Below are 81,601 nucleotides of genomic sequence, written 5' to 3' on the forward strand. Positions count from 1 at the left end.
CAGTGGGGCAAGGCGCCCTTCACCGATCTGATGGCGATCACCGATGCTGCCGTCGCGCAGCCCGAGATCGACCCCAAGCGAACCGGCGCGATGGGTGGTTCGTTCGGCGGTTACATGGCCAACTGGATCGCCGGCCATACCAACCGTTTCGACGCGATCGTCACCCACGCAAGCCTCTGGGCACTCGATCAATTCGGCCCGACGACGGACGCGGCCTGGTACTGGCAACGCGAGATGTCGCCGGAGATGGCCGTCGAGAACTCGCCACACCTGTACGTCGCGGACATCACGACTCCGATGCTGGTCATCCATGGCGACAAGGACTACCGGGTTCCGATCGGTGAGGGCTTGCGACTCTGGTACGAACTGCTCGCCGAGTCAGGTCTGCCCGCCGACGACGACGGGAAAACGGACCATCGCTTCCTGTACTTCCCCGACGAGAATCACTGGGTGCTCAAGCCACAGCACACCAAGATCTGGTACGAGGTGGTCACCGCGTTCCTCTCCGAGCACGTTCTCGGCGAAGATGTCGCGCTGCCGGAGATTCTGGGCTGAACGCGCGCATGCCTCGTTCGGCTGAAGCAGCCGAACGAGGCACGATCGTCTTCGCGCGGATCCGGACCGGACTCAGGCGCCGGGGCAACGAACGGTGTACGACCACTCGGTGTGGTCAGGGCCCGTGACGCGAACCAGAACGGACGACGCCCCACCGGCGGGCACGTTGACGACAGCTGAACCAGTTCCCTCGTTGATGTTGTCGCCGATGTATCCGGTGCTGTGGATCAACCGACCTTCGTAGTACACCTCGATCAGGTCCGGGACGTTTTCGGTCTCGTAGCCGAGCACGAACGAGGTCGGGCCACCGCGGCCGAGTTCGTGCTTGGTGCTGGTGATTCCTGCGCCGCCCGAGACGGTCGAGGCGTCGCAGCGCTGCATGGGTGCAAACGATCCGCCGCCGCCGCTGCCGCTGGCCAGGCCACTGAGAATGTCCCTGACGTTGCCACTGGCCAGGCCGTTGACGATGTCCGTCGCGCTGGTCGAGCCGGCGTTCAGGCCGCCGAGAACGTCGTTGAGGTTCCCAGTGGCGATCCCGCCGACGATGTCGCCCACGCTGCCGCTGGCGATGCCGTTTGCGATGTCGTTCCCGATATCGCCGACGCTTCCGTTGATCGTGGCGCTGCCACTGTCGATGCTTCCTTGCACGCTTTCTTCTATGCCGGGGGCAGCGGACGCAGTCGCCGGAAGCACGAGGGCAACCGCCGCTCCGATCGTCGCGGCCGCCGCCAAGGTTCGAACGCCGGGACGGCGAGAACTCCAGTTGTTCAACATATTTGCTCCACAGGTAGTTGGTCGGTCGTCCTTCAGAGCGATCCTGTCAGCGGAGCGGATCGGTGAATATCGTTTGTTCGGCTGACCCCGGACTGCGGGGCAGTCGTTCGTGTGCGCCGCGGCGGCCGACGGGCGAATTCGTTCACGACGGGGGAGTCATTAGGATCAAGTGGTGACCAGTGCAGCTCCAGAGAACCCCCAGACCCCCGCCGACGCCCTACCCAAGAGCTGGGACCCCAGCGCTGTAGAGGCCGATCTGTATCAAGGCTGGGTAGACGCCGGGTACTTCCAGGCCGACGCGACCAGCGACAAGCCCGGCTACTCCATCGTGCTGCCGCCCCCGAACGTCACGGGCAGCTTGCACATGGGCCATGCCCTGGATCACACCCTCATGGACGTGCTCAGCCGTCGCAAGCGGATGCAGGGCTACGAGGTGCTGTGGCTACCTGGCATGGATCACGCCGGTATCGCCACGCAGTCCGTCGTCGAGAAGCAGCTCGCTGCCGACGGCAAGACAAAGGAAGATTTCGGCCGCGAGCTCTTCATCGACAAGGTCTGGGACTGGAAGCGCGAATCCGGTGGAACCATCGGGGGCCAGATGCGGCGCATCGGTGACGGTGTCGACTGGAGTCGCGATCGTTTCACGATGGACGAGGGCCTCTCGCGCGCCGTTCAGACCGTCTTCAAGCGCATGTTCGACGAGGGTCTGATCTACCGCGCCGAGCGTCTCGTGAACTGGTCGCCGGTGCTGCAGACCGCGATCTCCGACATCGAGGTGAAGTTCGAGGACGTCGAGGGTGAGCTGGTTTCCCTGCGCTACGGCTCGCTCGACGACAACGAGCCGCACGTCATCGTCGCGACCACTCGCGTCGAGACGATGCTCGGTGATACCGCAGTGGCGGTCCATCCCGAAGACGAGCGCTACAAGCACCTCATCGGAACCACTCTCGATCATCCGTTCACCGGGCGTCAGATTCCGATCATCGCGGACGACTACGTCGACCCCGAGTTCGGAACCGGCGCAGTGAAGATCACGCCGGCTCACGACCCCAACGACTTCGAGATGGGCCTGCGGCACAACCTGCCGATGCCCACCATCATGGACAAGACCGGCAAGATCGCCGACACGGGAACCGAATTCGACGGTATGGACCGCTTCGAGGCTCGCGTCAAGGTTCGCGAAGCTCTCGCCGAGCAGGGCCGCGTCGTCGCCGAGAAGCGCCCGTACCTGCACAGCGTCGGGCACTCCGAGCGCAGTGGCGAGGCCATCGAGCCTCGTCTCTCGTTGCAGTGGTGGGTCAAGGTCGAGACGCTCGCCAAGGCTGCGGGTGACGCGGTTCGCAACGGGGACACCGTCATTCACCCGGCGAGCCAGGAACCGCGATGGTTCGACTGGGTCGACAACATGCACGACTGGTGCATTTCCCGCCAGCTCTGGTGGGGCCACCGCATTCCGGTCTGGTACGGCCCCGAGGGTGAAGTTGCGTGCTTCGGTCCCGACGAAACGGCACCGGAAGGCTGGGTCCAGGATCCCGACGTCCTCGACACCTGGTTCTCCTCGGGACTGTGGCCCTTCTCGACGATGGGCTGGCCCGACAACACGCCCGAACTCGAAAAGTTCTATCCCACCAGCGTTCTCGTCACCGGCTACGACATCCTGTTCTTCTGGGTCGCCCGCATGATGATGTTCGGCACCTACGTGTCCGAGGACGAGTCGATCACCGCCGGTCCGGGTAAGTCCGGCGCGCAGATGCCGTTCAAGGACGTGTTCCTGCACGGACTGGTCCGCGATCAGTACGGCAAGAAGATGTCGAAGTCTCGCGGCAACGGTATCGACCCACTCGACTGGGTCGATCGTTTCGGCGCCGACGCCCTGCGATTCACACTCGCACGCGGCGCCAACCCGGGCAGTGACCTGTCCGTCGGTGAGGATTCGGCGCAGTCCTCGCGCAACTTCGCGACCAAGTTGTTCAACGCGACCAAGTTCGCACTGATGAACGGCGCTGCTCCCGCGCCGCTGCCTGCTCGAAGCGAACTGACCGACGCCGATCGTTGGATCCTCGACCGTCTCGACACGGTCCAAGCCGAGGCGGACGCCGCATTCGATCGCTACGAGTTCAGCAAGGCGTGCGAAGGCTTGTTCCACTTCGCGTGGGACGAGGTCTGTGACTGGTACCTCGAACTCGCCAAGGTGCAGTTCGCCGCCGACGAGGCTGTCGCCGCGAACACCCGCGCCGTCCTCGGCAACGTTCTCGATGCACTGCTCCGCCTCCTGCACCCGGTCATTCCGTTCGTGACCGAAACCCTGTGGAAGGTGCTCACCGGTGGTGAATCCGTCGTCGTCGCCGACTGGCCGACGTTGTCCGGTGTGGCAGTCGACACCCAGGCCGCCACCAGGATCGAAGACACCCAGAAGCTGATCACCGAGGTGCGACGTTTCCGAAACGATCAGGGGCTCAAGCCTTCCCAGAAGGTTCCGGCTCGTGCGTCCGGGCTCTCGGAGGCAGGCATGGACGGCCAGTTCGCCTACGTGGCGGCGCTTGCCAAGCTGACCGAACCCGAAGAGGGATTCACCGCGTCGATCTCCGTCGAGGTGCGTCTGAGCCAGGGCACCGTCACGGTCGACATCGACACCTCGGGCACCATCGACCTCGGCGCGGAGAAGAAGCGGCTCGAAAAGGACCTCGCGGCAGCGCAGAAGGAGCTCGTCACCGCTGACAACAAGCTGGCGAACGAGGCCTTCCTGGCGAAGGCGCCCGACGCCGTCGTCGACAAGATCAAGACACGTCGCCAGATCGCCGTCGAAGAGATCGAGCGCATCACAGGACGTCTGAAGGAGTTGGCCGACAAGTGAGTTCGTACGAGCCGTCCCAATTCGACGCTCAGAGTTCGGTTCCGACTCCGGTCGACATCGCCGAACTGGCGCTGGTGGAAGCAGAACTCGACAAGCGTTGGCCTGAGACCAAGATCGAGCCGTCACTGACTCGTATCGAGGCGCTCATGGATGTCCTGGGCTCACCGCAGCACAACTATCCGTCGGTGCACGTCACGGGAACCAACGGCAAGACGTCGGTGACGCGCATGATCGACTCCTTGATGAGCGCTCTGCATCGTCGTACCGGCCGAACCACCAGCCCTCATCTGCAGATCGCGACCGAGCGGATCAGCATCGACGGTCATCCGATCTCCCCGCGGCTCTACGTGGACACGTTCCGCGAGATCGAGCCGTACGTGCAGATGATCGACGCACAGTCGCAGGAAGCCGGGGGACCGGCGATGAGCAAGTTCGAAGTGCTCACTGCGATGGCCTATGCGGCATTCGCGGAGGCTCCGGTGGACGTCGCCGTGGTCGAGGTCGGCCTCGGCGGACGCTGGGACGCCACGAACGTGATCGACGGACAGGTCGCGGTGATCACGCCGATCAGCCTCGATCACGCCGAGTACCTGGGCACCGACCTGGCCGGAATCGCGGAGGAGAAGGCCGGGATCATCAAGAAGGGCCGCGAGGACTTGGTTCCGGTGGACACCGTCGCGATCATCGCCGAGCAGACTCCAGAAGTCATGGAGGTATTGCTGCGCCGAGCAGTCGAGGTCGAGGCCGCGGTCGCGCGTGAAGGCTCGGAGTTCAAGGTGCTTGCTCGCCAGATCGCGGTAGGTGGACAGCAGCTCGAACTTCAAGGCCTGAGTGGTGTGTACACCGACATCTTCCTCCCCCTTCACGGTGAGCATCAGGCGCGCAACGCCGCGCTCGCGCTCGCTGCCGTCGAAGCGTTCTTCGGCGCCGGTCCGGATCGACAACTGGATCAGGACGCAATCCGCAACGGGTTCGCCTCGATCGTCAATCCCGGTCGCCTCGAACGTGTTCGGAGTGCGCCGACGGTCTTTCTCGACGCCGCCCACAATCCCGACGGTGCGCGTGCTCTCGCCGCCGCACTGGCCGCGGAGTTCGACTTCCGCAAGCTTGTGGGAGTTGTCAGCGTGATGGCGGACAAGGACGTCGACGCCATCTTGACCGCATTCGAATCCGTCTTCGACGAGATCGTCGTCACCCACAACGGGTCACCCCGGGCGATGGATGTCGAGGAGCTGGCGAACATTGCCGTCGCGAAGTTCGGCGACGAGCGCGTCGTCGTGGCGCCGGTGCTTGCCGACGCGTTGGAAGTCGCGATCGAAATCGCCGAGCAGGTCGCCGAACCCGGCGAAGCCGTATCAGGGGCAGGTGTGGTGGTGACGGGATCCGTCGTGACCGCAGGCGCCGCCCGCACGCTGTTCGGAAAGGACCCCGCGTGAGTACCCCGTCAGATGCCAATCCCGAGTCCGGAGGCCACGAGCCCGGAGACCCCGAGTCCGGAGACACTGCCGGCGAGTTCGGGCCTCCGACCAAGGACCCCTGGAAAAGTTTCCGCGGAGTGATGGCCGGAACCCTGATCCTCGAGGCGATCGTCGTGCTGCTGGCTTTGCCGGTTGTCGCGGTCGTCGGCGGTGGCCTCACCGCGGCCTCCGCGGGATTCATCATCGGGTTGGCGGTACTGATGATTCTGGGAGCCGGCGTCCAGGGCAAGCCGTGGGCGATGGGGTTCAACGTCGCACTGCAGGTGATTCTACTATTCGGATTCTTCGTCCACCCGTCGATTGCCGGTGTGGCGATCACCTTCGGGATCGTCTGGGGATACCTCGTCTACCTGCAGAGAGACATCAAGCGCCGGATGGACAAGGGCCTGCTTCCCGGCCAGCGGGGCTGACCATTTAGGCTGTCCGCTGTGACTGAGCGCACCCTCGTACTGATCAAGCCCGACGCCGTTGCCCGTGGATACGTAGGAGAAATCCTCAGCCGTATCGAGCGCAAAGGCCTGACAATTGCAGCACTCGAACTCCGTGTAGCTTCCGAAGAGGTGGCTGGTAGCCACTACGCAGAACACTCCGAGCGCCCGTTCTACCCGAGCTTGTTGGAGTTCATCACCTCCGGTCCGCTGGTGGCCGCAGTGCTCGAAGGCCCCCGCGCCATCGCTGCTTTCCGTCAGTTGGCCGGCGGAACCGACCCGGTCGACAAAGCTCTTCCGGGCACCATCCGTGGCGACTTCGGACTCGAAGCGCAGCAGAACCTCGTTCACGGCAGTGACTCCGTGGAGTCGGCAGAGCGCGAAATCGCTCTGTGGTTCCCCGCGCTGTCGTCCATCTGAATCTTCGATCGGGGCCTCTGGCCCACATGAACGGGCCTTCGGCCCACATCTCCACAGCGAATTCTCGGCACGTATCCCACATCGGTGCGCCCTTTGCAGTTGCAGGCGCGTTGGTGTGGGATACTGCTTTCAGTTGAACCGCAATTTGTTTTACGCACGTTCAACCGGATGACACCTAGGTTCGATGCCCTTTCATCGCTGCTCCAGGTCAACAGGAAATCCCTGGACCTCTGCACGCTGGATGATCAGGCGCTCGCGCACAGGACAACGGCCATCCAGCCAGGCACTTCATGTGCTCGCAGTGAATAACGGGCATTGCGGACCATGCGGAGCGAGACCTTACAATCTCGCACTCACTTCTGAGTGCGAGTACACACAGCACGCTCCCGCGTGGCCGCGTGACAACTCGACTTCTGGGTTGGACGCGCCCGGGGGCTGAGGAGACTTACGTGGCCGATCAATCCCCAACCGAATCAGATTCCAGCACCACCCCGGAATTTCCCGACAAGATGCGGGTACACGCGCTGGCGAAGCTGCTCGGTGTCACCAGCAAGCAGGTCCTTGCCGAAGCCGCAGCGCTCGGTACCGAATTGCGCAGTGCGCAGTCGAGTCTCCAACGGGACGTTGCCCAGCGGATTCACGCCTCGCTGACTTCCGCGGCCGAGGCCATCGAGCCGGTCGTCGCCGAGCTCGATAGCCTCGTAGACCCGGTTGTCGAGGCGCCGGTTGTCGAGGCCCCGGTTGCCGAGGCCCCTGTTGCGGAAGAGCCTGCTGCAGAGGCTCCGGCCGAGAAGCCTGTCAGGGCTCGTCGCACCCGCAAAAAGGTCGTTGTCGAAGAACCGGCCGCCGAAGAACCTTCAGCAGAAGAAGCAGTGGATCCGGCTGTCGCCGAGATCAGCGCTGGACTCGACGCCGCTGCTGCGCTGCAGAGCAAGGAAGCCGAGCAGTCCGATCTGTTCACTTCCTTCGAGGCGCCGCAGACCCATCAGCCCGAGGTGGCTCCCGCCGCGCCGCAGGTCCCGCTGTTCCTGCAGCCGGATCTCGAAGCCGCCGAGGTAGCTCCGCGTCGCCGTCGCGCACGCCGCGAACCCGCTGCACCGGCGGTCGTCGAAGAGAAGCAGACAACTACGGAAGCCGAAACCGTCGTTCCCGAGGCAGCACCGGTTGCAGTTCCTGCCGTCGAAGAGCCGGCTGTGACCGCACCGCAAACCGAGGGCGAGAGCGCCGAGTCCGAGGACGAGGACGACGATCAGCCGCGTCGCCGTCGTCGTGGACGACGTGGACGTGGACGTGGTCGCGGTGAACAGGGTGGCGAGCAGGGCTCGGACGAAGAGTCGGATACCGCTACCGAATCGGAGCAGGAATCTGCCCCTGCGGCAGTCGAGAAGCAAACCGACGACGCTGCCGGCGAAGAATCCGGTGATAAGTCCGAGTCCACCGCTGATGCGGATTCCGAGAATGCCGACGATTCCGATCTCGATGCCGACGGATCGAGCCGCCGTCGCCGCCGTCGTCGTCGTCGCAAGACCGGCACCGACGGCGCCACCGACGCGACTGCGACGTCCGAGGACGATCCGCCGAACACCGTCGTTCACGAGCGCGAACCTCGCAACAAGACCCGCGTCAAGGACGAGGTCCAGGGCATCAGTGGTTCGACACGTCTGGAAGCGAAGCGTCAGCGTCGCCGCGACGGTCGTGACGCCGGCCGTCGTCGTCCGCCGATTCTGACCGAGTCGGAGTTCCTCGCGCGTCGTGAGGCCGTCGATCGCGTCATGGTTGTGCGCGATCGAGCAGACAGCGGTCAGCCGCATGCGACTACACAGGTAGCAGTCCTCGAAGACGGAGTGTTGGTCGAGCACTTCGTCACCAACTCGGCGTCCGCGTCGATGGTCGGCAACGTGTACCTCGGACGTGTCCAGAACGTGCTCCCCAGCATGGAAGCGGCGTTCATCGACATCGGACGTGGCCGCAACGGCGTTCTCTACGCCGGTGAGGTCAACTGGGAGGCTGCCGGTCTCGGTGGCAACTCGCGCAAGATCGAGCAGGCCCTCAAGCCGGGCGATCAGGTGCTCGTTCAGGTCAGCAAGGATCCGGTCGGTCACAAGGGTGCTCGACTGACCACACAGATTTCGCTTGCCGGTCGTTTCCTCGTCTACGTGCCCGGTGGTACGTCCACGGGTATCAGCCGCAAGCTTCCGGACACCGAGCGCAAGCGTCTCAAGGAAATCTTGCGCGACATCGTTCCCGCCGACGCCGGCGTGATCATTCGCACGGCGTCCGAGGGCGTCAGCGAAGAAGAGTTGGCGCGCGACGTGACTCGTCTGCAGGCTCAGTGGGCCGGCATCGAGGAGCAGGCCGCGGCTGCGGACACCGGTAAGTCCGGCAACCCGCAGGCGCTGTACGAAGAGCCTGACATGCTGGTCAAGGTCATTCGTGATCTGTTCAACGAGGACTTCTCCAAGCTGGTCATCGAGGGCGAGAAGGCGCATACGACGGTCGAGAACTACATCAACTCCGTTGCGCCCGACCTGCTTCCGCGACTCGAGAAGTACACGCCGAACAACGGTATCGACGTCTTCGCCGCTCGCCGTATCGACGAGCAGTTGGCCAAGGCACTCGATCGCAAGGTGTGGCTGCCGTCCGGCGGCACCCTGGTGATCGATCGCACCGAGGCCATGACCGTCGTCGACGTCAACACCGGAAAGTTCACCGGAGCCGGCGGAAACCTCGAAGAGACCGTTACCCGCAACAACCTCGAAGCAGCCGAGGAGATCGTTCGCCAGATGCGCCTGCGGGACATCGGCGGAATGATCGTCGTCGACTTCATCGACATGGTCCTCGAATCGAACCGGGACCTGGTCCTGCGTCGGCTCACCGAATGCCTGGGTCGCGATCGCACGCGCCATCAGGTGTCGGAGGTCACGTCACTCGGACTCGTGCAGATGACGCGCAAGAAGTTGGGCACCGGATTGGTCGAGGCCTTCTCGACCACCTGTGAGCACTGCCACGGCCGCGGGATCATCGTCCACTCCGAGCCGGTCGAGGTGAAGTCCTCGGACGACGGGGGATCGCGTTCGGGCTCGCAGCGAAGCGAATCCGGCACCTCGCGCAAGAACAAGCGTGGCCGCGGAGACAAGTCGCCTTCGACCGAGTCCAACGGACAGGAAGCTCCGGCGCCGGAGGTTCCGGCTGTCGACGCGACCGTCAAGCGGGCTCATCCGGTGGCATTGGCGATGGCCTCGCACCACCACGACGACGACGAGACCGTCGCGGCCGACTCGATCGAGTCTGATTCCACCGGTACGTCTTCGGGGGATGATGCATCCAAAAGTGCCGATCGGCAACAGGATCGGCCGATCGATACTCCTGCTGCTACTGAGCGCCATGACGTTCCTGTTGTGGACTCTGCTGCGGAAGAAGTATCCGCAGTGGACAACGAGTCGGCGGCCGCTTCGACCGAAGCATCTCCGCGCGGTCGTCGGCGTAGTCGCCGGGCGTCGCGGGCAGCGTCGGCACCGGTTGCCGAGGCAGCTCCCGAGGTGGGTACGGTCTTCGTGATTCCGACTCCGGAACCCGTGGCAGAAGCGGTCGTGGAAAACGTTCCGGCTCCGGCCACCGAAGTTCCGGCTGAGGAAGAAGTTGTCGTCGTCAAGCGACCCCGTCGCAGGCGTGCAGCAGCACGCCCCGCAGGTCCTCCGGTAGACGGAGAGTAAGAACTACTGGCTTTCGGTCGGTTGGATGACTTCGCGATGAGCGAGGACATCCAACCGTTATCCGAAGTTTCAGCTGGTAGAAGCAGTACAGAGTAGTAAGCACCACCCCTCGGCGGGGCGGTTTGACCCTGACGGTTGCTTTCCCGTAACCTTGGAGGGTCGCCACCCGGCGGTAGAGATTCCGTGTGCCTAGAGTGCGCGTGAATGTCCCGGTACGTCAGTGCCGAGCCGAGGTGACATAAACCAGACCAGTCGCGATGCATTTGAAGCCTCAGGCAGCAGCGCGAGCAAGTTCGAAGAAGCAAGGGGTAGCCCTCCGATGGCAACGTACGCGATCGTCAAGACCGGCGGAAAGCAGTACAAGGTCGCTGTTGGTGACCTCGTCAAGGTCGAGAAGATCGAGGGTGAGCCCGGCACTGCTGTCTCGCTTGCTCCCGTTCTCGTGGTCGACGGATCTGACCTGACCACCGACGCGGCCAAGCTGGCCAAGGTCGCAGTCACCAGTGAGATCGTCGAGCACACCAAGGGCCCGAAGATCCGCATCCACAAGTTCAAGAACAAGACCGGTTACCACAAGCGTCAGGGCCACAGGCAGCCGATCACGGTGCTCAAGGTCACGGGCATCAAGTAACCAGTTCTTTCTAGCTAATTTCACCCGAGGAGGGTCAATAGCATGGCACATAAGAAGGGTGCATCCAGCTCCCGTAACGGTCGCGATTCAAACGCCCAGCGCCTCGGCGTGAAGCGCTTCGGCGGCCAGTCGGTCAGCGCAGGCGAAATCCTGGTTCGCCAGCGCGGCACGCACTTCCACCCCGGCGTCAACGTCGGCCGTGGCGGCGACGACACCCTGTTCGCTCTCGCTGCCGGTGCAGTCGAGTTCGGCCAGAAGCGTGGACGCAAGACCGTGAACATCGTTCCGGCCGTCGTTGCGGCTGAGGTCTAGTCTTTCTCGCTAGTTGTGCGTCACCGGTTCTACTTTCGGTAAGAGAGTGACGCGTTCCAAGCTCCCGATAGGGGCGGACCAGGGTTGAAATAACCCGGTCCGCCCCTATCGTTTGTTTAAGCAGTGCCAGTTTTACCCCGAGCAACCCTGCTCACCAGAAGTTCAGCTCATCGCGTGAGACCCGCAATTGACTGAGGAAGGATCCGGCAGTCATGTCCCGATTCATTGACCGTGTTGTGCTGCACGTCAGCGCTGGAAAAGGCGGCAATGGTTGCGCCTCCGTACACCGCGAGAAGTTCAAACCGCTCGGCGGTCCGGACGGTGCCAACGGAGGTCGCGGCGGCGACGTCATCCTCGTGGTCGATGAGAACATCCACACCCTCCTCGACTTTCACTTCCATCCCAACGCGAAGGCGACCAACGGCAAGCAGGGCGCCGGCAGTAACCGCGAGGGTGCAAACGGTGAAGACCTCATCCTCAAGGTCCCGGATGGAACTGTGGTTCTCGATACCGACGGCAACGTCCTTGCCGACCTCGTCGGTGTCGGCTCGCGCTACGACGCCGCTCAGGGCGGCCGCGGCGGACTCGGCAACGCAGCACTCGCCTCGAAGGCTCGCAAGGCCCCAGGTTTCGCACTCCTCGGTGAAGACGGTGTCGAGCGTGACCTGGTGCTCGAACTCAAGTCGGTAGCCGACGTCGGTCTGCTCGGATTTCCCTCTGCCGGTAAGTCTTCGCTGGTGTCCGTTCTCTCGGCGGCCAAGCCGAAGATCGCCGACTACCCCTTCACCACTCTGGTCCCCAACCTCGGCGTCGTCTCGAGCGGTGACACCACCTTCACCGTCGCCGACGTGCCCGGGCTGATCCCCGGTGCCAGCGAAGGCCGCGGTTTGGGCCTGGACTTCCTGCGCCACATCGAACGCTGCGCCGTATTGGCGCACGTGATCGACTGCGCCACCCTCGATCCGGGGCGTGACCCGATATCCGACATCGACGCCCTGGAAGCAGAGCTGGCCGCTTACACGCCCGCGCTCTCCGGCGACTCGGGACTCGGTGACCTCGACAAGCGCCCGCGCGTCGTCATCCTGAACAAGACCGACGTTCCGGAGGCAGCCGAGCTGGCCGAAATGGTCACACCCGAGATCGAAGCTCGCGGATGGCCGGTCTTCACCATCTCGGCGGTGAGCCGAGAAGGTCTGCGACCGTTGACATTCGCGCTGGCGAAGATGGTCCGCGACTACCGCGAAGCTCATCCGAAGCCCGAGCCGAAGCGCCAGGTCATTCGCCCGGTCAAGGTGAAGGATTCCAGCTTCACCATCGAGAAGGATCCCGATATCCCTGGTGGGTTCGTCGTCCGAGGCACCCGCCCGGAGCGGTGGATTCGTCAGACCGCCTTCGACAACGACGAGGCCGTTGGTTACCTCGCCGACCGTCTTGCACGCTTGGGTGTCGAGGACGCATTGGTCAAGAAGGGCGCTCAGCCAGGGGCTTCCGTCACCATCGGTGACGTCAGCTTCGAGTGGGAGCCGATGACGCCGGCCGGTATCGATCTGACCCGTACGGGCCGTGGAACCGACCCGCGTCTCGATCAGGTGGAGCGTATCGGCGCCGACGAGCGCAAGCATGCTCGTCGCGTCCGCCGCGGGCTGCTCGACGAAGACGCCTGACTCACGCGATTTCAGGACGAAAACCGAAGAGAGGGAACGGGACTGTGCTCGGGTCCACCAGGGAGTCGATAGCGTCGGCTCACAGTATCGTCGTGAAGATCGGGTCGTCTGCGCTCACCAGTCTGGTGGCGGGACTCGACACTCACCGACTTGATCTGTTGGCCGATGCCATCGAGGCCCGCATGCGCGCGGGCTCCGATGTTGTCGTCGTCTCGTCCGGTGCCGTCGGCGCCGGGCTGGCGCCGCTGGGACTGACCAAGCGACCGCGGGATCTCGCGACCAAGCAGGCTGCGGCCAGCGTCGGTCAGTTGGCGCTGGCTCACGCCTGGGGTACGTCGTTCGCCCGTTACGGGCGTACCGTCGGGCAGGTTCTACTCACGGCGGACGACATCGCTCGACGGACGCAGCACCGCAACGCCCAACGGACACTCGATCGTCTACGGGCATTGCACGCGGTGGCGATCGTGAACGAGAACGACACCGTTGCCACCACCGAACTTCGATTCGGTGACAACGATCGGCTGGCTGCTCTGGTTGCTCATCTCGTCGGCGCCGACGCGTTGATTCTGTTGTCGGATGTGGACGGCCTGTACGACGGGGATCCCCGAAAGGGCGATGCCACACTGATTCCCGAGGTCAACAGTCCCGAGGATCTCGACGGTGTGGTTGCCGGATCGGGTGGCGCTCTCGGTACCGGAGGCATGGCGTCAAAGCTCTCAGCAGCACGCCTGGCCGCTGATTCCGGAGTGCCGGTGCTGCTCGCGGCAGCATCGGACGCTGCGCAGGCACTCAGTGGTGCCGATGTCGGAACAGCATTTGCGCCCCGGCCGACGCGATTGTCGGCTCGCCGATTCTGGGTACGTCACGCCGCTGACACATCGGGTGACCTTCACCTCGACGAAGGCGCCGTTCGCGCGGTGGTGTCCAAGCGTCGAAGCCTGCTGTCCGCGGGCATCGTCGGTGTGTCCGGCGATTTTCACGCCGGCGATGTCGTGTCGCTGATGGGACCGGGGGAGAAGCCCGTCGCTCGGGGTGTCGTTGCGTTCGACGCTACGGAGATCGAGGAGATCCTGGGGCGCTCCACCGCCGATCTACCGGCCGACATGCAGCGTCCCGTGGTTCACGCGGACGACTTGGTGGCGCTGTAGCTGTCGTACTCGACCAGGGCGGAAAGTGCTTCAGCACAACCGACTTCGAGCTTGAGGTCGGCGTATTCGTCACCTCGGGTCGTTCCGCGATTGACGATGGCGATCGGCTTCCCGGTCTTGGCGGCATGCCGCACGAAACGCAGACCGGACATCACCGTCAACGACGACCCGGCTACCAGCAGTGCATCGGCTTGGTCGACGAGGCTGTACGCCCGGGCCACACGTTCCTTGGGGACGGATTCACCGAAGTAGACGATGTCCGGCTTGAGTAGCCCACCGCACACGGCGCAATCTACGACGCGAAAGTGTGCGGTGGATTCGATCACGGCATCTGCATCGGGCGCGATCTCGACTCCCGTTGCAGCAGCCACAGTTTCGGCAAATCCGGGGTTGGCTTCCTCCAGTCTCTCGGCGAGAGTGGCGCGGGAGATCAGCCGCTGGCAGCTCAGGCATCGAACCTGCGCGTAGGTGCCGTGGAGGTCGATGACGTTTCGCGCGCCGGCCTTGGTGTGCAGCAGGTCGACGTTCTGGGTGATCACACCGACGGCTCGCCCTGTTCGCTCGAGTGCCGCGACGGCCCGGTGGCCCTGGTTGGGCCGCGAGCTGTCCATGTATCGCCAGCCGATGTGGTTACGCGCCCAGTAGTGACGTCGAAACGCCGGATCGCCGATGAACTGCTGGAACGTCATCGGATTGCGCGGGGGTGAATCGGGGCCACGGTAGTCCGGGATTCCGGAGTCGGTGGAGATGCCTGCACCCGTCAGAACTGCCAGGCGACGGCCGGACAGGAGCTCGGGAAGGGCGTCGAGGCGGCTGTTGTCGGTAGGCACCGTTCCAGGATAGGCGCGTGTGCGAGACGGCGGCGCGGAGGAAGTCCGAAATGTTCAATAGAACACGTGTACGACTGTCGATACTCGTAGACATGAACACAGTGAACCCAATTCCCGCTGGTTACCGCACGATCACTCCCTACCTTGCGGTGCCGGACGGGCATGCCGCACTCGACTACTACAAACGAGCACTCGGAGCTGAGATCGTCGACGCGATGAATTCACCTGACGGCACTCTCATGCATGCCGAGATTCGGATCGGTGATTCGATGCTGCAGCTTTCGCAGGAGATGCCGGACTTCGGTCTCAGGTCGCCGCAGGACGGCTGGGTGCATTCGTCCATCGTCGTTTACTCCGAGGACACGGACGAGTTCGTCGCTCGGGCCGTCGCCGAGGGAGCCACGCTGCTCACGGCGGTCGCCGATACGTTCTCGGGTGACCGGCATGGAGTGTTTCTCGACCCATTCGGCCATCGGTGGGCCGTATGCACGAAGGTCGAGGACGTACCTGCGGATGAGGTGGCTCGCCGGGCGCGGGCGCTCTTCTTCCCGGATACGGATTCGCCACAGTAACGTTCGGCAGCTTTCGCCGGATCATTCAGGCTTCAGCCGCGTGCTCAGTATCCGGCGACCGGGTCGACGAGGGCAGCCAGTGCCTCGCCCTTCGCGAAGCGGGTCACGTTCTTGGAGACGTGATCCGCAAACGCGGCGGGGCGAACTCCCGGCGGATTGGAATCGTGGGGTGTGATGATCGCATTCGTCAGATCCCACAGCGGGTGACCGTCCGGGAGGGGTTCGGGGTCGGTGACGTCGAGACCGGCGCCGCCGATCTGCTCCGACTCGATTGCCTCGACCAGCGCGTCGGTATCGACCAGTGATCCGCGCGCGACATTGATCACCCAGGAATGGGGTTGCATCGCCGCCAACTGCGCGCGGCCAACGAGGTGACGGGTGGCCGGGGTGGCGGGCGCAGCGATCACGAAGTGATCTGCGCGAGAATAGATTTCATCCATCCTGGATGCGGGGTACGTCGAGATGGCTCCGGGAACCGGGCTACCGGAACGATTGACTGCGATGCTGTCCGCCCCCTGCGCGGCCAGCATCGGAATCAGCGCGCGGCCGATACCGCCTGCGCCGATGATCGCAACCGTCGAGCCACGAAGGGTGCCGATCTTGGGAAAGAACTCGAACTGACGCCACGTTCGAGCTTCGATGTGTGCGGGCAGGTGACGAACTCCGGCCAACAGCAGCATGAGCGCGTGCTCGGCCACCGAGGCCGAAAACGCGCCGGCCGCCGAGGTCCACGTGATTTCGGTGTCCTTCGGAATCACACCGGAGTCGAACCAATCCTCGATTCCCGCCGACGGCAGCTGCACCCACCTGACCGACGCCGGTAACTCCGACGGAAAAGTTTCGGGTGAGCCCGCCCAGATCAGGGCGTCGGCAGTGTCGATCGGACTGATCAGACCTCCGCCCCGAAGCACCGCGCTGTCGAGCAGTGCATCGGGGACGGGGCCGATCGCTACGCGTGGAGAGGTGTCAGTCGCCATGACTAGACGCTACGCGGGGACCTCCACCAGTGGGTAGACACCGTTCTCGTCGTGTACCTCACGCCCGGTGACCGGCGGATTGAAAACGCAGAGCATGCGCATCTGCGTATCGGGCTCGACGCGGTGACGCTCGTGACCGTTGAGCAGGTACATCGACCCCGGTGCGAGATCGTATTCCTTGTTGTTGTCCAGGTCGATCAGCTTGCCGGTGCCTTCGACGAGCCAGACCGCTTCGACGTGGTTGGCGTAGTGGAACTCGTTGACCGAACCTGCCTTGATGGTGGTTTCGTGGAACGAGAACCCGACGCGGTCGCCGCCGAGGACGATGCGCTTGCTGCGCCAGTTGCCGTCCTCGCTCGTGATGTCGCGGTCGGTGTCGGTGATCTCGGTGGTGGTGCGAACGATCATGGGGGAGTCCTTCCTCTAGCTGCAGACCTTGAGTGTCGCCTCGGCCAGGATGGAGAGGCCGTGCTCGAGCTCGTCATCGGTAATCGTCAGTGCCGGAAGCAGTTTCACAACCTGGTCGGAGGGTCCGGAGGTCTCCGCGAGCAATCCCTCGTCGAATGCCAGCTGGCAGACCTTGCCGGCGCGCTCGGGCTGATCGAAAACGAGGCCCTGAACCAGGCCGCGTCCACGGTGCGAGACCTCGCCGGGGAACTGATCGGAGAGATTGGCGAAGCATTCGCTGATGCGTGCGCCCTTCTTCAAGGTTGTCTTCGTCAGTGCGTCGTCGGACCAGTAGTGGTCGAGTGCAACCTTGGAGGTGACGAACGCCGGGTTGTTGCCACGGAAGGTGCCGTTGTGTTCGCCCGGTCCCCAGACGTCGAGTTCACGCTTGAACAGCGTGAGCGCCATCGGCATTCCGTAACCGCTGATCGACTTGGACAGCGTGACGATGTCGGGAACGATTCCGGCCTCTTCGAAGGAGAAGAACGGGCCGGTGCGGCCGCAGCCCATCTGGACGTCGTCGACGATCAGCAGGATGCCACGATCCGAGCACAGTGTTGCCAGTGCCCGAAGCCATTCGGGGCGAGCGACATTGACGCCGCCTTCACCCTGAACGGTCTCGACGATCACTGCCGCGGGACGGTTGATGCCGCTACCGGAATCATCGAGAACGCGGGAGAACCACTGGAAGTCCTCGGTGACGCCGTCGAAGTAGTTGTCGAAGGGCATCGGTGTCGTGTGCACGAGCGGAACACCGGCGCCCGCGCGCTTCATCGAGTTGCCGGTCACGGAGAGTGCACCAAGTGTCATTCCGTGAAATGCGTTGGTGAAGTTGATGACTGCCGAACGTCCTGTCACCTTGCGAGCCAGCTTCAGTGCAGCCTCGACGGTGTTCGATCCGGTCGGGCCGGGGAACTGGACCTTGTAGTCCAGGCCGCGCGGCTCGAGGATGTTGCGCTGAAAGGTCTCGAGGAACTCGCGCTTGGCGACTGTCGACATGTCGAGGCCGTGCGTGATGCCGTCGCTCATGATGTAGTCGACCAGCGCCGATTTGAGCACCGGGTTGTTGTGGCCGTAGTTGAGGGCGCCGGCACCGGCGAAGAAATCGAGGTATTCGCGTCCGTTTTCGTCACGAATCCAGGATCCGGATGCGCTGGTGAACACCGCAGGCCAGTCACGGCAGTAGCTGCGGACCTCGGACTCGAGGGTTTCGAAAATGCTTGCTTCGTTGATATTCATATCTTCTTTGTTCCTCCGGGGCATGCTGTATGCCGAGCGCGAAGTGCGCTAGGCGCCGATCGTGTAAAGATCTTCGGCTTCGTGTCCATCGGGAAAATCTTTGGGCGAGAACAAGTTCTGCCTGGTTATCGGTACTTCGCGTCGACGTGCGAGCGCGGTGAAGAGTGCGATCGAAGCCTCGTTGTCGGGGCTGATCGTCGTCTCCAGATGTGTAACACCCAGTGGGGCAGTGCGATCCATCAAGTCGGACAGCATGCGGGCAGCAATTGCCTTGCCGCGCTGGTCCTCGTCGACCGCGACTTGCCACACGAACAGGGTTTCCTGCGCGCTGGGACGGGTATAACCGGAAACGAATCCGACTACGCGGCCGTCTACCTCTGCGACGATGGACGTCGCGCTGAAATCCCTGCACCACAACAGGTATGCATAACTCGAATTGAGGTCGAGCACCTTCGAATCACGTGCGATCTCCCAGAGCCGGACTCCGTCATCGATCTGTGGGCTTCTGAACAACACCGCGTCCGGCGCGGTGGTCGGGATAGCTCTCGTATCAACAGGCTTCATCGGTCATCTGAACGTAACAATCATTGCTGTCGAAGTCATGCAGATGTCCGTTTCGGGCCGTGCGGAACCCGTTGCGCCCCAGGTGAGGACATGAATGTGATCGTGCTCACATTATGTAACTTTTGGTGTTGTCCGAGCGACTATTTCGGGCCAAAACTCGCTATTTGGGGCTCGCGAGCGCCAATGGGAGGACCGAATGCGCACCTGCCTGCCGAAGTGCGCGTGCGGCCATCGTGAAAGTCCAACCGGTGTCGGCGATTGCGTCGACGAGAAGTATCGGTCCCTGATGGATACTCATGTCCGGAACTTCCCAAACATCGACCAGTCCGGACACGCGATAGGCGGAGTTCGCTGCCGACACCGGAGGGTGGTCGGGTCGCAAGCGAAGGGTGCCCAGGTCGGTCTATCGCCCGACCTCTGCCAGCTTGGCAGCCAGGCTCGACACCAGCAATGGATGCGTCGTGGATTCGAGGGCCATGACACCGGTGGGGCGCTCGGCCCAATTCCAGGCGGCCAGAACGCTGATACACGCGCTGACCACCGCATCGGGTACCTCGGCGTCGGGACCGTCGAAAAGCGCGCGGAGACGTTGGCCCCAGCCCAGGTCCGACATCCGTCCGAGAATGCGCCCGGTTTCCGGTCCCTCGGTGATCTTCCCGGACAGCTTGACGCCCAGCTTGCTCAGGCCGGTCGGCCACATCTTGCGCGGCTCCAGGTCGAATCCGGGGCGCTGCAAGCGCGCCCGAGTCTCGTCGAGGGCGGTGGTGTCGACAGTGGTGTCGTAGCGATTGCCGGTGCAGTTGTCACAGCGTCCACACTGTGAGTTCTCCGATGTCAGACCCGGATCGTCGAGTTGTTCACGCAGGAAGGTCATTCGGCACGTGGTGATGCTCTGGTACTCGACCATTGCAGCCTGCTCGGCCTGGCGAGCGTCGTCGAGTCGACCGTAGCGCTCGGCGTCGTACACCCAAGGTTCTCCGGTGCTGATCCAACCGCCCTTGACTCGTTTGACCGCGCCGTCGACGTCGAGAACTTTGAGGACCATTTCGAGACGGGTGCGATTGAGCTCCACCAGCGGTTCGAGTGCCGGTGTCGACGTGGCCTTTTCGGTGTCGAGGTGCTCGATGACGCTGCGGACCAGATGCTCGCGGGGGAAGGCGACCGAGGCGAAGTAGCTCCAGATCTGCTTGTCCTCGGCGCCCGGCAGCAGGATCACGTCTGCCCTGTCGGTGGAACGTCCGGCGCGGCCCACCTGCTGGTAGTACGAGATAGGTGACGACGGTGCGCCGAGGTGGACGACGAACCCGAGATCAGGCTTGTCGAAGCCCATCCCGAGGGCCGAGGTGGCCACCAGAGCCTTGACGCGATTGCCCAACAGGTCCTGCTCGAGGGATTCACGTTCGGTGGGATCGGTCTGGCCCGTGTAGGCGGCGACGGTATGACCGCGCTCGGAGAGCAGGCTTGCGAGGTCGCGAGCGGCCGAAACCGTCAGCGTGTAGATGATGCCCGATCCCGGCAGCGTCTCGAGCATGTCGGCGAGCCAGGCAGCGCGCGCCGTCGCCTCGGGAATGTGAACCACGGAAAGGTGAAGTGACTCGCGCTCGAGCCCGCCACGAAGTACGAGCGTTTCCTCGCCGCCGACGCCGAGTTGGGCGGACACGTCCTCGACGACGCGGTTGTTGGCCGTAGCCGTGGTCGCGAGGACGGGAATGCCCTCGCCGAGTTCGGCGATCAAAGTCCTGATACGCCGATAGTCGGGACGGAAGTCGTGTCCCCAGTCGGAAACACAGTGAGCCTCGTCGACCACTACCAAGCCGGCATCAGCTGCCAGGGACGGGAGAACCTGATCGCGGAAGTCGGGGTTGTTCAGGCGCTCGGGGCTGACCAGAAGTACGTCGAGATCATTGGCTGCGACGCGGGCGTGGATGTCGTCCCACTCTGTGACATTGCCCGAGTTGATGGTCGCGGCTCGCACCCCGGCACGCTCGGCAGAACTGACCTGGTTTCTCATCAGGGCCAACAAGGGCGAGACGATGACCGTCGGGCCGTGACCTGTTGCCCGGAGCAGCTTCGCCGAGATGAAGTAGACCGCAGACTTGCCCCAGCCGGTCCGCTGGACGACGAGGGCACGCTTGCGTTGCACCACCAGCGCCTCGATGGCCGTCCACTGGTCCTCGCGTAGGCGGGCATCCGGCCCCGCGAGTTCACGGAGCAGTCGCTCGGCTTCGTCGCGCATGGCTGGGGCAGTGGCGGTGGTCATGGAACCCATGGTGCACGACCCTGCCGACACGTGCGGGCTTCAGGCCTTGGCAACAGGTTCCTGCAGCTCGGTGACCCAGCCGTCGACGTCCTCCGGGCACGCCAGCGTGACCTCCCGGCTGGGGCCGGCATTGCGGTATCCCGCTGCGTCGATCCACTGAGCCAAGGCTTGATAGGCGGGCAGGCAGTTGTCCATCGACCCCTTGTGCAGCAGCGAGGCCACCTGAGCTTCGGCCTGCAGTTCGACGACCGCGAACTCGTAGTCGCCCTCGGGATCCGCATCGACCGGTAGTGCGGCATGCACGACGACGTTTTCGTCGTCACCGGCATCCTCGTAGTACGCGAGCGCAGGTCCGATCGCGGCGATACCGGCGCGATCCAAACCGGTGCACAGGCGCTCGTACAGCCCGCGAACCACCGGACCGATCGACGACGGATCCATCGTCTTGGCGGTACCGGTCAACTCCGCGACCCGCAGCGCCGGAACGGACTTGATCACAACCTCGTATGCGGACATCTGTCCCTCACTTTCGATGATGCGTAGGCGCGCCTGTACATGCGCCAGTCGCGCGGTGTCTTCCTGGATTCGGGTCTCGAGTTCTGCTCGGCGAAGCGTGAGCATCCCGCGGATTTCGTCGACGGTGACCGCCGACTCCACCACCTGCTGGACCTGGGCCAGGGTCAGGCCCAACTCCTTGAGTGCGACGATGCGGTTGAGCAGCGCCAACTGGCCCGCGGTGTACGAGCGGTACCCGGTGGATGCGTCGACCCTCGCGGGCGCGAGCAGGCCGATGGCGTCGTAGTGGCGGAGCATGCGCACGGACACACGACCTGCTCTCGCGAAGTCTCCGATGCTCAACATTGTTGCTCGCCCCGTTTCTCTCTCACAAACCCGATACCTACAGGTTTAGAACCTCACACGGTGTCAGAGTCAAGCTGTCGGTTCAGGACTTTTTCGATCGCAGCGCGAGTGGGTGACGACACCGAAGCGCCGCGGGCCGTCGTCGCCAGACTTCCCGCCGTGGCAGCGAACTGCAGGGCGCGGTCCTGGTCCTGCACCCACTCCACGGCGAAGGCGCCGGTGAAAGCATCGCCTGCGCCAGTTGTATCCACGGGTGTCACGGCCGGGGAGTCGGCGTGGATTGTCTCCTCGCCCGACCGGAGATCCGCGCCGCCGGCCCCGAGCGTCGTGACGAGGTATCGGACGCGACCGGTGACCGCGGCCAACTGCTCCGACTCGGTCTGGTTGACGATCAAGATGTCGACTGCATCGATCAGTGAATCCGGAAGTTCTTGCACAGGAGACGGATTGAGGATGACCGTCGTCCCGTTAGCATGTGCGTGCTCGGCTGCTGCTGTAACTGTCTCGACCGGGATCTCGAGTTGGCACAGGAGGATGTCGGCGCGGGAGATCGCGTCGAGGTCTGCTTCGGTCAACGAAGTGATCGAGGAATTGGCGCCCGGGACGACGATGATGTTGTTCTCCGCGTCTTCGCTCACGGTGATGGCCGCGACGCCACTCGGGCCGTCGACACTACGTAGCAGTGCGGTGTCGACCCCGGCGTCTTGTAGGGTCCCGCGCAACTGGGTGCCGAAACCGTCGTCGCCGACCGCGCCGACGAAGGACACGTCCCCACCGGCCTTCGCGGCGGCGATGGCCTGGTTACTGCCCTTACCTCCGGCCGCGGTGGCAAAGGCAGTGCCGAGCAGCGTTTCTCCCGGAGCGGGGAATCTGGACACTGACGTGGTCAGATCCATGTTGATACTGCCGACGACGACGATTCGAGGCGTGCTCATACCTCGAGGTTATCGGCCTTCATTCTCTTGCGGCGAACCTTGCGGATGATCCGGCGTGCTTCCTCGTCGGTGGCCACGGCGGGCGGAGAACCGTCCAGTGGCTTCCGTGCGGTCTCGGGGATCATCAGGACTGCGATACCACCGATCACCGCGGCGATCATCATGTACATCGGTGCGACCAGATTGCTGCCCGTTGCACTTTCGAGAGCTGTCAGCACCAGGGGAGTGGTTCCACCGAAGATCGACACCGCGAGGTTGTATCCGATTGCCAAGCCGCCGTACCTGATTCCGGTCGGAAAGAGTGCGGGAAGCACAGACGGGAACACCCCGACGAACAGCAGGAGCAAGCCGCCGAGAATGGCGAGTCCCAGGAAGACCGTCACGTAGTTGCCGATGCCGATCAACAGGTAGGCAGGCAGGGACAGGACGAAGAATCCGATGAAACCGCTGAGCAGCAAGGGTTTACGCCCGACGCGGTCCGAGAACTTTCCGACGTAGCTGATTCCCATCATCATCACGATCATGACGATGATCATCAGAACGAGTCCGTGGGATTCGTCGTAACCCAACGTGTTGGTCAGATACGTCGGCATGTAGCTGAGCAGGCCGTAGTGAGCGATGTTGTACGTGGCCACCAGGACGATGCACAGAACAAGCGGACGCCAGTTGTCGACGAGAGTTTCGCGTAGTTTCTTGCCTGTGGATTCATCTGCGAGGGAGCGCTCTTCGGCCTGCTCCATCATCTGGAATGCGGGAGTTTCCTCCAAACGCAGACGGAGGTACAGGCCGATGAGACCCAGAGGTCCGGCAATGAGGAAGGGGATGCGCCAGCCCCACTGGAGGAGGTCCTCGGCGCTGACGACGGTCTGGATGATCGTCACGATGCCCGCTGCCGCCACATATCCTGCCAGAGTCCCGAATTCGAGGAAGCTGGCGAAGAAACCGCGGCGCTTGTCCGGTGCGTATTCGGCGACGAACGTACTGGCCCCGCCGTATTCGCCGCCCGTGGAAAAGCCCTGCAACAGGCGTAGGAGTACCAGCAGGATCGGGGCGGCGATACCGATGGATTCGTAGCTCGGGATGAGGCCGATGGCGAAGGTACTGCCGGCCATCAGAATGATGGTGGTGGCCAGGACCTTCTTGCGTCCGATGCGGTCACCGAGTGGACCGAAGAACAATCCGCCGAGAGGGCGGACGATGAAGGCAGCCGCAAAAATTGCAAACGTCGAGAGGAGTTGAGCGCTGCCGCTCGCGTCCGGGAAGAACACTTTTCCGATAGTGGTAGCTAGATATGCGTAAACGCCGAAATCGAACCACTCCATGGCATTTCCGAGCATCGTTGCCTTGACAGCGCGCTTGACGGACGCATTGTCGGTGACGCAGACATCGGGTGATTCGGCCACTTCGAGAGCGCTGATCGAGTTCTCTGGTGTAGTCATGACATGCGCTCCCCAGCGCAATCATCGAACCGAGCGGGGCACGTACCTGATGCACGCATCTTTTCGTTGCCCACTCGCCGATGAGCCGGTCGGGAAATCGAGCGTCCGCGTGCCCTGTGGCTCGTTGCGACCCCCGTCGCACGGCTCTGGCCCGCGGCAGTGTCCGGATGAGGCCGACGGCGGCGGCCGGTAACAGGCTCTCGTTCTGCAGGCGACGGGCGAACGGAACCTGGTATCCCGGTTCCACCGGAATCTGTGCCGCCGGTGAATTGCCGCCGGTGGAGACGTCGACGAGATCGACCCCGTAATCGGAGAGGATGTTGGCCAGGGCAACAGTCTGATCCGCGGTCCAGCTGTCGACCTCGAGCCCACGCTCTTCCGTCAGCCAATCGGTCGCCGAGACCCGGACGAAGAGCGGCAACTCGGCCGGCCACACCTCGCGGACTGCTGTCAGGATTTCGAGGAGCAATCGAATGCGGTTCTCGAAGCTGCCTCCGTAGCGGTCCGTTCGCTTGTTGCTCTCGGGGGAGAGGAACTGATGGATCAGGTATCCGTGGGCCGCGTGAATTTCCACGACCTTGAATTCGGCCTTCAATGCGCGGGTAGCCGCCGCTGCGAAGTCCGCGACGACCTTCTCGATGCCCTCCGTGGTGAGCTCTACCGGATCGGCAAGGTGACCGAACGGAACCGCGCTCGGGGCAACCGTCTGCCACGAGAGTCGGTCGTCGGCGGGCAGGCTCTTGCCGCCGCGCCACGGAACCTGCGTCGACGCTTTGCGTCCGGCGTGGGCCAGCTGAATTCCGGGCACTGCGCCGAAGTACGCGAGTTGCGCGTTGATCTCGGCGAAGGCTTGCGCCTGCGTGTCGTTCCAGATCCCCAGATCAGCTGCCGATATGCGGCCTTCGGGACTGACGGCCGTCGCCTCGGTGAGAATCAGGCCGGTGCCGCCGATTGCACGGCTCACCAGATGCGTGCGATGCCACTCGTTGGGCACTCCGACCTGGTCGCCGATGACGTCGGCCGAGTACTGGCACATCGGTGCCATCCAGACGCGGTTCGGGATGGTGACACCACGCAGGGTCAAAGGCTCGAACAACACACTCACGGATGGCTCCTGACTCGAAGAAGAAGGTCGGTGGGTGCAACAGCGCCGCGCATCGGAATTGTTCCCCAGCGGTCCGCCGAAATGTTCGCAGGCGGTCCGCCGGAATGGTCCCGGGTGGTCACAGCCTCGTTCCGCCGAGCAAGCCGCGGAGGTGGGTGGTTAATGTGTATTCATGACCGCTGTGACTTCCAACGCAGAAACCGTCGACTCGAACGCGTCCGACACCAAGTCCGTCGTGCACGACGCCGCACGCCGAGCCCGTAAGGCTTCGCGCGTCCTGGCTCTGCTGACCGCGGCGCAGAAGGATGCTGCTCTCCACGCCGCAGCCGACGCAGTTCTCGCGGCAAGTGATCGGATTCTCGCGGCCAACGCTCTCGATATCGACACCGCGAAGGCGGGTGGCACCGAGGAATCGCTGCTCGACCGTCTTCGTCTGACCGCTGACCGCATCGAGGGCATCGCGTCAGGTCTGCGCCAGGTTGCCGGACTACCTGATCCGATCGGCGAAGTTCTTCGCGGCTCCACTCTGCCGAACGGTTTGGAGCTACGCCAGCAGCGCGTTCCGCTCGGTGTCGTCGGCATGGTCTACGAGGCTCGCCCCAATGTTACCGTCGACGCTTTCGGGCTGACTCTCAAGTCGGGAAATGCTGCGCTGCTTCGTGGTTCGTCCTCGGCAGTCAAGTCCAACGAAGCGTTGGTGGCGGCGCTACGCGCGTCGTTGGTTGCTCAGGGGCTCCCCGAGGACTCCGTTCAACTTCTGCCGAGTGCGGATCGGTCGACGGTCACGCACCTCATCCAGGCCCGCGGCCTCGTCGACGTCGTCATCCCGCGCGGTGGCGCCGGCCTGATCAGCGCCGTCGTGCGTGATGCCACCGTGCCCACCATCGAGACCGGTGTCGGTAACTGCCACGTCTATGTTCACTCGGCCGCCGATCTACTGATGGCCGAGAAGATTCTTCTCAACTCCAAAACCCGTCGGCCCAGTGTCTGCAATACAGCCGAAACCGTCCTGGTCGACGCCGCCATCGCCGAGACGGCCGTGCCGAAGTTGCTTCAAGCGCTTCAGATGCACGACGTCGTCGTGCACGGCGATCTGCCGGGACTCGTCCCGGCCACCGAGGACGACTGGTCGAAGGAGTACCTCACGCTCGACGTCGCGCTCAAGGTCGTCGAGAACCTGGACGCTGCGGTCGAGCACATCGACCAGTACGGGACCGGCCACACCGAAGCCATCGTGACTTCCGATCTCTCGGCTGCCCGTGAGTTCACCGCTCGCGTCGACGCCGCGGCAGTGATGGTCAATGCGTCGACTGCCTTCACCGACGGTGAGCAGTTCGGATTCGGCGCCGAGATCGGCATCTCCACCCAGAAACTGCATGCGCGTGGCCCCATGGGGCTACCGGAACTGACGTCCACCAAGTGGATCGTCTGGGGCGACGGGCACACCCGACCCGCCTGAAAAGTTCACCAGACTTGCCCCACCCTTTTTAGGAGTTAACCGTGGACCGAGCTCTTCCCGATACAACACCGTTCTTCTCGAGCGTCGACGACGTGATCGAGCGTTTGGCCGAGACGGGTTACCTGTCCGACAAGGGCACTGCAACGGCAGTGTTCCTTGCCGACCGACTGGGCAAGCCCCTGCTCATCGAGGGACCGGCCGGTGTCGGAAAGACGGAACTCGCCCGCGCAGTCGCCCAGACCACGGGCGCAGAACTGGTGCGTCTGCAGTGCTACGAGGGCGTCGACGAGGCTCGTGCGCTGTACGAGTGGAATCACGCGAAGCAGATTCTTCGGATTCAGTCGGGCGGGGCGAGCGGAGCGAGGGGTGATGTCGCGGTCGACCACAGCTGGGACTCGACGAAGGCGGATGTCTTCTCGGAGGAGTTCCTGCTCGCACGTCCACTGCTCAAGGCCATTCGCCGCGAGGACCCGACGGTGCTGTTGATCGACGAGACGGACAAGGCAGACGTCGAGATCGAAGGTCTGCTCCTCGAAGTGCTCAGCGACTTCGCGGTCACGATCCCCGAGCTCGGAACGATCACCGCCACCCGCAAGCCGTTCACGGTGCTGACGTCCAACGCCACGCGCGAACTCTCGGAGGCTCTTAAGCGTCGTTGCCTCTTCCTGCATCTCGATTTCCCGGACGCCGACCTCGAGCGTCGCATCCTCGCAAGCCGGGTGCCGGAGCTTCCTGAAGCGATTGCCGAGCAGCTGGTCAACACCATTCGTGTTCTTCGCGGAATGCAGCTCAAGAAGGTTCCGTCGGTGTCCGAAACCATCGACTGGGGACGCACCCTTCTCGCTCTGGGCATGGACACGCTCGACGACGACGCCGTACGCGCCACGCTCGGTGTCATCCTCAAGCACCAGTCGGACCAGGTGCGTGCCGCCGCTGAACTTCGGCTGAACTGAGGTCTGACATGGCTCCCGCAGGATCGACGTCGCCGCTCTCACCCGGCGGCCTGGCAGCGCCGCACGGGATTCCCGGTCACCTCGTCGATTTTGTCGAGGCTCTGCGACGACGCGGAATCATGGTCGGCCCGTCCGAGACCGTCGACGCCGGTCAGGTCATGTCGGTTCTCGACCTGCTCGATCGTGAAGCGCTTCGTGAAGGGTTGGCATGCTCGCTCCTGCGTCGACCTACCCACCGGGCGACGTTCGACGCCGTCTTCGACCTGTGGTTCCCCAAGGCGATCGGTGACCGTGCGGTCGGCGACGTCGACGTCACACTGCCGCGCAAGCCAGACGGCTCGATCGACCTACAGGCATTGCGTGAGCTGATCGCCGAACTGCTGACAGACGGCAGCGACGAGGCGATGGAGATGACCGAACTCCTGACCGCCGCGATGGTCGAGGAACTCGGGCAGTACCAGTCGAGTAACGGCCCGTCGTTCTCCGCCTATCAGGCGCTGCGCGACGTCGCCCCGGAGACGTTGCTCAACAAGATCCTGCAAGGTCTACTCGGCAACCAGGAAGGCGCCGGGTCCGAGGGCAAGGACAATTCCGACTATCAGTCCGAGGTCGCCAAGCGCACGGCAGCGCAGCGCATCGCGGACTTCCGCAAGATGGTCGAGAAGGAAACGCGTCGACGCACCGCCGAGAATTTGGGTAAGGAACGCGTCGCCACGTACGGCGTTCCGAAACTCGCCGAGGAAGTCGACTTCCTGCGGGCCTCCGACGCCGAACTCACCACACTGAAGAAGAACGTCGCCCCACTCGCTCGTCTGTTGGCCAGCCGTCTCGCGGTGCGTCGTAGCCGCTCCCGCTCGGGTTCGATCGACCTGCGTCGCACGTTGCGCAAGTCCATGTCGACGGGCGGAGTGCCGATCGATCTGGTGCAGCGCAAGCCGAAGCGAGCGCGGCCGGAACTTGTGGTGATGTGTGACGTGTCGGGTTCGGTAGCGGGGTTCAGCCATTTCACCCTGCTCCTCGTCAACGCGTTGCGCGAGCAGTTCTCACGAGTGAGGGTGTTCGCGTTCATCGACACGACCGACGAGGTGACGCGGTTCTTCGACTCGAACGCAGACCTCGGGTCTGCGATGTCACGGATGGTGCGTGAAGCCGAACTGATCACCTACGACGGCCACTCCGACTACGGGCACGCCTTCGGGGTCTTCCAGGAGAAGTTCGCGCAGTCGATCACCAGTCGCACGTCGCTGCTGGTACTCGGCGACGGTCGCAACAACTACCGCGATCCCAACCTCCAGTCGCTGTCGCAGATGGTTGCGGTTGCCAAGCACGCACACTGGCTCAACCCTGAGCCGAAGGGGCAATGGGGAACGGGTGACTCCGCGGCGAAGGTGTACAACGAGGTCATCAGCATGCACGAGTGCCGCTCGGCCCAGCAGCTTGCCGACGTCGTGTCCCGTCTGCTGCCGGTCTGACCCGTAAGCTCGACACTCGTGCAGAAGGGACTATCGGTGGAACGTGCTCGACGCCTCGGAGTGATGGGTGGCACCTTCGACCCCATTCACCATGGCCACCTCGTTGCGGCCAGTGAGGTCGCCGACCGGTTCGGACTCGACGAAGTGATCTTCGTCCCCACCGGGCGGCCCTGGCAGAAGCAGGGGAGGGGCGTCAGTCCTGCCGAGGACCGGTACCTCATGACGGTCATCGCCACCGCCTCCAACCCGCGGTTTTCCGTCTCTCGGGTCGACGTCGACCGTGAAAAAGTGACGTACACCGTGGACACACTGCGAGACCTCCGGGCCTACCATCCCGACGCCGAACTCTTCTTCATCACCGGTGCCGATGCGCTGGCCAGCATCCTTTCCTGGCAAGATTGGGAAGAGTTGTTCGCATTGGCGAAGTTCGTCGGGGTATCGCGACCGGGTTTCGATCTCAATGCAGAGCATCTGGCCGGTCACCTCGACACCATGCCCGCCGACGCGGTCACGTTGATAGAGATTCCGGCACTTGCCATTTCGTCGACCGAATGTCGGCGTCGGGCAAGTGAAGACCGCCCCGTCTGGTACCTGGTGCCGGACGGAGTGGTGCAGTACATCTCGAAGCGGAACCTGTATCGACCTGTCGACGCGGAGCGCCGCGACGGAGCTACAACGATGTCGGAGCCCGCGCCGGGGAAGTCGGAAGCAGTCCCGGGCGCAACCGACTCGAGCTAGCCGAGAACTAAGAGCACGTTCTCGCTTGCCGAGAACAACAAGTACTTTCTGAAGACGAAACTGGAGAACATCGAGTGAGTGCAAACACCGAAGCCATCGACATGGCACGCATCGCGGCCTTGGCAGCCGACGAGAAGCTGGCCACCGAAGTGGTGGTGCTCGATGTGTCCGAACAGTTGGTCATCACGGACTGCTTCGTGATCGCATCTGCGACCAACGAGCGTCAGGTCAACTCGATTGTCGAGAACATCGAAGACCGCCTCCGCGAAGCGGGACACAAGCCGGTCCGCCGTGAAGGCACCCGCGAGGGCCGCTGGGCACTGCTCGACTACGCCGACATCGTCGTCCACGTCCAGCATGACGAGGAGCGCAACTTCTACGCTCTCGATCGTCTGTGGAAGGACTGCCCGACGGTCGAGGTCGAAGGCCTCGGACAGAACCGTCCCGGCCCCGCCGATGCCAACACGGTGTTCGAGACCGACACGGTTTCCGAGCCGGACGCGCAGGATCCCTCGCTGTGACTTCGTCGGCGCCCAGTGCGGCGTCGAACCCTGTCCGCCGGCTCATCCTGCTGCGTCACGGACAGACCGAATACAACGCCGACTCTCGGATGCAGGGGCAACTCGACACCGACCTGTCGGAGTTGGGACGCACGCAGGCCAAGAGTGCAGGTCCGGTGATCGCCGATCGCAGACCGTTGACGATCGTGTCCTCGGATCTGCGGCGCGCGTATTTCACGGCAGTCGCTGTCGGTGACGCCGCCGGACTTCCGGTCCTCACCGACACGCGTCTGCGTGAGACACACCTGGGTGAATGGCAAGGCCTGACTCATCATGACGTCGACGAGCGCACTCCCGGTGTGCGATCTGCCTGGCGAGCGGATGCCACGTTGGCGCCGCCCGGCGGCGAAAGCCGAATCGACGTCGCGAATCGTAGCCTCCCCGTAGTTCACGAATTGCTCGACACGCACCCGGACTGGGCCGAGCGGCCCGTAGTTCTGGTGGCGCACGGAGGCTTGATCGCGGCACTGACAGCGGCATTGCTCGACCTACCCGTCGATCGCTGGGCCGTCCTCGGCGGATTGGGAAACACCAGTTGGGTGCAACTCAGCGGACACGGCGACGTCAAGTCGATCGAGTGGCGACTCGACGTATGGAATGCTTCTGCGAGTGTCGCAAATGACGTCCTCTGAAAGTGCCGACGGGCAGCGCCCCGTCCTCCTCGTGCTCGCGGATTCGCTGTCGTATTTCGGCCCCAAGGGCGGCCTCGCGGCAGATCATCCACGCATCTGGCCCAACATCGTGGCCGACGAACTCGGCTGGGACGTCGAGTTGGTCGCCCGTATCGGCTGGACGTGCCGCGACGCGTGGTGGGCACTGACTCAGGATCCTCGTGTGTGGGCGGCGGTGCCGCGGGCCGGCGCCGTCGTGTTCGCGGTCGGCGGTATGGACTCGCTACCGTCCCCATTGCCTACCGCGCTCCGCGAGACCATCCGCTACGTTCGTCCTCCGGCGCTTCGACGCGTGGTGCGCGAGGGTTATCAGTGGCTGCAGCCGCGGCTTGCACCTCTGGGCCGCCCGGTCGCACTTCCGCCCAAGCTGAGCGTCGAGTATTTGGAAAGCTCGCGAAATGCGTTGGAGTACATGCGGCCGGAACTGCCGATGATCGCGACCCTGCCGTCGGTGCACCGCAGCGATGCCTACGCGAGCGTGCACGCCGGACGACCTGCCGCGGTGTCCGCGATCACCGAGTGGGCTACGGAGAAAGACGTTCCCGTAGTCGATCTCGCGGATGCAGTGCGTGACAACGTCTTTTCCGAGAACGGCAACCCCGACGGTATTCACTGGGGTTGGGACGGTCATGTCGGTGTAGCCCGCGCGATGATCGCTGCGATTCGCGGGGTGGAGTCGAAGAAAGTGGTTTCGCCGCAACTGGTATCACCGCCGAGCGAAGTCGGGTAGCAGAATGCCGGTCGTCGTCGTCACGGATTCCTCCGCCTGCATCCCGCAGGAGTCGGCCGACGCATGTGGGATTCAGGTGGTTCCGCTCCATGTGCTCCGTGACGGCTGCGACTTGCGTGAGGGTGTCGACGCAATGCCGAGCGACCTGTCAGGAGTGACAACGGCCGGAGCGTCGCCCGCCGAGTTGTCCGAAGCGTATGCACGCGCCCTGGACATGAGCGACGGTGACGGCGTTCTCGCCGTGCACATTTCACGGCAACTCTCGGGAACGTGGGAAGCCGGACGAGTCGCAGCCCAGGAGTTCGGAGGAGCCGTCCGAATCGTCGATTCGCAGTCGGCCGGAATGGGTTTGGGCTATCCCGCTCTCGAAGCTGCGCGCTTGGCCGAGAAGGGCGCGTCACTCGAAGAGGCGTACGGCCGGGCGGTCGACGTCGCGAGTCGTGGGCGCTGCTACATCGTCGTCGACAAACTTGATCAATTGCGTCGGGGCGGACGAATCGGAACCGCAGCCGCGTTGTTGGGTACTGCATTGGCGATGAAGCCGATCCTGCATCTGGTGGACGGCAAGCTCGTGCTCGGTGAAAAAACACGTACGACGACCAAAGCGCTTGCACGCTTGGTGGATTCGGCAGTCGAGCGCGCCGGTCTCGGCCGCGTGGCGATAGCCGTGCATCACATGCGAGCGCGAGAGCGTGCCGACGCGATAGCGGAACAGTTGGCCGAGCGCATTCCCGATGTGGCGGAATCCGTGGTCACCGACTTCAGCGCGGTTATCGGAGCGCACGTCGGTGTCGGCGCGATCGGTGTTGTGGTGTGCCCGCTGCCGGAGATCGACCCGAGCGCCTGATCGTTTCTCCACAATCCCCGAGTTCTCCACAGATCGAAATTGCTCGTCTTCGGCGGCATGGTCTCTCGTTAGCGTCCAGTCATGAGGATCAGCGAGGAGCGCGAACGGACGCGTGATCGCCTCGCGGCGATGGACGGGAACTACCGGCAGCGACAGGCCGTGGACGACTTCGAGGATTCAGCGTCTTTCGAGAGGTCCCCGCAGCCATTCGAGAGGTCCCCCGAGTGGCTTCAGGACTTCGACGAAGACGAATACGAGGCTCAACCCGACTCGTCACGGTTCGATCGGCTGCCCGAGCGCTGGCGCGGTACACGTTGGCGCCCGAGCCGATCGGCGACCTGGGTGTTGGCGATCGTTGCAGCCCTGGCCACGGCAATCGGCTTGTTCACCGTGTGGTGGGATTCTCCGAGTTTGCAGGCGGTCCCACCGTTGCCCTCGCCCCAGAATGTCACGGCGCAGAGTGTCACGGCGCAGAATGTCACTGTCGACGATGGTGAATCAGCCAGTCCCGTACCGACCGGCGTCGTAGCGGAGCAGCCGCCTGAGGCTTTGGTGGTCAGTGTCGTCGGACTCGTGCACACGCCTGGGCTCGTCAACCTACATTCGGGCTCGCGCATCGCCGACGCGCTCGCTGCGGCAGGTGGAGTGCTCGAGGGCGCAGAGACGGTGGGCCTGAATCTGGCACAGAAGCTTGCCGATGGTGATCAGATCGTGGTGGGGGCCGCCGATCAGTCCGGTGGTGTTTCAGCGAGTTCGAGTACCACTGCGGGAGGGACCGGCCCCGCCGCCGCGGGGGAATCCGGCGGGGCTGGTCTGGTGAACCTCAACACCGCTACCGAGGCCGAACTGGACGACCTTCCCGGGGTAGGGCCGGTAACGGCTGCGGCGATCATCTCCTGGCGAACTTCCAACGGAAAATTCACGGACATAGAACAATTGGGGGAGGTCGACGGGATCGGCCCGGCAAGGTTGGCCAAACTGCGAGTGCTGGTATCGGTGTGAACGAACCGGAAGTCTCGCCGGTCCTCGACGCTCGGCTGCTACCGTCGGCCGTCGCAGTGTGGGGGAGCAGTGCGGTGGGGATCCTGTTCGGCGCGGTCGCCGCGTGGGTACTGGCGGTGGCATGCGCTATTCCAGCGGCAATCCTCACTTACGCGGTTGTGCGCCGGACATCTGCGGGGTGGGCACGAATCATGTTGGTTGCATTGCTGTTCGGTGCCGGATGCAGTGTCGTCATCGGGTGGCGGGCGACCGAGGTCGAGGGGCACCCACTGACCCGGGCTGCCCTCGAGGGAGCGTGGGTGAGTGTCGAAGTGGAACCCTCGGAGGATCCGCACGCAGTCTCTGGCGCGGCGGGTCAAGGTCAGGTTTTCTTCAGGGCAAGCGTCAATTCGGTGACTGCCCAGAATCACAGGTACTCCGGAGGCGGCTTGGTCACCATCCGGGCACCCAGTTCGTCGTGGCTCGAAGTTGTTCCAGGGCAGAGCCTGACGGTTCGCGGCCGGGCGAGTCAGCCATGGCGTAGCGATTCCACGCTCGCCGTGATCACGTCCGAGGGGCCTCCCGTCGCGGTGGGAGAAGTGCCCTGGTATCAGCGATGGGCGAGTGTGGTGCGTACTCGTTTCGCCGCTGCGTGCTCGGCTGCGCTCCCGCCGGATCAGGCAGGTCTGCTGCCTGGCCTCGTCGTCGGAGACACATCGGCGTTGTCGCCGGTGGTGAAGGACAACTTCACCGTTGCCGGGCTTTCCCATCTCACCGCGGTGTCCGGCGCCAATATCAGCATTCTGCTCGGGGCGGTTCTGCTGCTGGTCAGAGCCGCGGCGCTCAGTCCGCGCGTCGGCGCTGCTTTGGCGCTGGTAGCCCTCGTTGCGTTTGTTGTCGTCGCGAGGCCGTCGCCGAGTGTTCTGCGCGCCTCGGTGATGGGCCTGATCGGCCTGCTCAGTCTGGTGACCGGTCGACGCAAACAGGCACTGCCTGCTCTTTCCGCAGCCGTCATCGTGCTGGTTGTCGTGATGCCCGAACTTGCCGTCGACTGGGGGTTTGCGCTGTCGACCACGGCCACGGGCGCGCTGGTGATCATTGCTCCGGTGTGGGTGGACGTGCTTCGTCGAAGAGGTTGGCCCCGTTGGTTTTCGGAGATGACAGCTGTCTCGAGTGCTGCGTTCGTCGTGTCTGCGCCACTGGTGGGCGCCATGGCGGGAACCTTCAGCGTGGTTACGATTGCCGCGAACATGGCCGTGGGGCCTGTGATCGGAATCATCACGGTGTTCGGTGCGGTGATTGCCTTGTGTGCGCTGATTTGTCCCCCGATCGCGGTGTTCGTCACGCCGCTGGTCCGGCCGCCGATGGGGTGGCTGCTGTACGTGTCCGAGCGGGCGGCGGCGCTTCCCGGAGCGTCGGTGGTGGTGCCGTCAGGGCTCATCGGTGCTCTGGTCGTCGTGGGCGTCTTACTGGCCGCGGCGCTGACGCTGTGGAATCGGATCTCGAGATGGGTGGTCGGCGTCCTCGTTCTGGGAGTTGTTCTAGCCCTCATCTTTCAGCACGTGTTCGGCGGTGGTCGTATTGCTCCGGGGTGGGTACTGGTGATGTGCGACGTCGGTCAAGGGGACGGTCTTGTGCTCTCGGCTGGAGACGGCAGGGTGATCGTCATCGATGTCGGTCCTGATCCCACGTCGATGGATCGTTGCCTGAACATGTTGGACGTCAACGACATCGCGTTGCTGATGATCAGTCATTTTCATGCCGATCACATCGGTGGATTGGAAGCAGTTCTGGGTGGGCGTTCGGTCGCTGCGGTCGGAGTCGGGTCGATGTTGTTGCCGGAGTCAGGTTTTCGGGCGGTAAAGGATGTCGCCGAGTCGCACGGCGTTCCGGTTGTCTCGTTGCGTGCAGGTATGGAGTTGACGTTGGGATCGGTGAACGTGGAGGTTCTCGGACCGTTGCTTCCGGCTCCCCGCGATACGGGGGACGCCGCGGACGCCGCCAACGATCAGTCGCTGGTGGTGATGGCGCACACGGGCGCGGGTCGAATTCTGTTGACGGGCGACGCCGAAGTTGCGGGGGAGGAGGCCATCCTCCGATCGGGAACGGACGTGAAGGCCGATGTGTTGAAGCTGCCCCATCACGGTTCTCGGACCACGTCGTCGGCTTTTCTGGAAGCGGTGCGTCCGAGGTTGACGATGATCAGCGTCGGCGACGGCAACAGTTTCGGGCACCCGAATGGGGAGGTTCTCGACGAACTGGTTTCGTTGGGCGGGGCGGTGGTTCGGACCGACGCCGACGGCACCGTCGCTGTGTACGGCGGGGGCGGCGGGTCTGTGTCGATCGTGTCGGTTCCTCGTGGGACCATCTTCGGGTGAGTAATCCGTCTGGAGTCGATCCGCTGCATCTTGTTCTCGGGGACGACGAGTTCCTGATCGACCGCACGGTATCGCAGCTCATCAGAGCCGTCCGCGGTGACCGCGGCCAGGGTATTTCGGATCTCCCGGTGACCAAGATGCGTGCCGGAGACACCAATGCTCCCGAGTTGGCTGAGCTGCTCAGCCCCTCTCTTTTTGCCGAAGACCGTGTGATCGTCCTGGAATCGGCCGCAGAAGCAGGCAAAGATGCCGTAGCTCTTGTTCTCGAGGCGGCGCGTGAGCCGGCAGAAGGCGTCGTTCTGATCGTCGTGCACTCGGGCGGCGGTCGCGCAAAGGCGTTGGCGCCGGCCCTCGAGAAGCTCGGCGCGACGGTTCACAACTGCGGAAAACTGAACAAGAGTCAGCTTGTCGACTTCGTCCGGGGTGAGTTTCGGACCGCCGACGTGAGGGTTGCTCCCGATGCGATCGCCGCGATGATCGAAAGCGTCGGCTCCAACCTTCGCGAACTTGCGTCGGCCTGCTCGCAATTGGCGGCAGATACCGGCGGCAAGATCGACGTGGATGCAGTCCACAAGTACTACTCGGGCAAGGCCGAGGTTTCCGGATTCGATGTGGCCGACAAAGTTATCGTCGGCGATACCCGGGGTGCGCTCGAGGCTCTGCGATGGGCTGACCAGATCGGAACTGCGCACGTTCTGCTCGCTGACGCCCTCGCCGATGCAGTCCACACCATCGCGAAGGTCGGCCCGTTTGCACGGGGCGGTGACCCGTTCCGGTTGGCGTCGGATCTCGGGATGCCGCCGTGGAAGGTCAAGAAGGCGATCAAGGAAGTCGGCGGTTGGGATCCCACGTCGATCGGCGCTGCGATGCAGATCGTCGCCGCTCTCAATGCCGACGTGAAGGGCGCCGCAGTCGACTCGTCCTTCGCTCTGGAGATGGCAGTGCGGAAAGTGTGCGCGTTGCGGAAGAACTGAGGACAACATGGCCGATCGCGCGGCCGGCCAGAAGTAGTCCGACGACAGTGGCGGCCGTGGCCTCGGCCACCCGGTAGTCGAGGCGTTTCACGCAGGCTTGCTCCAACTGGGTGTGCGGAATGGCCTGAGGCCGTGTCGTTGGTTCACCAGTCCTGATGTCGGTCACTCGTAGGGAGTAGTTCGGCGCCGGATTCATCACACTGCCGCAGACAATTGTTTCTTGGCCGATGCTGTCTACCGGCACCTTCACGGTGGTGAGTAGCGCTCGTCCAGCGGCGAGAAACGCCAAGACTGCAACGAGCGAACACACCACGCCGAAGAAGATCCAGAATTCGCTGCGGCGCCTGCGGCTCCACCATCCGTAGCTTGCTGCGACTCCGACGACTGCAACCGTCAATGATTCCCACCAACGAGGGATCCCCAGGGCTGCCAATACGCCGAAAGCGACGACCGCCCAGAAGACAGTCGTGAACAACCAGCTGCGAGGGCGTTTCCCGTTGACCGCCATCATCAGATGGTCGCAGCCCGATCCACATATTCCGTGCAAGACATGGATGGCGGGTTTTCGCTCTGATCCGATTGAGCACGCAAAATAGCCGCCTGGTCTTTCGACCTGGCGGCTATCGAGACGAACCAGTATGACGGCGAACCGTCACAGTGGAAACGTCAGAGCTTGTTGGCAGCCTGCGAGAGTGCAGACTTCTTGTTGGCAGCCTGGTTGGCGTGAATGACGCCCTTGCTGGCTGCCTTGTCGAGCTTGCGGCTGGTGGAGACGAGGAGCTCGTTGGCCTTGTCCTTGTCACCGGCTGCCGCAGCCTCGCGGAATGAACGGATCGCGGTACGCAGCGAGGACTTCACCGACTGGTTACGGAGTCGGGCCGCCTCGTTGGTACGGATTCGCTTCACCTGGGACTTGATGTTGGCCACGCGTAAAATCCTTGTCGTCTTTAGCTGGTTACGGTCGAGAAAGCTGTGGGCGCACTGATGCACCGACTGGCAAGATTACCAGCCGAGGGCCCAAGAACCCAAACCGTCGCACGTTGCGTCTGTCGAGAAGAGTACACCGAGCGCCCGATTTCTCGCCGCGCTGCCGAATAGCCCCACTTGTAGCAGCATGTTGCCCTATGACGCCGCCGCCTTCGAAAAGTTCGAGTAAAACAGGTTCGACCACCACCCGAGCGCGTCCTGCCGCAGTGTTCGACGGATATTCAGACATCGGTCGCTACGAGTTGGCTTTCGACGAGATGTTCGAGCCCGACGGCTCGGTGCGTGCCCCGTACAAGGGTGTGTACAAAGCCCTGGCGCCGACGAGCAGCGCCGACCTTGCCGCGCGTGCCGACGCACTCGGACGCGCATTCATCGACCAGGGCGTGACGTTCTCGCTGTCCGGGCAGGAGCGACCATTTCCGTTGGATCTGGTGCCGCGCGTCATCGCCGCGCAGGAGTGGTCGCGGCTGGAAAAGGGCATCAAGCAGCGGGTGAAGGCGCTCGAGCTGTTCCTTGCGGACATTTACGGCGAGCAACGAATCCTGCGCGATCACGTATTGCCGCGCCGCCTGGTGACCTCGTGCGAGCACTTCCACCGTGAAGCAGCCGGCATCGTGCCGCCCAACGGTGTGCGAATCCATGTCGCGGGTATCGACCTGGTCCGAGACGAGGCGGGAGAGTTCCGAGTTCTCGAGGACAATCTGCGATCTCCGTCCGGTGTCTCCTATGTGATGGAAAACCGTCGCACCATGACTCGGGTGTTCCCGGATCTGTTCATGTCCCACAAGGTGCGGGCGGTAGGTGATTACGCAACACACCTGCTGAGGGCGCTGCGTGCGGGTGCTGCACTCAACGAAGCGGACCCGACAGTGGTTGTTCTCACACCGGGTATCGCCAATTCCGCCTATTTCGAGCATTCATTGCTCGCTCGTCAGATGGGTGTGGAACTCGTCGAAGGTCGCGACCTGTTCTGCCGCGACAACATGGTGTACATGCGCACGACGGAAGGCGAGCGTCAGGTCGACGTCATCTATCGCCGCATCGACGACGAGTATCTCGACCCGATGCACTTCCGTCCGGATTCGATTCTCGGCGTCGCGGGCCTACTGAATGCTGCGCGAGCGGGCAACGTGGTGATCTCGAGTGCCGTCGGCAACGGAGTCGGTGACGACAAACTCGTCTATACCTATGTTCCGCAGATCATCGACTACTACCTCGGTGAGAAGCCGCTCTTGCAGAACGTCGACACGTTCCGCTGTTGGTTGGACGAGGAGTGCGAGCAAGTCCTCGACCGCGTCGCCGAACTCGTCATCAAGCCGGTGGAAGGGTCCGGCGGCTACGGAATCGTCTTCGGACCGGACGCGAGTCCCAAGGAACTGGCCGCGATCACCCGCAAGATCAAGGCAGACCCGCGCGGGTGGATCGCGCAGCCTCTCGTGCAGTTGTCCACGGTGCCGACCAAGATCGACGACGTTCTCTCGCCGCGCCACGTGGACTTGCGACCCTTTGCCGTCAACGACGGTGAGGACGTGTGGGTGCTGCCCGGCGGCCTGACCCGGGTGGCACTTCCGGAAGGTTCGCTGGTGGTCAACTCCAGCCAGGGCGGCGGAAGCAAGGACACATGGGTGCTCGCCAGCCGCAGCTCGGACGAGGACCCAGAGCTGTCCGGTGAGGAACTGGTGTCCGAGCCCCCGGAATCCGCGGAGCCGGTGCAGGGACCCGAACTGAGCACCTCTCAACAGCAGCAGCAACAACAGTGAACACCTCAGAAGTGCCCAGCTACCAAGAACTATCAGCGAACGGAGCGTGGTGACCGATGCTTGCTCGCAACGCAGAGTCCCTCTACTGGATCGGCCGCTACGTCGAGCGCGCCGACGACACCGCTCGGATCCTCGACGTCGCCGTCCACCAACTGCTCGACGACGCAACCGTCGACCCGGACCGCACGTCGCGTCTGCTCCTGCGTGTCCTCGGCATCGAAGCGCCGGAGGAGAAGCTCGACGTACGCTCGCTCACCGATCTAGTTGCGTTCAGCCGCAATCAGGTTGGATCGATCGTGGACTCGCTGGCAAGTGCCCGTGAGAATGCTCGCGGAGCACGTGAGGTCACGTCGAGTGAGATGTGGGAGTGCCTGAACACCACGTACAACGGACTGGCGGAGCGTGAACGCGCGTCACGCAGGCTGGGGCCACACGAGTTCTTCCGTTATGTGGAGGAACGCGCAGCGATGTTCGCGGGGCTGGCGGATTCCACGCTCAGCCGCGACGACGGTTACCGGTTCCTTCTGCTGGGCAGGTCGATCGAACGTGTCGACATGATTGTGCGGATGCTCCTGGCGCGCGCCGGTGACCGCCCGTCGTCGCCGGCGTGGGTCAGTGTTCTTCGCTCGGCGGGCGCACATGACACGTATCTGCGTACGTATCGCGGAGCGCTCGACGCCAACCGCGTCGTCGAGTTCATCTTGTTGGACAGACTCTTTCCGCGCTCGGTGTTCCATTCGATCAGGCAGGCCGAGAAGTGCCTGCAGGAACTCGACCCGCAGCCGGGCAGTCGCGTCGGAATCCGGGCGGAGGCGCCGCGGCTTCTCGGCCGCGCACGCAGCGAACTGGAGTTTCTGCCGCAGGGCGTGTTGCTCGAAGATCTGCAAGGACGGTTGCTCGGTTGGCAGGAGACCTGCCGCGAACTGGGTGAGGCGATTGCATTGCAGTACTTCCACGCTGCGCCGTGGGTCGCATGGACGGATGCCGGCGCCGCGTATGCGGAGTCGACGGTGGAGGGAGAGCTGTGAGCTGGCGAATGAGGGTCGTGCACACCACGGGATATGCGTACGACGCCCCGGTGACGTCGTCGTACAACGAAGCGCGATTGACACCCCGCGGCGACACCAGGCAGACGGTGATCCTCACGCGCGTCGAAACCCAGCCGGCAACGCGTTCCTATCGGTACACCGATTACTGGGGCACCGCGGTGACCGCCTTCGACTTGCACGCCCCGCACACGGAGCTGGAAGTGACCGGACTGTCGGTGGTGGAGACGGAACCGTTTGTTCAGCCCGAGGAAACCGTCGACTGGGATGAATTGTCGGGAAACGCGATTAAAGATCGATTCAACGAACAACTGAGTTTCACGAGATATGTTCCGCGTGATCGTAAGCTGGCGACAATTGCCAAGGAATTGCGCAAAGATAAATCACCTGAAGATGCAGTAGTGGCTGCGTCGCAATGGGTTTACGGTGAAATGTCATATGTTCCGGGTACGACCGGAGTGCATACGTCGGCGGTCGAGGCCTGGTCGGCCAGGAAAGGTGTCTGCCAGGATTATGCGCATCTGACCTTGGTGTTGCTTCGAACGATGGGCATTCCGTGTCGATACGTTTCCGGCTATCTCCACCCCAAACGTGATGCGGCAGTCGGGGACACGGTGGTCGGGGAATCGCACGCGTGGATCGAAGCGTGGACCGGCGCGTGGTGGGGATACGACCCGACCAATGCGATAGCTGTGAATGAACAGCATGTCTCGGTCGGAATAGGAAGGGACTATTCGGATGTGCCGCCTTTGAAGGGAATCTTTTCCGGTGGACGCTCCACAGATCTCGAAGTTGTTGTGGAGATCACCAGGCTTGCGTAAAGTCCGGCAAATCTAGGCGCGTGAGCATTACTACCGTTCGATGAGAAGAAGGTGGGAATATGTCTCCAACTGCACAGGAATTGACTGAGATCGAACCGATCTCGGATGTGAAGAAGTATGCGGCCGAAGCGGTGGGGACATTTGTGCTCGTGTTCTCCGCGGTCGGAACTGCCGTCTTCGCAGGTGCGAAAGTCGGCAATCTCGGAGTTGCCTTCGCATTCGGCTTGACCCTGCTGTTCCTCGTATATGCGATCGGACCGATTTCCGGTTGCCACGTCAACCCAGCCGTGACTCTCGGCCAATTCGTGATCGGGCGCATCTCGGCCGTCAATGCGGCGATTTACGTTGTCGCGCAAGTGATCGGCGGCTTGGTCGCCGGCGTCGTGATCTACACGGTGGCCAACAGTCTCCCGGCGTACAACCGGGCCGCAGACGGACTCGGCGCAAACGGTTGGGGCGCACACAGTCCGTCAGCCGAGAAGAATCTTCTCGGACAGGTGGTTTCCGACGGTTACGGCATCGGTGCCGCGATGATCATCGAGATTCTCCTGACCGCTCTGCTCGTGTTCGTCGTTCTCGCGTCGACCGACCAGATCTCCGACGTGCCGCTCGCCGGGGTGTCCATCGGCTTCACCCTGGCCGTCATTCACCTGATCTCGATCCCGATCGACAACACCTCCGTCAACCCCGCTCGAAGTCTCGCTGTCGCGCCGTTCCAGGACGGTGCACTAGGTCAGGTGTGGTTGTTCATCGTGTTCCCGCTGATCGGCGGTGCACTCGGTGCACTCATCTATCGAGCACTCTTCGGACGGTTCAACCGTCTGGACAGCTGATCGATACTGTTTCCATCGTTCGGGTCGGCTTCAGCTCCAGCTGAAGTCGGCCCGAAGTTTTGCCGCGACCGCGTCGAACTTCTTGTGATCCATGACGGCGCCCTCGCGCCGAATCCCGCTCTCGGGAACGTCGAGCACCCGGTCGAGCCGGACCCAGCTGGGCCTTCCCTCGCCGTCCCACGGGCCCGAACCGATTGCGAGCCAATCACGCTCGCCTTCGCGTTTGCTCTGCGAGGACAGCATCAAACCGAGCAGCGTGTTGCCGTCACGGCCGACAACCAGCACCGGGCGGTCTTTGCCCTGGGTCGGATCCTCCTCGTAGGCAACCCAGGTCCAGACGATCTCGCCCGGATCGGCCTTGCCGTCGAGGTCGGGGGAGTACTCGACCTTGCGGGCGCGATGTGCGGTCGGAGACGTCCGCGCGGCGATCGGGCGGCCGGACGGACCCGGCTTCGAGGCAGACGACTGAGACGTGGACGACTGCAACTGGCGCAGCAACGCAGGGCCCTTCTCCACCGCGAGGGCGCCGAGGGTTCTGCCGATCTGCTTCCACATGCTTGCCATAGCGTTCGAGCATAATCACCCACCCGTGGGAACCCCTGGTACGGCGGCGCCGAGACTTGGATATCCTGAGGGTTGACAGTGGCCCGGATCCGGGCCGGTGCCGGTCCGACTAAGGGGTCTCCCATCAGCAGCTTCGCCGACAAGACGTTCACGGATCCTGCGCAGATCCGGAACTTCTGCATCATCGCGCACATCGACCACGGTAAGTCGACGCTGGCAGATCGCATGCTTCAGCTCACCGGCGTGGTCGAAGAGCGGGCGATGCGTGCGCAGTACCTGGACCGCATGGACATCGAGCGTGAACGCGGCATCACCATCAAGGCCCAGAACGTTCGTCTGCCCTGGACCGTCGACGGCGAAGAGTTCGTCCTCCACCTCATCGACACACCCGGCCACGTCGACTTCACGTACGAGGTCTCCCGCGCGCTCGAAGCATGTGAGGGTGCAATTCTGCTGGTCGACGCAGCTCAGGGCATCGAAGCTCAGACGCTGGCCAATCTGTACCTGGCGATGGAGAAGGATCTCAAGATCATTCCCGTCCTCAACAAGATCGACCTCCCGGCCGCGGATCCCGACCGCTATGCCGAAGAGATTGCGCACATCACCGGCTGCGAGCCAGGCGATGTCCTGCGCGTCTCGGGCAAGACCGGCGTGGGCGTCAGGGAACTGCTCGACGAGGTGATCAAGCAGGTACCTGCACCCGTCGGCGATGCAGACGGCCCCGCCCGCGCGATGATTTTCGACTCCGTTTACGACGCGTACCGCGGCGTGGTCACCTACGTGCGTGTGGTCGACGGTCGGATCCGTCCCCGCGAGAAGATCACGATGATGTCCACGGGCACCACACACGAACTGCTCGAGGTCGGCATCATCTCGCCCGAGCCGAAGGCCAGTATCGGTCTGGGCGTCGGCGAGGTGGGCTACCTCATCACGGGTGTGAAGGACGTCCGCCAGTCGCGCGTCGGTGACACCGTCACCACAACCCGCAACGGCGCGACCGAACCGCTGGTCGGCTATCGCGATCCGAAGCCGATGGTCTATTCCGGTCTCTACCCGATGGACGGATCGGACTACCCGGTGCTGCGCGACGCTCTCGACAAGCTCCGTCTCAACGACGCCGCCCTGGCGTACGAGCCGGAGACGTCGGTTGCCCTCGGATTCGGCTTCCGCTGCGGCTTCCTCGGCCTGCTGCACATGGAGATCACCCGCGACCGCCTCGAACGTGAGTTCGGCCTCGAACTGATTTCCACTGCGCCCAACGTCGTCTACCGCGTCGTGATGGAGGACGGGGCCGAGGTCATCGTCACCAACCCGTCGTACTGGCCGGAAGGCAAGGTTCGCGAGGTCTACGAGCCGGTCGCCAAGTGCACCGTCATCGCCCCGAGCGAGTACGTCGGCGCCATCATGGAGCTGTGCCAGTCCCGTCGCGGTGAGCTCGGCGGCATGGACTACCTCTCCGAGACTCGCGTCGAACTGCGCTACGAACTGCCCATGGGCGAGATCATGTTCGACTTCTTCGACGCCCTCAAGTCCCGCACCAAGGGATACGCCAGCCTCGATTACGAGGAGGCCGGTGAGCAGCAGGCCGACCTGGTGAAGGTCGACATCCTTCTGCAGGGCGAGGCCGTCGACGCGTTCTCCTCGATCGTGCACCGCTCCAACGCTGGTGCTTACGGCGGACGCATGACGTCGAAGCTTCGTGAGCTGATTCCTCGCCAGCAGTTCGAGGTTCCGATTCAGGCCGCGATCGGCGCGAAGATCATCTCGCGCGAAAACATTCGCGCAATCCGCAAGGACGTTCTTGCCAAGTGCTACGGCGGCGACATCAGCCGTAAGCGCAAGCTGCTCGAGAAGCAGAAGGAAGGCAAGAAGCGCATGAAGACCATCGGTCGCGTCGAGGTGCCGCAGGAAGCATTCGTGGCGGCCCTGACGTCGGAATCGGTCGGCGAGAAGCCCAAGAAGTAGGAGCGCATGGTCACCACCTGGTTGTCCCGAGAGTTCGGAATCGAAATCCCGGTTCTCGGGGCGCCCATGGGTGGTCGCGCGGGCGGCGCGCTCGCCGGAGCTGTTTCGGCGGCCGGTGGGTTGGGTCTGCTCGGTGCGGCCCGGTACAACACACCGGAGTGGATCGAGGCCGAAGCCGAAGTGGCCCGCTCGATCGGCGGAAAGTTCGGCGTCGGCCTGATGACGTGGTCGCTGCCCGAGAACGAGTTGATGCTCGACGCCGCGATTGCCGTCGAGCCGACCATGATCACCTTGTCGTTCGGTGATCCCGCCGCGTATGTCGGACGAATCCACGATGCGGGCATTCCCGTTGTGTCACAGATCAATACGCTCGAGGACCTTCGTATTGTCGAGGCCGCAGGTGTTGACGCTGTGATCGCGCAAGGCGGTGAGGCAGGCGGTCACACGGGCCGAATCGGAACCTTGCCGCTGCTGCAGGAGATCCTCGAAGCGACGTCACTTCCGGTGCTGGCAGCCGGCGGAATCGGAACCGGACGCGGTTTGGCCGCCGTCCTGGCAGCCGGTGGCGAAGGCGTGATGATCGGAACGGCGCTGCTCGCCAGCCCGGAGACGGTCGGGCCGGACTATGCCCGCGACCGCGTCGTCGAAGCCGGAAGTGCGGACACGATTTACACCTCGGTATTCGACCGAGCGCGCAGTCAACCGTGGCCGCAGCGGTGGGGTGGCCGCGCGGTGGCCAACGAGTTCACTGCCGCGTGGCACGGAGTCGACGCCGACGAGGAGACGCTGGCACAGGCGTACGACCCGTCGGATCCGCACAGCGGAGTCGTCTATGCCGGAGAAGCTGTCGGACTCGTGCACGGAACCCATCCGGCCGGCGATGTGGTTCGACGCATCGGCGCGGATGCGGAGCGTCTGCTCTCTCGTTTCGCCTGAAAGCAAGGTCGGACACAGCCGGGTCCCATATGAGAAGGTAAGCCTCTACTAACTAGTGGAGGAGTATTTTCGTGCGTGCGATGAAGTTCTCGGCGGTGGCTCTCTTGGGAGCACTGGTCGTAGGTATCAGTGGATGTTCGTCCTCGGACGCCGACGAGATCGCGGACGGTCGGGTCACCACGATCGACCACAAGTTCGGCGCCACCACGATCACCGGGACGCCGACGCGTATCGTCGCGGCCGACACCCAGTGGCTCGACGCTCTGCTCGAACTCGGAATCCAGCCGGTGGGGTACCTGGCTGCCGGCCCGATGGGCGACGAGCGTGGCCTGTTCCCGTGGGAGAGCGACGTGGGCGCGTCGGCGAAGGAACTTGATCGCTCGGCGATCCAGCAGTTCGGTGTCCCGCTCAAAGCTGAAGAAATTGCAGCCTTGGATCCGGATCTGATTCTCGGCGGGTTCTCCGTCGCCGATCAAGACGATTTCGACCAGTTGAGCAAGATCGCTCCGACAATTGCCGGTCTGTCCGACGTCCAGGTCGATCCGTGGCAGGACCAGGTCGAGATTCTCGGTCGAGTTCTCGACAAGGAGTCGCGCGCCGACGAGATCGTCGAGGCGACAAGCGGGCAGATCGATGCGCTCGCACAGCGGCTGCCAGGCCTGAAGGGCAAGACGGCGCTTCTGTCGCAGTACGTCTTCCCGACGTCGCAGTTGGTGATCGTCGCCGATCCCAAGGACGGCGCATCGGGATTGTTCACTAGCCTGGGAATGTCGTTGCCGCCCAAGCTCGTCGAAGAGGCGGGCGTTACCGGTGGCCGGCTGATGCTCAGCCCCGAACGGGTCGACGCTCTGAGCGCCGACGTCGTGGTGTTGCTGCCGAACGGCGGAACGCTGGAAGACATGATGAAGCTGCCGGGGTTCGCTGACCTACCCGCAGTCAAGAGTGGCGGTCTGGCGATCGTCGACTATCCGACTGTCGCCGGGTTGAACACTCCGTCGTCGCTGTCGCTGAAGTACTCGCTCGAATCGATAACGCCGCAGCTCGAAGCGGTAGCCGGCTAGCCCTGCTGTGCGCCTTTATTAACCGCGGGCGGTTAATAAAGGGGGCTGGAAAGCTCCGGCTTCGGCAGCTTCCTCGGCGCGGATCACGTGTACCACGGCGTTGATCAGCGCCAGGTGTGTGAACGCCTGCGGGAAGTTACCCAGATGGCGACCGGTGTGGGCGTCGATCTCTTCGGCGTACAGCTTGAGGGGGCTCGCGAACCCGAGCAGGCGCTCGCAGAGATGCTTTGCCCGATCCAGTTCGCCGATCTCGACGAGGGCGGAGACGAGCCAGAAGGAACAGATGGTGAACGTGCCCTCCTCGCCGCTCAATCCGTCGTCGGTGGTGTCGACGCGATAGCGCAGGACCAGCCCCTCCTCGGTGAGCTCGTCGGCGATCGCCAGCACCGTTGCCCGGATGCGCGGATCGTCGGCCGGCAGGAAGCGCAGCAGCGGTGCCAACAAGAGCGACGCGTCGAGTGAGTCGTGGCCGTACCGCTGCGTCAGAACTCCGCGTGAGTCGACACCGTGCGCGAGGATGTCGGTCTTGATCTCGTCCGCGATGGCCGTCCATTGCTGCGCAAAGCTCTTCTCGCCCTGCATCTCCGCCAGCTTGGCGCCGCGATCGAGTGCGACCCAGCACATGATCTTCGACGACGTGAAGTGCTGTGGTTCACCGCGCACCTCCCAGATCCCACGGTCGGGTTGGCGCCAGTGCTTGATCGCTTCCTCGACCTGCTTCTTGAGTAGCGGCCACAGCGCTTCGGGGACACGCTCGCGGGTGCGGATGTGGAGGTACACCGAGTCGAGCATGGTGCCCCAGATGTCGTGCTGCTGTTGATCGAATGCGCCGTTGCCGATGCGCACGGGACGGGCACCGTCGTATCCGGAGAGATGGTTGAGTTCGGATTCCTCGAGTGTGCGCTCGCCGCCGATGCCGTACATCACCTGCAAGGGATGTGGCTGACCGTTGTCCGAACTCGACACGTCGTAGATGAAGTTGAAGAAGTCGTTGGCCTCACGGTCCAACCCGAGCGTGTAGAGACCCCACAGTGCGAAGGTGGAATCGCGAACCCACGCGTAGCGGTAGTCCCAGTTACGTTCTCCGCCTGGTGTTTCCGGAAGCGAGGTCGTCGAAGCCGCGAGCAAGGCTCCGGTCGGCGCGTAGGTGAGCCCCTTGAGTGTGAGCGCACTGCGCTGCAGGTATCCGCGCCACGGGTGATCGGGGAACTTGCCGATCGTCACCCACTCGCGCCACGACTTGGACGTCTGCCACATCTTGTCGGCGGCCTCGTCGAACGTCTGCGGCGCGGGAAGATCCGACCACGAGAGCGCGACGTACACGTTGTCGCCTTCGACCAGTCGCGTCCGGGCCCGTGCCTCACGACCTTCCAGGCCCAGTCGTAGGTCGGTGGTCAAGCGCAGAGTTGGGTGGTCTCCGGGCTTGGCGGAGCGACACGTTGCCGTTGCTTCCTCGTAGACCTTTCCGGTGTACTCCCAATTCGCCGTGCCGCGGTGATAGTCGAACGCGGGCTCGCAACTCATCTCGAGTTCAACGGTGCCGCTGACGCATTTGACCGTACGGAGAAGGGTGTGTTCGGCATCCCAGTCTGTGGGTGTGCGCTTGTGGGTGTTCGATCGCTTGTCGACGTTGTGCCAAGGACCGAGGACCAAGGCGTCGCGTACGACGAGCCAGCCGGTCTCGGTCTGCCAGGTGGTCTCGAGAATGAGTCCACCCGGCAGATAGCGTCGGGCGGCCGGGACGTTCTGGCCGTACGGGCCGATGCGGAAATGGCCTGCGCTGCGGTCGAGGATGGCACCGAACACGCTGGGGGAGTCCGGGCGGGGAACGCACATCCACTCGACAGATCCGTTACGGGCAATCAGGCACGAGGTTTCGCAATCGGAAAGAAACGCGTAGTCGTCGATAGGGGGAAAGTTGCTTCGATGGTGACCCGTGGAGGCGGGAGGAATAGTCTGCACCACTTCGTCGTCAGCACTCATTCGGCCATCATCCGGCCAGAATCGACACACGTCCAATCCACACGCTGTCGGGACCGTATCGTCCGAAGGATAGGGTGTTGGCGTGGATCGGATAGCGGATTGGTGGGACAGCTTCGAGCTGTGGATGGCGGGGCTCCCGTTCATCCCGCAGGTCGCGTTGGTCCTGATCGTCGTCGTTCCGCTGTGCCGCCTGGTGGCCATCGGTCTGGATCGCGCGTTGGCCGCCGTTCTCGCTCTGCCGCTCTTCGGCTGGTTGCGTAGGAATTCTCGAGAAGTAGAGGAAAGCTGATGCCCCGCTCACGGGTCACTCTCGCCCTGATAGCCCTGATTCTCCTCGTGATCGTCGCGTGGCTTCTCACCCGTTAGTTCTCCCGATTAGAGCGGGCGCTGGTGCTCTGCTAAAGTCCACCGCGTGTCCGAAGCAACAGCTCCCGTAATCCGCCACCAGTTGGCGTTGATTGCTGTCGGCATGCTCGACGTCGCTGACGTCGCCTGTTGTTGATTTCCTGAGTTCGACCTCTCCGGTGGTGCTGCGCACCCCACTCGAACTTCTCTGCGCGTAACTCGCGCCCCCGATTCAGGGCTCATTGCCCGTCGGCTCTCCATGTCTGAACATCCCGATGGAATCAGCCCCAGAGGTCTCGGACTTGTCGTTTGACCAACCCTCGTTTGTCAGTCCTTTCAGGAAGGTATCTGCAATGAAACGCCGTTCCCGCACACTTCTCACTGCTATCGCGACCATGGGGGCCGTGGTACTCACAGCGTGCAGTGGTGGCTCGAGCGACACCGTGGGTGGTGACAGCGCCGCCAGCGACGGTAGCGCCGGCACGATCAACCTGTTCGCCTACGCCGTGCCGAAGCCCGGCTTCGACAAGCTCACCGCAGCCTTCCAGGCGACAGACGAGGGCAAGAACGTCAACTTCAATCCTTCGTACGGCGCCTCGGGCGACCAGTCGCGCAAGGTGAAGGACGGCGCCGAGGCAGACTTCGTCAACTTCTCCGTCGAGCCCGACATCACCCGCCTGGTCGATGCCGGTCTGGTAGATCAGAACTGGAACCAGGACGCCTACAACGGAAATCCGTTCGGATCGGTAGTCACCATCGTGACGCGTCCGGGGAACCCGAAGGGCATCAAGGACTGGGACGACCTGCTTCAGCCCGGCCTCGAGGTCGTCACGCCGAACCCGTTCAGCTCCGGCTCGGCCAAGTGGAACCTCTTGGCGCCGTACGCCGCCAAGAGCGACGGTGGCAAGAACCCGCAGGCGGGTCTCGACTACGTCACCGCCTTGGTCAACGATCACGTCAAGATCCAGCCCAAGTCGGGACGCGAGGCTTCGGAAGCCTTCCTGCAGGGCAGCGGTGACGTTCTGATCAGCTACGAGAACGAGGCACTGTTCATCGAAGGCAACGGCGACCCGGTCGAGCACGTCACCCCGCCCACGACCTTCAAGATCGAGAACCCGGTTGCCGTGATCTCGAACAGCAAGGTCCTCGACAAGGCGACCGCGTTCAAGGACTACCTGTACACGACCGAGGGTCAGACGCTCTGGGCCGAAGCAGGATTCCGTCCCGTTGATCCCGCCGTCGCTGCCAAGTTCACCGACAAGTTCCCCGAGCCGACCAAGCTGTGGACCATTGCAGATCTCGGCGGCTGGAAGGCCGTGGACAGTGCTCTGTTCACCAAGGACACCGGTTCGATCGCAGTGATCTACGACAACGCGACCAAGTAAGACTGACGTGACTGACACTATTGACCCCACCCCCGTGGCTCGTCGGCGAAAACTCGCGCGGGTCACGGGGAGTGTGGGGCCGCTCGGAATCGGAGTGGCCACCCTGTGGCTCTCCGTGATCGTTCTGCTTCCGCTCGCCGCGTTGACCGCCACCGCGTTCGACGAGGGGATCTCCGGATTCTGGGACGCCATCACCGCACCCGTCGCCTTGGCGTCGTTGCGCGTGACGTTGTTGGTCTCGGTGATCGTGGCATTGATCAACGTCGTGATGGGCACGATCATCGCGTGGGTGCTGGTCCGGGACGACTTCCCGGGCAAGCGCATCGTCAACTCGATGATCGATCTGCCGTTCGCACTACCGACCATCGTGGCGTCGATCGTGCTGCTGTCTCTCTACGGCCCGCAGTCACCGATCGACATCCACCTCAATGCAACCCAACCCGGACTGATCGTGGCATTGGCCTTCGTGACCTTGCCGTTCGTGGTTCGCTCGGTGCAGCCGGTGCTGATGGAGGTCGACCGCGAAGTCGAGGAAGCCGCTGCATCGTTGGGGGCTTCCAACTGGACGATCTTTCGTTCCGTCGTTCTTCCGACGCTGGCGCCTGCCGTCATCTCCGGCGCGGGGCTCGCATTCGCCCGAGCGATCGGTGAATACGGCTCGGTCGTTCTGATCGGCGGCAACATCCCACGCGTGACACAGATGACGTCGCAGTACATTCAGCAGCAGATCGAAATCGATCGTCCGACCAACGCCGCTGCCGTCTCGGTAGCGTTGCTGGCCATCGCATTCGTGACGCTGTTCGTCCTGCGAATCTTCGCCTCGCGAGGACAGCGACGTGAGGAGAGTTCCCGATGAACGTGTCCAGAGGATCGAAGATCGGTCTGCGGACCATCGCTCTCGTCTACCTGTTCGTGTTGTTGGTCGTGCCGATCGGTGTGATCCTGACGCGAACGTTCGAGAACGGAATCGGCCCGTTCCTCGAATCGATCACGACGCCGGCAGCGATCTCCGCGCTGAATCTTTCGCTGATCATCGTGGCGATCGTGGTTCCGATCAACGTCGTGTTCGGTGTCGTCACGGCGCTGGCACTCGTGCGTGGGCGTTTCCCGGGGCGGGGCGTACTGCAGTCGGTGGTCGATCTGCCCTTCGCGGTCTCGCCCGTCGTCGTCGGTGTGTCGTTGATTCTTCTGTGGGGTGCCAACGGTTGGTTCGGCGGCATCGAATCGTTGGGGTTCAAGGTCATCTTCGGGTTGCCAGGCATGGTGATCGCGACGATTTTCGTGACGCTGCCCTTCGTCGTCCGGGAAGTCGAACCCGTACTTCACGAGATCGGCGACGAGCAGGAACAAGCAGCCGCGACGCTCGGTGCCTCTGGTTGGCAGACGTTCTGGCGGATCACCTTGCCCGCGATCCGCTGGGGTTTGACGTACGGAATCGTGTTGACGGTGGCGCGTTCGCTCGGTGAATTCGGCGCAGTCATCATGGTCTCTTCCGGCTTCCCGGGGGTATCCCAGACACTGACATTGCTGGTGCATTCGCGATACATCGACGACCACAACACTTTTGGTGCGTATTCGGCGGCAACGCTGCTGATGGGCATCGCCATCATTGTCCTGTTGCTGATGACGCTGCTGGACCGTAAGAGGAGCACCACATGATCACAGTGACCGGGGCCCGCAAGAACTACGGTGATTTCGCGGCGCTCGACGACGTGACGGTCAACATTCCCTCGGGTTCGTTGACGGCATTGCTCGGGCCAAGTGGCTCGGGAAAGTCGACGTTGCTGCGTTCGATCGCAGGGCTCGAAGAGCTCGATTCGGGAACCATCACCATCGCAGGCAAGGACGTCACCGGCGTCTCGCCGCAGAAGCGTGACATCGGTTTCGTGTTCCAGCACTACGCAGCGTTCAAGCACATGACGGTGCGAGACAACGTGGCCTTCGGGCTCAAGATCCGCAAGCGCCCGAAGCCGGAGATCGAGAAGAAGGTCAACGAACTTCTCGAGATCGTCGGCCTCGACGGCTTTCAGCATCGGTACCCCGCGCAGCTGTCCGGTGGTCAACGTCAGCGCATGGCGTTGGCGCGCGCTCTGGCGGTGGATCCGCAGGTGCTCCTGCTCGACGAGCCCTTCGGCGCCCTCGACGCGAAGGTCCGTGCCGACCTGCGCACGTGGTTGCGTCGCCTGCATGACGAGGTGCACGTCACCACCGTCCTGGTCACACACGACCAGGAAGAGGCTCTCGACGTCGCCGACCGCATCGCGGTGCTGAACAAGGGGCGGATCGAGCAGATCGGTGAACCTGCCGACCTGTACGACCGTCCGTCCAACGACTTCGTGATGTCCTTCCTCGGATCCGTCGCGAAGCTCAACGGGCAGTTGGTCCGTCCGCATGACATCCGTCTCGGCCGCGATCCGAGCATGGCTCTCGCTCAGGAGTCCGGAACGGCCGAGTCCCTCGGCGTCACACGCGCAACCGTCGAGCGCGTCGTGTATCTCGGCTTCGAGGTTCGAGTCGACCTGCGCAACGAGGCAACCGGTGAGTTGTTCTCGGCTCAGGTCACCCGCGGTGACAGTGCAGCTCTGCACCTCGAGGCGGGGGAGACGGTCTACGCCCGGGCTACCCGGGTGCCGGATCTGCCGGAGACTCCGGTGGTGACGCCGGAGCAGGAGCCGGTGACGGTGAGCGTCGTCGGCCAGGTATGACCCGCTAGCCCTGTTTGACCTGTTTCACCCCCACTCCTGTTTGAGCGAACGGCACTTTCGGCCTCCTGATGGCGCCTAAAGTGCCGTTCGAGGCTCTGACTGGTCGATCCGACTATCGACGCCATGAACGGGCTGCGGCCGTGGCTACCGACGACTACGAGTTGCGCTTCCGCCGAGTGCTCGAGCAGTGCCTTCATCGGTCCGCTGCGCTGGACACTCCGGGTGACTTCGACATCGGGGTACTTCTCCGTCCAGCCGGCGAGGCACTCGGACAGCAGAGCGTGCTCATGCTGTTCGTACGGTCCCCAGTCGACGAAGCGCCTGGCTTCGGAGTACCCGCCGAGCGAGGCGTGCTCGTTCCAGGTGTGGACCGCAACCAAGGGCGCGCCGAGGAACGCGGCAAACTCGAAAGCATGCGCGACGGCGAGTTCGCTGAGCTTGCTCCCGTCGACGCCGACGACGATGGGCCTGGTGTCGGCGACCGCGTGCTCGCCGGTACCGCGGAACACCGCCACGGGACAGTGCGCCCGGTTGACCACCCGAATGGTGTCGGAACCGAGAAACACCGATTGCATTTCGCTGGTGCCGGCCTGACCGAGTGCAACGATGCGAGCGGATTTCGAAAGTTCGACGAGTGTGGTTGCGGGAGTGCCGGTCACGAGGCCGCGTTCGACGGTGACGTCGGTGTGATCGTCGCGAATGGCGTCCTCGGCCTCGTCGAGTAACTTTGCACCCTCGACGCGAAGGTGGTGGTCGAACATCTCTTCGTCGGTGACGTTGGTACCGCCACCTGACTCGGGTTGTCCCGGCAGAACGTGGGTCAGTCGCAATGGTTCGTCGAATCTCTTTGCAGCCGATGCTGCCCACCTCGCGGCGTTGACCGCGCTTGCCGAGCCGTCGATGCCGGCCACGATTCCGTGTCGAACAGATGCACTGGTCATGGAAGTCTCCTCGCGTCGCCTCCCTACCAGTGTGTCCCTGGTCACCCCGGGTTCGCTACAAACTCGTCAGCTCCCGCGGTGCGAGAACGTCGGTAGGCACTGCTGCGCGAGTTCGACGCGGGCGCAACGACAACAGAGCGGTGATGAATCCGTTACCGGGCAGTGTCAATTCCACGTTCTTCAACACGGTTCGGCGCATCAACGCGAGCAGGGCTGCGACGCCGGTGACTGCCATCCACATCGGCAGCGGGTACAGCGTCAAGCGTTCACCCAAGCCGAAAGTGAGGGTTCGTCCGAGAAGCAGTACGGCGCCGACGATTCCGGTGGCCGCGCACAGTCCCGACCATACTGCGATCCATTTGCTGTGCTTCCAGAATTGAATTGCCATGAGTACGAGAACGGCATGACGGGCGACGAAGCCGGGAAGTGCTGCGGTCCAGTGAACGAAGGTCCCGTCGTTGGCCGGGAAGAGGCCGGTAGCCGCGGTGCTCAGTGCAACGACGACGGCAAGGCCGAGAATCCACTTTTTCGCACGACCGTCCGGAATGTACTTGTGCAGCAAGGCTGCACCGAGGATGGTGAGCGCACCGAGGATCATGAAGGCCGCGTTCATGACGTCGTGCATCGGCGAACACGAATCCACGCTGCATGTCGTCACGCCCAGCGAACTGATGGAGTCACGCGCGAAGCTGTACGGCGTCTTCCAGGCTCCGGCCGTGAAGATCTCGACAAGCAGGTAGAGCACCGACAGGACCCAGGCGGTGCCGGCTGTGCCGAGGCGAAGATTGTGAGTGATGGTGTTCCCTCTCGCGGCGCTCTGAGGGGATTGCACCCAAAGATCTGTTTCGCAGGCGAAGGATGAACCTTCGCAGGCTGGACAGATCCAACACTACGGTAACAATCTGATAACGGCCTGTGAAACCGGATCAGGCGGAGCGGACCAGACGGTCGGGTAGTGCATCAGCGACTTGTCGGTAACGGTCGATCATCGTTTCGATCAGTAGAGAGTGCCCACCGATCGTTTCGGCGAAACGCGCGCGCGGACATACCGTTGCTGCTGCAGCGCTGAGCCGGTCGGTCAGTAGGCCGGGAGCCAAGAACCAGGGTGCGACGACAACGCGTTCGGCGCCGTTCTGCTCGAGAGCGGAGATCGCCTGGGCAACTGTTGGTTCCGCGGATGTCGCGAAACAGATTCGAACGCCCGACCAGTTGGTTCCGCTCAGGAGAGTGGACGCCAGTTCTGCGGTCGCGGCGTTGGCACGCGCGTCGGACGAGCCGACTGCCGCAAGAGCGACACCGACCGACGGATCGTCCGGCCGGGCGCCCGCTTCGAGGATTCGCTCGCGCACTGCCTCGATAAGCCGAGCATCGCGACCTAGTACGTCTGCTTGGAACACGGTCAGTTGGGGGTGGCGTGTCGCGGCAGCGGCCAAGAGCCCGGGCAGATCTACCCGAGCGTGGAAGGCGTTGCCCAGCAGCATCGGAACAACAACGGCGTGAGTGTGGCCGTCGTGTGCAACTCCGTCCAGGACCTGATCGATGGACGGTGCATTGAGATCGAGAAACGCCAGCCGGACATCGAGGTCTGGCCGGGCTTCACGAAGAGCCGCCACGGCAGCCGCGATCACCCGAGCAGAACGGGGATCACGGCTGCCGTGCGCAACAGCAATGAGCGGAACCATCTTCTTAGACGCGCTCGCCCAATTCGACAGCGGAAATGACGTCGCCGACCAAGCCGGCTGCGAGAGTGTTTCCACCAGCGGGATCGATCAACAGGAAGCTGCCGGTGTGGCGGTTCACTGCGTAGTCGTCGGCCACGATCGGCTCGGCCACGCGGATCGAGATCTTGCCGATCTCGTTGAGCTCGAGAGTATCCGGGCCCTGATCCGTGGTGAGATCCTGCTCGTTGAAGCGCTCCACCAAGCTGCCGACGATGGCCTGCGTCGTGCGCGTGCCGTGCTTGAGCAGCAGACGTGCGCCGGGGCGCAGCGACTTCTCGGCCAACCAGCAGACGGTGGCGTCGAATTCGCCGATCGGCTCGGGTGCGTCAGACGGCGAGGCGATGGTGTCGCCGCGAGAGACGTCGACGTCGTCGGCCAGGATCAGCGTGACGCTGCGCCCCGCGTGGGCGACGTCGAGTTCGCCGTCGGCCGTGTCGATACGAGTGACGGTGGTGCGCGTACCCGAGGGCAGGATCACCACTTCGTCGCCGGGTACGACGGAACCGGCGGCAACCTGGCCGGCGTATCCGCGGTAGTCGAGGAACTCGGCGGTACGCGGACGGATCACGTACTGCACCGGGAAACGCAGGCCGACGCGATGCGGCTCGGCGTCGACCGGAATCGACTCGAGGTGCTCGATCAGCGTGGGGCCGGTGTAGTACGGGGTCTTGTCGGAGCGGATGGCGACGTTGTCACCGTGCAGTGCCGATACCGGGATCTCGACGACGTCTTCGCTTGCCCAGCCCAGTGAGCTGGTGAGTTCGTTGAACTCGGCGGAGATCGAGGTGAAGACCTCTTCGGGGTTCTCGACGAGGTCGATCTTGTTCACGGCGAGAACGAGCTTCGGGACACCGAGCAACGCGAGAACCGCTGCGTGCCTACGAGTCTGCGCGATGACGCCCTTGCGGGCATCGACCAGCAGGATCACGAGCTGAGCCGTCGAGGCGCCGGAGACCGTGTTGCGGGTGTACTGCACGTGGCCCGGTGTATCGGCAAGCACGAAGGTGCGCTTGGGGGTCGCGAAGTAGCGGTACGCCACGTCGATGGTGATGCCCTGCTCACGCTCGGCGCGCAGTCCGTCCACCAGGAGCGACAGGTCAGGGGTGTCGAGACCGCGGTCCACCGACGCACGGGTCACGGCGTCGATCTGGTCGGCGAGAACGGATTTCGTGTCGTACAACAGGCGGCCCACGAGGGTGGACTTTCCGTCGTCGACGCTGCCGGCAGTTGCCAGTCTGAGCAGATCGCTCATCAGAAGTAGCCCTCTCGCTTGCGGTCTTCCATGGCCGCTTCGGAAACTCGGTCGTCGCCACGGGTCGCGCCGCGCTCGGTCAAACGTGATGCCGCAACCTCGGCGAGAATCGCTTCGTTGTCAGCCGCATCGGAGAGAACAGCACCGGTGGTCGAACCGTCGCCGACGGTGCGGTAACGCACCGAAAGGGTCTGCAGCTCTTCGCCGTCAGCCGGACCACCCCAGACTCCGGGGGTCATCCACATGCCGTCGCGCTGGTACACCGGACGCTGGTGGGCGTAGTAGATGCTGGCGAGTTCGACGTTGTCGCGGGCGATGTAACGCCAGATGTCCAGCTCGGTGAAGTTGCTGAGCGGGAAGACGCGCACCTGCTCGCCGGGGGAGTGGCGACCGTTGTAGAGGTTCCACAGTTCCGGGCGCTGCTTCTTGGGATCCCACTGGCCGAAAGCGTTGCGCAGCGAGAAGATCCGCTCCTTGGCGCGGGCGCGCTCCTCGTCGCGGCGAGCGCCACCGAAGACGGCGTCGAAGCGGTTCTCGGAGATCGCGTCCAGCAACGGAACGGTCTGCAGCGGGTTGCGGATACCGTCGGGGCGCTCGGTGAGGCGACCGTCCGCGATGTACTCCTCGACGCTGGCCACGTGCAGGCGCAGGTTGTACTTGGCGACGACGTGATCGCGGAAGTCGAGAACTTCCTGCAGGTTGTGGCCGGTATCGACGTGCAGCAGGGTGAACGGCAGCGGCGCAGGCCAGAAGGCCTTGATCGCCAGATGCAGCAGCACGGTGGAGTCCTTACCTCCCGAGAAGAGAATGACCGGGCGTTCGAACTCGCCGGCTACCTCTCGGAAGATGTGGATCGCTTCGGACTCGAGGGCGTCGAGAGTATCGAACTGTGTGCCGTCGAGCTGAGGACGTGAAAGTGTCAAGTCAACTGTCATGATGCGTGCAACCCGCATTCTGTCTTGGAGGCACCGGCCCAACGACCGCTACGCGGATCGCTGCCGGGGGCTGGCTTGCTGGTGCAGGGTGCGCAGCCGATGGACGGATAGCCCTCGTCGACAAGAGGATTGACGAGGATGGAATTGGTGTCGATGTAGTTCTGCATCTCCTCGTCCGACCACGGAGCGATCGGGTTGATCTTCACGAGGCCGAAGGCCTCGTCGAAGGAGATCAGGGGAGCGTTGGCGCGGGTGGGCGCTTCGACGCGGCGGATGCCGGTCACCCACGCGCTGTAGCCGGACAGTGTCTGCTTGAGGGGTGCGACCTTGCGCAATGCGCAGCAGCGGTTGGGATCACGGGCGAACAGATCCTTGCCCTCGGCGACATCCTGCTCGGCGACGCTTGCCAGCGCGCGTGCATTGATGACGTTGACGCCGTAGACCTGCTCGACCGCGTCACGTGTGCCGATGGTCTCGGGGAAGTGGTAGCCGGTGTCGAGGAAGAGTACGTCGACGCCCGGATGCACCTGTGCGGCAAGGTGAACCAACACACCATCCTGCATGTTCGACGCAACAATGTAACCGTTACGATCCCCCGTCGCTGCGCTCGCCCCGTCACCGAACGTGTCCTCGGTCCACTGCAACAGTTCCTGTGCGCTGGCTCCGTCGAGTTCTACGGCACCGCGCTCGGCGATGGACCGAAGCTCGTCGGCGGTTGCTCGCGAAATGTCCACTGTCATCGCAAATCTCCTTCGTCTGCGCGCACTGCCCATTCGGCGAACCGTTCACCTTCGTTGCGGTTCTTGACGAACTGACGTACGACGCGGTCGATGTAGTCACCCATCTCGACGCTGGTGACCTTGTGCTGGCGCAGCTTGCGTCCGAAGGCGCTGTCGAATCCGAGGCTGCCTCCCAGGTGAACCTGGAAACCCTCGACTTGATTCCCCTCACCGTCGTCGACGAGCTGGCCCTTGAAGCCGATGTCGGCGATCTGCGAGCGAGCGCAGGAGTTGGGGCAACCGTTGATGTTGATGGTGATCGGCACGTCGAGCTGGCTGTTGATGTCGGCGAGACGCTGTTCGAGTTCGGGCACGAGCACCTGCGAACGCTTGCGTGTCTCGGCGAACGAGAGCTTGCAGAACTCGATGCCGGAGCAGGCCATCAGGTTCTTGCGCCAGTGCGACGGTCGGGCGGGAAGGCCCAGCGCGTCGAGATCGGCGATGAGCGGCTCGAGGGTCTCGTCGGCGACGTCGAGGATGATCAGCTTCTGGTACGGCGTGAAGCGGATCCGGTCGCTGCCGGCTTTCTCCGCGGCGTCGGCGACCTGAGCCAGGATGTCTCCCGAGACGCGGCCGGCGATCGGAGCGAAGCCGACTGCGTTGTGGCCGTTGCGGGTCTTCTGGATGCCGACGTGGTCGATCGGGCGCTTGGGCTTCTCCGGCGCGGGGCCGTCGATGAGCGGGCGCTCGAGGTACTCCGTCTCGAGAACCTTGCGGAACTTTTCGATGCCCCAGTCCTTGATGAGGAACTTGAGCCTTGCCTTCGCGCGCAGACGGCGGTAGCCGTAGTCACGGAAGATCGAGACGACACCCTCCCAGACATCGGGGACCTCGTCGAGCGGAATCCAGGCGCCGACGCGCTGCGCCAGCATCGGGTTGGTGGACAGTCCGCCGCCGACCCAGAGGTCGAGGCCCGGGCCGTGCTCGGGGTGGTTCACGCCGATGAAGGCGATGTCGTTGATCTCGTGAACGACGTCCTGCTGACCGGAGATGGCGGTCTTGAACTTGCGCGGCAGGTTGGAGTACTTGGGGTCGCCGATGTAGCGGCGCACGATCTCGTCGATCGCCGGGGTGGGATCGAGGACCTCGTCGAGCGATTCGCCGGCCAGGGGAGAACCGAGGACGACGCGGGGGCAGTCACCGCACGCTTCGGTGGTCTTGAGTCCGACGGCTTCGAGGCGCTTCCAGATCTCCGGAACGTTCTCGACCTCGATCCAGTGGAACTGGACGTTTTCGCGGTCGGACAGGTCGGCGGTGTTCCGGCCGAATTCCTTCGAGATGCCGGCGATGGTGCGCAGCTGCTCGACGTTGAGAGCGCCGGCGTCGCAACGCACGCGCATCATGAAGTATTTGGCCTCGAGCAGGTCGATGTTCTCGTCGCCGGTGAAGGTGCCGTCGTAGCCTTCTTCGCGCTGGGTGTAGAGACCCCACCAGCGGAAGCGGCCGCGAAGGTCGCCCTTGTCGATGCTGTCGAATCCCTGCTTGGAGTAGATGTTCTCGATGCGGGCCCGAACGTTGAGCGGGTTGTCGTCCTTCTTGGCCTGCTCGTTGGCGTTGAGCGGCTCGCGGTAACCGAGGGCCCACTGACCTTCGGCGCGACGCTTGGCGGGACGCGCAGCGCGTGCGGGCCGGGCTTCGGCAGGTGCTGCCGAATCGGCGGGTGTGGCGGCGTCGGTGGTCGACGTCATCGATGAACTCCTGGATCTGGGCGGTTGATCGGCACGCGGCACGCACTATCGACGAACTGTGGCGGTGTCTGATCGGGACGCACCGGTCCGTGTCGGAAATCGAGGGGGCTGTCCTCGGTCTCGGAAAGCTCGCGGCCGGCAGGTGTGCTCACGAAAACGAACAGCTGGAGAAGCTGTATCTCTGAAACGACGTGTCTCTGCAGAGAGTTGTTTCGGTGAAGCAGATGGAGATGAGCGGGAAAGGCTGGAAGATCAGTGAAAGATCAACAGCTACACAGGTGCAGACACGACGAGCTGCACACACGCTTGAAGTCGACATGGCGACGCGCCACAAGTCGCACTCCGAGTCCGGTCATGCGGACCATTGTGCCACGTCAACTCGATAATTCCGACTCGGGCGCATATTTCCACGAAAAACGGGGGAAATATCGAGTTCAGGCCACGCGCCGACCTGCATCGCAGGCTGAATAGGTGTGCGTTCCGGATGCTGGGACACTGGAGGCGTGAATGCCACCAGCACGACTACCACTCGACAGGGCGAGGCGACGCCCTTCGCCTTGCCCGCGCGATCGCTCGAGGGTGTCGGGAAACGGCCGTTCGGGATCTACATCCACGTCCCGTTCTGTGCCACCAGGTGTGGGTACTGCGATTTCAACACCTACACGGCCGGTGAGCTCGGAACCTCGGCGTCGCCGCAGTCGTGGCTGGAGGGTTTGCGACGCGAACTCGATCTCGCGGCCGAGATGACGGGCGCCCCGGCGGCCGAGACGGTGTTCGTGGGCGGTGGAACGCCGTCGCTGCTCGGTGGCGACGGGCTGTCCGACGTGCTGTCGGCGGTTCGCAGCAGCTTCGGCTTGGCGTCCGGCGCCGAAGTGACCACGGAATCGAACCCCGAATCGACGTCGCCGGAATTCTTCGACGCTCTCCGCAGTGCGGGATTCACCCGCATTTCCCTCGGCATGCAGTCCGCGGCTCAGCACGTCCTGAAGATCCTCGACCGCACCCACACTCCCGGCCGCGCCGTCGCTGCCGCGAAAGAGGCTCGCGCAGCTGGTTTTTCGCACGTGAACTTGGATTTGATCTATGGAACGCCAGGGGAGCGAGACCAAGATCTGGACGCCTCACTCGATGCGGTTCTCTCCGCCGATGTCGACCACGTCTCGGCCTACGCGTTGATCGTCGAGGACGGCACCGCCATGGCTCGCAAGGTCAGGCGCGGCGAGCTGCCCGCGCCGGACGACGACGTGCTGGCCTCACGATACGAACGAATCGATTCACGCCTGTCCGAGGCCGGCTTGCACTGGTACGAGGTCTCCAACTGGGCAAAGGCGGAAACCGCGGACTCCGGTGACACCCGGTGCCGTCACAACCTCGGCTACTGGGACGGTGGTGACTGGTGGGGCGCCGGACCGGGCGCGCACAGTCACGTCGGCGGAGTGCGGTGGTGGAACGTCAAGCACCCGGCACGGTACGCGGAACAGTTGGCCCTCGGTGAACTTCCCGTCGGCGGCAGCGAAGAACTGACCGCCGAGGACGAACACATGGAGCGCGTCATGTTGACCGCGCGGTTGCGTACGGGACTTCCGTTGTCGGAACTGTCTGCATCCGAACGCCTTTCGGCCGACCAGGTGGTAGTCGACCGGTTGGCCGTGATCGAGAACGATCACGTGGTTCTCACCGACCGTGGCCGCCTGCTCGCTGATGCGGTGATTCGCACGATCCTGACCTGACGCGGCACCATCCTTTGCCGCGTAATGTGGCCGTGGTGGCCATCATTCATCGTGCGCAGCTGAATCCGTCCAAGAACGACCTGCTCCGAGCGTGGGTGCCCAAGCAGCCATGGATCGGGTCGGTCGACTGTTCGACGCTCGAACGCGTCGACGCCTATCGTTTCGACGACCCGGACGGTGAGGTCGGAGTCGAGACGCATCTGCTCCGCTCTGCCGACGGTCGAATTCTTCAGGTCCCGCTCACTTATCGTGGTGCTCCGCTGGACGGGGCGGAGACTGCGCTGATCGCAACCATGGATCATTCGGTACTGGGCGAGCGGTGGGTGTACGACGCTTGCTGCGATCCGGTCTACGTGAGCGCGGTGGCGACTGCGATTCTGACCGGTGGGGTCGGAGTCGATCTGGTTTTCGCGGACTCCGCCGATCGCATCCCGGTGACGGCTCACGTAGTAGGCAGCGGTACGGCCGGCGCTTCCGTACCGGAAGTCGAATCGGTGACCTGCTCGACAGTCGGCACCGACACGATCATCAGCGCGGGAGAACTGGAATTGACCGTGGTGAGAGTGATCGACGCAGATCGAGTGTCAGGCTCGGCGACGCTCACCGGAACCTGGCCGGGGCAGCCGAATCCCGCACTGCTCGCGTTCGTCGGTTGAGTCTCGGCGCCTGAGTCGCGTGAGCGTCAGCGGACGCCCTCGATGACACCGGGCATCGCGTCGAAGTCGAAGACACGCGCGTGCAGCACGACGCGGTTTCGCAGGGCCGAACGAACCGCTCGGTGCAGGCCGTCCTCGAGGTAAAGAGTGCCGCGCCACTGCACTGCGTGAGGGAACAGATCGCCGTAGAAGGTCGAGTCCTCCGACAGCAGGCGATCGAGTTCGAGGACCTTCGTGGTGGTCACGATCTCGTCGAGTCGAACCTGACGTGGAGGGAACTTCGACCAGTCGCGTAGAGACAGTCCGTGATCGGGATACGGTTTGCCGTCCATCACGCCTTTGAAGATCATGTGCCGCCTTGTCCATGGTTGTGCGATCGACCCTTCGCCGATCTCACTCCACAGTAAGGGCAACAGCCGTCTCTGGCGCTCGGGCGATTAGACTGCCAGTGGGAACCGATGTGTAAATGTCGGTGTTCGTTCTGTTCAGGAAACGGAGGTGGCAACGATGTCGAGTACCGACGACAGGCGTTTCGAGGTCTTACGTGCAATCGTGGCCGATTACGTCTCCACCCAGGACCCGGTGGGATCCAAGGCCCTGGTCGAGCGTCACAACCTCGGAGTGTCGAGCGCCACTGTGCGCAACGACATGGCATTCCTAGAGGCCGAGGGCTACATCGCCCAACCGCACACCAGTTCCGGCCGCGTCCCCACCGACAAGGGATACCGCGAATTCGTCGATCGCATCGCCGACGTCAAGCCCATGTCCGGACCCGAGCGACGAGCGATCCTCGAGTTCTTGGAGTCGGGTGTCGACCTCGACGACGTTCTGCGCCGCGGTGTGCGACTGCTCGCGCAACTGACCCGTCAGGTCGCGGTTGTCCAATATCCGTCGCTGTCCGCGTCGTCGGTTCGCCACCTCGAGGTGGTCGCATTGACGCCGGCGCGCCTGCTTCTCGTTCTCATCACCGATTCCGGGCGAGTCGATCAGCGAATCGTCGAGCTCGGGGACGTCCTCGAAGACGAAGACCTTTCCCGGTTGCGCGCGCTTCTCGGCGGGGCCCTGGAAGGTAAGCGCCTGGCCGCCGCGTCGATTGCCGTGGCGGAACTGGCCGACGAGTCTCCGGCCGACCTGCGCGACGCCGTGATCCGGTCGGCAACGGTTCTGGTCGAGACCCTGGTCGAACATCCGGAAGATCGCCTCGTTCTGGGCGGAACCTCCAACCTCACGCGCAACGCCGCCGATTTCTCCGGTCTGGCCGGCTTCCCCGGTTCGCTGCGCGCAGTGCTCGAAGCACTGGAAGAGCAGGTAGTGGTCCTCAAACTGCTCGCTGCGACTCAGAATTCCGGCACGGTCACCGTCCAGATCGGTGAAGAGACGCAGGTCGAACAGATGCGCGGAACCTCCGTGATTTCGACTGGCTACGGCGCGGCCGGTACCGTTTTCGGTGGTGTCGGTGTGCTCGGACCCACTCGGATGGACTATCCGGGAACAATTGCATCGGTTGCCGCCGTTGCCAGATACATCGGCGAAGTTCTCTCCGAGCGATGACGGACGTCGACATTTGGTCGGCACACCTCCTCGCGAGGACTGAGGAAAACCTAGAAGTAAGAGAAGGACGAGAGACTCAACGTGGCACGGGATTACTACGGATTGCTCGGCGTCGGCAAGAACGCGACAGACCAGGAGCTCAAGCGCGCTTACCGCAAGCTGGCACGCGAACTGCACCCGGACGTCAACCCTGACGAGGCGGCGCAGGCCAAGTTCAAGGAGATCTCGACGGCCTACGAGGTCCTGACCGACCCGGAGAAGCGTCGCATCGTCGATCTCGGCGGAGACCCGCTCGAGTCCGGTGGCGGCGGAGGTGGTGGCTTCGGCGGCGGATTCGGTGGCGGTGGCCTCGGCGACGTCTTCGAAGCCTTCTTCGGCGGCGGTGGCGGCGCAGGTCGTGGGCCGCGCGGTCGCGTTCAGCCCGGAGCCGACTCGTTGCTTCGCACCAAGCTGACCCTCGCAGAATGTGCGACGGGCGTCAGCAAGCACGTGACCGTCGAGACGGCCATTCTGTGCGACAGCTGCACCGGAGCCGGAACCAACGGCGACTCCAAGCCTGTCCGCTGTGAGACCTGCAACGGTGCCGGCGAAGTTCAGTCCATCCAGCGCTCGTTCCTCGGTCAGGTCATGACCTCGCGTCCCTGCCCGACGTGCCGCGGTGCCGGTGAGACCATCCCGGATCCCTGCCACAAGTGTGGCGGCGACGGCCGAGTTCGGGCCAAGCGCGACATCACGGTGAAGGTTCCGGCGGGCGTTGCCGGTGGCATGCGCATCCGTTTGACTGCGCAGGGTGAAGTCGGCCCAGGCGGCGGACACCCCGGCGACCTCTACGTCGAGATCGTCGAGCAGCAGCACGACGTCTTCGTTCGGGACGGTGAAGACCTGCACTGCACCATCCGTGTTCCCATGGTCGACGCAGCACTGGGTACCAGCGTCACCGTCGACACCATCATCGACGGCCCCAAGGAAATCACCATCGAGCCAGGCACCCAGCCCGGGCACGTTGCTGTTCTTCGCGGTCACGGTATGCCGAAACTGCGGTCGGGAGTGCGCGGCGACGTCCACGCTCACCTCGAGGTGGTCATCCCGAGCCGCCTCGATCACAAGCAGTCCAAGCTGCTCAAGGAATTCAAGCTGCTCCGCGATCGTGACGAGGCCGAGGTCGTTTCGACGACGTCGCAGAACAGCGGTGGTCTGTTCTCGCGTCTTCGCGAAGCATTCAGCGGCCGCTGACGGTGGCCGCAACGGTCTTCTTTCTCGACCCGGTTCCCGGCGTCGGTGAAATCGCAGTTCTGGACGGGCAGGAGGGTCGCCACGCGGCCACTGTCCGCCGGATCGGTGTCGGCGAGCGTTTGGTGTTGGCCGACGGCCGTGGCCGGGTAGCCGACGCCGAGGTGACGAGCGTCGGCAAGGATCGCCTCGAACTGTTGGTCAGCGACGTTCAGGTTCTCGAGCAGCCCAAGCCGTTGGTGACCCTGATTCAGGCACTGCCCAAGGCCGAGCGCTCCGAGTTGGCCGTCGAACTGGCCACCGAGGCTGGTATCGACGCCGTGATTCCGTGGCAGTCCCTGCGTTGTGTCGCCAAATGGGAAGGCCCGAAGCTCGCCAAGGGCGTCGCACGCTGGCGAAGTGCCGCAGTGTCTGCGGCGAAGCAGTCCAGACGCGCGTTCGTCCCGGAGATTTCGGATCTGCACAAGACGGCGGCGGTGATCGCGTTGGTTCGCGACGCCGTTGCCCGCGGCGCTGTGGTTGCGGTGCTTCACGAATCGGCGACGACGCCGTTGGCCGGCTTGCCGTTGGCGAGCGCGGACGAGGTATTTCTCGTTGTCGGTCCCGAAGGTGGGCTCGACGATTCGGAGATCAGTGCGTTGTCGGAGGCCGGGGCCACTCCGGTGCTTCTCGGGCCGACGGTCCTGCGCACGTCGACCGCCGGGGCTGTTGCTCTCGGCGCGATCGGAGTGCTGACCGATCGCTGGGGACCACGGCCACTGCACTGATCTTGTTGTGACTGCACTGACGTTGGTGTGATCCCGAGCTGAATCGGATCCGGCGCTCAGCGAAGTGTCAGATTTGCGCACTATCGTAAGGACGTCGGGGGTCGCCTTCGGCGTGAGTTGGTTCGGGGATTTCAGGAGGCCAGATGTTGTCACGTGCGCATATGCGAATTGCCGGAGCGGTGTGTGCCGCGGCGGCGATGATGCTGGTTGCGGGGTGCACGGTCTCCACCGGAGACAACCCGGGCTCTTCCGGTAATGCCGTCACCACCACACCGTCCAGCGAGGCGCTCGTCACCGTCACTCCCGCCGACGGCGGAACCCCCGTGAGCCCCCTCGATCCCATCGAGGTCCAGGTCGCGAAGGGAACACTGACGACCGTCGCGCTGACCAATCCCGAAGGTAAGGAAGTCGCCGGTATCACGACGCCTGACAAGACGTCCTGGAAGCCGAGCGAACCACTCGGATACGGCAAGACCTACAAGCTTGTCGTCGATGCCGTCGACGCGAATGGTGTTGCCACGACCAAGAACACGACGCTGACCACCGTCGCGCCGAGTAATCAGACTCGCGCGTACATCAACACCACCGGTGGCGCCTCGATTTCGGACGGTGGCACGTACGGCGTCGGCACGGTCGTCGCCGTTCATTTCGACGAGTTGATCGGTGACAAAGCCGCGGCCGAGAAGTCTCTGGTGGTCACCACCAATCCGCCCGTACAAGGATCGTGGTACTGGGTCGACGGTCAGAATGTTCACTGGCGTCCGCAGAATTACTACGCACCAGGCACGACGGTCTCGGTGAACGCGAACATCTACGGCAAGCAACTCGGCAACGGACTGTACGGCCAACAGGACGACACCGTGTCCTTCAAGATCGGCGACTCCCACGTCTCGGTCGCCGACGACAACACCAAGATGGTGACCGTCTACGAAAACGGTCAGGTGATCAAGGAGATGCCGACCTCGATGGGAATGGGCGGCACCGAAACGATCGGCGGCACGACGCTCTCGTTCTGGACCCAGCCCGGCACGTACACCGTGATGGACAAGGCCAATCCCGTCATCATGGATTCGTCGACCTACGGTCTGCCGATCAACTCGCGCCTGGGCTACAAGGAATCCATCAACTGGGCCACCCGCATCAGCACGGACGGTATCTATCTTCACGAGTTGGAGAGCACCGTCTGGGCGCAGGGAAACACCGACACCTCGCACGGTTGCCTCAATCTCAGTGCGGCCAATGCCAAATGGTTCTTCGATTTCTCGCAGCCAGGAGATGTCGTCGAGATCAAGAACACCGGCGGGGCTCCGCTGGAGGTGTGGCAGAACGGCGACTGGACCCTCTCGTGGGCAGACTGGGCCGCAGGCAGCGCCCTCGCCTGAGATAGATTTCCTCGGTGCCTCGATTCAAGATTCCGTACGGCCGACACGAGCAACAGTTCGGGCATCTCTACGTTCCCGACGAGGCGGTTGACGGCCCGATCCCGATCGTCATGCAGATCCACGGCGGCTTCTGGAGCGGGCAGTACGGATTGAATCTGGGCACCGCATTTGCCGTCGAACTCGCGCGGCACGGCGTCGCAGTGTGGAACATCGAATACCGCCGCCTCGGGGCGGGCGGTGGTTGGCCGGAAATGTCCGCCGACGTGAAAACGGCGTACGACGAAATCCCCGGACTGGTTGCCGCGAAGTCCTCGGCCGAATTCGATCTGAATCAGATTCGCCTGCTCGGGCATTCGGCCGGCGGACATCTTGCAGTGTGGCTGGCGGGAGAGAAGGACACGTTCACCCGGCCTGAACGGGTAATCGCGCAGGCTGCCGCACTCGATCTGGCGTCGGCAGGCGAGCGTGGACGACGGATCAGCTTCATCGAGGATCTGTTCGGCGTTCCGTTCGAAGCGGACCCGGATCTGTATCGCAATGCGTCGCCACAGCATCGACTGCCGATCGGCGTTCCCGTTGTGTGCGTCACGGGTGCGGAGGATCTGCAGGTGCCGGCCAAGGTGAGCTCCCGGTATGCGAAGGCTGCCGAAGCGGCTGGTGATCCCGTGGCACTGCGTGTGATCGAGGGCGAAGGGCACGACGCATTTCTCTCACCCTCGACCGAGTCCTGGCGGGTATCCCGCGAGTTGGTTCTCGCCGAAGACCCGCTGGCTCCGAGCACGTCAGACTGACACGGGGCCTTCTTGCGCAGGGGCCTTCTTGCCCGGCAGGATGAACGCCACGACAACTGCCCCCACGAACAGTGCAAGGCCGCCCGCCCAGCTGGCCGCCGAAATCGCGTCGGCGTAGGCACTGCCGGCGGCGTCGAGCAACGGCGCTGCCTGAGCTGCAGCCAAGGGGTTGCCTGCCATCTCTTCGGCGACCAACGAAGCGCCGCCGACGGATTCTCCCGACACCTCCATCGCGTACGCGGCCTGTTGCGCCAGCTCACCCGTCAACTGTGGAACCTGCATACCGCTGATGAATCCTGCGATCGAATCCTTGTAGCTCGCAGCGAGGATCGAGCCCAGGATCGCGATTCCCAGAGAGCCGCCGAGTTCGATGGCGGTGTCGTTGAGGCCACCAGCAGCGCCGAGATCGTCCTCGGAGAAGTTGTCCATGATGGCGTCGGTGGCCGGCGGTTCACTCAAGCCGATGCCCAGGCCGAGCAGGATCAGTGGGACAGCGAACATCCAGTAGCCCGAATCGCCGTCTACCTGCGTGAGAATCAGAACACCGACCGCGGCGACGACCATGCCGCCGACGATGGATGCCCGGACGCCGATCAGCGGAGTGATCCGGCCACTGACCACGGCGCCGATCGAAACGGCAATTGCCAAGGGCAGCAGACGAACACCGGTTTCGAGTGCGCCGTAGCCGAGGATGAACTGGAACTGCTGTGAGATGAAGTAGATGGCACCGAAGGCGGCCAGGAAGAGCAGAAGTACGGCTAGTGTCGCGCCGCCGACCATGCGCTGGCCGAGTTTGCGGACGTCGAGCAGTGGCTGCGGGTGACGCAGTTCCCAGACGACGAACGAGACGAGGCCGATCGCAGCGAGCATGGCGGCGCCGATGGGTCCGCCGGTCCACCCGAAGTGGAATCCGTTGATGATCGAGTACACGAGCGAGCCGATGGTGACCACCGAGAGTGCTCCGCCGATCCAGTCGATCCGGCCCAGGTGCTCGGCCTTGCTCGGCGGCACCAGGATTACGGCGGCGACGGCAGCGATTGCGGCGATCGGGACGTTGATCAGGAAAGTGATGCTCCAGGAATGGCTGTCGAGAATCCATCCGGCCAACAGCGGGCCGAGGGCAATCGCCAGACCCGACGTCGCCGCCCACGCCGCGATGGCGCGTGATCGCTCGGCTTTGGGAAAGGTAGCGACCAGAAGCGAAAGCGTCGCGGGCATGATGATCGCGGCGCCGACGCCCATGATCATTCGTGCCGCGATGACGGCGTTGGTGGTGTCCGCGATACTGCCGAAGACGGCGCCGCCGGCGAACACGGCGAGTCCGGCCAGAAGCGCTCCGCGGCGACTGTACTTGTCACCGATCACGCCGAAGAGCAACATCAGCGCGGCGTAGGGGACTGTGTAGCCGTCGATGACCCATTGCAGTTGCGTGCTGGTGAGCCCGAGGTCTCTGGTCATGTCCGGCGCCGCGACGATCAGCGCGGTATTCGCCATCACGACGATCAGCAGACTCAGGCACAACACCCCGAGCGCGGCCCATCGCCGTGAGTACGGCTGGTCCATCTCCGAGACAGGTTTGCTCATGAGTGTCGTCATGACGCGACTCCGTTCCTGATGATCGAAGAGACTCCTCGATCTATTTGCACACTGATGTGTAAGTTAATAACTTGCACACCGATGTGCAACTATGATTGACCTAGATCACAGTTGGGCAGTCGAAAGAGGTGGAACGCGCGTTGACGCATTCGGGCACAGTCGTTTCGGGAACTGCCGAATCGGGCGGAAGGCAGCGTCGTAGTCAGGCCGCGGCGAATCGCAATCGCATCATCGAGGCGGCGATCACGGCGTTCGCTGCTGATCCGGATGCGAGCATGGACGACGTCGCAAAGGCTGCCGGTGTGGTCAGACGAACCGTGTACGCGCATTTCGACAGCCGTGAGGCGCTGATCAACGGCATCGTGGACGAGGCGTCGACCGATCTCGTTGCTGCGCTGAGCCAAGCCGGTGAGCCGCCCGAGCGCCCGGATCTGGCGACTGCCGTACTGGCATTGCTGTCATGGCCGGTCGGAGATCGATTCCGGATGTTGCTCAGTTTTGCCCGCAAAGAGTTGGGGGAGCAGCGGATTCTCGATTTGATGGAGCCCGCGCGCGCCGTGAGTATCAGCGTCGTCGAGCGAGGTCAGCGTGACGGCACCTTCTCGACATACCTGCCGGCAGAGACTCTGGTAGCGATGACCGAGGCGATCACGATCACTTTGTTCGATCAGGCCAACAGTGGGCTCATCACGGACTCTGGCGAATCCTTTGCCGCCGTGTGCCTGGTCATTGCGGGTATCAGTCCGGACAGAAGCGCCGAGGTCGTCGCCGAAGCGTCGGAATGGATCCGAGAATCGCTGCCGTCCGGTCGCCGCGAGGATTAGGCCGGGACGATTAACAAGTGGGCCGTGTCCGACTCTGGCGCTAGACTTCGAAGTATCGAGGCTCACGAGTCGAGTGGGCTGATCGGACCAGAAAGCAGGCCATATTCACCACGTGAGTGAACACAGTGAACTCGACGGGAACCGTGTAACCACCATCACCGATCGCGCTCTGCCCGCAGAGCGCACCGTCCGTTCGAGTATGGATCTGGCGCCGGAGACCGTGCGTCAAATCCTGGGGGCGACGGACGAGAATCTCACCGCGATCGAACGTGAGCTTCGTGCCGACATTCATGTACGTGGCGGAACTGTCTCCTTGTCGGGGACGGCTGCAGACGTTGCGCTGGCAGAACGTGTGTTCAGTGAATTGGCGTCGCTGGCCGGTCGGGGGCAACCCATCGCACCGGATGCTGTTCGACGAACCATCGGCATGCTCACCAACGAGGTCGGCGAGTCTCCGGCCGAGGTGCTCTCCCTCGACATTCTTTCGCGTCGGGGCAAGACGATTCGGCCCAAGACCCTCAACCAGAAACGCTACGTCGACGCCATCGACGAGAACACCATCGTGTTCGGAGTCGGCCCGGCCGGCACCGGCAAGACCTACCTCGCCATGGCCAAGGCCGTTCAGGCGTTGCAGGCCAAGCAGGTCTCTCGGATCATCTTGACCAGGCCGGCAGTCGAGGCAGGCGAGCGACTGGGCTTTCTGCCCGGCACGCTGCACGAGAAGATCGATCCGTATCTGCGCCCGCTGCACGACGCATTGCACGACATGATGGATCCCGAGGCGATTCCGAAGTTGATGCAGGCCGGAGTCATCGAGGTCGCTCCGCTCGCTTACATGCGCGGCCGGACGCTCAACGATGCCTTCATCATCTTGGACGAAGCGCAGAACACCACGGCCGAGCAGATGAAGATGTTCCTGACCCGTCTCGGGTTCGGTTCCAAGATCGTGGTCACCGGAGACGTGACCCAGGTCGATCTACCTGGTGGGGCCCGTTCGGGTCTGCGTGCGGCATCCGAAATCCTCACCGGGATCGACGATATTCATTTCGCCACCCTCGACAGCAGTGACGTCGTACGTCATCGGCTGGTCTCCCACATCGTCGACGCTTACGAGCGTCACGAATCGGATCGGTCCGGCGAGTTAGCGGTCGGAAACCGGGCGCAGCGCCGCGCTGCACATGCTCATTCACCGCGACGGTAGGCTGATCGACGCATCAACCCCTACTTTTCCCAGGAAAGAGCGTCGCACATGAGCATCGAGGTCTCGAACGAATCGGGCATGGACATCTCCGAACCGGAGTTGATCAGCGTTGCCCGTTTCGTGATCGCTCGGATGGATGTCCATCCGGCGGCCGAGCTGTCGATGGTTCTCGTCGACTCCGCGACGATGGCGGATCTGCACGTTCGCTGGATGGACCTGCCGGGCCCGACCGACGTCATGTCATTCCCGATGGACGAACTCGAGCCGGGTGGCCGTCCTGATTCCCCGGAGCCGGGACCGTCGATGCTCGGTGACATCGTGTTGTGTCCGTCTTTTGCCGCGGATCAGGCTGACAAGGCCGGGCATTCACTGGCTCACGAACTTGCCCTCCTGACCGTCCACGGTGTGTTGCACCTCCTCGGCTACGACCACGCGGAGCCGGAAGAGGAGAAGGAGATGTTCGGCTTGCAGAACAGCCTCCTCGAAGAGTGGTACGAAGACCTTCGCCGTATCGACCGCGAAGCAGCACTGGCCGAACGCGATCAGAAGCTGCTCGGTAAGACCGGTTTCGTCGACGGAGTGGACCGATAACAGTTATCCGGGGGTTCTGTAGTGAGTAGCGCCATAGCGCTCTTCGTTCTGGCGATTGCTCTTGTCCCGGTCGGTGGTGTCTTCGCGGCCGTCGACTCGGCGCTCAACACCATTTCGTCGGCGCGCATCGACGAGATGGCAAAGGAAGAGCGAGCCGGCGCCGCGCGCGTGCAGCGCATTCTGACCGATCGTCCGCGATACGTGAATCTGATGGTCCTGCTTCGCATTTTGTGCGAGATCACGGCCACCGTCGTACTAGTTGGCGGTCTGATCGACATCCTCTCGTTGGGCTGGGCGCTGACCGTCACCGCGGTGATCATGGTTCTCGTCTCGTACGTGGTCATCGGTGTCGGACCGAGAACGCTTGGGCGCCAACATGCGTACTCCATCGCGATGGCCGCGTCGTTACCACTGCTGTGGATCGGTGTTCTGCTCGGGCCGATCAGTCGCGTCCTGATCCTCGTGGGTAACGCCTTGACCCCGGGTAAGGGCTTCCGCAACGGTCCGTTCGCTTCGGAAATCGAGTTGCGTGAACTCGTGGACATGGCGCAGGAACGCGGCGTCGTCGCCGACGAAGAACGCCGAATGATCCAGTCCGTCTTCGAACTCGGAGACACGTCGGCACGCGAGGTGATGGTGCCTCGCACCGACATGGTGTGGATCGAAAATGACAAGAATGCCGGACAGGCGACGTCGTTGGCCGTGCGCAGTGGTCACTCGCGCTTGCCGGTCATCGGGGAGAACGTCGACGACGTGCTCGGTGTCGTCTACCTCAAGGATCTGGTCAAGCAGACCTATCACCTGCCCGACGGCGGCCGGAACGTCAACGTCTGCGAGGTCATGCGGCCGGCGGTCTTCGTTCCCGACTCGAAGCCACTCGACAGCTTGCTGGCCGAGATGCAGCGCGACCGCAATCACATGGCGATCCTTGTCGACGAGTACGGCGGAATCGCCGGGCTGGTCACGATCGAGGACGTCATCGAAGAGATCGTCGGTGAGATCGCCGACGAGTACGACGAGGACGAGACGCCGCCCATCGAGGATCTCGGCGACGGAATGTTCCGCGTATCCGCGAGGCTTCCCATCGAAGACCTCGGCGAATTGTTCGATCTCGAACTCGAACTCGACGAGGTGGAGACCGTCGGCGGGCTGATCGGATACGTGCTCGGCCGAGTTCCGCTTCCTGGTTCCGAGGTGGAATACGACGGTTTGATCCTGCGCGGTGAGGGAACCAACACGGGCCGAGGCCGGGTACGCATCAGCACGGTGTTCGTGCAGCGTATCCCGCGGTCCGAAGACGAAGAGACAGAAGACACCGATGACTGAGCGAGTGTTCAGCGAGGAGCAAGTTATGAGCAAGAACGAATTCCGGTCAGGCTTCGTGTGTTTCGTGGGTCGACCCAATACGGGTAAGTCCACGCTGACCAATGCGTTGGTCGGCAGCAAGATCGCGATCACGTCCTCGCGCCCGCAGACGACGCGCCATACGATTCGTGGCATCGTTCACCGCGAGCATGCGCAGCTGATCCTGGTGGACACCCCTGGACTGCACAAGCCGCGCACATTGCTCGGGCAGCGCCTCAACGACCTGGTTCGTGACACGTACTCCGAGGTCGACGTCATCTGCCTGTGCATCCCGGCCGACGAGGCCATCGGGCCCGGAGACCGCTGGATCGTGCAGCAGATCCGTCAGATGGCGCCCAAGACCAAGCTGGTCGGCATCGTCACCAAGATCGACAAGGTCAGCCGCGACGCCGTCGGAAAGCAGTTGCTTGCGCTGTCCACCGTGCTCGGCCCCGAATCCGAGGTCGTTCCGGTGTCCGCGAAGTCGGGCGAACAGGTCGAGATCCTGGTCGACGTCCTCGCCGGTCTGATGGACGAGGGCCCGGCCTTCTACCCGGACGGCGAATTGACGGACGAGCCCGAAGAGGTGCTCATGGCCGAACTAATCCGTGAGGCTGCGCTCGAGGGTCTCGGTGAGGAATTGCCGCACTCCTTGGCCGTGGTGATCGAGGAGGTCATCCCGCGCGAAGGACGCACGGAGAAGCAGGGCGAGATGCTGGACGTCCACGCGTTGCTCTACGTCGAGCGGCCCAGCCAGAAGGGCATCGTCATCGGTAAGGGCGGAGCGCGTCTGCGGGAAGTCGGTACCAGTGCGCGCCTGCAGATCGAGAAGCTGCTCGGTGTGCGGATCTTCCTGGAGTTGCACGTCAAGGTCGCCAAGGACTGGCAGCGCGACCCGAAGCAGCTCGGCCGGTTGGGCTTCTAGGGCCTCCGGCCCCGTGAGCGGTTAAGGAGTCCAGGGACTGCCTAACCACTCACAGGGGCCGGATGACCCTCAGGATCGCCGCGCCGATGTCCTGCTCGTCGACGCCGGTGGCCAGGCGTCGGAGTTGGAGTCCAGTGATGACGGCAACGAGCGTCGATGCAATCGATTCGGGATCCGGTACGCCGAGTGCCGTCAGAATCGTGACGGTCAAATCGTCGTAGGCGGCAAAGCATTCGACCGCCACTTCATGGAGTTCGTGGTCGCGGCCGGCGGCGATGTACATCTCGAACGGCGCGATCCGCTCGGCCGAGAACGAAAGATCTCGCGTCACCTTCTCAGCTATTGCCGCGGCATCCTCGACGCTGAGACCTTTGTGGCGGTACTCCTCGGCCAAGGCGCGCAGGCGCGTCGTCTCGTCTGTCACGAAACGAGACAGAGCAGCGCGGAGCATGTCCGACTGGCTCGCGAAGTGATACGTGATCGATCCGAGTGAGACGCCGGCCTGCGCGGCGATGCGCCGGTTGCTCACACCCGGGATGCCGTCGGTACCGACGACGTGCAGAACGGCGTCGAGTATTCGCTCGCGAACGTCCCGGTTACTCATCGGGTCACCACCACGGCTCGGGGCGGATCTGATCCCAACGCAGGACCGATTCCAATTGTGAAGCGAGGGAGACCAACAGAGGTTCGGTGTTCTCGTTGCCCATCAACTGCGCACCGATGGGCAGGCCGGCCTTGCTGAATCCGGCCGGCACGTTGACCGAGGGCCAGCCGAGGACGTTCCACGGCCACGCGTACGGGCAGGCGCCGGTCATGACCTTGTCGGTGTCCCAGCCACCGATGCCGTCGATCGCCGTCGCCATGATCGGTGGAGTTGCCGTCGTGGGTGCCAGGACGACGTCGTAGGTGTCGAAGATCGCTCCGATCCGCTTTCGCATCCGCGGTTCGGCCGCGCGGGCCGCGCGCAGTGGCGCACCACGAAGTAGCTTGCCGTTCTGTGCATTTCCGCGTGTTCGGGCATCGACCAGTGTCGGGTCGGGAACGCGTCCGAGCCAGTCGTGGACCCCGACGAGTGAGCGGGGCAGAAAGTTCAGGCCGAAGATCAGGCCGTATGCGGGATCGTCGACGACGACGTGGTGTCCGAGTTCCCGCAGCGTGTCGGCGATCGAATGAACCGCCAGGCGCACTTCCGGGTCCAGCTTCACAGGAGTGGCGGTGAACGGATTACGAAGGGAAAGAGCGATTTTCAGTTTTCCGGGGTCGCGTCCCACCGCGTCGCTGACGGTGACCGGTGTCGGCTTGTGGAGATCGCCGTCATGGTTGCCGGCAGCGACGTCGAGCAACAGTGCCGCGTCGGCGACGGTGCGAGCGAGCGGGCCGTTGACCGTCAGGCCGTAGAAGGCTTCGGCGTCGGGCCAGGTGGAGATGCGCCCGCGCTGCGGCTTGATTCCGACGAGGTTGGTCCAGGCCGCGGGGATTCGGATGGAACCGGCTCCATCGGAACCGATTCCGGCGCTGACCAATCCGGCAGCGACGGCCGCCGCGGTGCCGCCCGACGATCCGCCTGGAGTGTGGTGACGCGACCACGGATTGCGCGTGTAACCGAAGGCTGAACCGCTCGTGAGCGGCCACTGGCCCAGTTCCGGGCTGTTGGTCTTGCCCACGATCACTGCGCCGGCGTCGCGGAGGCGTCGAACCATCTCCGAGTCCTCGGTCTTGGCCGGGAAATCGCCAGGGCAACCGAAGGCGGTGGGTTCGCCGGTGATGTCGACGTCGTCCTTCACTGCGATCGGCACGCCGAGAAGAGGTAGGCGCTCGCCGAGTGCGAGACGCCTGTCGGCCTCGGCAGCTTCTTCGAGTGCCTTCTCGCGCCGCACGATCTTGAACGCATTGAGGTGAGGCTGAGTGGCCTCGATCCGGCTCAGCGTTGCCTCCGTGGCCGCGACGGACGAGGTAGCACCCGAAGCCAGACTCGCAACCTGGTCGACAAGGCCGGGGGCGAGATCGTGGTCGGTTCGAGAAGTCATCAGGTTCCCTTCGCAAAACTGTTCGTTCGAACGAACAGTAACTTGTTTCAGTATTAGCGAACTTGGGTTCCGCGTCAAGATCGCGTCAAGACGCCAGGTCAGTGCGTAAGTGGATCGTCAGAGACACGGAATCGGCCTCTCTGGAGGTCGAAGCTGAGAGAGCGCATCCGGTCGAGGGCGACCGAGCGTCATGGCTGCGATGCACAGCAGCACGGCAAAAGATTTCGAAGAGGGAAGCTCATGGCCGATCTGGCCTACGTTGCTCTGATTCTCGGTGGTTTTCTCGTGTGCGCGCTGGTGCTGCGCGCCCTACAGGCGAGCGCTCCCAAATGACGGTTGCCGGTGTGGTCAGCGTGGTTCTGATCGCCGTCGCCGCGGCATTGGTCATTTATCTGCTCGTTGCACTCGTAGATCCTGAGAGGTTCTGATGTCGCCCGCTCTTGCAGCCGGCCTGCAGATCGCTTTTGTCCTCGCCGTTCTGGCAATTGCCTACGTTCCGGTGGGCGACTACATGGCACGCGTTTACACGTCGACGCGAGATCTGCGGGTCGAGAGTGTGATCTACCGCGTCGGCCGGATCGACTCGCGGGCCGAGCAGACGTGGTACGGCTACGCCGCAAGCGTTCTCGGATTCTCGTTGGCGAGCGCATTGTTCTTGTACTTTCTCCAACGGATTCAGGGTGTACTACCGCTGAGTGACGGACTGTCCGGCGTCAGCCCTGCCGTTGCCTTCAACACCGCGATTTCCTTTGTGGCGAACACGAACTGGCAGTCGTACACACCGGAAACGACGATGAGCAACTTCGTTCAGCCCGTCGGCCTGGCGGTGCAGAACTTCGTCTCTGCCGCAGTCGGGATGGCGGTGGCCATCGCATTGGTTCGTGGCTTCATTCGGGTTGCCCGGGGCGGCGAGATCGGCAACTTCTGGGTCGATCTGACGCGTGGTTCTCTGCGCATCCTCCTCCCGTTCTCCTTCGTGATCGCCCTGATCCTGTTGAGCCAGGGAGTGATTCAGTCGTTCCACAACGGTTTCGCCTCCACCGGCCTCGACGGCAATGCGGTGACCAATGCACTAGCTCCCGTCGCGTCCCAGGAAGCGATCAAGGAACTCGGCACGAACGGCGGCGGGATCTTGGCTGCCAACTCGGCGCACCCGTTCGAGAACCCCACCCCGCTGAGCAATATCGTCGAGATTCTGGCGATCCTGTTGATTCCGGTCTGCCTCACACGAACATTCGGAACTCTCGTCGGTGATCGTAGGCAAGGCCTCACCCTGCTCGCAGTGATGGGAATCCTGTGGAGCGGACTGCTCGCGGTGACGCTCGCTGCCGAATCCGGCGCACGCGGTGTTGCCGCCACAGCAGCTGGTTCGATGATGGAGGGCAAGGAAGTTCGCTTCGGAATCCCCGGATCGGCATTGTTCGCGGTGGCGACCACGGGAACGTCGACGGGTGCGGTGAACTCGGCCCACGACAGCATGTCGCCCCTCGGCGGCGGCGCGGTCCTGCTCAACATGTTGCTCGGCGAAATCGCGCCGGGCGGAGTCGGAACCGGCCTCTACGGGATTCTTGTGCTGGCGCTGATCGCAGTGTTCGTCGGCGGACTGTTGGTCGGTCGCACGCCCGAATACCTCGGCAAGAAGCTGGGTCGACGCGAGATAACCCTTGCGGCGCTGTCGATCCTGGTCATGCCCGCACTGGTCCTGATCGGTACCGCCATCACCGTGATCCTCGGTTCGACCACCGGTTATCAAGGCAACGGGGGAGATCCGGGCACGCCGGGATCGATCCACGGGTTCAGCGAGGTGCTCTATGCCTTCGCTTCCGCCTCGAACAACAATGGCAGCGCGTTCGGCGGTCTGACCGTCACCAGCGACTGGTTCCAGTCGTCCCTCGGAATCTGCATGCTCCTAGGCCGATTCCTGCCGATCATCTTCGTTCTCGCTCTGGCCGGTGCGCTGGCCTCTCAGAAGAAGGTGGCGCCGACGGCCGGCACCCTCCCCACATCCGGTCCGATGTTCACCGGCCTGTTGACCGGAACCGTCGTTCTTGTTGCTGCACTTACATTCTTCCCGGCCCTCGCGCTGGGCCCGCTAGCGGAGGCTCTTCAATGACCGTGCGTATCAGTGAGAAACCCGTGGTAGCGCAAGACGCTGCCGACAAGGTTGATCCAGGGCAGTCCCGTCAAGTACACGCAGGCGTATTCAACCCGCGGCAGATGATCACCGCGTTGCCGGGGGCCGTACGCAAACTCGACCCACGCCACTTGGCGCGTAACCCGGTCATGTTCGTGGTGTTCGTCGGCTCCGTCATCACCACCGTCATGGCGATCGCCGATCCCTCGGTGTTCTCCTGGGTGATCACCCTGTGGCTCTGGTTCACGGTGATCTTCGCGAACCTCGCCGAATCCGTGGCCGAAGGGCGAGGCAAGGCTCAGGCGGCCAGCCTGCGCAAGGTCAAGCAGGACACCACAGCGCATCGGATCACGATGAGCGGTGCGATCGAATCGGTTTCCGGCACCGAACTGGTGGTCGGCGACCGGGTGATCGTGGTTGCCGGCGAGGTCATCCCCGGCGACGGCGACGTGGTCGAAGGTATTGCCTCCGTGGACGAATCGGCGATCACCGGTGAATCCGCCCCGGTAGTCCGTGAATCCGGTGGCGACCGCTGCGCCGTCACCGGTGGTACGACGGTTCTCTCCGACCGGATCGTCGTGGAAATCACCGCAGCACCGGGCAGTTCGTTCGTGGACCGGATGATCGCGCTCGTCGAAGGCGCCTCGCGTCAGAAGACACCCAACGAGATTGCGCTCAACATCCTGCTCGCGTCGTTGACGGTCATCTTCCTCCTCGCCGTCGTAGCCATCGGCCCGATGGGCTTGTACGCGGGGCACGAGCAGGATCCGATCAAGCTGATCGCACTCCTCGTCTGCCTGATCCCGACGACCATCGGAGCGCTGCTCTCGGCAATCGGTATCGCGGGCATGGACCGCCTCGTCCAGCGCAACGTTCTCGCGATGTCGGGGCGTGCCGTGGAAGCTGCGGGCGACATCGACACCCTGTTGATGGACAAGACCGGAACCATCACCTTCGGCAACCGCCGGGCGACCGCGCTCCACCCGGCACCCGGCGTATCCGCCGACGATCTTGCTGCGGCAGCGCGCTTGTCGAGCCTGGCTGACGGAACTCCCGAGGGACGGAGCATCGTCGAGTTGTGCGCAGCAGAGTTCTCTCTCGCGGCCGAACCGACGCTCGACGAGGAACGCGCCGAGTTCGTTCCCTTCACGGCACAAACGCGGATGAGCGGACTCGACCACTCCGGACGCCAAATCCGAAAGGGTGCAGCAGACGCGGTGATGCACTGGGTCGTCAGTGGCGGTGGACATGCAGAGACCGCGGTGACCGATACCGTGAACGACATCGCCCAAGCCGGCGGAACACCACTGGTAGTTGCCGTCAAGCACGGTGAGAGCACCTCGATCCTCGGCGTGATCGCGTTGTCCGACGTCGTCAAGCCGGGAATGGCTGACAGGTTCGCCGAACTCCGGGCGATGGGTATTCGCACGATCATGATCACCGGCGACAATCCGTTGACCGCGAAGGCGATTGCCGATGAGGCGGGCGTCGACGACTTCATGGCGGAGGCCACCCCGGAAGACAAACTGGCCCTGATCCGGAAGGAACAGGAAGGCGGACGTCTCGTCGCGATGACCGGTGACGGGACCAATGATGCGCCCGCCCTTGCCCAGGCGGATGTCGGGGTCGCGATGAACACGGGAACCTCGGCAGCCAAAGAGGCCGGGAACATGGTCGATCTCGATTCCGATCCCACCAAGTTGATCGAGGTAGTGGAAATCGGCAAGCAATTGCTGATCACCCGCGGCGCCTTGACCACATTCTCGTTGGCGAACGACCTGGCGAAGTACTTCGCAATCCTGCCGGCATTGTTCAGCGGCATCTACCCGCAGCTGGACGCGTTGAACATCATGCGGCTCGCCACCCCCGAATCGGCGATCGTCTCGGCCGTGATCTTCAACGCCTTGGTGATCATCGGGTTGATTCCGTTGGCGCTCAAGGGTGTTCGATACCGACCGTCGACAGCATCGCAGTTGCTCGGACGTAACCTGCTCGTCTACGGTCTCGGCGGTGTGATCACACCGTTCGTCGGTATCTGGTTGATCGATCTCGTCGTGCGTTTGATTCCTGGAATTGGGTGACCTGACATGCGTTTCACTATCGGTTTTGCCAAACAGGTGTGGGCGGGTTTGCTCGTATTACTTGCACTCACGGTCGTTCTCGGTGTGATCTATCC

The 81,601-nt window shown here is 63.5% G+C and carries 74 protein-coding genes and 3 pseudogenes; 51 read left to right on the forward strand and 26 right to left on the reverse strand.

Annotated features, from left to right (window positions below):
* A partial coding sequence (locus AC1DWA_RS29845) for an alpha/beta hydrolase family protein (protein WP_477917412.1) occupies window positions 1-555 on the forward strand: 555 nt, incomplete at its 5' end.
* A 72-nt stretch (window positions 556-627) separates the two neighbouring features.
* Here the strand turns inward: AC1DWA_RS29845 and AC1DWA_RS29850 are convergent.
* On the reverse strand, window positions 628-1,329 hold the full coding sequence (locus tag AC1DWA_RS29850; protein WP_046378769.1) for a hypothetical protein: 702 nt from the start codon (window positions 1,327-1,329) through the stop codon (window positions 628-630).
* Window positions 1,330-1,501: 172 nt separating this feature from the next.
* Here AC1DWA_RS29850 and AC1DWA_RS29855 point away from each other — a divergent pair, with 172 nt between their 5' ends.
* The 9 genes from AC1DWA_RS29855 to proB all read left to right on the forward strand — a co-directional run bounded on the left by AC1DWA_RS29855 (window position 1,502) and on the right by proB (window position 13,977).
* The gene (locus AC1DWA_RS29855) at window positions 1,502-4,183 is read left to right on the forward strand and encodes a valine--tRNA ligase (protein WP_024487630.1); all 2,682 of its coding nucleotides are present in this window, start codon (window positions 1,502-1,504) and stop codon (window positions 4,181-4,183) included.
* Window positions 4,180-5,619 (forward strand): bifunctional tetrahydrofolate synthase/dihydrofolate synthase, encoded by a 1,440-nt coding sequence (folC, locus tag AC1DWA_RS29860; protein WP_019749072.1) that lies wholly within the window; start codon window positions 4,180-4,182, stop codon window positions 5,617-5,619. The genes AC1DWA_RS29855 and folC overlap by 4 nt, the downstream gene beginning before the upstream one ends.
* The gene (locus AC1DWA_RS29865) at window positions 5,616-6,071 is read left to right on the forward strand and encodes a DUF4233 domain-containing protein (RefSeq protein ID WP_477847060.1); all 456 of its coding nucleotides are present in this window, start codon (window positions 5,616-5,618) and stop codon (window positions 6,069-6,071) included. The genes folC and AC1DWA_RS29865 overlap by 4 nt, the downstream gene beginning before the upstream one ends.
* Window positions 6,072-6,089: 18 nt before the next feature.
* Window positions 6,090-6,509, forward strand: a complete 420-nt coding sequence (gene ndk, locus AC1DWA_RS29870) for a nucleoside-diphosphate kinase (RefSeq protein WP_042952256.1) — start codon at window positions 6,090-6,092, stop codon at window positions 6,507-6,509.
* Window positions 6,510-6,958: 449 nt separating this feature from the next.
* Entirely contained in the window at window positions 6,959-10,222 is a 3,264-nt protein-coding gene (locus AC1DWA_RS29875) for a translation initiation factor IF-2 N-terminal domain-containing protein (RefSeq protein WP_477847058.1), read from the forward strand.
* A gap of 319 nt (window positions 10,223-10,541) precedes the next feature.
* Window positions 10,542-10,853, forward strand: a complete 312-nt coding sequence (gene rplU / locus AC1DWA_RS29880; RefSeq protein ID WP_003944533.1) for a 50S ribosomal protein L21 — start codon at window positions 10,542-10,544, stop codon at window positions 10,851-10,853.
* Window positions 10,854-10,895: 42 nt separating this feature from the next.
* Complete coding sequence (gene rpmA / locus AC1DWA_RS29885; RefSeq protein WP_003944532.1) at window positions 10,896-11,165, forward strand: 50S ribosomal protein L27; 270 nt, start codon at window positions 10,896-10,898, stop codon at window positions 11,163-11,165.
* A 212-nt stretch (window positions 11,166-11,377) separates the two neighbouring features.
* Window positions 11,378-12,829 carry a GTPase ObgE gene (obgE, locus tag AC1DWA_RS29890; RefSeq protein WP_019749068.1) on the forward strand — a complete coding sequence of 484 codons (1,452 nt, stop codon included), beginning with the start codon at window positions 11,378-11,380 and terminating at the stop codon, window positions 12,827-12,829.
* A 44-nt stretch (window positions 12,830-12,873) separates the two neighbouring features.
* On the forward strand, window positions 12,874-13,977 hold the full coding sequence (gene proB / locus AC1DWA_RS29895; RefSeq protein ID WP_019749067.1) for a glutamate 5-kinase: 1,104 nt from the start codon (window positions 12,874-12,876) through the stop codon (window positions 13,975-13,977).
* Here the strand turns inward: proB and AC1DWA_RS29900 are convergent.
* Window positions 13,950-14,807 carry an NAD-dependent protein deacetylase gene (locus AC1DWA_RS29900; protein ID WP_477847055.1) on the reverse strand — a complete coding sequence of 286 codons (858 nt, stop codon included), beginning with the start codon at window positions 14,805-14,807 and terminating at the stop codon, window positions 13,950-13,952. The genes proB and AC1DWA_RS29900 overlap by 28 nt on opposite strands.
* A gap of 50 nt (window positions 14,808-14,857) precedes the next feature.
* Here AC1DWA_RS29900 and AC1DWA_RS29905 point away from each other — a divergent pair, with 50 nt between their 5' ends.
* Window positions 14,858-15,379, forward strand: coding sequence for a VOC family protein (locus tag AC1DWA_RS29905; protein WP_477847053.1), 522 nt, complete (start codon window positions 14,858-14,860; stop codon window positions 15,377-15,379).
* 44 nt (window positions 15,380-15,423) lie between these two features.
* On the opposite strand, the gene AC1DWA_RS29910 is transcribed toward AC1DWA_RS29905, so the two are convergent.
* From AC1DWA_RS29910 to AC1DWA_RS29950, 9 genes and pseudogenes are all read right to left on the reverse strand, one after another.
* Window positions 15,424-16,356 (reverse strand): D-isomer specific 2-hydroxyacid dehydrogenase family protein, encoded by a 933-nt coding sequence (locus AC1DWA_RS29910; protein ID WP_007731007.1) that lies wholly within the window; start codon window positions 16,354-16,356, stop codon window positions 15,424-15,426.
* A gap of 9 nt (window positions 16,357-16,365) precedes the next feature.
* Entirely contained in the window at window positions 16,366-16,764 is a 399-nt protein-coding gene (locus AC1DWA_RS29915; protein WP_003944463.1) for an ectoine synthase, read from the reverse strand.
* A 15-nt stretch (window positions 16,765-16,779) separates the two neighbouring features.
* Window positions 16,780-18,042, reverse strand: a complete 1,263-nt coding sequence (ectB, locus tag AC1DWA_RS29920; protein WP_020969986.1) for a diaminobutyrate--2-oxoglutarate transaminase — start codon at window positions 18,040-18,042, stop codon at window positions 16,780-16,782.
* Between the two features lie 48 nt (window positions 18,043-18,090).
* On the reverse strand, window positions 18,091-18,606 hold the full coding sequence (gene ectA / locus AC1DWA_RS29925; protein WP_019749063.1) for a diaminobutyrate acetyltransferase: 516 nt from the start codon (window positions 18,604-18,606) through the stop codon (window positions 18,091-18,093).
* Window positions 18,607-18,766: 160 nt separating this feature from the next.
* A pseudogene (locus tag AC1DWA_RS29930) lies at window positions 18,767-20,866 on the reverse strand (RecQ family ATP-dependent DNA helicase).
* Window positions 20,867-20,905: 39 nt separating this feature from the next.
* Window positions 20,906-21,727, reverse strand: a complete 822-nt coding sequence (locus AC1DWA_RS29935; protein ID WP_021333411.1) for a MerR family transcriptional regulator — start codon at window positions 21,725-21,727, stop codon at window positions 20,906-20,908.
* A gap of 53 nt (window positions 21,728-21,780) precedes the next feature.
* Window positions 21,781-22,662, reverse strand: coding sequence for a ribokinase (locus AC1DWA_RS29940; protein ID WP_477847049.1), 882 nt, complete (start codon window positions 22,660-22,662; stop codon window positions 21,781-21,783).
* Window positions 22,659-24,101 (reverse strand): MFS transporter, encoded by a 1,443-nt coding sequence (locus tag AC1DWA_RS29945; RefSeq protein ID WP_019749059.1) that lies wholly within the window; start codon window positions 24,099-24,101, stop codon window positions 22,659-22,661. The genes AC1DWA_RS29940 and AC1DWA_RS29945 overlap by 4 nt, the downstream gene beginning before the upstream one ends.
* Window positions 24,102-24,240: 139 nt before the next feature.
* Window positions 24,241-25,206 (reverse strand): annotated as a pseudogene (locus AC1DWA_RS29950) (NADH:flavin oxidoreductase/NADH oxidase); the annotation flags it as partial.
* 172 nt (window positions 25,207-25,378) lie between these two features.
* Between AC1DWA_RS29950 and AC1DWA_RS29955 the strand changes: the two are divergent.
* From AC1DWA_RS29955 to holA, 11 genes are all read left to right on the forward strand, one after another.
* Window positions 25,379-26,665, forward strand: coding sequence for a glutamate-5-semialdehyde dehydrogenase (locus AC1DWA_RS29955; protein ID WP_477847046.1), 1,287 nt, complete (start codon window positions 25,379-25,381; stop codon window positions 26,663-26,665).
* A gap of 41 nt (window positions 26,666-26,706) precedes the next feature.
* A complete protein-coding gene (locus tag AC1DWA_RS29960; protein WP_019749056.1) occupies window positions 26,707-27,618 on the forward strand; it encodes an AAA family ATPase in 912 nt (303 codons plus the stop codon).
* A gap of 8 nt (window positions 27,619-27,626) precedes the next feature.
* Window positions 27,627-29,090: a vWA domain-containing protein gene (locus tag AC1DWA_RS29965; protein WP_020908216.1), complete on the forward strand. Its 1,464-nt coding sequence runs from the start codon at window positions 27,627-27,629 to the stop codon at window positions 29,088-29,090.
* Between the two features lie 18 nt (window positions 29,091-29,108).
* On the forward strand, window positions 29,109-29,828 hold the full coding sequence (nadD, locus tag AC1DWA_RS29970) for a nicotinate-nucleotide adenylyltransferase (RefSeq protein WP_095969742.1): 720 nt from the start codon (window positions 29,109-29,111) through the stop codon (window positions 29,826-29,828).
* A 74-nt stretch (window positions 29,829-29,902) separates the two neighbouring features.
* The gene (gene rsfS / locus AC1DWA_RS29975; RefSeq protein WP_003944502.1) at window positions 29,903-30,349 is read left to right on the forward strand and encodes a ribosome silencing factor; all 447 of its coding nucleotides are present in this window, start codon (window positions 29,903-29,905) and stop codon (window positions 30,347-30,349) included.
* Window positions 30,346-31,020: a histidine phosphatase family protein gene (locus AC1DWA_RS29980; RefSeq protein ID WP_019749053.1), complete on the forward strand. Its 675-nt coding sequence runs from the start codon at window positions 30,346-30,348 to the stop codon at window positions 31,018-31,020. The genes rsfS and AC1DWA_RS29980 overlap by 4 nt, the downstream gene beginning before the upstream one ends.
* A complete protein-coding gene (gene octT, locus AC1DWA_RS29985) occupies window positions 31,007-31,789 on the forward strand; it encodes a diglucosylglycerate octanoyltransferase (RefSeq protein ID WP_019749052.1) in 783 nt (260 codons plus the stop codon). The genes AC1DWA_RS29980 and octT overlap by 14 nt, the downstream gene beginning before the upstream one ends.
* Window positions 31,790-31,793: 4 nt before the next feature.
* Window positions 31,794-32,636: a DegV family protein gene (locus AC1DWA_RS29990; protein WP_080910051.1), complete on the forward strand. Its 843-nt coding sequence runs from the start codon at window positions 31,794-31,796 to the stop codon at window positions 32,634-32,636.
* Window positions 32,637-32,717: 81 nt separating this feature from the next.
* Complete coding sequence (locus AC1DWA_RS29995; RefSeq protein ID WP_182263390.1) at window positions 32,718-33,638, forward strand: ComEA family DNA-binding protein; 921 nt, start codon at window positions 32,718-32,720, stop codon at window positions 33,636-33,638.
* Window positions 33,635-35,995 carry a ComEC/Rec2 family competence protein gene (locus AC1DWA_RS30000; RefSeq protein ID WP_477847041.1) on the forward strand — a complete coding sequence of 787 codons (2,361 nt, stop codon included), beginning with the start codon at window positions 33,635-33,637 and terminating at the stop codon, window positions 35,993-35,995. Before AC1DWA_RS29995 ends, AC1DWA_RS30000 begins: the two co-directional genes overlap by 4 nt.
* On the forward strand, window positions 35,992-36,969 hold the full coding sequence (holA, locus tag AC1DWA_RS30005) for a DNA polymerase III subunit delta (RefSeq protein ID WP_003944476.1): 978 nt from the start codon (window positions 35,992-35,994) through the stop codon (window positions 36,967-36,969). The genes AC1DWA_RS30000 and holA overlap by 4 nt, the downstream gene beginning before the upstream one ends.
* Here holA and AC1DWA_RS30010 read toward each other — a convergent pair.
* The gene (locus tag AC1DWA_RS30010; protein WP_020908211.1) at window positions 36,881-37,480 is read right to left on the reverse strand and encodes a hypothetical protein; all 600 of its coding nucleotides are present in this window, start codon (window positions 37,478-37,480) and stop codon (window positions 36,881-36,883) included. The two genes, holA and AC1DWA_RS30010, sit on opposite strands and share 89 nt — an antisense overlap.
* Before the next feature lie 155 nt (window positions 37,481-37,635).
* Window positions 37,636-37,896, reverse strand: a complete 261-nt coding sequence (gene rpsT / locus AC1DWA_RS30015; protein WP_003944567.1) for a 30S ribosomal protein S20 — start codon at window positions 37,894-37,896, stop codon at window positions 37,636-37,638.
* 197 nt (window positions 37,897-38,093) lie between these two features.
* Between rpsT and AC1DWA_RS30020 the strand changes: the two genes are divergently transcribed.
* Genes AC1DWA_RS30020 through AC1DWA_RS30035 form a run of 4 tightly spaced genes read left to right on the forward strand, consistent with a single transcriptional unit; the run spans window position 38,094 to window position 42,416 of the window.
* Window positions 38,094-39,716: a circularly permuted type 2 ATP-grasp protein gene (locus AC1DWA_RS30020; protein ID WP_019749047.1), complete on the forward strand. Its 1,623-nt coding sequence runs from the start codon at window positions 38,094-38,096 to the stop codon at window positions 39,714-39,716.
* Between the two features lie 56 nt (window positions 39,717-39,772).
* Window positions 39,773-40,744 (forward strand): alpha-E domain-containing protein, encoded by a 972-nt coding sequence (locus AC1DWA_RS30025; protein WP_019749046.1) that lies wholly within the window; start codon window positions 39,773-39,775, stop codon window positions 40,742-40,744.
* Window positions 40,745-40,752: 8 nt separating this feature from the next.
* Entirely contained in the window at window positions 40,753-41,583 is an 831-nt protein-coding gene (locus AC1DWA_RS30030) for a transglutaminase family protein (RefSeq protein WP_007731033.1), read from the forward strand.
* Window positions 41,584-41,642: 59 nt separating this feature from the next.
* A complete protein-coding gene (locus AC1DWA_RS30035; protein WP_019749045.1) occupies window positions 41,643-42,416 on the forward strand; it encodes an aquaporin in 774 nt (257 codons plus the stop codon).
* Window positions 42,417-42,446: 30 nt separating this feature from the next.
* On the opposite strand, the gene AC1DWA_RS30040 is transcribed toward AC1DWA_RS30035, so the two are convergent.
* A complete protein-coding gene (locus tag AC1DWA_RS30040; RefSeq protein ID WP_020969977.1) occupies window positions 42,447-42,980 on the reverse strand; it encodes a type II toxin-antitoxin system PemK/MazF family toxin in 534 nt (177 codons plus the stop codon).
* 72 nt (window positions 42,981-43,052) lie between these two features.
* Between AC1DWA_RS30040 and lepA the strand changes: the two genes are divergently transcribed.
* From lepA to AC1DWA_RS30055, 3 genes are all read left to right on the forward strand, one after another.
* A complete protein-coding gene (gene lepA / locus AC1DWA_RS30045) occupies window positions 43,053-44,945 on the forward strand; it encodes a translation elongation factor 4 (RefSeq protein WP_024487634.1) in 1,893 nt (630 codons plus the stop codon).
* A gap of 6 nt (window positions 44,946-44,951) precedes the next feature.
* Complete coding sequence (locus tag AC1DWA_RS30050; RefSeq protein WP_080910054.1) at window positions 44,952-45,881, forward strand: NAD(P)H-dependent flavin oxidoreductase; 930 nt, start codon at window positions 44,952-44,954, stop codon at window positions 45,879-45,881.
* Window positions 45,882-45,961: 80 nt separating this feature from the next.
* Window positions 45,962-46,942: an ABC transporter substrate-binding protein gene (locus AC1DWA_RS30055; RefSeq protein ID WP_477917418.1), complete on the forward strand. Its 981-nt coding sequence runs from the start codon at window positions 45,962-45,964 to the stop codon at window positions 46,940-46,942.
* A gap of 18 nt (window positions 46,943-46,960) precedes the next feature.
* Here the strand turns inward: AC1DWA_RS30055 and AC1DWA_RS30060 are convergent, their stop codons facing one another.
* On the reverse strand, window positions 46,961-48,925 hold the full coding sequence (locus AC1DWA_RS30060; RefSeq protein ID WP_477917415.1) for a glycoside hydrolase family 15 protein: 1,965 nt from the start codon (window positions 48,923-48,925) through the stop codon (window positions 46,961-46,963).
* 82 nt (window positions 48,926-49,007) lie between these two features.
* On the opposite strand from AC1DWA_RS30060, the gene AC1DWA_RS30065 reads away from it, so the two are divergent.
* The 6 genes from AC1DWA_RS30065 to AC1DWA_RS30090 all read left to right on the forward strand — a co-directional run bounded on the left by AC1DWA_RS30065 (window position 49,008) and on the right by AC1DWA_RS30090 (window position 53,360).
* Window positions 49,008-49,214, forward strand: coding sequence for a hypothetical protein (locus tag AC1DWA_RS30065; RefSeq protein ID WP_003944489.1), 207 nt, complete (start codon window positions 49,008-49,010; stop codon window positions 49,212-49,214).
* 123 nt (window positions 49,215-49,337) lie between these two features.
* On the forward strand, window positions 49,338-49,427 hold the full coding sequence (locus AC1DWA_RS30070; RefSeq protein ID WP_309599318.1) for an Ms4533A family Cys-rich leader peptide: 90 nt from the start codon (window positions 49,338-49,340) through the stop codon (window positions 49,425-49,427).
* A 196-nt stretch (window positions 49,428-49,623) separates the two neighbouring features.
* Window positions 49,624-50,655, forward strand: a complete 1,032-nt coding sequence (locus AC1DWA_RS30075; protein WP_477847035.1) for a sulfate ABC transporter substrate-binding protein — start codon at window positions 49,624-49,626, stop codon at window positions 50,653-50,655.
* A 7-nt stretch (window positions 50,656-50,662) separates the two neighbouring features.
* The gene (cysT, locus tag AC1DWA_RS30080) at window positions 50,663-51,511 is read left to right on the forward strand and encodes a sulfate ABC transporter permease subunit CysT (protein ID WP_003944556.1); all 849 of its coding nucleotides are present in this window, start codon (window positions 50,663-50,665) and stop codon (window positions 51,509-51,511) included.
* On the forward strand, window positions 51,508-52,314 hold the full coding sequence (cysW, locus tag AC1DWA_RS30085; protein ID WP_003944503.1) for a sulfate ABC transporter permease subunit CysW: 807 nt from the start codon (window positions 51,508-51,510) through the stop codon (window positions 52,312-52,314). The genes cysT and cysW overlap by 4 nt, the downstream gene beginning before the upstream one ends.
* Window positions 52,311-53,360 (forward strand): sulfate/molybdate ABC transporter ATP-binding protein, encoded by a 1,050-nt coding sequence (locus tag AC1DWA_RS30090; RefSeq protein ID WP_020908203.1) that lies wholly within the window; start codon window positions 52,311-52,313, stop codon window positions 53,358-53,360. Before cysW ends, AC1DWA_RS30090 begins: the two co-directional genes overlap by 4 nt.
* Window positions 53,361-53,440: 80 nt before the next feature.
* On the opposite strand, the pseudogene AC1DWA_RS30095 reads toward AC1DWA_RS30090, so the two are convergent.
* The 7 genes and pseudogenes from AC1DWA_RS30095 to AC1DWA_RS30125 all read right to left on the reverse strand — a co-directional run.
* Window positions 53,441-54,301 (reverse strand): annotated as a pseudogene (locus AC1DWA_RS30095) (universal stress protein); the annotation flags it as partial.
* A 55-nt stretch (window positions 54,302-54,356) separates the two neighbouring features.
* Window positions 54,357-55,133: a DUF998 domain-containing protein gene (locus AC1DWA_RS30100; RefSeq protein WP_477847032.1), complete on the reverse strand. Its 777-nt coding sequence runs from the start codon at window positions 55,131-55,133 to the stop codon at window positions 54,357-54,359.
* Window positions 55,134-55,227: 94 nt separating this feature from the next.
* Complete coding sequence (locus tag AC1DWA_RS30105; RefSeq protein WP_020969974.1) at window positions 55,228-55,983, reverse strand: sirohydrochlorin chelatase; 756 nt, start codon at window positions 55,981-55,983, stop codon at window positions 55,228-55,230.
* A 4-nt stretch (window positions 55,984-55,987) separates the two neighbouring features.
* Window positions 55,988-57,274, reverse strand: coding sequence for a sulfate adenylyltransferase subunit 1 (locus AC1DWA_RS30110; protein WP_020969973.1), 1,287 nt, complete (start codon window positions 57,272-57,274; stop codon window positions 55,988-55,990).
* Window positions 57,274-58,209, reverse strand: a complete 936-nt coding sequence (gene cysD, locus AC1DWA_RS30115; protein ID WP_020908199.1) for a sulfate adenylyltransferase subunit CysD — start codon at window positions 58,207-58,209, stop codon at window positions 57,274-57,276. The genes AC1DWA_RS30110 and cysD overlap by 1 nt, the downstream gene beginning before the upstream one ends.
* Window positions 58,206-58,949: a phosphoadenylyl-sulfate reductase gene (locus AC1DWA_RS30120; protein WP_020908198.1), complete on the reverse strand. Its 744-nt coding sequence runs from the start codon at window positions 58,947-58,949 to the stop codon at window positions 58,206-58,208. Before AC1DWA_RS30120 ends, cysD begins: the two co-directional genes overlap by 4 nt.
* On the reverse strand, window positions 58,946-60,676 hold the full coding sequence (locus tag AC1DWA_RS30125; protein WP_477847029.1) for a nitrite/sulfite reductase: 1,731 nt from the start codon (window positions 60,674-60,676) through the stop codon (window positions 58,946-58,948). The genes AC1DWA_RS30120 and AC1DWA_RS30125 overlap by 4 nt, the downstream gene beginning before the upstream one ends.
* A 2-nt stretch (window positions 60,677-60,678) precedes the next feature.
* On the opposite strand from AC1DWA_RS30125, the gene AC1DWA_RS30130 reads away from it, so the two are divergent.
* The 3 genes from AC1DWA_RS30130 to AC1DWA_RS30140 all read left to right on the forward strand — a co-directional run bounded on the left by AC1DWA_RS30130 (window position 60,679) and on the right by AC1DWA_RS30140 (window position 63,062).
* Window positions 60,679-60,861: a hypothetical protein gene (locus tag AC1DWA_RS30130; RefSeq protein WP_019749030.1), complete on the forward strand. Its 183-nt coding sequence runs from the start codon at window positions 60,679-60,681 to the stop codon at window positions 60,859-60,861.
* 318 nt (window positions 60,862-61,179) lie between these two features.
* Window positions 61,180-62,406, forward strand: coding sequence for a radical SAM family heme chaperone HemW (gene hemW / locus AC1DWA_RS30135; protein WP_141488770.1), 1,227 nt, complete (start codon window positions 61,180-61,182; stop codon window positions 62,404-62,406).
* Window positions 62,407-62,441: 35 nt separating this feature from the next.
* Window positions 62,442-63,062: a CG0192-related protein gene (locus AC1DWA_RS30140; protein ID WP_113683760.1), complete on the forward strand. Its 621-nt coding sequence runs from the start codon at window positions 62,442-62,444 to the stop codon at window positions 63,060-63,062.
* Between the two features lie 26 nt (window positions 63,063-63,088).
* On the opposite strand, the gene AC1DWA_RS30145 is transcribed toward AC1DWA_RS30140, so the two are convergent.
* Complete coding sequence (locus tag AC1DWA_RS30145; protein WP_003944521.1) at window positions 63,089-63,412, reverse strand: type II toxin-antitoxin system VapB family antitoxin; 324 nt, start codon at window positions 63,410-63,412, stop codon at window positions 63,089-63,091.
* 157 nt (window positions 63,413-63,569) lie between these two features.
* On the opposite strand from AC1DWA_RS30145, the gene hrcA reads away from it, so the two are divergent.
* The 5 genes from hrcA to AC1DWA_RS30170 all read left to right on the forward strand — a co-directional run bounded on the left by hrcA (window position 63,570) and on the right by AC1DWA_RS30170 (window position 68,783).
* Window positions 63,570-64,613 carry a heat-inducible transcriptional repressor HrcA gene (gene hrcA, locus AC1DWA_RS30150; RefSeq protein ID WP_019749027.1) on the forward strand — a complete coding sequence of 348 codons (1,044 nt, stop codon included), beginning with the start codon at window positions 63,570-63,572 and terminating at the stop codon, window positions 64,611-64,613.
* Window positions 64,614-64,694: 81 nt separating this feature from the next.
* Entirely contained in the window at window positions 64,695-65,846 is a 1,152-nt protein-coding gene (gene dnaJ / locus AC1DWA_RS30155; RefSeq protein ID WP_019749026.1) for a molecular chaperone DnaJ, read from the forward strand.
* Window positions 65,847-65,848: 2 nt separating this feature from the next.
* On the forward strand, window positions 65,849-66,610 hold the full coding sequence (locus AC1DWA_RS30160; protein ID WP_021333396.1) for a 16S rRNA (uracil(1498)-N(3))-methyltransferase: 762 nt from the start codon (window positions 65,849-65,851) through the stop codon (window positions 66,608-66,610).
* Window positions 66,611-66,753: 143 nt separating this feature from the next.
* Window positions 66,754-67,992: a L,D-transpeptidase gene (locus AC1DWA_RS30165; protein ID WP_477847025.1), complete on the forward strand. Its 1,239-nt coding sequence runs from the start codon at window positions 66,754-66,756 to the stop codon at window positions 67,990-67,992.
* Window positions 67,993-68,006: 14 nt separating this feature from the next.
* A complete protein-coding gene (locus AC1DWA_RS30170) occupies window positions 68,007-68,783 on the forward strand; it encodes an alpha/beta hydrolase family protein (protein ID WP_021333395.1) in 777 nt (258 codons plus the stop codon).
* On the opposite strand, the gene AC1DWA_RS30175 is transcribed toward AC1DWA_RS30170, so the two are convergent.
* Window positions 68,775-70,379 carry an MFS transporter gene (locus tag AC1DWA_RS30175; protein WP_092763355.1) on the reverse strand — a complete coding sequence of 535 codons (1,605 nt, stop codon included), beginning with the start codon at window positions 70,377-70,379 and terminating at the stop codon, window positions 68,775-68,777. The two genes, AC1DWA_RS30170 and AC1DWA_RS30175, sit on opposite strands and share 9 nt — an antisense overlap.
* Before the next feature lie 128 nt (window positions 70,380-70,507).
* Between AC1DWA_RS30175 and AC1DWA_RS30180 the strand changes: the two genes are divergently transcribed.
* The 5 genes from AC1DWA_RS30180 to era all read left to right on the forward strand — a co-directional run bounded on the left by AC1DWA_RS30180 (window position 70,508) and on the right by era (window position 75,264).
* Window positions 70,508-71,203 carry a TetR/AcrR family transcriptional regulator gene (locus AC1DWA_RS30180; RefSeq protein ID WP_020908189.1) on the forward strand — a complete coding sequence of 232 codons (696 nt, stop codon included), beginning with the start codon at window positions 70,508-70,510 and terminating at the stop codon, window positions 71,201-71,203.
* Window positions 71,204-71,315: 112 nt separating this feature from the next.
* Window positions 71,316-72,404 (forward strand): PhoH family protein, encoded by a 1,089-nt coding sequence (locus AC1DWA_RS30185; protein ID WP_019749020.1) that lies wholly within the window; start codon window positions 71,316-71,318, stop codon window positions 72,402-72,404.
* A 48-nt stretch (window positions 72,405-72,452) separates the two neighbouring features.
* On the forward strand, window positions 72,453-72,995 hold the full coding sequence (gene ybeY, locus AC1DWA_RS30190) for an rRNA maturation RNase YbeY (RefSeq protein ID WP_003944525.1): 543 nt from the start codon (window positions 72,453-72,455) through the stop codon (window positions 72,993-72,995).
* A 21-nt stretch (window positions 72,996-73,016) separates the two neighbouring features.
* Window positions 73,017-74,321 (forward strand): hemolysin family protein, encoded by a 1,305-nt coding sequence (locus AC1DWA_RS30195; RefSeq protein ID WP_256064288.1) that lies wholly within the window; start codon window positions 73,017-73,019, stop codon window positions 74,319-74,321.
* Between the two features lie 25 nt (window positions 74,322-74,346).
* Window positions 74,347-75,264 carry a GTPase Era gene (gene era, locus AC1DWA_RS30200; RefSeq protein ID WP_020908188.1) on the forward strand — a complete coding sequence of 306 codons (918 nt, stop codon included), beginning with the start codon at window positions 74,347-74,349 and terminating at the stop codon, window positions 75,262-75,264.
* 49 nt (window positions 75,265-75,313) lie between these two features.
* On the opposite strand, the gene AC1DWA_RS30205 is transcribed toward era, so the two are convergent.
* Both AC1DWA_RS30205 and AC1DWA_RS30210 read right to left on the reverse strand, forming a co-directional pair.
* Entirely contained in the window at window positions 75,314-75,868 is a 555-nt protein-coding gene (locus tag AC1DWA_RS30205; RefSeq protein ID WP_477847020.1) for a TetR/AcrR family transcriptional regulator, read from the reverse strand.
* 4 nt (window positions 75,869-75,872) lie between these two features.
* Entirely contained in the window at window positions 75,873-77,291 is a 1,419-nt protein-coding gene (locus tag AC1DWA_RS30210) for an amidase (protein ID WP_042450174.1), read from the reverse strand.
* A 329-nt stretch (window positions 77,292-77,620) separates the two neighbouring features.
* On the opposite strand from AC1DWA_RS30210, the gene kdpF reads away from it, so the two are divergent.
* Genes kdpF through kdpB form a run of 3 tightly spaced genes read left to right on the forward strand, consistent with a single transcriptional unit; the run spans window position 77,621 to window position 81,506 of the window.
* Window positions 77,621-77,719: a K(+)-transporting ATPase subunit F gene (gene kdpF, locus AC1DWA_RS30215; protein WP_007731078.1), complete on the forward strand. Its 99-nt coding sequence runs from the start codon at window positions 77,621-77,623 to the stop codon at window positions 77,717-77,719.
* Window positions 77,719-79,404, forward strand: coding sequence for a potassium-transporting ATPase subunit KdpA (gene kdpA, locus AC1DWA_RS30220; RefSeq protein ID WP_019749015.1), 1,686 nt, complete (start codon window positions 77,719-77,721; stop codon window positions 79,402-79,404). The genes kdpF and kdpA overlap by 1 nt, the downstream gene beginning before the upstream one ends.
* Window positions 79,401-81,506, forward strand: a complete 2,106-nt coding sequence (kdpB, locus tag AC1DWA_RS30225) for a potassium-transporting ATPase subunit KdpB (protein WP_020908185.1) — start codon at window positions 79,401-79,403, stop codon at window positions 81,504-81,506. The genes kdpA and kdpB overlap by 4 nt, the downstream gene beginning before the upstream one ends.
* Window positions 81,507-81,601 lie beyond the last annotated feature (95 nt).

The organism is Rhodococcus sp. P4_F3_2 (assembly GCF_056401335.1).

Coding starts and splice junctions, on each gene's coding strand:
- hrcA (WP_019749027.1), top strand. CDS start 63,570: ATGTCGAGTACCGACGACAGGCGTTTCGAGGTCTTACGTGCAATCGTG.
- era (WP_020908188.1), top strand. CDS start 74,347: ATGAGCAAGAACGAATTCCGGTCAGGCTTCGTGTGTTTCGTGGGTCGA.
- AC1DWA_RS30010 (WP_020908211.1), bottom strand. CDS start 37,480: ATGATGGCGGTCAACGGGAAACGCCCTCGCAGCTGGTTGTTCACGACT.
- AC1DWA_RS30110 (WP_020969973.1), bottom strand. CDS start 57,274: ATGAGCGATCTGCTCAGACTGGCAACTGCCGGCAGCGTCGACGACGGA.
- AC1DWA_RS29910 (WP_007731007.1), bottom strand. CDS start 16,356: ATGGCGACTGACACCTCTCCACGCGTAGCGATCGGCCCCGTCCCCGAT.
- AC1DWA_RS29905 (WP_477847053.1), top strand. CDS start 14,858: ATGTTCAATAGAACACGTGTACGACTGTCGATACTCGTAGACATGAAC.
- AC1DWA_RS30075 (WP_477847035.1), top strand. CDS start 49,624: ATGAAACGCCGTTCCCGCACACTTCTCACTGCTATCGCGACCATGGGG.
- AC1DWA_RS30060 (WP_477917415.1), bottom strand. CDS start 48,925: ATGAGTGCTGACGACGAAGTGGTGCAGACTATTCCTCCCGCCTCCACG.
- octT (WP_019749052.1), top strand. CDS start 31,007: ATGACGTCCTCTGAAAGTGCCGACGGGCAGCGCCCCGTCCTCCTCGTG.
- AC1DWA_RS30020 (WP_019749047.1), top strand. CDS start 38,094: ATGACGCCGCCGCCTTCGAAAAGTTCGAGTAAAACAGGTTCGACCACC.
- ectA (WP_019749063.1), bottom strand. CDS start 18,606: ATGAAGCCTGTTGATACGAGAGCTATCCCGACCACCGCGCCGGACGCG.
- AC1DWA_RS30030 (WP_007731033.1), top strand. CDS start 40,753: ATGAGGGTCGTGCACACCACGGGATATGCGTACGACGCCCCGGTGACG.
- AC1DWA_RS29965 (WP_020908216.1), top strand. CDS start 27,627: ATGGCTCCCGCAGGATCGACGTCGCCGCTCTCACCCGGCGGCCTGGCA.
- AC1DWA_RS30090 (WP_020908203.1), top strand. CDS start 52,311: ATGATCACAGTGACCGGGGCCCGCAAGAACTACGGTGATTTCGCGGCG.
- AC1DWA_RS30165 (WP_477847025.1), top strand. CDS start 66,754: ATGTTGTCACGTGCGCATATGCGAATTGCCGGAGCGGTGTGTGCCGCG.
- AC1DWA_RS30050 (WP_080910054.1), top strand. CDS start 44,952: ATGGTCACCACCTGGTTGTCCCGAGAGTTCGGAATCGAAATCCCGGTT.
- obgE (WP_019749068.1), top strand. CDS start 11,378: ATGTCCCGATTCATTGACCGTGTTGTGCTGCACGTCAGCGCTGGAAAA.
- AC1DWA_RS30055 (WP_477917418.1), top strand. CDS start 45,962: ATGAAGTTCTCGGCGGTGGCTCTCTTGGGAGCACTGGTCGTAGGTATC.
- AC1DWA_RS29915 (WP_003944463.1), bottom strand. CDS start 16,764: ATGATCGTTCGCACCACCACCGAGATCACCGACACCGACCGCGACATC.
- ectB (WP_020969986.1), bottom strand. CDS start 18,042: ATGAATATCAACGAAGCAAGCATTTTCGAAACCCTCGAGTCCGAGGTC.
- AC1DWA_RS30040 (WP_020969977.1), bottom strand. CDS start 42,980: ATGGCAAGCATGTGGAAGCAGATCGGCAGAACCCTCGGCGCCCTCGCG.
- AC1DWA_RS30145 (WP_003944521.1), bottom strand. CDS start 63,412: ATGATCTTCAAAGGCGTGATGGACGGCAAACCGTATCCCGATCACGGA.
- AC1DWA_RS30105 (WP_020969974.1), bottom strand. CDS start 55,983: ATGGTTCCGCTCATTGCTGTTGCGCACGGCAGCCGTGATCCCCGTTCT.
- rplU (WP_003944533.1), top strand. CDS start 10,542: ATGGCAACGTACGCGATCGTCAAGACCGGCGGAAAGCAGTACAAGGTC.
- AC1DWA_RS30125 (WP_477847029.1), bottom strand. CDS start 60,676: ATGACGTCGACCACCGACGCCGCCACACCCGCCGATTCGGCAGCACCT.
- AC1DWA_RS30130 (WP_019749030.1), top strand. CDS start 60,679: ATGAACTCCTGGATCTGGGCGGTTGATCGGCACGCGGCACGCACTATC.
- AC1DWA_RS30120 (WP_020908198.1), bottom strand. CDS start 58,949: ATGACAGTGGACATTTCGCGAGCAACCGCCGACGAGCTTCGGTCCATC.
- AC1DWA_RS29850 (WP_046378769.1), bottom strand. CDS start 1,329: ATGTTGAACAACTGGAGTTCTCGCCGTCCCGGCGTTCGAACCTTGGCG.
- AC1DWA_RS29990 (WP_080910051.1), top strand. CDS start 31,794: ATGCCGGTCGTCGTCGTCACGGATTCCTCCGCCTGCATCCCGCAGGAG.
- AC1DWA_RS29995 (WP_182263390.1), top strand. CDS start 32,718: ATGAGGATCAGCGAGGAGCGCGAACGGACGCGTGATCGCCTCGCGGCG.
- ybeY (WP_003944525.1), top strand. CDS start 72,453: ATGAGCATCGAGGTCTCGAACGAATCGGGCATGGACATCTCCGAACCG.
- AC1DWA_RS30035 (WP_019749045.1), top strand. CDS start 41,643: ATGTCTCCAACTGCACAGGAATTGACTGAGATCGAACCGATCTCGGAT.
- rpmA (WP_003944532.1), top strand. CDS start 10,896: ATGGCACATAAGAAGGGTGCATCCAGCTCCCGTAACGGTCGCGATTCA.
- AC1DWA_RS29945 (WP_019749059.1), bottom strand. CDS start 24,101: ATGACTACACCAGAGAACTCGATCAGCGCTCTCGAAGTGGCCGAATCA.
- kdpA (WP_019749015.1), top strand. CDS start 77,719: ATGTCGCCCGCTCTTGCAGCCGGCCTGCAGATCGCTTTTGTCCTCGCC.
- AC1DWA_RS30205 (WP_477847020.1), bottom strand. CDS start 75,868: ATGAGTAACCGGGACGTTCGCGAGCGAATACTCGACGCCGTTCTGCAC.
- AC1DWA_RS30025 (WP_019749046.1), top strand. CDS start 39,773: ATGCTTGCTCGCAACGCAGAGTCCCTCTACTGGATCGGCCGCTACGTC.
- AC1DWA_RS30175 (WP_092763355.1), bottom strand. CDS start 70,379: ATGACGACACTCATGAGCAAACCTGTCTCGGAGATGGACCAGCCGTAC.
- cysD (WP_020908199.1), bottom strand. CDS start 58,209: ATGACAGTTGACTTGACACTTTCACGTCCTCAGCTCGACGGCACACAG.
- kdpB (WP_020908185.1), top strand. CDS start 79,401: ATGACCGTGCGTATCAGTGAGAAACCCGTGGTAGCGCAAGACGCTGCC.
- AC1DWA_RS30210 (WP_042450174.1), bottom strand. CDS start 77,291: ATGACTTCTCGAACCGACCACGATCTCGCCCCCGGCCTTGTCGACCAG.
- AC1DWA_RS29955 (WP_477847046.1), top strand. CDS start 25,379: ATGACCGCTGTGACTTCCAACGCAGAAACCGTCGACTCGAACGCGTCC.
- cysW (WP_003944503.1), top strand. CDS start 51,508: ATGAACGTGTCCAGAGGATCGAAGATCGGTCTGCGGACCATCGCTCTC.
- kdpF (WP_007731078.1), top strand. CDS start 77,621: ATGACGGTTGCCGGTGTGGTCAGCGTGGTTCTGATCGCCGTCGCCGCG.
- AC1DWA_RS29935 (WP_021333411.1), bottom strand. CDS start 21,727: ATGTTGAGCATCGGAGACTTCGCGAGAGCAGGTCGTGTGTCCGTGCGC.
- AC1DWA_RS29940 (WP_477847049.1), bottom strand. CDS start 22,662: ATGAGCACGCCTCGAATCGTCGTCGTCGGCAGTATCAACATGGATCTG.